Annotated in this window: 86 protein-coding genes (2 of these 86 running past the window's edge); 37 read left to right on the forward strand and 49 right to left on the reverse strand. The window is 71.4% G+C overall.

Going from position 1 to position 115,343, the window contains the following annotated elements:
• A protein-coding gene (locus ACZ4IF_RS06635; protein WP_359487801.1) for a class F sortase crosses the window boundary here: on the forward strand, positions 1-49 show its end. The gene continues 614 nt to the left of window position 1, outside the view; the window shows 49 of its 663 coding nt (coding positions 615-663); the start codon falls outside the window, past its left edge; it ends in the stop codon at positions 47-49.
• A 39-nt stretch (positions 50-88) separates the two neighbouring features.
• On the opposite strand, the gene ACZ4IF_RS06640 is transcribed toward ACZ4IF_RS06635, so the two are convergent.
• The gene (locus ACZ4IF_RS06640; RefSeq protein ID WP_359487803.1) at positions 89-931 is read right to left on the reverse strand and encodes a polysaccharide deacetylase family protein; all 843 of its coding nucleotides are present in this window, start codon (positions 929-931) and stop codon (positions 89-91) included.
• Between the two features lie 81 nt (positions 932-1,012).
• Positions 1,013-4,291: a bifunctional lysylphosphatidylglycerol synthetase/lysine--tRNA ligase LysX gene (gene lysX, locus ACZ4IF_RS06645; RefSeq protein ID WP_467560171.1), complete on the reverse strand. Its 3,279-nt coding sequence runs from the start codon at positions 4,289-4,291 to the stop codon at positions 1,013-1,015.
• Positions 4,292-4,532: 241 nt separating this feature from the next.
• On the opposite strand from lysX, the gene ACZ4IF_RS06650 reads away from it, so the two are divergent.
• A complete protein-coding gene (locus tag ACZ4IF_RS06650; protein WP_095938018.1) occupies positions 4,533-5,012 on the forward strand; it encodes a universal stress protein in 480 nt (159 codons plus the stop codon).
• 37 nt (positions 5,013-5,049) lie between these two features.
• Here ACZ4IF_RS06650 and ACZ4IF_RS06655 read toward each other — a convergent pair whose 3' ends face one another.
• Positions 5,050-6,243: a CapA family protein gene (locus ACZ4IF_RS06655; protein ID WP_467560173.1), complete on the reverse strand. Its 1,194-nt coding sequence runs from the start codon at positions 6,241-6,243 to the stop codon at positions 5,050-5,052.
• Between the two features lie 429 nt (positions 6,244-6,672).
• Between ACZ4IF_RS06655 and ACZ4IF_RS06660 the strand changes: the two genes are divergently transcribed.
• The 3 genes from ACZ4IF_RS06660 to ACZ4IF_RS06670 all read left to right on the forward strand — a co-directional run bounded on the left by ACZ4IF_RS06660 (position 6,673) and on the right by ACZ4IF_RS06670 (position 8,732).
• The gene (locus tag ACZ4IF_RS06660) at positions 6,673-7,221 is read left to right on the forward strand and encodes a sigma-70 family RNA polymerase sigma factor (protein ID WP_095938016.1); all 549 of its coding nucleotides are present in this window, start codon (positions 6,673-6,675) and stop codon (positions 7,219-7,221) included.
• A 136-nt stretch (positions 7,222-7,357) separates the two neighbouring features.
• Positions 7,358-7,873, forward strand: coding sequence for a hypothetical protein (locus ACZ4IF_RS06665; protein ID WP_028798764.1), 516 nt, complete (start codon positions 7,358-7,360; stop codon positions 7,871-7,873).
• A gap of 208 nt (positions 7,874-8,081) precedes the next feature.
• Positions 8,082-8,732, forward strand: coding sequence for a zf-HC2 domain-containing protein (locus tag ACZ4IF_RS06670; RefSeq protein ID WP_467560176.1), 651 nt, complete (start codon positions 8,082-8,084; stop codon positions 8,730-8,732).
• 50 nt (positions 8,733-8,782) lie between these two features.
• Here the strand turns inward: ACZ4IF_RS06670 and ACZ4IF_RS06675 are convergent, their stop codons facing one another.
• From ACZ4IF_RS06675 to ACZ4IF_RS06685, 3 genes are all read right to left on the reverse strand, one after another.
• Entirely contained in the window at positions 8,783-9,643 is an 861-nt protein-coding gene (locus ACZ4IF_RS06675) for an Fpg/Nei family DNA glycosylase (RefSeq protein ID WP_467560178.1), read from the reverse strand.
• A 165-nt stretch (positions 9,644-9,808) separates the two neighbouring features.
• Positions 9,809-11,884: a SpoIIE family protein phosphatase gene (locus ACZ4IF_RS06680; protein WP_467560180.1), complete on the reverse strand. Its 2,076-nt coding sequence runs from the start codon at positions 11,882-11,884 to the stop codon at positions 9,809-9,811.
• 79 nt (positions 11,885-11,963) lie between these two features.
• Positions 11,964-13,310 (reverse strand): DUF6777 domain-containing protein, encoded by a 1,347-nt coding sequence (locus ACZ4IF_RS06685; protein ID WP_467560182.1) that lies wholly within the window; start codon positions 13,308-13,310, stop codon positions 11,964-11,966.
• 116 nt (positions 13,311-13,426) lie between these two features.
• On the opposite strand from ACZ4IF_RS06685, the gene ACZ4IF_RS06690 reads away from it, so the two are divergent.
• Positions 13,427-14,857, forward strand: coding sequence for a lipase maturation factor family protein (locus ACZ4IF_RS06690; RefSeq protein ID WP_467560184.1), 1,431 nt, complete (start codon positions 13,427-13,429; stop codon positions 14,855-14,857).
• 70 nt (positions 14,858-14,927) lie between these two features.
• Here the strand turns inward: ACZ4IF_RS06690 and ACZ4IF_RS06695 are convergent, their stop codons facing one another.
• The 8 genes from ACZ4IF_RS06695 to ACZ4IF_RS06730 are packed head-to-tail and all read right to left on the reverse strand — an operon-like array spanning position 14,928 to position 22,821.
• A complete protein-coding gene (locus ACZ4IF_RS06695) occupies positions 14,928-15,767 on the reverse strand; it encodes an amidohydrolase family protein (RefSeq protein WP_467560186.1) in 840 nt (279 codons plus the stop codon).
• Positions 15,764-16,078, reverse strand: a complete 315-nt coding sequence (locus ACZ4IF_RS06700; protein WP_345656731.1) for an L-rhamnose mutarotase — start codon at positions 16,076-16,078, stop codon at positions 15,764-15,766. The genes ACZ4IF_RS06695 and ACZ4IF_RS06700 overlap by 4 nt, the downstream gene beginning before the upstream one ends.
• The gene (locus tag ACZ4IF_RS06705; RefSeq protein WP_467560188.1) at positions 16,075-17,061 is read right to left on the reverse strand and encodes an aldo/keto reductase; all 987 of its coding nucleotides are present in this window, start codon (positions 17,059-17,061) and stop codon (positions 16,075-16,077) included. The genes ACZ4IF_RS06700 and ACZ4IF_RS06705 overlap by 4 nt, the downstream gene beginning before the upstream one ends.
• Positions 17,058-17,822, reverse strand: a complete 765-nt coding sequence (locus ACZ4IF_RS06710) for an SDR family NAD(P)-dependent oxidoreductase (RefSeq protein ID WP_345656729.1) — start codon at positions 17,820-17,822, stop codon at positions 17,058-17,060. The genes ACZ4IF_RS06705 and ACZ4IF_RS06710 overlap by 4 nt, the downstream gene beginning before the upstream one ends.
• Positions 17,819-19,174 carry an L-fuconate dehydratase gene (locus ACZ4IF_RS06715; protein ID WP_467560191.1) on the reverse strand — a complete coding sequence of 452 codons (1,356 nt, stop codon included), beginning with the start codon at positions 19,172-19,174 and terminating at the stop codon, positions 17,819-17,821. Before ACZ4IF_RS06715 ends, ACZ4IF_RS06710 begins: the two co-directional genes overlap by 4 nt.
• A gap of 59 nt (positions 19,175-19,233) precedes the next feature.
• Entirely contained in the window at positions 19,234-20,259 is a 1,026-nt protein-coding gene (locus ACZ4IF_RS06720) for an ABC transporter permease (protein ID WP_467560193.1), read from the reverse strand.
• The gene (locus ACZ4IF_RS06725; RefSeq protein ID WP_467560195.1) at positions 20,252-21,745 is read right to left on the reverse strand and encodes a sugar ABC transporter ATP-binding protein; all 1,494 of its coding nucleotides are present in this window, start codon (positions 21,743-21,745) and stop codon (positions 20,252-20,254) included. Before ACZ4IF_RS06725 ends, ACZ4IF_RS06720 begins: the two co-directional genes overlap by 8 nt.
• A complete protein-coding gene (locus tag ACZ4IF_RS06730) occupies positions 21,742-22,821 on the reverse strand; it encodes a sugar ABC transporter substrate-binding protein (protein ID WP_467560197.1) in 1,080 nt (359 codons plus the stop codon). The genes ACZ4IF_RS06725 and ACZ4IF_RS06730 overlap by 4 nt, the downstream gene beginning before the upstream one ends.
• Before the next feature lie 194 nt (positions 22,822-23,015).
• Between ACZ4IF_RS06730 and ACZ4IF_RS06735 the strand changes: the two genes are divergently transcribed.
• The gene (locus tag ACZ4IF_RS06735; protein ID WP_467560199.1) at positions 23,016-23,747 is read left to right on the forward strand and encodes a FadR/GntR family transcriptional regulator; all 732 of its coding nucleotides are present in this window, start codon (positions 23,016-23,018) and stop codon (positions 23,745-23,747) included.
• Between the two features lie 380 nt (positions 23,748-24,127).
• On the opposite strand, the gene ACZ4IF_RS06740 is transcribed toward ACZ4IF_RS06735, so the two are convergent.
• The 6 genes from ACZ4IF_RS06740 to ACZ4IF_RS06765 are packed head-to-tail and all read right to left on the reverse strand — an operon-like array spanning position 24,128 to position 33,707.
• Positions 24,128-27,145, reverse strand: coding sequence for an alpha-mannosidase (locus tag ACZ4IF_RS06740; protein WP_467560201.1), 3,018 nt, complete (start codon positions 27,143-27,145; stop codon positions 24,128-24,130).
• A 29-nt stretch (positions 27,146-27,174) separates the two neighbouring features.
• Positions 27,175-29,193, reverse strand: coding sequence for an endo-beta-N-acetylglucosaminidase (locus ACZ4IF_RS06745; RefSeq protein ID WP_467560203.1), 2,019 nt, complete (start codon positions 29,191-29,193; stop codon positions 27,175-27,177).
• 54 nt (positions 29,194-29,247) lie between these two features.
• Complete coding sequence (locus tag ACZ4IF_RS06750) at positions 29,248-30,495, reverse strand: glycoside hydrolase 5 family protein (RefSeq protein ID WP_467560205.1); 1,248 nt, start codon at positions 30,493-30,495, stop codon at positions 29,248-29,250.
• 33 nt (positions 30,496-30,528) lie between these two features.
• Complete coding sequence (locus ACZ4IF_RS06755) at positions 30,529-31,434, reverse strand: carbohydrate ABC transporter permease (protein ID WP_467560207.1); 906 nt, start codon at positions 31,432-31,434, stop codon at positions 30,529-30,531.
• Positions 31,431-32,411: a carbohydrate ABC transporter permease gene (locus ACZ4IF_RS06760; protein WP_467560209.1), complete on the reverse strand. Its 981-nt coding sequence runs from the start codon at positions 32,409-32,411 to the stop codon at positions 31,431-31,433. Before ACZ4IF_RS06760 ends, ACZ4IF_RS06755 begins: the two co-directional genes overlap by 4 nt.
• Before the next feature lie 6 nt (positions 32,412-32,417).
• Positions 32,418-33,707: an ABC transporter substrate-binding protein gene (locus ACZ4IF_RS06765; protein ID WP_095937998.1), complete on the reverse strand. Its 1,290-nt coding sequence runs from the start codon at positions 33,705-33,707 to the stop codon at positions 32,418-32,420.
• A gap of 235 nt (positions 33,708-33,942) precedes the next feature.
• Between ACZ4IF_RS06765 and ACZ4IF_RS06770 the strand changes: the two genes are divergently transcribed.
• From ACZ4IF_RS06770 to ACZ4IF_RS06785, 4 genes are all read left to right on the forward strand, one after another.
• Entirely contained in the window at positions 33,943-34,986 is a 1,044-nt protein-coding gene (locus ACZ4IF_RS06770) for a LacI family DNA-binding transcriptional regulator (protein WP_095938139.1), read from the forward strand.
• A gap of 251 nt (positions 34,987-35,237) precedes the next feature.
• The gene (locus ACZ4IF_RS06775) at positions 35,238-36,224 is read left to right on the forward strand and encodes a magnesium transporter CorA family protein (protein WP_467560211.1); all 987 of its coding nucleotides are present in this window, start codon (positions 35,238-35,240) and stop codon (positions 36,222-36,224) included.
• 230 nt (positions 36,225-36,454) lie between these two features.
• Positions 36,455-37,393 (forward strand): DUF389 domain-containing protein, encoded by a 939-nt coding sequence (locus ACZ4IF_RS06780; protein ID WP_467560213.1) that lies wholly within the window; start codon positions 36,455-36,457, stop codon positions 37,391-37,393.
• A 165-nt stretch (positions 37,394-37,558) separates the two neighbouring features.
• Complete coding sequence (locus ACZ4IF_RS06785) at positions 37,559-39,397, forward strand: glycoside hydrolase family 15 protein (RefSeq protein WP_467560215.1); 1,839 nt, start codon at positions 37,559-37,561, stop codon at positions 39,395-39,397.
• A 10-nt stretch (positions 39,398-39,407) separates the two neighbouring features.
• On the opposite strand, the gene ACZ4IF_RS06790 is transcribed toward ACZ4IF_RS06785, so the two are convergent.
• From ACZ4IF_RS06790 to ACZ4IF_RS06820, 7 genes are all read right to left on the reverse strand, one after another.
• A complete protein-coding gene (locus ACZ4IF_RS06790) occupies positions 39,408-41,186 on the reverse strand; it encodes a cation:proton antiporter (protein ID WP_467560217.1) in 1,779 nt (592 codons plus the stop codon).
• Positions 41,187-41,231: 45 nt separating this feature from the next.
• Entirely contained in the window at positions 41,232-42,272 is a 1,041-nt protein-coding gene (locus ACZ4IF_RS06795) for a cytochrome d ubiquinol oxidase subunit II (RefSeq protein WP_467560219.1), read from the reverse strand.
• Positions 42,269-43,753 (reverse strand): cytochrome ubiquinol oxidase subunit I, encoded by a 1,485-nt coding sequence (locus ACZ4IF_RS06800; protein WP_467560221.1) that lies wholly within the window; start codon positions 43,751-43,753, stop codon positions 42,269-42,271. The genes ACZ4IF_RS06795 and ACZ4IF_RS06800 overlap by 4 nt, the downstream gene beginning before the upstream one ends.
• A gap of 31 nt (positions 43,754-43,784) precedes the next feature.
• Positions 43,785-44,579, reverse strand: a complete 795-nt coding sequence (locus tag ACZ4IF_RS06805) for an SDR family oxidoreductase (RefSeq protein WP_467561091.1) — start codon at positions 44,577-44,579, stop codon at positions 43,785-43,787.
• 206 nt (positions 44,580-44,785) lie between these two features.
• Positions 44,786-46,366, reverse strand: coding sequence for a GMC oxidoreductase (locus ACZ4IF_RS06810; RefSeq protein WP_467560223.1), 1,581 nt, complete (start codon positions 46,364-46,366; stop codon positions 44,786-44,788).
• A gap of 120 nt (positions 46,367-46,486) precedes the next feature.
• Positions 46,487-47,458: a cyclase family protein gene (locus tag ACZ4IF_RS06815; RefSeq protein WP_467560224.1), complete on the reverse strand. Its 972-nt coding sequence runs from the start codon at positions 47,456-47,458 to the stop codon at positions 46,487-46,489.
• A 158-nt stretch (positions 47,459-47,616) separates the two neighbouring features.
• The gene (locus ACZ4IF_RS06820; protein WP_467560226.1) at positions 47,617-49,992 is read right to left on the reverse strand and encodes an alpha-L-fucosidase; all 2,376 of its coding nucleotides are present in this window, start codon (positions 49,990-49,992) and stop codon (positions 47,617-47,619) included.
• 352 nt (positions 49,993-50,344) lie between these two features.
• Between ACZ4IF_RS06820 and ACZ4IF_RS06825 the strand changes: the two genes are divergently transcribed.
• Positions 50,345-51,685, forward strand: coding sequence for an amidase (locus ACZ4IF_RS06825; protein ID WP_467560228.1), 1,341 nt, complete (start codon positions 50,345-50,347; stop codon positions 51,683-51,685).
• 86 nt (positions 51,686-51,771) lie between these two features.
• Here ACZ4IF_RS06825 and ACZ4IF_RS06830 read toward each other — a convergent pair whose 3' ends face one another.
• Positions 51,772-52,254, reverse strand: coding sequence for a GNAT family N-acetyltransferase (locus ACZ4IF_RS06830; RefSeq protein ID WP_359487869.1), 483 nt, complete (start codon positions 52,252-52,254; stop codon positions 51,772-51,774).
• Between the two features lie 58 nt (positions 52,255-52,312).
• Positions 52,313-52,486: a hypothetical protein gene (locus tag ACZ4IF_RS06835; RefSeq protein WP_467560231.1), complete on the reverse strand. Its 174-nt coding sequence runs from the start codon at positions 52,484-52,486 to the stop codon at positions 52,313-52,315.
• A gap of 507 nt (positions 52,487-52,993) precedes the next feature.
• On the opposite strand from ACZ4IF_RS06835, the gene ACZ4IF_RS06840 reads away from it, so the two are divergent.
• The 3 genes from ACZ4IF_RS06840 to ACZ4IF_RS06850 all read left to right on the forward strand — a co-directional run bounded on the left by ACZ4IF_RS06840 (position 52,994) and on the right by ACZ4IF_RS06850 (position 55,928).
• Positions 52,994-53,554 carry an HD domain-containing protein gene (locus ACZ4IF_RS06840; RefSeq protein WP_467560233.1) on the forward strand — a complete coding sequence of 187 codons (561 nt, stop codon included), beginning with the start codon at positions 52,994-52,996 and terminating at the stop codon, positions 53,552-53,554.
• Between the two features lie 25 nt (positions 53,555-53,579).
• Positions 53,580-54,410 carry an SDR family oxidoreductase gene (locus ACZ4IF_RS06845; protein ID WP_467560235.1) on the forward strand — a complete coding sequence of 277 codons (831 nt, stop codon included), beginning with the start codon at positions 53,580-53,582 and terminating at the stop codon, positions 54,408-54,410.
• Positions 54,411-54,617: 207 nt separating this feature from the next.
• Complete coding sequence (locus ACZ4IF_RS06850) at positions 54,618-55,928, forward strand: MFS transporter (protein WP_467560237.1); 1,311 nt, start codon at positions 54,618-54,620, stop codon at positions 55,926-55,928.
• On the opposite strand, the gene ACZ4IF_RS06855 is transcribed toward ACZ4IF_RS06850, so the two are convergent.
• The 7 genes from ACZ4IF_RS06855 to ACZ4IF_RS06885 all read right to left on the reverse strand — a co-directional run bounded on the left by ACZ4IF_RS06855 (position 55,907) and on the right by ACZ4IF_RS06885 (position 67,740).
• Entirely contained in the window at positions 55,907-57,421 is a 1,515-nt protein-coding gene (locus tag ACZ4IF_RS06855) for an SDR family NAD(P)-dependent oxidoreductase (RefSeq protein WP_467560239.1), read from the reverse strand. The two genes, ACZ4IF_RS06850 and ACZ4IF_RS06855, sit on opposite strands and share 22 nt — an antisense overlap.
• 103 nt (positions 57,422-57,524) lie before the next feature.
• On the reverse strand, positions 57,525-58,853 hold the full coding sequence (locus ACZ4IF_RS06860; protein ID WP_467560241.1) for a wax ester/triacylglycerol synthase family O-acyltransferase: 1,329 nt from the start codon (positions 58,851-58,853) through the stop codon (positions 57,525-57,527).
• Positions 58,854-59,051: 198 nt separating this feature from the next.
• Positions 59,052-61,382 carry a GH92 family glycosyl hydrolase gene (locus ACZ4IF_RS06865; protein WP_467560243.1) on the reverse strand — a complete coding sequence of 777 codons (2,331 nt, stop codon included), beginning with the start codon at positions 61,380-61,382 and terminating at the stop codon, positions 59,052-59,054.
• A gap of 189 nt (positions 61,383-61,571) precedes the next feature.
• Positions 61,572-64,181 carry a PA14 domain-containing protein gene (locus tag ACZ4IF_RS06870; protein ID WP_467560245.1) on the reverse strand — a complete coding sequence of 870 codons (2,610 nt, stop codon included), beginning with the start codon at positions 64,179-64,181 and terminating at the stop codon, positions 61,572-61,574.
• 259 nt (positions 64,182-64,440) lie between these two features.
• Positions 64,441-65,661 (reverse strand): glucose-1-phosphate adenylyltransferase, encoded by a 1,221-nt coding sequence (glgC, locus tag ACZ4IF_RS06875; RefSeq protein WP_028798803.1) that lies wholly within the window; start codon positions 65,659-65,661, stop codon positions 64,441-64,443.
• Positions 65,662-65,740: 79 nt separating this feature from the next.
• Positions 65,741-66,892 carry a glycogen synthase gene (gene glgA / locus ACZ4IF_RS06880; protein WP_467560247.1) on the reverse strand — a complete coding sequence of 384 codons (1,152 nt, stop codon included), beginning with the start codon at positions 66,890-66,892 and terminating at the stop codon, positions 65,741-65,743.
• A 98-nt stretch (positions 66,893-66,990) separates the two neighbouring features.
• Positions 66,991-67,740 (reverse strand): (2Fe-2S)-binding protein, encoded by a 750-nt coding sequence (locus tag ACZ4IF_RS06885; RefSeq protein WP_467560249.1) that lies wholly within the window; start codon positions 67,738-67,740, stop codon positions 66,991-66,993.
• A gap of 210 nt (positions 67,741-67,950) precedes the next feature.
• Here ACZ4IF_RS06885 and ACZ4IF_RS06890 point away from each other — a divergent pair, with 210 nt between their 5' ends.
• A complete protein-coding gene (locus ACZ4IF_RS06890) occupies positions 67,951-69,213 on the forward strand; it encodes a DMT family transporter (RefSeq protein ID WP_467560251.1) in 1,263 nt (420 codons plus the stop codon).
• On the opposite strand, the gene ACZ4IF_RS06895 is transcribed toward ACZ4IF_RS06890, so the two are convergent.
• The gene (locus ACZ4IF_RS06895) at positions 69,203-70,375 is read right to left on the reverse strand and encodes a transglycosylase family protein (protein ID WP_467560253.1); all 1,173 of its coding nucleotides are present in this window, start codon (positions 70,373-70,375) and stop codon (positions 69,203-69,205) included. The genes ACZ4IF_RS06890 and ACZ4IF_RS06895 overlap by 11 nt on opposite strands.
• 598 nt (positions 70,376-70,973) lie before the next feature.
• On the opposite strand from ACZ4IF_RS06895, the gene gndA reads away from it, so the two are divergent.
• Positions 70,974-72,413, forward strand: a complete 1,440-nt coding sequence (gene gndA, locus ACZ4IF_RS06900; RefSeq protein ID WP_467560255.1) for an NADP-dependent phosphogluconate dehydrogenase — start codon at positions 70,974-70,976, stop codon at positions 72,411-72,413.
• A 141-nt stretch (positions 72,414-72,554) separates the two neighbouring features.
• Here the strand turns inward: gndA and ACZ4IF_RS06905 are convergent, their stop codons facing one another.
• The 6 genes from ACZ4IF_RS06905 to ACZ4IF_RS06930 all read right to left on the reverse strand — a co-directional run bounded on the left by ACZ4IF_RS06905 (position 72,555) and on the right by ACZ4IF_RS06930 (position 79,460).
• Positions 72,555-75,695, reverse strand: a complete 3,141-nt coding sequence (locus ACZ4IF_RS06905; protein ID WP_467560257.1) for a hypothetical protein — start codon at positions 75,693-75,695, stop codon at positions 72,555-72,557.
• Between the two features lie 449 nt (positions 75,696-76,144).
• The gene (locus ACZ4IF_RS06910) at positions 76,145-76,855 is read right to left on the reverse strand and encodes an aspartate/glutamate racemase family protein (protein ID WP_467560259.1); all 711 of its coding nucleotides are present in this window, start codon (positions 76,853-76,855) and stop codon (positions 76,145-76,147) included.
• Positions 76,855-77,199: a GNAT family N-acetyltransferase gene (locus ACZ4IF_RS06915; protein ID WP_467560261.1), complete on the reverse strand. Its 345-nt coding sequence runs from the start codon at positions 77,197-77,199 to the stop codon at positions 76,855-76,857. Before ACZ4IF_RS06915 ends, ACZ4IF_RS06910 begins: the two co-directional genes overlap by 1 nt.
• A 59-nt stretch (positions 77,200-77,258) precedes the next feature.
• Positions 77,259-77,678, reverse strand: coding sequence for an aspartate 1-decarboxylase (gene panD / locus ACZ4IF_RS06920; protein ID WP_467560263.1), 420 nt, complete (start codon positions 77,676-77,678; stop codon positions 77,259-77,261).
• Between the two features lie 635 nt (positions 77,679-78,313).
• The gene (locus tag ACZ4IF_RS06925) at positions 78,314-78,487 is read right to left on the reverse strand and encodes a hypothetical protein (protein WP_467560265.1); all 174 of its coding nucleotides are present in this window, start codon (positions 78,485-78,487) and stop codon (positions 78,314-78,316) included.
• 349 nt (positions 78,488-78,836) lie between these two features.
• Positions 78,837-79,460 carry a TetR/AcrR family transcriptional regulator gene (locus tag ACZ4IF_RS06930; protein ID WP_467560267.1) on the reverse strand — a complete coding sequence of 208 codons (624 nt, stop codon included), beginning with the start codon at positions 79,458-79,460 and terminating at the stop codon, positions 78,837-78,839.
• Between the two features lie 146 nt (positions 79,461-79,606).
• Between ACZ4IF_RS06930 and ACZ4IF_RS06935 the strand changes: the two genes are divergently transcribed.
• The 7 genes from ACZ4IF_RS06935 (at position 79,607) to ACZ4IF_RS06965 (ending at position 89,273) form a co-directional block, all read left to right on the forward strand.
• A complete protein-coding gene (locus tag ACZ4IF_RS06935) occupies positions 79,607-80,995 on the forward strand; it encodes a flavin monoamine oxidase family protein (protein ID WP_467560269.1) in 1,389 nt (462 codons plus the stop codon).
• On the forward strand, positions 80,992-81,372 hold the full coding sequence (locus ACZ4IF_RS06940) for a hypothetical protein (RefSeq protein ID WP_467560271.1): 381 nt from the start codon (positions 80,992-80,994) through the stop codon (positions 81,370-81,372). Before ACZ4IF_RS06935 ends, ACZ4IF_RS06940 begins: the two co-directional genes overlap by 4 nt.
• Before the next feature lie 187 nt (positions 81,373-81,559).
• Positions 81,560-82,993 (forward strand): APC family permease, encoded by a 1,434-nt coding sequence (locus tag ACZ4IF_RS06945; protein ID WP_467560273.1) that lies wholly within the window; start codon positions 81,560-81,562, stop codon positions 82,991-82,993.
• A gap of 296 nt (positions 82,994-83,289) precedes the next feature.
• Positions 83,290-83,913: a maleylpyruvate isomerase family mycothiol-dependent enzyme gene (locus tag ACZ4IF_RS06950; protein ID WP_467560275.1), complete on the forward strand. Its 624-nt coding sequence runs from the start codon at positions 83,290-83,292 to the stop codon at positions 83,911-83,913.
• A 470-nt stretch (positions 83,914-84,383) separates the two neighbouring features.
• Entirely contained in the window at positions 84,384-86,090 is a 1,707-nt protein-coding gene (locus ACZ4IF_RS06955) for an aldehyde dehydrogenase family protein (RefSeq protein ID WP_467560277.1), read from the forward strand.
• A gap of 18 nt (positions 86,091-86,108) precedes the next feature.
• Positions 86,109-87,590 carry a long-chain-fatty-acid--CoA ligase gene (locus ACZ4IF_RS06960; RefSeq protein WP_467560279.1) on the forward strand — a complete coding sequence of 494 codons (1,482 nt, stop codon included), beginning with the start codon at positions 86,109-86,111 and terminating at the stop codon, positions 87,588-87,590.
• A 693-nt stretch (positions 87,591-88,283) separates the two neighbouring features.
• On the forward strand, positions 88,284-89,273 hold the full coding sequence (locus ACZ4IF_RS06965) for a helix-turn-helix domain-containing protein (RefSeq protein WP_467560281.1): 990 nt from the start codon (positions 88,284-88,286) through the stop codon (positions 89,271-89,273).
• A 256-nt stretch (positions 89,274-89,529) separates the two neighbouring features.
• Here the strand turns inward: ACZ4IF_RS06965 and ACZ4IF_RS06970 are convergent, their stop codons facing one another.
• Positions 89,530-93,075 carry a S8 family peptidase gene (locus ACZ4IF_RS06970; protein WP_467560283.1) on the reverse strand — a complete coding sequence of 1,182 codons (3,546 nt, stop codon included), beginning with the start codon at positions 93,073-93,075 and terminating at the stop codon, positions 89,530-89,532.
• 705 nt (positions 93,076-93,780) lie between these two features.
• Between ACZ4IF_RS06970 and ACZ4IF_RS06975 the strand changes: the two genes are divergently transcribed.
• The gene (locus ACZ4IF_RS06975) at positions 93,781-96,141 is read left to right on the forward strand and encodes a glycogen debranching protein (RefSeq protein WP_467560285.1); all 2,361 of its coding nucleotides are present in this window, start codon (positions 93,781-93,783) and stop codon (positions 96,139-96,141) included.
• Positions 96,142-96,211: 70 nt separating this feature from the next.
• On the opposite strand, the gene ACZ4IF_RS06980 is transcribed toward ACZ4IF_RS06975, so the two are convergent.
• Entirely contained in the window at positions 96,212-97,699 is a 1,488-nt protein-coding gene (locus tag ACZ4IF_RS06980) for an extracellular catalytic domain type 1 short-chain-length polyhydroxyalkanoate depolymerase (RefSeq protein ID WP_467560287.1), read from the reverse strand.
• A 204-nt stretch (positions 97,700-97,903) separates the two neighbouring features.
• Here ACZ4IF_RS06980 and ACZ4IF_RS06985 point away from each other — a divergent pair, with 204 nt between their 5' ends.
• The 3 genes from ACZ4IF_RS06985 (at position 97,904) to ACZ4IF_RS06995 (ending at position 100,183) form a co-directional block, all read left to right on the forward strand.
• Positions 97,904-98,665: a PucR family transcriptional regulator gene (locus tag ACZ4IF_RS06985; protein ID WP_467560289.1), complete on the forward strand. Its 762-nt coding sequence runs from the start codon at positions 97,904-97,906 to the stop codon at positions 98,663-98,665.
• On the forward strand, positions 98,620-99,318 hold the full coding sequence (locus ACZ4IF_RS06990) for an NADPH-dependent F420 reductase (protein WP_467560291.1): 699 nt from the start codon (positions 98,620-98,622) through the stop codon (positions 99,316-99,318). The genes ACZ4IF_RS06985 and ACZ4IF_RS06990 overlap by 46 nt, the downstream gene beginning before the upstream one ends.
• Positions 99,319-99,592: 274 nt before the next feature.
• Positions 99,593-100,183 carry a TetR/AcrR family transcriptional regulator gene (locus ACZ4IF_RS06995; RefSeq protein WP_467560293.1) on the forward strand — a complete coding sequence of 197 codons (591 nt, stop codon included), beginning with the start codon at positions 99,593-99,595 and terminating at the stop codon, positions 100,181-100,183.
• A gap of 224 nt (positions 100,184-100,407) precedes the next feature.
• Here ACZ4IF_RS06995 and ACZ4IF_RS07000 read toward each other — a convergent pair whose 3' ends face one another.
• The gene (locus ACZ4IF_RS07000; RefSeq protein ID WP_467561093.1) at positions 100,408-102,330 is read right to left on the reverse strand and encodes an ABC transporter ATP-binding protein; all 1,923 of its coding nucleotides are present in this window, start codon (positions 102,328-102,330) and stop codon (positions 100,408-100,410) included.
• A 288-nt stretch (positions 102,331-102,618) separates the two neighbouring features.
• Here ACZ4IF_RS07000 and ACZ4IF_RS07005 point away from each other — a divergent pair, with 288 nt between their 5' ends.
• The 3 genes from ACZ4IF_RS07005 (at position 102,619) to ACZ4IF_RS07015 (ending at position 105,946) form a co-directional block, all read left to right on the forward strand.
• Entirely contained in the window at positions 102,619-103,593 is a 975-nt protein-coding gene (locus ACZ4IF_RS07005; RefSeq protein WP_467560295.1) for a lysylphosphatidylglycerol synthase transmembrane domain-containing protein, read from the forward strand.
• 62 nt (positions 103,594-103,655) lie between these two features.
• Entirely contained in the window at positions 103,656-104,420 is a 765-nt protein-coding gene (locus tag ACZ4IF_RS07010) for a crotonase/enoyl-CoA hydratase family protein (protein WP_467560297.1), read from the forward strand.
• Positions 104,421-104,830: 410 nt separating this feature from the next.
• Complete coding sequence (locus ACZ4IF_RS07015) at positions 104,831-105,946, forward strand: mechanosensitive ion channel family protein (protein WP_467560299.1); 1,116 nt, start codon at positions 104,831-104,833, stop codon at positions 105,944-105,946.
• Between the two features lie 65 nt (positions 105,947-106,011).
• On the opposite strand, the gene ACZ4IF_RS07020 is transcribed toward ACZ4IF_RS07015, so the two are convergent.
• On the reverse strand, positions 106,012-107,568 hold the full coding sequence (locus ACZ4IF_RS07020; RefSeq protein ID WP_467560301.1) for a M1 family metallopeptidase: 1,557 nt from the start codon (positions 107,566-107,568) through the stop codon (positions 106,012-106,014).
• A gap of 322 nt (positions 107,569-107,890) precedes the next feature.
• Here ACZ4IF_RS07020 and ACZ4IF_RS07025 point away from each other — a divergent pair, with 322 nt between their 5' ends.
• From ACZ4IF_RS07025 to ACZ4IF_RS07050, 6 genes are all read left to right on the forward strand, one after another.
• Entirely contained in the window at positions 107,891-110,110 is a 2,220-nt protein-coding gene (locus tag ACZ4IF_RS07025; protein ID WP_467560303.1) for an NADP-dependent isocitrate dehydrogenase, read from the forward strand.
• Positions 110,111-110,406: 296 nt separating this feature from the next.
• On the forward strand, positions 110,407-111,270 hold the full coding sequence (locus ACZ4IF_RS07030) for a helix-turn-helix domain-containing protein (RefSeq protein WP_467560305.1): 864 nt from the start codon (positions 110,407-110,409) through the stop codon (positions 111,268-111,270).
• Complete coding sequence (locus ACZ4IF_RS07035) at positions 111,267-111,497, forward strand: DUF397 domain-containing protein (RefSeq protein WP_467560307.1); 231 nt, start codon at positions 111,267-111,269, stop codon at positions 111,495-111,497. Before ACZ4IF_RS07030 ends, ACZ4IF_RS07035 begins: the two co-directional genes overlap by 4 nt.
• Before the next feature lie 57 nt (positions 111,498-111,554).
• Complete coding sequence (locus ACZ4IF_RS07040; RefSeq protein ID WP_467560309.1) at positions 111,555-112,205, forward strand: hypothetical protein; 651 nt, start codon at positions 111,555-111,557, stop codon at positions 112,203-112,205.
• Positions 112,206-112,384: 179 nt separating this feature from the next.
• Positions 112,385-113,449 (forward strand): right-handed parallel beta-helix repeat-containing protein, encoded by a 1,065-nt coding sequence (locus ACZ4IF_RS07045; protein WP_467560311.1) that lies wholly within the window; start codon positions 112,385-112,387, stop codon positions 113,447-113,449.
• A 52-nt stretch (positions 113,450-113,501) separates the two neighbouring features.
• The gene (locus tag ACZ4IF_RS07050) at positions 113,502-114,530 is read left to right on the forward strand and encodes a methyltransferase (protein ID WP_467560313.1); all 1,029 of its coding nucleotides are present in this window, start codon (positions 113,502-113,504) and stop codon (positions 114,528-114,530) included.
• An 87-nt stretch (positions 114,531-114,617) separates the two neighbouring features.
• On the opposite strand, the gene ACZ4IF_RS07055 is transcribed toward ACZ4IF_RS07050, so the two are convergent.
• The gene (locus ACZ4IF_RS07055; RefSeq protein WP_359487935.1) at positions 114,618-114,953 is read right to left on the reverse strand and encodes a TcmI family type II polyketide cyclase; all 336 of its coding nucleotides are present in this window, start codon (positions 114,951-114,953) and stop codon (positions 114,618-114,620) included.
• A gap of 27 nt (positions 114,954-114,980) precedes the next feature.
• A protein-coding gene (locus tag ACZ4IF_RS07060; protein ID WP_028798840.1) for an SRPBCC family protein crosses the window boundary here: on the reverse strand, positions 114,981-115,343 show its 3' portion. 117 nt of this gene lie beyond the right edge of the window; only the last 363 of its 480 coding nucleotides appear in the window; its start codon lies off the right edge, out of view; it ends in the stop codon at positions 114,981-114,983.

Consider the following 115,343-nt stretch of genomic DNA (forward strand, 5'->3'; position numbering starts at 1 on the left):
TTACGACGGGAATGTCGTGGTGTTCGCCCGCCTGGTCGAGGTTCGCTGAGCGTTCCCGACCGGGCGGGCGAATGCCCGCATGCCCTCTCTACACGAATTTCCGGTGCGGCACGGTGATGTGGTAGCCGGAGTCCAGCAATTGCGGAAGGTATTCGCGCAGCGCCCGCACGCTCTGCGAGCGGTCGCCGCCCGCGTCGTGCGAGAGGATCACGACGCCCGGGGCGGCGCCCTCCTCGACCCGGTCGACGATGGTGCGGGTGCCCGGGGTCGTCCAGTCCAGCGAGTCGACCGTCCAGGCCAGCGGCTCCATGCCGAGTTCGGCGCCGATCTTGAAGGTGTTCCGGTTCCACGCGCCGTACGGTGCGCGGAACCAGGCGGGCGGCTCGCCGTAGGCGTCGTCGATGACCTCGCAGGTGCGCTCGATCTCGCGGCGGATCGCGGAACGGGAGAGCTCGGTCAGCTGCGGGTGGGTCCAGGTGTGGTTGCCGACGATGTGGCCGTCGTCGGCCATCTCGCGCAGCAGGTCCTTGTTGTCGACGGCCATCTCCCCGCACACGAAGAACATGGCCCGCACGTCGTACTCGCGCAGGGTGCTCAGGATGTGCGGGGTGTACCGCGGGTCGGGACCGTCGTCGAACGTCAGCACCATACGGCGGCCGCTTCCGGACATCTGCAGGATCGGCTCGCGGCGGACTGCCGTCTTCACCGGCCGGTGCCGAGGCGGTCCGTATCCCGCCATCGGCTGGAGGCGGAAGGCGGAGGGCTTGAGCGCCGTGCGCAACTGCGGGCCCTGGCCGGGCGGGACACTCGCCGGTCGCGCGGCCGGCTCGGCCGTCAGGACTCGGGCCGTGCCCGCCGCCCCGGCCGCGCCCAGGACGGCAGCACCGGCGACCAACATCCGGCGCCGGGTGAACAGCTGATCCTTTTTCATGATTCATGAGTCACCCCGTGGAGGGGCGACGCGGCTGAGCAACACCGGCGCGGAGCCACGAAAACACCCGATGGGACCATTTCAGCGGGGGCGCACCAGCGGGAACGGCAGTGTCTCGCGGATCGTCAGACCGGTCAGGAACATCACGAGCCGGTCGACTCCGATGCCGAGCCCCCCGGTGGGCGGCATCGCGTACTCCAGGGCGTCCAGGAAGTCCTCGTCCAGCTCCATGGCCTCCGGGTCTCCCCCGGCGGCGAGCAGGGACTGCTCGGTCAGCCTCCGCCGCTGTTCCACGGGGTCGGTCAACTCGGAGTAGGCGGTGCCCAGTTCGATGCCGAAGGCGACGAGGTCCCAGCGTTCGGCGAGGCGCGGGTCGACGCGGTGCTGCCGGGTCAGCGGGGAGACCTCGGTCGGGAAGTCCTTGTAGAAGGTGGGCAGCGCGGTCCGCTCCTCGACCAGCCGTTCGTACATCTCCAGCACGACGTCGCCGCGCGAGTCCTTCGGCCCGTACGGCACGTCGGCACGGTCGCACAGCCGCACCAGCGTCTCCCGCGGTGTGTCGGCATCGACCTGCTCCCCCAGCGCCTCCGAGAGGGCGCCGTACACCGTCTTGACGGGCCAGGGCCCGGAGATGTCGTACTCGGTGCCGTCCTTGCGTGCCACGGGCGTGCCGAAGGCGGCGGTGGCCGCGTCCTGGATCAGCTCGCGGGCGAGGTCGAGCATCACGTCGTAGTCGGCGAACGCCTGGTAGGCCTCCAGCATCGTGAACTCGGGGTTGTGCTTGTAGGAGACGCCCTCGTTGCGGAAGGTGCGGCCCATCTCGAAGACCTTCTCCAGGCCGCCGACGCACAGCCGCTTCAGGTACAGCTCGGGCGCGATGCGCAGATACAGGTCGAGGTCGTAGGCGTTGATGTGGGTGGTGAAGGGCCGGGCGTTGGCGCCGCCGTGGACCTGCTGGAGCATCGGCGTCTCGACCTCCAGGTAACCGCGGTCGAGCAGGCCCTGCCGCAGGGCCTGTACGGCCGTGGAGCGGGCCCGCACGACGGAGCGGGCGTCCGGGCTGGACACCAGGTCGAGGTAGCGGCGGCGGACCTTCGCCTCCGGGTCGGCGAGTCCCCGGCGCTTGTCGGGCAGCGGGCGCAGGCACTTGCCGGTGAGCTGCCAGGAGGTGGCGAAGACGGTCCGCTCTCCGTGGTCGCTGGCGCCGGCGAGACCGCTCGCGGTGATGTGGTCGCCGATGTCGACGTCCCGGCGGAACCGGTCGAGCGCGGCGCCCGACTCCGCCCGGGTGAGGGCGATCTGAAGGTCTCCGGACCAGTCGCGCAGCACCGCGAACAGGATGCCGCCGAAGTCGCGTACGAGGATCACACGGCCGGCGACCGTGACGTCGGCGCCCTGCGGGACGTCGGCGAGGGTGTGCGTACGGGACAGGACACCCACCGGGTAGGGGTCCGTGCCCTCGGCACGGAGCCGGTCGAGGGTCCGGTGGCGGATCCGGATCTGCTCGGGCCGGCCGTGGTACGGCTCCTCCGCCCCGGCTTCCTCCGTACCGCTCGCCCCGGGGGCCGACGGCGCGGGCAGGCCCTCGGCGATGGCGGGTACGGGTGCGCCACGGATGTGCCCGTTGCCCCAGAGCTTGCGCAGCGACGGCACGGAGACGAAGCCCTCGGCGATGCCGGAGGCGAGGCCGATCCGTGCGAGGGCGCCGGTCTCGCCGTAGCAGATGAAGCGGGGGTACCACTGCGGGTGGTACTTGGCGTTGGAGCGGTACAGGGCCTCCAGTTGCCACCACCGGGAGAAGAACAGCAGCAGTCGGCGCCAGAGCCTGAGCACGGGGCCGGCACCGATGCGGGCGCCCTCCTCGAAGACCGAGCGGAACACGGCGAAGTTGAGCGAGATCCGCCGTACGCCGAACTTTCCGGCCACCGCGCACAGTTCGGCGACCATGAACTCCATGACGCCGTTGGGTGCGCTGCGGTCGCGGCGCATCAGGTCGAGGGAGATGCCGTCCGGTCCCCAGGGCACGAAGGAGAGCAGCGCGAGGAGCCGGCCGTCGGCGCCCAGCGCCTCGACGAGCAGGCAGTCGCCGTCGGCGGGGTCGCCAAGCCGGTCCAGGGCCATCGAGAAGCCGCGTTCGGTCTCCGTGTCGCGCCAGGCGTCCGCCTTGTCGACGACCTGTCTCATCTCCTGCTCGGTGAGGGTGGAGTGACGGCGTACGCGGCAGGTGGCGCCGGCGCGCCGGACCCTGTTGACCGCCTGGCGCGTGACCCGCATCTCGCGGCCGCCGAGGTCGAAGCCGGCGACGTGCAGGATCGCCTCGTCGCCGAGTTGCAGGGCGCCGAGGCCGCATCGGGCGTACGCCTTGGCGCCCTCCTCGGACGCGCCCATGGCCGCGGGCGCCCAGGCGTAGCGGCGGGCCATGTCGAGCCAGGAGTCGATGGCGTGCGGCCAGGCCTCGCGGTCGCCGACAGGGTCGCCGCTGGCGAGGCAGACGCCGGCCTCGACGCGGTAGGTGACGGCGGCCTTGCCGCTCGGGGAGAAGACGACCGCCTTGTCGCGGCGGGTGGCGAAGTAGCCGAGGGAGTCGTCCGCCCCATAGGTGCGCAGCAGTGCCCGGATGCGGGACTCCTCGTCGCCGCGCAGTGCCGCTTCCAGGCGCTGGGAGCGGAAGAGGGTGGCGGCGGCGTCGAGGAGGGCGAGGGCGCCGAACAGCCCGAGCAGGAAGAACAGCCAGCGGGGCGGACGTCCGTCGAACGACTGCCCGGAGACGAGTCCGCCGCAGACCCGGTTGGCCGCCCAGAGCAGTCGCTGCCCGCGCGGCAGAGTGCCGGGGAAGAGCTCGACCAGGCCCCAGCCCATCAGGATCGCGACGGTCAGCCCGGCCAGCAGGACGACGAGGGCCCGCCGGACGGCGCCGTGCCGGGAGTCGGCGTAGAACGCGCCACGGGCCACGATCAGGAGCGCCAGCAGCAGTGCGCAGACGACGAGGGAGGGGATCGACTGCGCGAACAGGCCCGCCGCGACGCCCAGGATGTCGACCAGGACCAGCAGGCCCAGGTAGACCACCACCAGCCACCAGGCGATCTTCTTGCGGGCGGCGATCGCCGCGGCCAGCAGGAAGAGGAACACGGCGTACGCGAGGTTGGCGCTGACCGGCACGATCAGCAGGTCCAGGAAGCGCACCACCGGGCGCAGCAGCCTGCGCAGCGGCGCGAAGAACGCGAGCAGTACGCAGAGCAGTCCCAGGGCGCCGAAGAAGGTGGCGAAGCCCTCCGGCACCCTGTCGAGGAAGCCTGCCCCTGGCCGCCTCGCCGCGCCCGCCGAGTCCTTCGGCGGGCGGGCCTCCACGGTGGCACTCATGGTTCCGACTGTAGGAAGGCCGACGCACCCCCGCCCGTCGAGCCCCATCGGCCCACCCGGCGGACGTCCTCCACCCGTCGGACGCCGCGCCTTCCGGCGGCGTGCGTGCGCCTGGTGCGGCTCCCGGGCGCCCGGCGTGCCGGTCCCCCTCGCACGGCGGGCGGAGTCCGCTCCGCCCGCCGGGCAAGATCCCCGGTCTCGTACGGCCTCCGGACCTGCAGATTCCGATAACCTGACAGCCGTGACGGAACAGCAGCACTCGCCTCAGTCCGAGCCGCATCAGTTCGAGCGGGGCACGGACGGGCCGAAGGTCATCCTGGTCGGTGTGGACGGCTCCGACTCGTCGCTGCGCGCGGCGGCATATGCCGGAGGCCTGGCAAGACGGCAGCGCGCGCTGCTCGCGGTCGTCTACGTCCAGCCGGTGATGGCGGCGGGTGCCGCGCTCGGGGTGCCGGTCGCGGAGACGACCGACGAGATCGCCGAGGACCTGGTCAAGTACATCCGTGACGCGACCGAGCGGGTCAAGGGGATATTCGAGGTGCGCTGGGAGTTCCACACCTTCCGCGGCGATCCCTACAACGGTCTGGTGAAGGCCGCGGACGAGCTCAAGGCCGACGCCGTGGTGGTCGGCGCTTCCGAGCAGGCGGGGCACCGGATCATCGGTTCGGTGGCGATCCGGCTGGTGAAGGCGGGCCGCTGGCCGGTCACGGTCGTCCCGTAGACCGGCCGCCGGCGAACCGCGCCCCGGGCGCGCGGGATCACTGCGCCATGACCAGCCCGGCCTGGGCTGCCCCGCGGCTCAGGACGACGTCCCGGATCCGGTCGCGCAGGGCGCCGACGTCGGCGCCCTGCTGCAGGGCGGCGTTGAGGTCGACGACGCGGCCCGCGTCCACGTCGAACGCCTGCGGGACGAACTCGGCCCTGGCCACCGGCCAGCGCTCGCCCTCGTGTGCCGGGGGCGCGAACGTGAACCGCGCGATCGTGCTCTCGTTGCCCCGAGGGTCCCGGACCCCGCGACTGTCCGTCTCGCCGGCGATCTGGTCACCCAGGCCGTAGACGACCCAGGTGCCATCGACCTTCTCGTACGCCTGCGGGACGTGCGCGTGGGTGCCGAGGATCAGGTCGATGTCCGCCCGCCCGTCGGTGCGGGACGCCGTGAGCTGCTTGGCCAGCTTCAGTTGCTGCGCGTCCGGCGCGTCCTGCCACTCGGTGCCCCAGTGCACGGACACCACGACCACGTCGGCCCCCGCCCTGCGGGCCACCCGGGCGTCCTCGACGATCCTGTCGCGGTCGAGGAGGTCGACCGCCCAGGGCTGTCCCTCGGGAAGCGACCGGCCCTTCGGGCCGACGGTGTAGGCGAGGTGCGCCACCTGGGCGTCGCCGGCGCGCATCATGGTCACGCTCTTCGCCTCCTCCTTCGTGCGTGCCGACCCCGCGTGCCGTACGCCGGCGCGGTCGAACGCGTCCAGGGTCCGCCGGATGCCGTCGGCACCGTCGTCCAGGCTGTGGTCCGAGGCGGTGGAGCAGCCGTCGTAGCCGGTCGCGGCCAGCGCGTCGGCCATCTGCGGGGGCGCTTTGAGGGCCGGCGATCCGGACGCGTCGTCGTCCCCTCCGTAGACCGCGTTCATGTGGCAGATCGCCAGGTCCGCGCCGGACACCGCGGGTCCGGCCCCCGCGAGCATGGGCCGGAAGTCGTATCCCAGGCCCCCGGCGTCGAACTGCGCGCGCTCGATGATCGAGGTGTCGGGCAGCATGTCGCCGGAGGCGACGAGGGTGAACCCGGTCCGGGGCGCGGGCGCCGCCGGATGTCCGGACGACGGTGCGGCCGACTGTCCCGACGACTGCCGGGACGGTGAGGTCTCGGAGGCCTGGTGCCGGGCCTGGCAGCCCGCGAGAGCCGTGACGACCACGGCCGCGAGAGCCAGGGTGGTCCGTCGTGTGCGTGCGTTCATCGAATCGCCCCGATGCAGTCGGATTTCGTTATGAACAGATATGAATTGAGAAGAATCCACATATGGGGGCCGCCGGGAGTCAAGGAGCAACGCACGCCGGTAGCCCGTCCGGCGCTCCGGGACGGGCCCGTCAGGGCGAAGGAGCGCCGGGGACGGGCACGCGTCGCACCGGGCCTCAGGCTCGGCGCTCGCTCTCGCTCCGGCACCGACTCCGGATCGGGCCAGGCTCCGGCTCCCACCCCGGTCGTGGCTCCGGGCCACAGTCCGGTGAACGCGGCCCCGGTCCCGGCCCCGCGCGACCGTTCGGCGAACGCCGCTGCGGACCCGGCTGACCGTTCGGCGCACCGTTCACCGACGGCTTCGACCGCCCAGCGCACAACCGTGTGCCCGGCCTGTCCGAGCGGCGCGCATCGCGCTGGCATACGGGCCATGACGGCCGGAACCACCACCATCACGCACGGGACGACCGCCGAGCACGAGCTGGCCGCGCTTCAGCGCGAGCACGGCCGGCCCCTCTTCGCCCTGCTGCTCCGCCTCTCCGACGGCGACCGGCAGCGCGCCGAGGATCTGCTGCAGGAGACGCTCGTGCGCGCCTGGCAGCACCCCGAGGCACTGCGCGCCGACGACTTCGACTCCGTACGCCCCTGGCTGCTCACCGTCGGACGGCGGCTCGCGATAGACGCGCGCCGGGCCCGTCAGGCGCGCCCCGCCGAGGTCGGCGACGCGGTGCTGGAGAGCGCGCGCGTCTGCGCCGATCACGCCGAACGGTCCGCGGCGATGCTCGACGTACGGGAGGCTGTGAAGACACTCACTCCCGAGCACCGTGAAGTCCTGGTGCTGGTGTACTTCCAGGGGGCGAGTGTGGCGGAGGCCGCCGCAGCGCTGGGGATTCCGCCCGGTACCGTGAAGTCCCGCGCGTACTACGCGCTGCGCGCCCTGCGCCGAGTGCTTCCGGGATACGCGGCCGACCTGCGGTGAAACCGTGGGCTGAGTCAAACCTCCGTAAAGCGCCTTGCTGAGGACCATGGTTGAGCAATCAGCTTGCCTCATCCGTGTTCCGGACTGGGGGCCCGGGTTCGGGCGACGCGCACGTACCGGAGGAAGGCAGGAAGGGATGCTGCACAGAGGTCAAGAGAGCACGGACGGCACCGGCGGTGGCGAACTCACCGTCCCCATGGCCTGGTTGTACGCCGAGTACATCGCCGACGAGCTGCTGCGGACCGGCGACCTGATGCCGCCCACGTCCTTCGAGTTCCGTGCCGGGCGCGACGCCCTGGCGCTGACCATCTACCTCGCCGACAGCGGGGACGAACTCTCCGGCATCCGGGTCGTCACCCAGCTCGACACCTGGCTCTCGCTGACGGCGTACGACCAGCCCTGGCAGGACTGGGTGCGTGAGCACATGGCGCGGCGGACCGCGGAGGCGACCGCGTCCGGCGCTCCCGCCCCGGACCTGGAGCTGGCGGCCGCGGCCTGGCGCTGGCTGGAGGAGACCGAACTGCTCGCGCCCGACCTGGACGCGGTGCCGGGAGGCGGTTCCGTACCCGGTGAGGACGACGGCCCGAAGGTGTGGACGCCGGCCTGGCGGCTGGGGCTGCCGCTCGGGCATCTGGCGATCCACCTCTTCTGAGACGGCGCCGGGACACCGCCGAGGCGGCGGTGCCGCACCGGCGGGCAAGTTTTTTCGGCCCGCACCAATCCGCGGGGCCTCCCGCTCCGAATGTCTTGTCCGCGATTCCGGACGAGTCTTGAATGATTCGTCGGTCCGGTGCGTATCGGTGGGCAACAGCAACACCACCCCCACCCCGCACCATGGCCACGAGGATTCGGTATTCGGTATGAGGTCCCTGGAACGGCATCGCGACGTCGGCGCCTACGCGCTCGGCGTGCTGGACGAGGCGGAGGCTTTCCGTTTCGAGGATCACCTCATGGAGTGCCCCCAGTGCTCGGCGCAGGTGAGTGAGTTCCGCCCCGCCACACGGCAGTTGATGCTGTACCGACGAGCCACTCCGCGCTCCGTGCATCCCTTCGCCGCCCCCGGGCCCCGGCTGCTCGACCGGCTGCTCGGCCAGGTGGCGGCCCGCAACCGCACCGGGCGCAGGCGCTGGCTCTACGCCGTGGCGGCCTCCGTGGTGCTCGCGGTGGGCGGTCCGGCGATCGCGATCGTCACCTCGCACGAGCCGCGTTCGGACAGGATCTCCGCGACGGACACGCGGACCGGGGTGTGGGCCCAGGTCACGACCCAGGACCGGGTGTGGGGCAGCGAGGTCGACGTCCAGGTCAAGGACAGCGGCGGGCCGCGCGCCTGTCAGCTGGTCGTCGTCGGCATGGACGGCTCCGAGCAGACGGTGACCAGTTGGATGGAGCCCCCGAACAACGGCAGGACCACCAGCATGCAGGGCGGCGCGGCGATGCGGCCCAAGGACATCCGCCAGTTCGAGGTGCGCACGACCGACGGCAAACACCTGGTGACCCTCAAGCCCCGCTGACCACGCCGTCGCTCGCCGGGAGCCCCGACGGAAGCCCCCGGTGGACGTCGCTACTTGAGCAGCCGCGACATCCGGCGGTCCGCCAGCGGCTTGCCGCCGGTCTGGCAGGTCGGGCAGTACTGGAGCGAGGAGTCGCTGAAGGACACCTCGCGGATGGTGTCTCCGCACACCGGGCAGGCCTCGCCCGCTCTGCCGTGCACCCGCAGCCCGCTCTTCTTCTCCGCCTTGAGGCGCCCCGCGGCCAGCCCGTGGGACCGCTCGACGGCCTCGGTGAGGGTGGAGCGCAGCGCCTCGTACAGCCGTCCCGTCTCCTCGGGTGTCAGCGAGGAGGCGAGCTTGAAGGGCGACATCTTCGCGGCGTGCAGGATCTCGTCGCTGTACGCGTTCCCCACGCCCGCGATCACGCTCTGGTCGCGCAGGGCCCCCTTGAGCCGGCGCCGCTCCCCCGACAGCAGTGCCGCGAGGCGGGCCGCGTCGAAGTCGTCGGCGAGCGGGTCGGGACCGAGCCGGGCCACGCCGGGGATCCTGGCCGGGTCGTCCACGACGTACACCGCGAGGCGCTTCTGGGTGCCCGCCTCGGTGAGGTCGAAGCCCTCGCCGGTCTCCAGCGCCACCCGCAGCGCCAGCGGGCCCTTCCCGGGACGGGGCGGCCCGTCGGGCAGGGTGTCCTGCCAGCGCAGCCAGCCCGCGCGGGCCAGGTGCGTCACGAAGTGCAGGCCGTCCGCCTCGATGTCGAGGAACTTGCCGTACCGGTGCACGGCCGTGACCTCGCGTCCTTCGAAGGCGGTGACCGGCGGGTCGTACGTCTTGAGGACACTGATGGCGACGGGCAGCACCCGCACCACCTGGCGGCCGACGAGATGGTCGGTCAGGAAGTCCTTGAGCGCTTCGACCTCGGGCAGTTCCGGCATACGTCCAGAGTGCCATCCGGCACCGACAACCCACCGGCGCACCTGGCGCGCGCGGCGGGTCCGGGGCGATTCGGTTCGGGGCGGTCCCGTCCGGGGCGGTCCCGTCCGGGGCGGTTCCGTCCGGGGCGGTCCCGTCCGGGGCGGTCCGGTCCGGGTCGGTCCCGGTCAGTCCCGGTCCGGGACGATGAACTCGCACCACACGCACTTGCCGCCGCCGCGGGCCTCCACACCCCACACGTCGGTGAGGCGGTCGACGAGGAGGAGACCGCGGCCGGAGACCCCGGACTCGCCGGCCTCCCGACGGCGCGGCAGGGCGCTGGACGCGTCCTCCACCTCGGCGCGCATCCGGCGGTCGGACCCGGTGAGCACGCGCAGGGTGACGATCGCCGAGCCTTCGGTGTGCATGAGGGCGTTGGTGATCAGTTCGTCGGCGACCAGCTCGATCTCGTCGGTGCGCTCGCCCGCGCCCCAGGCACGGACCGCGGCACGGATCATGTGGCGCGCCTCGGAGAGTGCCTCGGGGTCGCCGGGGGCCACGTGCTGCTGGAGCCGTCCGCCCGACCGCTGGTCGGTGAGGCCGCGACGGCGCAGGAGGAGCAGCGCCACGTCGTCGTCGCCGCCGCGGTCCTCCGCCACGTCGATCAGCCGGTCGGCGAGCTCGCGGACGTCGTCCGGGCCCGAGCTGATGAGCTCGCGCAGGGCGTGCATGCCGTCGTCGAGGTCGGTGCCGGGCTGCTCGACGAGGCCGTCGGTGCACAACAGGAGGGTGTGTCCGGGGTCGAGCTCGATGCTGGTGACCGGGTATTCCAGCCGCCCGAACTCGGCGGACAGGCCGAGCGGCAGTCCTCCTTCGACGCCCACCCTGCGGCAGGTGCCGTCGGTGTGCCGGACCAGCGGGTCGATGTGGCCCGCCCGGACCAGCTGGACCACCCCCGTGGACAGATCCGCCTCGGCGTACAGGCAGGTCGCGAAGCGGTCGGTGTCGAGCTCGTGCAGGAAGACCGAGGCACGGGCCATCACGGTGGCCGGGGTGTGGCCCTCGGCGGCGTAGGCGCGCAGCACGATGCGCAGCTGGCCCATGACGGCGGCGGCGTGCGTGTCGTGACCCTGGACGTCGCCGATGACGGCGCCGACGCGTCCGCCGGGCAGCGGGATCAGGTCGTACCAGTCGCCTCCGATGTCCCGTCCGAGGGAGGCGGAGCGGTAGCGGACGGCGACGTCGGCGCCGGGGACACTGGGGATGGAGCGCGGCAGCATCGCCTGCTGGAAGCCCTGCGCGAGGTCCTTCTCCTGCTCGTAGAACATGGCGCGCTGGAGGCTCTGCGCGATGCTGCTGCCGAGCGCGACGAGGACGTTGCGGTCCTCGGCCGAGAAGCCGTGCCGGTCGTTGTAGAGCAGGCCCATCGCCCCGATCGGGCGGGCCTGGGCGATGAGCGGCAGATACGCGGCCGATGTGATCTCGAGATCGGTGATGTGCGGCCACAGCAGCGGGTAGGACTCGGCGAAGTCCTCGGGCGACTCGATGAAACGCGGGGCGAGGGTCCGTACGACCTCGCTCATCGGGTACTGCTCGTCGATGCGGGTGACCAGGGTGCCGGGGACGAAGCTGCCCGCGGGACCTTCGGCGACCAGCCTGATGCGGCCCGCCTCCACCAGCCCCATGACCAGGCTCGTCGCGCCGAGGTGGGTGAGGCCGTGGGAGTCCTTCAGCACGTCGATGACGTCCTGGACGGTGCGGGCGTGGGCGAGCGCGGCGGTGGTGATCTGCACGACGCTGGTCTGCTGCCGGCGGGCCTCGTCCTCGGCGGCCTGCTCACGGCGTGCCGCGCTCTCGCTCAGCTCCTCGGTGGCGTCGCGCACGATGCCGATGATCCGGCGGGGCCGTCCGGTCTCGTCGCGGCGGATGTAGCCCTGGGTGTGCGTCCAGCGCAGGGAGCCGTCGCGGCAGCGGATGCGGAAGTAGGCACCGTAGTTCTCGCTGCCGTCCTTGAGGGCCTGGGACACCATGGTGTCGAGGCGGTACGACTCGGTGGCGGGCACGCGCACGGACAGGGTGGTGGGGTTGCCGTCGTATTCGCCCGGGCGCATGTCGAAGACGGCGTGGGCCTGGGCGTCCATGTGCATCAGACCCGTGTCCAGGTCCCAGTCGAAGCTGCCCATGCGGTTGAGCGCCAGGATCGGATCCGGGTGGGCGGGCCAGTCGTCCGGGAGTGACAGGGCGCTCGCTCCCCGATGAACCATGGGGCCACCTTGCCAGGATTTGTCCGATTGTTCGACTTCTGGGCAGCCCGCTTCCGGGCGCCCCGGGCCGGGCGGACGCTCAGCTGCCGAACACGTCCGTCGCCGCGTCGAAGATCGTGTCCGTGTCGGCGGATTCCTCGGGGACGAGCCCACCGCCGTCGGGGACGTCGGGATCCTCGGGCACCGTGTCGGGACCCATGTCCTCGTCCGGGGTGCCCGGGTCGCTCGGCGGGGCGGGCGGTACCGGGGACCGCCCGGGCGCGGCGCTCCTGTCCGGCGAGCTCTGCACGGGCCCGGATTCCGTCGCCGACGGCGTGGCCGTGGGACACGCGGCAGGCGAGGCCGCCGGGCTCCCGGCCGACGGGGTGCCCGTCGGGGTGCCGGACCGCGGACCGGACCTGGCGGCGCCCGCCGCTGCCACATCGGCACCGCCGTCCGAGCCCGGGGGACGCGCGCCGGGAGTGGCCGCCCCCGGGGTCTCGCCCGGGACGGCGCCCGTCGGCCGCGACGGCACGGGCGCGGCCGCGGTCGGCGTGCCGCAGTCCGGACCGGTACCCCGTCCGTCCGGGCCGACCCCCGGGGTGGAGTCGTGCGGACCGGGCGAGGACCGGTCGGGGCGCTCCGTCGCGGCCGGACCGTCCGGCGCCGGTACGACGTGGTCGTGGCGATGGCCGTCGTGCCCCGTCGGGCGCTCGATCCACTGGTGGTCGTCGACGTCGACGATCGTCAGGTCGGTGATCACCGTGGGCGCCGGGGCGACCTCGACGATCTGGGACTGCCGATAACCCGACCAGGGCGTACCGCGGGTGCCCGAGCCGCTCCCGTGCGCGGCCGGCGAGCCGATCGGGTTGCCGCAGGCACAGCGGACCCGGGGTACGCCCCGGTCGTCGACGAGTACGGCGGTGCCGGTCTGGAGAACGGACTGGAAAGTGGTCGCCCGTCCGTCGCTGAACCCGTGGTTGGTGACCCGGGTGTCGGCGCGCAGCACGACCGAGGTCAGCCCGCGCAGGAAGCCCGGGATCGACGACCGGGTGATGCCCGAGACCCCGGCGAAGGCGCGCGCCTTGCTCCGGTCGGCGGCGAGGAAGCGGATCTCCTTCTCCACGTCGCAGCTCCCGGTGTTCCGGGTGCCGCCGTACAGGCCCGGCAGGGAGCCCGGGACGACGAGCGTGCTCCGTGGGTCGAAGGCGCCGCCGCTCGCCGCCGGTTGCGGCGTTCGGGTGACACCCGGCTCGGCCCCGCCGTCGGTGGCGGTGGAGTCGGTGAAGGGGTCGGGCCCCTGGGCCGCGACGGGCTGGAGGTAGACGTCCTCGCCGGACGAGGCGCCGGACGCGCTGGCCTGGTCGCTGTCGCCGCCGCACCCGGCGACGAGGAGCGCCGCCGCGAGCGCGCAGGCCGTGACGAGGGCCCTGGTGGGTATGTGCACCACGTTCTCCCGTTCATCCCGGGCAATTCGACCACCATTGTCTGCGTCACCCGCTCGGGTCACGCAAGCCGAAGCGGTCACCCAGCGTCACAATGGAAGGGAGAGGAGCGCTCATCGTGGAGTGGTTCGTCGCCCCCGAGTACTGGTGGAGCCGGCTGGTCTTCCAGCGCGCGCTGGCCGTCGTGTACCTGATGGCTTTCCTGGGCGCGGCGCTGCAGTTCCGTGCGCTGCTCGGGGAGCGCGGGATGCTGCCGGTCCCGCGATTCGTGGAGCGGGTGCCGTTCCGTGCCGCGCCGAGCGTGTTCCATCTGCGCTACTCGGACCGCTTCTTCGCGCTCTGGTCCTGGACGGGCTGCGCGGTGTCGGTGGCACTGATCGCGGGGGCCGACTCGCTGCTGCCGCTGTGGGGCGGGATGCTGTTGTGGCTCGTACCGTGGGTCCTGTACCTGTCGATCGTCAACGTCGGCCAGACGTGGTACTCGTTCGGGTGGGAGTCCCTGCTGCTCGAAGTGGGCTTCCTCGCGGTCTTCCTCGGCAACGACGAGGTGGCTCCGCCGATCGTCGTGCTGTTCCAGCTGCGGTGGGTGCTGTTCCGCGTGGAGTTCGGCGCGGGGATGATCAAAATGCGGGGGGACGCGTGCTGGCGGAAGCTGACCTGCCTGTACTACCACCACGAGACACAGCCGATGCCGGGCCCGCTGAGCTGGTTCTTCCACCATCTCCCCAAGCCGTTCCACCGGATCGAGGTGGCGGCCAACCACTTCACCCAACTCGTCGTCCCGGTGCTCCTCTTCACCCCGCAGCCGATCGCCGGCGCGGCTGCCTCGCTGATGATCCTCACCCAGCTGTGGCTGGTGCTGTCCGGGAACTTCGCGTGGCTGAACTGGACGACCATCGTGGTGGCCCTGTCGGCGGTCCGGTTCCCCGGCACGGCCCCGCGCCTCGCCGGGCCACCGCTCTGGTACGAGGTCGTCGTGCTCGCCGTGGCCGCGGGTCTGGTCGCGCTCAGTTACCGGCCCGCCCGCAATCTGCTCTCCCGGCGCCAGGTGATGAACCGCTCCTTCGACCCGCTCCATCTGGTCAACACCTACGGGGCGTTCGGCAGTGTCAGCCGAGTGCGCTACGAGGTGGTCGTCGAGGGCACCACGGACGATCTGCCGCGAGAGCACTCGCGCTGGCAGGAGTACGAGTTCAAGGGCAAGCCGGGCGATCCCCGCCATTGGCCGCGCCAGTTCGCGCCCTACCATCTGCGGCTGGACTGGCTGATGTGGTTCGCGGCGCTGTCCCCCGCGTACGCCGGCGCCTGGTTCGCGGGTCTGGTGGAGCGTCTGCTGGAGAACGACCGGGACACCCTGCGGCTGCTGCGCCGCTCGCCGTTCCCCGCGGACGCGCCGCCGCGCTACGTCCGCGCCCGTCTCTACCGTTACCGGTACACGACATGGCGCGAACTGCGGGAGACCGGCGCCTGCTGGCATCGCACGTACGTGCGCGACTTCCTGCCGCCGACCCGCCTGGAGACAGCCGACGAGCGCCGCGTCCCGTACTGACGGCCGTTCGCGCGCGAAGGCCGGTCCACCCCTCGCTCGGGGGAGCCGCTCCCGGTGGACGGCGGGCGCGTCAGACGCCGTAGACGCGCGTGGCGGTGCCGGAGAGGACCGCCTCGGTCTCCTCGTCGTCGAGGCCGGACAGCAGCTCCCGTGTGGCGTCGACGACCTGGCCGTAGGTCGCGGCCAGGGTGCACACGGGCCAGTCGGAGCCGAACATCAGGCGGGCGGGGCCGAAGGCGTCCAGGACCGTGTCCGCGTAGGGGCGCAGGTCCTCGACCGTCCAGTCGGCCGGGTCCGCCTCGGTGACCAGTCCGGAGAGCTTGCAGACCGTGTTGGGCAGGGCGGCCAGCGCGCGGACGGAGGCGGCCCAGGGCTCCAGGGCGCCCTGGGCTATGGGCGGCTTGCCCGCGTGGTCGAGCACGAAGGTCAGTCCGGGGTGGTCGGCGGCCGCCGCGACGCACGCGGGCAGCTGGTGCGGGAGCACGACCAGGTCGTAGACGAGTCCCGCCGCGGCGACGGCGGCGAGTCCTCGGCGTACGTCCGGGCGCAGCAGCCATTGCGGGTCGGACTCGCCCTGGACCTGGTGACGGATGCCCTTCAGGCAGTCGCCGCCCGGCAGCTCGCGCAGGCGGGCCAGCTCCTCGGCGACATCGGGGCGGGTCAGATCGGTCCAGCCGACGACCCCCGCCACCAGTTCGCTCTCCCGGGCGAGGGCCAGGAACTCCGGGGTCTCCGCGGCCACGGTGACCGTCTGGACGAGGACGGTCCGGTCGACGCCGGCGGCGCGCGCCGCGGGCTCCAGGTCGGACATCCCGAAGTCCCGGCGCAGTGGCTGGAGTTCCGGTCCGGTGATCCAGTCCTGGTCGCGGACGGACAGGTCCCACACGTGGTGGTGGGCGTCGACGGTCACGGCAGCTCCCACACCACGGGCAGTCCCGCGTCGGCGCCCGCGCCGGAGTAGTCGTGGACGACGTCGAGGAGTTCGGCCATGCGGGCCTGCCAGGCGATGTTGACCGGCAGCTTCTCCAGCTCGGCCAGCATGCGTCCGTAGTCCTCGCACTCCAGGACGTGGAACAGGTCGGTGCCGCTGCGCCAGATCGTCCAGGAGGTGGCTCCGGCGGCGCGGATCGCAGCGGTCAGTTCCTCGGGGACCTCACGGTGGGCGGCCTCGTACGCGGCGACCCGGTCGGCGCGGACCTTCGTGTGCAGGGCGACTCTCATGACGGCTCCGGTACGGGTACGGGGGCGCCCGCGGGGAGCAGGCCTTCCGCGCGCAGTTCCTGCCAGAAGCCGGCGGGCACCTTCGTGGTGAACTGTGCGACGCAGTCGCGGACTTCGTGCGCGGAGCGGCAGCCCACCAGGACGCTCGCGACCGCCGGATGGGCGGCCGGGAACGTCAGGGCGGCGGCCCGCAGCGTGGTGCTGTGCCGTTCGGCGACGGACTTGAGCCGCAGAGCGCGCTCCAGGACCTCCGCGGGTGCGGCGGAGTAGTCGTAGGTCGCTCCCGGCCGCGGGTCGGCCAGCAGGCCGGAGTTGAAGGCGCCGCCGACGACGACGGAGGTGCCGCGCTGTTCGGCCGCGGGCAACAGGTCGGCGAGGGCGCCGTGTTCGAGCAGGGTGTAGCGGCCCGCGCACAGCACCACGTCGACGTCCGTGTCGCGGACGAAGCGGGTGAGCATCGCGGTCTGGTTCATGCCCGCGCCGATCGCGCCGACCACACCCTGCGCGCGCAGGTCCTCCAGGGCGGGGTAGCCCTCGCGGAAGGCCTGCTCGGCGTGGTCGTCGGGGTCGTGCAGGTAGACGACGTCGACCCGGTCGAGTCCGAGGCGTTCGAGGCTGGCGTCCAGGCTCCGCCGGACTCCGTCGGCGCTGAAGTCCCAGACGCGGCGGTGGGTGGCGGGGACGGCGAAGCCGTGGGCGAGGTCGTCGCCGCCCGTGTCGGTCGGCTCCAGTCGGCGGCCCACCTTGGTGGACACGGTGTACGTGGCGCGCGGCCGGTCGCGCAGGGCCGCGCCCAGGCGCCGTTCGGAGAGGCCGATGCCGTAGTGCGGCGCGGTGTCGAAGGAGCGGATGCCGCACTCCCAGGCGGCGTCGACGGCCTGGTACGCCTGCTCCTCCGCGACCTCGGTGTAGAGGCCGGCGATGGCCGCACCGCCGAAGGACAGCGCACCGACCTCGACCGCGCTGCCGCCCAGCGTGCTCACTGTCCCACCGGCCGCAGTCGCAGGCCCTGCATGCCGCCGTCGACGGCGAGCGCGGTACCGGTGGTGGCGCCGGACAGGGGGCTCGCCAAGTAGGCGATGGCACCGGCGACTTCGGAGGCCGTCACGAGCCGGCCGGTGGGCTGGCGGGCCTCCAGCGCCGCGCGTTCGGCGGCCGGGTCCGCGGCGGCGTCCAGCAGCCGCCCGACCCAGGGGGTGTCGACGGTGCCGGGGTTCACGCAGTTGACCCGGATGCCTTCGCGGACGTGGTCGGCGGCCATGGCGAGGGTGAGGGAGAGGACCGCGCCCTTGGTGGCGGAGTACAGGGCTCGCCGGGGCAGGCCCGCGGTGGCGGCGATGGAGCAGGTGTTCACGACGGCCGCGTGCGCGGACCGCCGGAGCAGGGGCAGCGCGGCGCGGGTGGTGCGCACGATGCCGAGGACGTTGACGTCGAGGACGCGGTGCCACTCGGCGTCGTCGTTGTCCTCGACCGTGCCCTGGGCGCCGATGCCGGCGTTGTTGACGAGGACGTCGAGGCCGCCGAGGGCTTCGGCGGCAGCGGCCACGGCGGCGCGGACGGAGGCGTCGTCGGTGACGTCGGCGCGGTGGCCGAGCAGCGGCCCCTCGACCGACGACGGGTCCAGGTCGAGCACGGCGACCCGGGCGCCGCGGGCGGCGAGCAGGTCCGCGGTGGCCCGTCCGATGCCGGACGCGCCGCCGGTGACCAGCGCCTTGAGCCCGTCGAAGTCCTGTGCGTCCGTCATGCGGCCGCCCCCTTCCGGTCGGTTCGTGACTGCTGTGCGAGGTCGGCTGCCCAGAAGGTACCGTCGGGGTAGGTGAATTCAGCGATGGACTCGGGCCGCATGGTGGCCGAGAAGCCGGGCGACGACGGTGCCGCGTAGTGGCCGTCGCGGATCACCACGGGGTCGACGAAGTGGTCGTGGAGGTGATCGACGTACTCGATCACCCGGTCGTCGGTGGTGCCGGACAGCGCCACGAAGTCGAACATCGAGAGGTGCTGGACCAGTTCGCACAGTCCGACCCCGCCGGCGTGCGGGCACACCGGCACGCCGAACTTGGCTGCGAGCAGCAGGATGGCGAGGTTCTCGTTGACCCCGCCGACGCGGGCCGCGTCGATCTGGAGGACGTCGATGGCGCCGGCCTGGAGGAGTTGCTTGAACACGATGCGGTTCTGGACGTGTTCGCCGGTGGCGACCTTCACGGGCGTCACGGCCTTGCGGACGGCCGCGTGCCCGAGGACGTCGTCCGGGCTGGTCGGCTCCTCGATCCAGTAGGGCTGGAACTCACCGAGCGCGTTGGTCCAGGCGATCGCCTCGTCGACGTTCCACCGCTGATTGGCGTCGATGGCGATCCTGATGCCGGGGCCGACGACGGAGCGGGCGACCCGGCAGCGGCGCAGGTCGTCGTCGAGGTCCGCGCCGACCTTGAGCTTGATCTGGCGGAATCCGGCGGTGACGGCCTCGGCCGCGAGCCGGGTGAGCTTCTCGTCGTCGTAGCCGAGCCAGCCGGGCGAGGTGGTGTACGCGGGGAAGCCGCGCTCCAGGAGGGCGGCCCGGCGCTGCTCGGCGCCCTTCTTCCCGCGGCGCAGCAGGTCCAGTGCCTCCTGCGGGGTGAGCGCGTCGGTGATGTAGCGGAAGTCCACCTGGCCGACCAGCCATTCGGGGTCGGCGTCGGCGAGCAGCCGCCACAGCGGCTTGCGGGCGCGTTTGGCGGCGAGGTCCCAGACGGCGTTGAGGACGGCGCCGATCGCCATGTGCATCACGCCCTTCTCGGGTCCCAGCCAGCGCAGCTGGCTGTCGCCGATCAGGTCCCGGCCGAGCGATCCCGGGTCCGCGCACAGCTCGTCGACGGGCCGGCCGATCACGTGTCCGCGCAGCGCCTCGATCGCGGCGACCTGGACGTCGTTGCCCCGCCCGATGGTGAAGGTGAATCCGTGCCCCTCGGGAAGGTCGGCGTCGTCGGTGCGCAGGACGACGTAGGCCGCCGAGTAGTCGGGGTCCGGGTTCATCGCGTCGGAGCCGTCGAGCTCGCGCGAGGTGGGGAAACGGATGTCGTAGGTGTCGACCGCGGTGATACGGGCGGCAGTTGGGGACACGGGAGGCCTTTCGGTCCGGGACGGGGGCGTACGGAGGGCCCGTACGGAGTCGAGGGGGGTCAGTCCTGGGCGCGGCCCGTCGTCACGCGGGCGATCATGAGGGCGACCAGGATGATCCCGCCGTAGATGGCCTGGATCCAGAAGGACGGCACCTGGGCGAGCGTGAGCAGGTTCTGCACGACGCCGAGCAGCAGGACGCCGGTCAGGGCGCCGAACATGGTGCCCTTGCCGCCGTCCAGGCTGATGCCGCCGATGACCGCCGCCGCGAACACGGTGAAGATCATGTTGTTGCCCTGGTTGGCGCTGATCGCCCCGACGTAGCCGGTCTGCATGATCCCGCCGACCGAGGCGAGGACGCCCGCGACGACGAACACGCCGAGCATGACGCGCTCGACGCGGATGCCGGCCGCGCGGGCCGCGTCCGCGTTGCCGCCGATCGCGTACAGGGCGCGGCCGACGCGGTGGTACTTGAGGACCAGGCCCGCGACGCCGAAGGCGACGGCGGCCAGCCACACGGACATCGGGACGCGCAGGAAGGTGGTGGTGGCCAGCGAGAAGAACGCGTCGGGCATCCCGAACAGCGTCTTGCCCTTGGTCGCGCCGACCAGCAGCCCGCGCAGGATGATCAGCATGGCGAGGGTCACGATGAAGGCGTTGAGCTTGAACTTCACGACGAGGATGCCGTTGAAGGCGCCGATGGCCGCGCCCACCAGGAGGATCGCGAAGAGGGCGAGCGCCGCCGGGAGTTCGGTGCCCCAGCCGGACTGGGCCGCGGGCAGGACGAGCAGCGCGCCGACGGCGGGCGCGATGCCGACGACGGACTCCAGCGACAGGTCGAACTTGCCGGTGATGAGCACCAGGGACTCGGCGAGCACGACCATGGCGAGGGCCGCCGACGCGCCGAGGATGGAGATGAGGTTGCGCTCGGTGAGGAAGGAGTCGTTGACGAACGCTCCGAGCACCATGAGCAGCAACAGAGCAGGTACGAGGGCGAGTTCGCGGGCGCGGCGGAGCAGCATCGTCTTGGCGGCACGCGGGTCCGGGGCCCGGAGGGGGGTGAGCGGCGGGGCCTTGGTGTCAGCCATGGTCCACTCCTTCGATGGAGGCGATGAGCTCGTGGTCGTGCCAGCCGGCGGGGTGCTCGGCGACGACGCGGCCGTGGAAGAGGACGAGGACGCGGTCGCAGCGGCGCAGGTCGTCGAGTTCGTCGGAGACGACGAGCACGGCCGTGCCGTCCTCCCGGGCGCTGTCCATGCGTGACAGCAGGGACTCCTTGGACTTCACGTCGACGCCCGCGGTGGGGTTGATGAGGACGAGGAGGCGCGGGTCCGAGGCGAGGGCGCGGGCCATCACGACCTTCTGCGCGTTGCCTCCGGAGAGGTCGGAGACGGGTTGCTCCGGGCCCTCGGTGTGGATGTCGAGGCGCTCGATGAGGTCGGCGGCGAAGGCGCGTCTGCGGTCGGTGCCGATGAATCCGTGGCGCCCGAGCCGCCCGAGGACGGTCATGGTGGTGTTGTCGCCGACGTTCATCGAGGAGACGAGCCCCTGGTCGTGGCGGTCGCGCGGCACGCATCCGACGCCCGCCCGCAGCGCGGCCCGGACGTCGCCGAAGGGGAGGCGCTCGCCGTCCAGTCGCGCGATTCCGCCGGTCGGGGTGTGCAGTCCGGCGAGGGACTCGGCGAGTTCGATCTTGCCGCTGCCGCTGGAGCCGGCGAGGCCGAGGACCTCGCCGCGGCGGACGGTGAGGTCGATGTCCTCGTAGGCGCCCGAGGTGAGGCCCTCGACGTCGAGGATCACCGGCGCGTCCGCGGCCACCGTCCGGTCCGCGACCCGGCGTTCGGCGATCGACTCGCCCGCCATGGCCTCCACCAGGGCCGGGCGCGGGAGTTCGGCGACCGGCGCGGTGGTGATCCAGCGGGCGTCACGCAGGACCGTGACCGTCTGGCACACCTCGTACACCTCCTGGAGGTGGTGCGAGATGAACAGGAAGGTCACCCCCGACTCCTGCAGGGCGCGCATCCGGGTGAACAGCCGGTCGATCTCCCGGTTGTCGAGCTGGGCGGTCGGTTCGTCCAGCACGATGAACCGGGCGCCGAAGCTCAACGCGCGGGCGATCTCGACCATTTGACGGTCCTCGACCTTGAGGTCGGCGGTCCGCGCGTCCGGGTCGACGTGCACGTCCCAGGTGTCGAGGACCTCGGCCGCCTCGGTCCTCAGCCGGCGCCAGCTGATGAGGCCTCCCCTGCCGGTCGGCTGCCGGTTGATGAAGAGGTTCTCGGCGACCGTCAGTTCGGGCACGACGGTGGGCCGCTGGTAGACGCACGCCACCTTGCGGCGCCAGGCGTCCCGGTCGGTGAGGGCGGGCGCGGGCTCACCGCCGAAGAGGACGGTGCCCTCGTCGGCGGCCTGGAGTCCGGTGAGCACGGTGACGAGGGTGGACTTGCCCGCGCCGTTGCGGCCGACGAGGGCGTGCGACTCACCGGGAAGGACGGTGAGCCGGCCGTCTTCGAGTGCGACGGTGGGTCCGTACCGCTTGACGATCCCCCGCGCCTCGACCAGTGGTGTACTCATTTGACCGTGTTGCCCCACAGCTTGGGGTCGTCGACGTTGTCCTTGGTCACCAGTGGGGCGGGCAGCTGGTCCTCCAGGATGCCGCTGGGCAGCTTGACGATCTCCGAGTCGTGGTCCGTGGGGCCCGGCTCGAACTTCTTCCCCTGCATCGCGGCCTTGATGTAGTACATGCCGTACTTCGCGTAGGCGTCGGCGGGCTGGGAGACGGTGGCGTCGATCTGGCCCTTGCGGATGGCGTCGAACTCCTGCGGGATGCCGTCGTTGGAGACGATCGTGATGTGGCCCGCCTCGCCCGCCTTCTTCAGCATCCCCTTGGACTTGAGGGTCTGCAGGGTCGGCGCCAGGTAGACGCCGCCCGCCTGCATGTAGATGCCCTTGATGTCGGGGTTGGCGTTGAGCAGGGTGTCCAGCTTGGAGGCCGCGGTGTCCGACTCCCACTTGGCGGGGATCTCCAGGACCTTCAGCTTCGGATAGTTCTTCTTGACGCAGCTGCGGAACGCCTCGGAGCGGTCGCGGCCGTTCACGGAGGCGAGGTCGCCCATGATCTGCACGACCTTGCCCGACCCGACCTGCTTGCCGAGGTACTCGCAGGCCTTCTCCCCGTACGCGACGTTGTCGGCGCGCACGACCATGGCGACCTTGCCCTTGTCGGGTGCCACGTCCACGGCGACCACCGGGACGCCCTTGCGTTCGGCCTGGTCGAGCCCGGCGGCGATCGCGGCACTGTCCAGGGGGGCCACGACGAGCCCCTGCACGCCCTGGTTCAGCTGGTTGTTGATGTCGGTGATCTGCTGCGAGGGGTCGCTGTTGGAGTTGACGGTCTTGAGCGCGTCCACGTCCTCGGACTTCGCCATCCTGGGGACGTAGTCGTTGTACGACTGCCAGAACGGCGAGGTCAGCAGGGGCAGGATCACCCCGACCTTGCCGGTGCCGTCGCCTCCTCCGCCGCCGCCCGGGGCGGCGGTGTCCTTGGTGCTGCCGCATGCCGCGAGCACGAGGGTCGCGCAGGTTGCCGCGAGGGCCGCACGTGCCGCTCGCGACGGGGTTCGCCTGTTCCGCACAGTTCTGCCGGCCATCTGACGGCTCCTCATCGAGCGTGATCGAGCAGGATGCGTGGCTGGAGGTCCCTCTTCCAGCCGGGACGAATATTTATCAGACCACTTCGGGGTCACAACACCCTCCGGGGCCAGATTTTCGCGGTTTTCAGCCGTAGTGGTCGGACCACATGGCTGGTTAGACTGCGGCGCACCCGGCGACAGGAGGATGTGGCGTGGACGAGACCCTGGCCAAGGAGACGGAGTCGGCCGAGTCGGCCCCGCAGAAGGGCACCGTGACGCAGCGCGCCATCGAGCGGATCAAGGCGATGATCGGCGAGGGCCGCCTCGAACCGGGCCAGCGGCTGCCCACCGAGCGGGACCTCGCGGCACAGCTCGGCATCTCGCGCAGCTCCATGCGCGAGGCGATCCGGGCGCTCACCGTCCTCGGCGTCCTGGAGGCGCGGCACGGCTCGGGCATCTACGTCACGCAGCTGGAGGCCGGGGACCTGCTGGAGACGTTCGGCGTGGTGGCCGATCTGTCCCGGGGGCCGCGGCTGGTCGAACTCCTGGAAGTCCGCCGCATCCTGGAGTCGACGGCGACCGCTCTCGCCGCGGCCCGCATCACGCCGGATCAGCTCGCCGAGGTGGAGGAGCACCTGGCGGCGATGAACGCGACGGACGACCCGGAGGAGATCATCGCCCACGACCTCGCGTTCCACCGTGCCATCGCGATGGCCGCGGGCAACGAGACGATGGCGGCGATCCTGGAGGGTCTGTCCTCCCGTACCTTCCGGGCCCGCGTCTGGCGCGGCTACCAGGAGGAGGGAGCGTTCGAGCGGACCCGGCGCGAACACGCGGCGATCCACCGCGCCCTGGTGGCCCACGACCCGGAGGCGGCCCGGGCGGCGGCGGCCGCCCACGTGGGCGAGGTCGAGGAGTGGCTGCGCAGCCAACTCGCCCCGTAGCGAGCCCTGTTCCCGACCCGTGAGCTCTCCCGGAGGCGCGTCTCCGTGCGCTCCGTGCGGGGGTGCCCGTCCCACACCGGCACGTCCGGCCGCTCCGGGCCGGGGTGCCCTCCTCGAACCCCGCACCGTCGCCCGCCCCGGACCGAGGCTCCCGCTCCGAGCACGCACGTCCGCCCCTCCGGACCGGGATGCCCGCCCCGGCCCCTCGCACCGCCCCGGACCGAGGCTCCTGCCGCGAACCCCGCGCATCCGCCCGCGCCGGCCGGATCCGGGCCCGATCCGGCCACGGATCCGGCCAGGGACGCACGGGGAGGGCCCGCCGCGGCCGTGTCACGGTGCGGCGGGCCCTCCCCGTCACGTCAGGGCGTCCCGGTCCTCGCTCAGGCGCGCCGCAGCCGGAGCGTCACCAGCTCGAAGGGGCGCAGCGGGACGGTGATCCGGTCACCGTCGCGGCCCGGTGCCGTCGCGTCGGCGAGCGGCCGCTCCAGGAGGTCGGTGACCGTGACGGTCGCGACGTCGAAGCCCGGGGTGAGCGTGGCCCGGGTGCGGCCGCCGCGCGACTCGTGGAAGCGGACGACGACGTCGCCCGTCCCGTCGTCGGCCAGCTTGACGGCGGTCACGACGACCGCGTCCTGCTCGACGCTCACCAGCGGCGCGACCTCGTGCGCGCCGCTCACCCGCCGCTCCGGCAGGTTGATACGCCAGCCCTCGCGCACCGCGTCGCCGATCCCGGCGCCCGGCACGAGCGCGTGCCGGAAGCGGTGCACGCCCTGGTCGGTCTCGGGGTCGGGGAAGCGCGGGGCACGCAGCAGCGAGACACGCACCGTGGTGGTCGTGCCCCCGTCGGTGTCGCGCACGGTCCGGGTGACGTCGTGGCCGTACGTGGAGTCGTTCACCAGGGCGACGCCCCAGCCGGGCTCCTCGATGTGCACGAACCGGTGGTTGCACGCCTCGAACTTGGCGGCCTCCCATGAGGTGTTGGTGTGCGTGGGCCGGTGGAAGTGCCCGAACTGGGTCTCGGACGCGTACCGTTCGGCGTGCACGTCGAGCGGGAAGGCGAGCTTCAGGAACTTCTCCGTCTCGTGCCAGTCGACCTCGGTGTCGATGTCGAGGCGAGGCTCACCGGCAGCGAGTGAGAGCACCTGGGTGACCCGTGACGCGCCGAAGGACCGTACGATCCGGACGGACACGCCGTCCTCGCCGGGCGCGATCTCGTCCGTGCCGACCAGGTCGGTGACCGTGTTGCGGTAGAACTCGTCGACGTCCCAGGCGTCCCACATGTTCGGGAAGTCGGGGTGCAGCTGCAGCAGGTTCGCGGCGGTTCCGGGCGCGACCGTCTCGCGGTCGGCGGTGAGGTCGTACGCGGAGACGACGAGTCCCCGGCCGTCGATCTCGACGCGCAGCAGGCCGTTGTCCAGGACGTAGCCGCCCTGGACGCGCGGGGCGAGCGCGGCGACACCCTCGATCCGCGGCGTGCGGGCGCCGCCCGCGGGGACCCCGTCCCGGCCGTGCGGTGCGGAGTTGAACACCAGGTCGGTCGCGCCCTCACCGGCGAGGGCGCGCTGGGCGACGTCGATGATGCCGTCCAGCTCCTCGGCGACGCGGCGGTAGGTGGCGCGCGCCTCCCGGTGCACCCAGGCGATGGACGACCCCGGCAGGATGTCGTGGAACTGGTGGAGCAGCACCGTCTTCCAGATCCGGTCCAGCGCCTCGTACGGGTAGGGCAGCCCGGTCCGCACGGCCGCGGTCGCCGCCCACAGCTCGGCCTCCCGCAGCAGGTGTTCGCTGCGCCGGTTGCCCTGCTTGGTGCCGGCCTGGCTGGTGAGCGTGGCCCGATGCAGTTCGAGGTACAACTCGCCGACCCACACGGGGGCGTTGGGGTACTCGGCGGCGGCCTTGGTGAAGAACTCTGCGGGGGTCTCCCACACCACGGTCGCGGAGCCTTCGAGGTCACGCAGCCGGGCCGCCTTGGCGACCATCTCGCGCGTCGTGCCACCGCCCCCGTCGCCCCAGCCGGTGGGCGCGAGGGAGTGCCGGGCCACGCCCTTGTCCTTGAAGTTGGCCGCCGCGTGGGCGATCTCGCTGCCCTTCATGGAGCAGTTGTAGGTGTCGACGGGCGGGAAGTGCGTGAAGATGCGGGTGCCGTCGATGCCCTCCCACTGGAAGGTGTGGTGCGGGAACTTGTTGGTCTGCGACCAGGAGATCTTCTGTGTGAGCAGCCACTTGGAGCCGGCCGCCTTGATGATCTGCGGGAGACCGGCGGCGAAGCCGAAGGTGTCGGGCAGCCAGGCCTCGTCGTTCTCGACGCCGAACTCGTCGAGGAAGAACCGCTTGCCGTACACGAACTGACGGGCCATCGCCTCCGAGCCGGGCATGTTCGTGTCGGACTCGACCCACATGCCGCCCGCGGGTACGAAACGCCCGTCGGCCACGGCCTTCTTGACCCGGGCCCACACCTCGGGCCGGTGTTCCTTCACCCAGGCCCACTGCTGGGCCTGGGACATGGCGAAGACGAAGTCCGGCTCGTCCTCCAGCAGCGCGGTCATGTTGGAGGTCGTCCGGGCGACCTTGCGGACGGTCTCGCGCAGCGGCCACAGCCAGGCGGAGTCGATGTGCGCGTGCCCGACGGCGCTGATGCGGTGGGCGGAGGGAGCGGCAGGCGTGGACAGCACGTCGGTCAGCCGCTCGCGTGCCGCGGCCGCCGTGCCGCCGACGTCCTGGAGGTCGAGCGCGTCCAGGGCCCGCTCCACGGCGCGCAGGACGTCCCAGCGCCGGGCGGACTCCAGGGGCAGTTCGGCCATCAGCTCGCCGAGGACCTCCAGGTCGACGACGAGCTGCCACACGGTCTCGTCGAAGACCGCGAGGTCCATGCGCTCCAGCCGGTACTGCGGTTCGCTGCCGGCCGTCTCCTTGTCGCCGAGCTGTGTGGGCAGGAAGGGATGGTAGTCGAGGATGACCGGGTTGGAGGCGGCCTCGATGTGCAGCCGGACCTTCTCCCCGCCCTCGACGGGAGCGCCGATGCGTACCCACTGGTTGCGCGGGTTCAGGCCCTTCACGGGTGTGCCGTCGGGGCGGTAGACGAGTCCCTCGCACTGGAAGCCGGGCATGTTCTCGTCGAAGCCGAGGTCCAGCAGGGCCTCGACGGTCCGGCCCGCCCACGCCTGGGGGACGGTGCCGGTGACGCGGAACCAGCTGGTGCCCCACGGAGCACCCCAGCGCGCGCCCGCCCCGATCGGCTCCACGCTCGCCGCGATTCCCTCGGCGACCGGCACCGGCTCTCCGGGCGCGTGCCACACGGCCACGTCCAGCGGTACGGACTCGGGGTACACGGCGGGACGTATGCGCTCGTCCAGGACGCGCTTGAGGCGGGCTTCGACCAGGGTGCGGTCGTCATGCATGAGAGTGCTCCGTGGGGTGAGGGTGCGGGCTACCAGGTGTGCGTGGTCGTGGTTGCGGTGGAGACGGTGAACAGCTCCCCCACCGCGCGCAGTTCGAACCGCGCGGCCGTCTCGCCCTGTTCGGGTGCGAGACCGCCGACGTGGAACGCGCGCTGACAGGTGCCGCCGAGGAAGCGGCGCGTGCCGTCGGGGAGGATCCGGTACAGCTCGTAGTGGCGTACGGGTCCGGGGGCGCCCTGCCAGGCGAGGCGCAGGCTGCCGCCGTCGGCGTCGGTGACCCGCAGACCGGCCGGTGCGGCGGGCGTCACCGGCGCGTCCCGGACGGCGAGGGCGCCGAGGCGCCAGCGGACCACTCCGCCGCCGGTCATCCGGACCCCGAGCGCCCGGACGGTGCCCGACAGGCCGGTGAGCCGCACGGTGGAGGTCTGCCAGCCGCCGCCGGGGGTCACCGGCAGCGGGAGGTACGTGTACGGGGGCGCGCCGCCCGCGGTGCCCGGTTCGGCGGTCGCGACGGCCAGTTCCAGGGCGGGGCTTCCCGCGTCCGTGCGGTGGGTCACCTCGACCACCGTGTCCGGACCGATCGGCAGCCGGGTGGCGTACAGGTCCAGCGTGGTGGGCGCGTCCGGGCTGCCGGCGACCAGGACGCTGCTGCCGCCGCGCCAGGCATCCGCGAAGTCGAAGGTGACGACGGGGCGACTGCCGGTGGTCCGCACCACCCAGCGGCGGGAGGGCAGCCGGTCCTGGAGGCCCAGATGGTTCCAGGCGGAGCCCGAGGTGGCCTTTCCGTCCTCGTACCACTTCAGCCCGTGGCCGGTGTTGAAGGAGGTGGCGAACGGGACGGAGGTGATGGTGGAACGGTCGGCGACGGAGACCGCCGGGGCGCGCCAGGCTGCGTCGGTGTCCGGTCTGGCGGGGTCGAGGGAGGCGCCGGTCCAGAACAGGTCGTCGGCGGCGTGGAAGTCGCCGGGCGTGCGGTTCGCGGGGAGGTGGTTGCGGGTCCACTCGGGCCGGTAGAACCCGATGGAGGTGACGTGCGCCCTGCCGGTCGGCACGATGGCGTCCCAGTTCACGGACGCGGCGGTACCGTTCGCCTCGACGTCGACGCCGGCCCACAGTTCGTAGCGGCTGCGGCCGAGCTGCTGCGCGGTCGACCCGGAGGAGGCCAGGCTGCCCGCGGACCAGCGGAAGTCCACGAACATCGAGTCCGCGGCCTGGAAGAACGTCTTGTTCTGGTTGTTCAGCGCGCCCTGCCAGCTCACCGAGCCGTTCACGGTCATGGCGTCGTACCAGGTGACGCGCTGTCCCCTGGCGGCGCCGAGGGACTTCAGTTCGCGCAGGAAGCCGAGCATGTCGGTGGCCAGCGCCGTGTTCCCGCCGCCGGTCTCGGCGTTGACGAACCAGCCGTCGAAGCCGTACGCCGCGGCGACGGCGACCAGTTGCGCGGCCAGCGGGTAGTGGCCGTTCGCGTCCTTCTGCACCAGGTCGCGGGTCCACTGGAGTTGTCCGCCGTAGGCGACGGGCGGCAGGAAGACGTTGCCGAGGACGCGGACCCCGTGCCGATGGGCCGCGTCCACGATCGGCGCGTTGGGCGCGAGGATCAGGCCCTCGCCCGAGGAGCCGCCCCAGAAGACGAGTTCGTCGATGTACGCCCAGTGGGTGAGGGCGTAGTAGTCGGCGTCGGCCGAGCCCTGCGAGGGATTGGCCGACGTGGGCCCGAAGGAGACCAGCGACTGGATGCGTGCCTGGCCGGAGCGGGCCGTGGTGTTCGCGGGGGTCGGGGTGAAGCGTGCGGCGAGCGGCACGGACGCAGCGTTGAAGGCCAGGTCCGCGTCGCTGTCCGCGCGCCACGCCTTGAGGCTGCGCCAGGTGATTCCGGTGCCGGGGGTGCCCGACGGCAGTGAGTCGGGGTACCAGTAGGACGCGTAGGGCTGCAGGTCCCGGGCCGCGGCGCCGCGGGGCGCCGCGGTCGCCGGGCCGGACAGACCCGGCACGAGTCCTGTCGCGGCGCCGGCCGCGGTGAGCAGGACGGTGCGTCTGCTGAGGTTCACTGAGTGCTCCGTATCGTTGGGGGACGGTCTACGGTGCTTGCGGGGGTGCCACGGTCACCGGGTGACCTGGTCGGGAACGACCTGGTCCGGGGTGACGACCTCGGTGATGCCCCGCGCCGCGAGGTGTTCCGCGTCGGTGGCGCGGCTCGCGAGCACGGTGGTGGGCCTCGCCCCGTCGGCGGTCAGCCGGGCGAAGGCCTCGAAGACGGGGCCGCCGGGCGCGCAGACCGAGCGGCCCGGTGCGGTGTCGACGACCAGGGCGGTGGTGCGCGGCGCGGGTGCCTCCGGTCGCTGTTCCTTGACGATCCGGGCGATGCTCTCGCCGGCGGGTTTGGTACGCCGGTCGTTGGTCAGCAGACCGAGGCTGTACTCGAGTTCGGGGAAGTCGGCGAGGCCGCGGCTGACGTCGTGCGAGCACCACCAGGTGACGCCCCACAGTCCGGGGCAGTCGAGGGCGTGCGCGACGGTGGCCTCGGTGAAGGCGGCGGCGTGTTCGGCGGGGATCAGCGGGGCGGGCGCGCCGACCTCCTGGAGCCAGACGGGGCGGTACGGGTCGTCGGCCCAGGCCTTGGACAGCTCGACGAGGTAGGCGGCGTGGTGCTCGGTGGCGACACCCGTACGCCCGTGGCGCTGCGCCGTGCCGTTGAACACCCACGAGTGCACGGCGGTGACCGCGCCGAGCCGTGCCGAGTGCGCCGGGGTGAACGGCTGGTCGTCCTGGTACCAGGCGGCGTCGTACGAGGCGTGCAGGTGGAGCTTGCCGGGGGCGCCTTCGGAGCAGGCGGTGAGCAGCCGGTCCAGCCAGCGGCCGGCCTGCTCGGAGGTGATCCGGTCGGGGTCGGGGTGGGGGCCGGCCGCGAACTGGTTGACCTCGTTGCCGATCGTCATCCCGATGAAGTTGGTCCGGTCCGCGAGTGCGGCGGCCAGGGTGCGCAGGTACTCCGCCTGTGCCTCGACCACGTCCGGGTCGGTGAAGATGTTGCGCCGGTGCCAGGTCTGCGTCCACGCCGGCAGGAAGTCGAAGCTCGACAGGTGTCCTTGCAGTCCGTCCACGTTGACGTCGAGTCCACGCTCGGCCGCCGCGTCGGCGAGCGCGACGAGCTGTTCGACTGCGCGTGGCCGGATCAGCGTCCGGTTGGGCTGGAAGAGGGGCCACAGTGGGAAGACCCGGATGTGGTCGAGACCGAGCGCGGCGATCGAGTCGAGATCGGCGCGTACGGAGTCGAGGTCGAAGTCGAGCCAGTGATGGAACCACCCCTCGCTGGGGGTGTAGTTGACGCCGAAGCGCACGGCAGGGGGCATGCGGGGTCCTTGCGGAATCGGTGGTACGGGAGGTCAGCCCTTGACGGCGCCCTCGCCCACACCGCGGAAGAAGTAGCGCTGGAGGCAGGCGAAGAGGGCGATCAGGGGCGCGACGGCGATGATGGTGCCCGCGGCGACGAGCCGTTCGTCGTTGGCGAAGGTGCCGTGCAGGTAGTTGAGTCCGATCGTCAGGGTGAATTTCGACGGGTCGCTGAGCACGATCAGCGGCCACAGGAAGTCGTCCCAGGCGCCCATGAAGGCGAAGATCGCGACCACGGCGAGGGTGCCCTTCACCGACGGGAGCGCGATCCTGAGGAAGCGCTGCCAGGCGTTCGCGCCGTCGACGAAGGCGGCCTCCTCGATCTCGTAGGGGAGGTTGAGGAAGGCGTTGCGCATCAGCAGGACGTTCATCGCTCCGATGCAGCCGGGCAGCACGACGCCGATCAGCGTGTTGTTGAGGCCGAGCTCCCGCATGGTCGTGAACTGGGCGATGATGATGCTTTCCGCCGGCACGAGCATGGCGAGGACGAAGACCAGGGTGGCGAGTCTGCGGCCGCGGTAGCGCAGCCGGGCGAGGGCGTACCCGGCGAGTGCGGAGCCCACGCAGTTGGTCACCACGTTGGCCGCCGCCACCTTCAGCGAGTTGAGGGCGTAGTCCCACACGGGGATGGTGTCGGCGACGCGCTGGTAGTTGTGCAGGGTCGGATCGCCCGGCAGGAACCGCGGCGGGGAGCTGAAGATGTCCTCGTGCGGACCCTTGAGCGAGGTGGACAGCTGCCACAGGAACGGGCCCACGGTGAGGGCCAGGACACCGAGCAACAACGCGTAGCGCAGCACGAGTTCCCACACCCGGACGCGCCGGCCGTGCTCGTCGCGGATCCGGGGCGCGCGGACGGCGGCGGGTGTCTCGGCGGGTGGTGCCTTCTCGGTGACGCTCACGTCTCCTCCTTCCGGTCGGCGCGCAGCACCAGCAGCATCAGGACGACGGTGACGAGGAAGACGACGACCGAGATGGCGGAGGCGTAGCCGACCCGGCCGGTCAGCCCGGTGCCGGTGCGCTGCACGAGCATCACGAGGGTGGTGTCCTCGCCGGCCGGGCCGCCGTCGGGTCCCGCCATCAGGTAGACCTCGGAGAACACCTTGAAGGCGGAGACCGAGGAGAGCGCGGCGACCAGCACCATGGTGGAGCGGACGGCGGGCACGGTGACGGTGAAGAAGCGGCGCACGGCGCCCGCGCCGTCCACCTGGGCGGCCTCGTGCAGTTCGCGCGGTACGTTCGCGAGGGCCGCCAGGTAAATGATCATGTAGTAGCCGAGGCCCCTCCAGACCGTGACGGCCATGGCGCTCAGCAGGAGCAGCCACTGGTCGCTGAGAAAGCCGACCTTGCCGACGCCGATCGCCTCCAGCAGCGCGTTCACCAGGCCGCGTTCGTCCAGGAGCCACACCCAGATGAGGCCGACCACGACGATGGACGCGACCACCGGCGTGTAGAAGGCCGACCGGAAGAAGGTGATGCCGGGGATGTTCTTCTGGACGAGCAGGGCGAGCAGCAGCGGCAGCAGGACGAGCGCGGGGACGACCCCGAGGACGTACAGCGTGCTGTTGCGCAGCCCGGTCCAGAACATCTCGTCGTGCAGCAGCTCCCGGAAGTTGGCCAGGCCCACGTACTCGCCGGGCATCAGGGTCCGGCGGTCGGTGAAGGCGTTCACCAGGGTGGAGACGAAGGGGTAGAGGATGAAGACACCGACGACCAGGATTCCCGGTGCTGCGAACAGCCAGGGACTGGTGGGCAGTTGACGCCTCACCCGGGAGCCGGGCCGGGGCGTGCCGGGGCCCTGCTCGCGGGTCGCGGAGCCGGGGTGCCGCCCCCGCGCTGCGGAGCGCGGCACCCGTGCGGTACTGGAGGGACTCGCCATGCCTGATCAGCCCTGCTGCTGGAGCAGCCGGTCGGAGGCCTTGACAGCGTTGTCAAGTGCCGCCTTGGGGCTCTCCTTGCCCTGCAGCGCCTTGGCGACCTCGTTGCGCAGCGCCGTCTTCATCTGCTCGCTGAACAGGACCGGTGTGTAGTTCACCGCGTTCTTCAGGGACTTGGCGGCGGCGATGCGCACCCGCGTCTCGTCGGTCCCGTCCTCCTTGGTGAAGTAGGGGTCGTCGAGCGATCCGGCCGTGCTCGGGAAGATCGCGACCTTCTTGGCGAAGGACATCTGGTTCTGCGCGTCGGTGACGTAGTGCGCGAACGCGACGGCGGCCGGCGTGTGCTTGGTGCGCGCGTTGACCATCACGCCCATCACGTACATGTTCACCTTGCCGGTGCTGGTGATCTGGTCCGTGATGCCGATGTTCCTGTACAGGTTCGGCGCCTGCTTCTTGAAGTTTCCGAGGTCCAGCGCGCTGCCCGGGTTCATGGCGACGGCTCCGGTGAGGAACTTCTTGCCGGACGACTCGGGGGTCGCCGTCAGGGCCTGCGGGTCGAGCGCCTTGGCGTCGTACAACTCCTTGTACTTCGTGAGGAGTTCGACGCCCTTGGCGTCGTTGAAGGCGAAGCCGGTGCCCTGCTTGTTCATGAGCTCGACGCCATAGCGGCCGAAGTCCTCGATGGTGGGCACGTTGGCGAGCGTGGCGACCTTGCCGTCGCTCTTCTTCGCCAGCTGGAGCGCCTCGGTGAAGAGTTCGTCGTACGTGGTGGGCGGCTTGGAGGCGTCGAGCCCGGCCTCCTTGAAGAGCGACTTGTTGTAGAACAGCGGCCCGGTGTTGAGGTACCAGGGGAAGGCGTACGTCCCGTTCATCCCCGGGATCTGGTGGCTCGCCCAGGCGCCGTCGAGGTACTCCTTCTTGTACTGCGCGGCGGACTTGTCGAGGTCGAGCGCGAGGCCCGCCTTGGCGAGCGGCGCGACCAGGTCGGGCGAGACGTTGACGACGTCGGGCAGGGTGCCGCCGGCCGCGTCGGCGCTGATCTTGTCGGCGTAGCCCTCCGCGGGCTGGTCGATCCACTTCACGTGGGTGCCGGGGTACTTCTTCTCGAAGTCGGCGATCACGCCTTCGAAGTACGGCTTGAAGTTGGCCCTCAGGTTCCAGGTCTGGAAGGTGATGTCGCCCTCGATCTTGCCGGAGGCGTCCGTGGAGCCGCCGGAGTCGTCCCCGGAGCCGCAGGCACTCAGCGGCAGGACGAGGGCGACGGCGGCGGCGACGAGGGCTCTGCGGGGTATGGGCACGGTGACACGGCTCCCTTGCGGCGTCGGCGGGTGGTGCGCGGAGGTGGCGCCAGCGACCTTGCCCGGCACGCTTCGGGAAAGTCAATGGATTCGTGCGCACTAAATGAATCTGCAGAGCATTAGTCCAGGTCAGCGCCGTGTCACCACACACTTGCAGGTTCCCACTAATGCGCTTTAGGGTTGGATCACTCAAGCGCATTAGTGCACCGCTCGGAGAAATGGGGGGTCAGGTCAGGTGCCAGCCAAGCGGTCACCCGCGCGCCGGCCGACGATGAAGGACATCGCGCGGCGTGCCGGGGTCTCCGAGAGCGCGGTCTCCTTCGCGCTCAACGACCGGCCCGGAGTCTCCGAGGTCACGCGCGACCGGGTGCGCCGGGTCGCCGAACAACTGGGCTGGCGGCCCAGCACGGCGGCACGCCAGCTGTCCGGCGAGGGAGCGGCCACGGTCGGCCTCGTGGTGGCGCGCCCCGCCGACACGCTCGGCGTCGACTCCTTCTTCCTGCAGCTCATCTCCGGCATCCAGGAGGTGCTGGCGGAGCGTCATCTCGGCCTCCTCTTCCAGGTGGTCGAGGACGTGGACGCCGAGTGCGGTGTCTACCGTCGCTGGTGGGCCGAGCACCGGGTGGACGGAGTGATGGTGGTCGACCCGCGCGTCGACGATCCGCGTCCGGACCTGCTCGACGAACTGGGCCTGCCCGCCGTGGTGATCGGCGGCGTACCGGACGCCCGGCACCCCGGCCTGTCGACCGTGTGGGCGGACGACGCGGGTGCGATGGCCGCGGTCGTCGACGAGCTGTACTCGCTCGGCCACCGCAGGATCGTGCACATCGCGGGTCTGCCGGGGCTCGCCCACACCGAGCGGCGGATCCGTACGCTGCGTGCGGAGGCCGAGCGGCGCGGTCTGACCGAGGTCCGCTCGGTGCCCACCGACTACTCCGACTCGGAGGCTGCCGCGGTCACCCGCCGCGTGCTGGAGGGCGGCACCCCGCCGACCGCGCTCGTCTACGACAACGACGTGATGGCCGTCGCCGGCGTCGCCGCCGCCACCGAGCTGGGCTTCTCCGTGCCGGGCCAGGTGTCGGTGGTGGCGTGGGAGGACTCCGCGCTGTGCCGCATGGTCAAGCCCTGGCTGTCCGCGCTCTCCCGGGACACGGTGGAGTTCGGGCGCACCGCCGCGCAGGAGCTGACCGCGCTCCTCGACGGCGGTCCGGCGCGTACCGTGCAGGTACCGGTGCCGCGCCTGATCGAACGGGACAGCACGGGCCCCTGCGGGGCGTGACCGGCCAGGGCGGCCCGCCGTCCGACCGGCTGCCCCGTCCCACCGCGCCGCCCGCGCCCCGGGCTCGTCCCGCGTGCGCCCCGCGTGCCGGCCTCTCCGCCCTGCGCCCGCGCCCTGCCTCCGCCCTCACGACTTCACACGACTTCACCCGTTCGGGGCACCCTCCGGGGCGGCTGCCTCCGTCCGCGTGCGTGCCCGCCCGAGTGTGCGCACGGTGGGACGTACGGACTTCGTGACGACGGTGAGGGGCGATGATCGTATCGGTGGTGTCGATGCCGGAAGGACTCGTCACGCGCACGGACGTGACGGAGGCACGTGAGCGTCTCGCCACGTCCGCCTTCCTGCTCGTCGACGTCGAGCTCCCCGAGGAAGCGGCACCCGACGAAGAGCCTCTCGCACCCCAGCTCGGCCTCGACGCCGGACGTTACGCCTGGTTCGGCAGGAAGGGTCAACCCGTACGGGCCGAGTACCAGGGGGACCGGGCGACCTTCGTCGTACCGATGTACCTGGTGGACCGGGTCGCCCATGTCCACGTCCTGGTCACCGAACGGCACCTGATCACGGCCCACCGGGGGCTGGTCGAGCCACTGGAGAGTCTCGCCTCGCAGCTGCCGGAGGAAAGGCCCGCCGACGCCGTGGCCGTGCTGTTCCTGATGCTGCAGGCGGCGCTGGAGACCTTCCGACGGGCCGCCGTGGCGGCCCTTCTGACGGTCGAGGACCTCGAGGACGAGATGTTCGAGAACCGACGCGCGGAGCAGGTCTACCGTCTCTCGCAGTTGCGGCGGCGAGCGGCCCTCCTGCACCACTCGCTGCTGCCCTACCTCCAGACCATGGACGAGATCATCACGCGGCGCATGCTGAGCAGCACCTTCCCCGAGGAACGCCAGCGGCTCGCCCGGGAGTTCCAGCAGGGATGCAGGCTGGTGCTGCAGGACATCGAGTCGCTCCAGGACGCCACCCGGCGCGCCTTCGCCAGCTACACGTCCCTGGTCTCCGGCGAGCAGAACGGCGTGATCAACCGGCTGGCCATCGTGTCGACCATCTTCCTGCCGCTGTCCTTCCTCACCGGGTACTTCGGCATGAACTTCACTTACCTGACGGACGAGTTGGAGAGCGGCGCGGTCTTCTGGCTGCTCGCCGTCGGATTGCAGGTGATCTCCCTGGTCGGCGCCCTCTACGTGCTGCATCGCACGAACCTCTGGCGACGGCTGCGCGACGAGGGCTGGGAGGACCGGTGAGCCCGGGTGCACGAGCGATGGCGCCCGTACCGCGCCGGGCCGCACGGAGTGCTCCGGGTGACGACGGACGCGTACCCGTGTCCGCGGAACGGTAGCGGGCCCGTGGCCCGGTCGACCGGTTCGGTACCGGAGCGCGCGCCGGACGGCCACCACGGCCGTCTACGGTCCGTCACGCACGAGGCCCCCGCCCGACCGGTGGCCGGTCCGGCTCCCGACCGCTGGAGGCCCGGATGGACGTGATCCACTTCCGGATGGTCATGCCGGCCACGCTGACCCGGCCCGCGCTCGACCTGCTCACCTCGGACGATCGCGTCCTCAACGTGCTCGTCGTGCGGTCGGTTCGTGTCCCGGACGGCGACGCGGTCGAGTGCGACGTGCTGAAGGGCGCCGCCGACGCGGTGCTGGGCGACCTGCGCGAGCTGGGCGTCGACCGTGCGGGGGCGATCGCCGTCGACGGCGTGGACCTGATGTTCTCGCACGACGCGGAGCGGATCGAGTCCTCCCGGCCCGGCGCGCACGCGCCGCTGTGGGCCGCGGTCGAGGCCCACATCCGGGCCGAGGGGACCTACCCGCCGTCCTTCTACCTGTTCCTGGTCATCGCCGGGATCATCGGGGCCGTCGGCATCATGACGAACTCGCAGATCCTCATCGTGGGCGCCATGGTGGTCGGTCCCGAGTACCGGGCGATCACCAGCATCGCCCTCGGCCTCGACCAGGGCAACCGGCGCCGGGTCCGGGTGGGGATGCGCGCGCTGACGGCCGGTTTCCTGCTGGCCATCGCGGTCACCTTCGTCTTCGCCGTGCTGTCGCGCGCCGCCCACCTCCAGTCCCAGGCCTACGAGCTGGGTCTGCGACCGGTCTCCCACCTCATCGACACACCCGACTTCTTCTCCGTCGTCGTCGCCTTCCTCGCCGGCGTCGTCGGGATCGTCTCGCTGACCGAGGCGCGCGGCAGCGCCCTGCTCGGGGTGTTCATCTCCGTGACGACGATTCCCGCCGCCTCCGACATCGCCGTCTCGGTCGCCTTCGCCGAATGGCGCCAGGCGCGGGGGTCGCTGCTCCAGCTGCTGCTCAACGTGGTCGTTCTCGTGGGCGTCGGGGTGCTCACCCTGCGTCTCCAGCGTCGTCTGTGGCGCCGTGTCGCCCGCAGGACCGCCGGGCGTCCGTAGCGTCCGCGCAGGTGCGCCGGGGCGCACCGGCGCGGGAGGGCGGCGCCCCGGCCGGGCCCCGCCCGTCCTGCCACGCTCCTGCCCCAGCGGGACGGAGTCCGTCCCTCGACTTAGGCTGATCAGGGGGGTGCGTTCGGGTGGATCCCGTACCGGAAGGGCGCGCCGATGGACGACTACCCGATGATCGAGAACCACGGCCTGCTGGGCGACCTGCAGACCGCGGCGCTGGTGACCGCCGACGGTACGGTCGACTGGTTCTGCGTCCCGCGGTTCGACTCCCCCAGCGTGTTCGGCGCACTCCTGGACAAGGAGAAGGGCGGGCACTGCACGGTGCGCCCGATACATGCGACGTACGCGACCCGGCAGTTGTACCTCCCCGACACGGCGGTCCTGGTGACCCGGTTCATGACCGAGGCGGGCGCCGGCGAGGTGATCGACTTCATGCCCGTGACGGGGAGGACGGTCACGTCCCGCCACCGGCTGGTCCGCATGGTCCGCTGCGTACGCGGAAGCATGACGTTCGACGTCGAGATCGCCCCGCGGTTCGACTACGGCCGCAAGGCCCACCGCTTGCACATCACCGAGCACGGAGCGGTGTTCGCCGCGGAGGACGGCACGGAGCTCACCGTGCACTCCATACGCGAACCGGAGGACGAACGGATGCTCGACGTCCTCATCGACCGACAGGACGACCTGCACTTCTCACTGACCCTGCGAGCGGGCCAGCAGCGCGGGCTGATCCTGGAGTGGAACGCCGACGGGCCTCCCCATGCCTTCCCTCTCGCCGAGTACCAGCGGCTGTTCGACGACACCGTCGCGTTCTGGCGTTCCTGGATGGGGCAGTCGCGGTACTCGGGACGCTGGCGGGAGGCGGTCGAACGCTCCGCGATCACGCTGAAGCTGATGACCTACGCCCCCAGCGGCGCGCTGGTGGCCGCCCCGACGGCGGCGCTCCCCGAACAGCTGGGCGGCGAGCGCAACTGGGACTACCGCTTCACCTGGATCCGTGACGCCGCCTTCTCCGTGTACGCCCTGCTGGGACTGGGTTTCACCGAGGAGGCCAAGGCCTTCATGGTGTGGCTGGGCAACCGGGTCAAGGAGCGGGCCGGCAGTGACGGGGACTCCGGACCGCTCAACATCATGTACAAGGTCGACGGCTCCTCCGACCTGGAGGAACAGATTCTCGACCACTGGGAGGGCTACGCGGGCTCCGCGCCGGTGCGGATCGGCAACGGCGCCGCCACCCAGCTCCAGCTGGACATCTACGGCGAGGCGCTGGACAGCATCCACTTCGCGGACCGGCACGGAATCCAGCTGGGGCACCACGGTTGGACGTCGCTGCTGACGAACCTCGACTGGCTGGCCGACCACTGGGACCAGGCGGGCGACGGTCTGTGGGAGAGCCGTGGCGGACGCAAGAACTACACGTACGGCCGAGTGATGTCATGGGTGGCCTTCGACCGCGCTCTCAGGCTCGCCGAGTCGAACGGCCGGCCCGCCGCGGCGGCACGCTGGCACAGAGAGCGCGACGACATCTACGAGCAGGTCATGACCGAGGGGTGGAGCGAGGAACGCCGGGCCTTCGTCCAGCACTACGGCGGCGAGGTGCTCGACTCCTCACTGCTGCGCATGGCGACGGTGGGGTTCATCACCCCCGAGGACCCACTGTGGATCTCGACCCTCGACGCCATGGACCGGGAGCTGGTCAGCGACAGTCTGGTCTACCGCTACGATCCCGCGGCCTCGCCCGACGGGCTGCGCGGCACGGAGGGCACCTTCTCGCTGTGCACGTTCATGTACGTCGACGCGCTGGCACGCGCCGGGCGGACCGACCGGGCCCGGCTGGTGTTCGAGAAGATGCTGGGGTACGCCAACCACCTGGGCCTGTACGCCGAGGAGATCGACCTGACAGGCCGTCAACTCGGCAATTTTCCGCAGGCGTTCACACATCTCGCGCTCATCGACACCGCCATCACGCTGAACGCGTCGCTCGACCGGCGGTGACCGGAGTCGGTCAGCCGTGCACCGGTGCGTCCGACACCGGCGCGGGGCCGAGCAGGACGAGTGCGTCACCGGCCACGGCGGTGACCGGCTGTGCCCGGGTGACCGGTTCCAGCCGCCCGTCGCGCCGTACCACGAACAGGGTCTCGTGGCCCGGCGGAGGCGGGTCCGCGGCGGGCCACACGTGGAACCGGGCGCCCTGCGCGTAGCGGGTCGCCACGGCGTGGCGGACGAGTTCCGGGCCGAAGAGCGTGTCACCGACGGTGTAGGGGGCGACGACGCCCCGGCTGTCGGGGGGCGGGCCGATGCGGTGGACCGAGCCCTCGACACTGTCCGCCATGACGATCGAGGCCAGCGCGTTGAAATCGTCGTCGTCCGTGAGCAGGTAGAGCGATGTGACGCCCTCCAGCCGCGCCTGCGGATCGGTGGCCGCGGACATGAGTTCGCCGGCGGCCAGCTCGATCCCGGCTTCCTCGATGCGGCTCCTGTCCTGGACGGATCCGGCCCACATCAGCACGTCGAGTCCCGCACCGCGCAGTGTCCGGGCGAGATCGACCACCCACGGGGTGCCGCCCACCAGCAGCGGGCGGGCGCGCTCGGGGCGGGCGATGCCGAGCTTCGTGGCCACCGGTCGCACCGTCAGCGCGTAGACCACGACCGTCCCGACGATCACCAGGAAGGTGACGGGGAGGATCCTGTCCGCGCCCCGCAGGCCGGCGGCGGCGAGCGAGGCGGAGAACGTCGTGGCGGTGGACGCCGCGACGATGCCGCGCGGAGCCAGCCAGCCGATGAAGGCGCGCTCGGGCGCGACGACGTCCGTCCCGGCGGTGGACACCAGGGCGATCAGCGGTCTGACCACGAGGACGAGCACGGCGACGAGCACGAGTGTGGGCAGCAGGACCGGGAGAACCGCCTTCGGCGCCACCGTGGCCGAGATGGAGATGAACAGCAGGCCGATGATCAGCTGGACGAGCGTCTCGAAGAACGGCCGGCGGGCGGGCAGGTCGAAGCCGGGAAGGTTCGCGACCGTCAGCCCCGCGATGATCGCGGCGATGAGCCCGGTGTCGGCGAACACCATGTCGCAGCCCGCGGCCACCACGACGACGGTGCCCAGCTGGGCGAGCGTGCCGAGCGTCTCGCCGAGACGGAGCACGCGCAGGGTGAACCACAGCAGTGCGGCGCCGACCGCGCCGCCGGCCAGTCCGACGGCGATGCCGGCGACGAACGAACCGAAGCGGAAATGACCGGCCTGGAGACCGCCGGAGACGATGGAGTGCAGGGCGACGGCGCCGAGGATGCCCCCGACGGGATCGATCAGGGACCCTTCCCACACCAGGATCCGCCGCACCTTGTCCGACGGCCTGACGTGGTCGAGCAGCGGGCCGACCACGGTCGGTCCGGACACCACGAGGACGACGCCGATCACGCTGGCCACGGCCAGGGGCACACCGAGCAGGGCGGGCCCCAGCGCCAGGACGGTTCCCCAGGTGAGCAGCACACCGGTCACCATGAGCCGTACGACGACCTTGCGCGTGGCGCCCTTGAGATGGCGCAGGTCCAGCCCGAGACCGGCGTCGTAGAGAATGATCGCCACCGACAGCGACACCAGTGGTGAGAATGCCTCTCCGAGGAGCTGGTCGGGGTGGATCACGTCGGTGAGGACTCCGGCGGCGAATCCGACGGGCAGCAGCACGATCAGGGCCGGGATCCGCAGCCGGCTCGCGAAGATCTGGGAGCCCACGGCGAGCAGGACGGTCAGACCTGTGCCGAGCAGGATGTCGTCCTCGGTCATCGCGGCGTCGCTCCTCCGCGTGCCCGGTGCGTGGCCGCCATGCGGTCAGCCCTCGTCACCGCTGCCGCCGCGACGCAGATCGACGTCGGTGAGGCCCTCCAGTTCGCCCTGGGTGTCCAGCCAGTAGAGCAGGGCGACCGCGGGGATGATCAGCAGGACCGCGACGAGGGTGACGAACGTCAGCCAGCGCAGCGTGGTGTGCGCACCCGCGCCCTCGGCGATCGTCATCGACGTCGGAATGAGGTAGGGGCGCTGTGCCATGCCCCAGGCGATGACGGACGACGCGACCACGATGACGGCGCTCACCCGGGCCCAGACCCCGGAGGGACGCATCAGCAGCCATGCCGTCGTGAGCGTGCTCAGTGCGGCCACGACGACGAAGAACAGGCCGACGCCGTGCGTGAGCCCGTGCCACAGGTGGGGGGCGTCGCCATGGGTGACGAAGAGCGTGACCAGGGCGAGGACGGCGACCGCGGCCAGGGCGCCCAGGGCCCGCCGCCGGAAGTAGCCGTCGAGATCGGGGGCGTCGAAGCGCCGGGCGTCCGCCGCCAGGAAGACACCTCCGAGCAGGGCCGTCGTGGCGACGGCGAGGAGACCGAACAGGAGCGAGGTGGGGTTGGCCCACGCCTCGGTCGCCGCCATGGTCCCCGCCGTCACCCGTCCCGAGGCCACTCCTCCGGCCGCGGCACCGAGGAAGAACGGCGTCAGCAGCGAGGAGACGGCGAACACGGCGCCGTACAGCCGGCGGCCGGCCAGCCGCCGGCTGGGTTTGCGCAGGGCGAAGCCGGCGCCGCGCAGGACGGTGCCGACCGCGGCCAGTGCCAGGGGAAGCCACATCGCCGTGAACACCTGCTGGAAGAAGACAGGGAACCCCGTCCACATGATGACCAGCACGAAGATGAGCCAGACGTTGTTGACCTCCCATACGGGGGCCATCGCGTGGTCGATGAGCAGGCGGGGGCGCTTGCCGCGTTCGGCCCCTCCCGCGGTCAGGTCCCAGAAACCGGCTCCGTAGTCGGTGCCCCCGGCGCAGGCGTAGGCGGTGATCACGAGCAGCAGGACGACGGCGACGACTCCGGCGATCACGGTCGGCCTCCCCCGGCGGAGGAGGGTCCGTCGCCACCGGTGCGGGAGGTGTCGGCCGCCGCGACCGCGGACCGCGGCCCGTACGGGGTGTCCGTCTCCGGCGTCTCCACGGATGTGGCGGGGCCGGAGCGCTCGTCGGCGAGGCGCCAGCGGGTCCGCATCTTGAGCAGCACCACCAGGAACGACCCGAAGACGAAGACGTACGCCGCGACGACGATGCCGAAGGTGATCCACAGGCCGGTGGAACGCGTCGACGTGACCGCCTCGGCGACCCGCATGTTCTCGTACACGATCCAGGGCTGGCGACCCACCTCGGTGGTGATCCAGCCGCATTCGACGGCGACGACGGAGGCCACGCCCGCGCACGCCGCGCCGCGGAAGAACCACGGGGAGGTGGGCAGCCGGCGGCGCCACAGCCACAGGACGCCGTACCAGAGGGCGAGCAGGAGCAGCAGTGAGCCGATGAAGACCATGACGTCGAACGCGAAGTGCGTGATGGTGGCCTGGGCGGCGGTGGGCCGGTCGCTCGCGGGGACGGAGGTCAGTCCGGTCACCTTCGTGTCGGGGCGGAAACCGGCGAGGATCGAGTCGAGTTGGGGGATCTTGATGCCGCCGGAGACCGTGCCGTCGGGGTGCAGCCGGCCGAACAGGTACTCCGGCACATGGGTGTCGGTGTCCCAGACGATCTCCATGGCGGCGAACTTCACCGGCTGCTTGTGGAACACCTGGCGGGCGATGGAGTCGCCGAGCACGAACTGCACCGGCGTGAGGACCGCGGCCACCGTGAACGGGACGGTGAAGCCGAGCCGGTGATACCGGTCGCGGCGTCCGCGCAGCCAACCGACCGCGTAGACGCCGGCCACGACGTAACCCGCCGTCACGAACATCGCGACGACGAAATGCCAGTACTGCGGGCCGAACATCGGCGTGAAGATCGCCTTCCAGATCTTCACGTCGGTCGGGTTGCCCGCGGAGTCGAGGGTGAAGCCCCGCGGGGTGTTCATCCAGGAGTTGGCGGCCAGGATGCCGAAGGCGCCCAGCAGGGCCGCGAAGGGCAGGGGCAGGCCGAGCAGGAAGTGGGTGCGCGACGGAAGCCTTCGCCAGCCGTAGAGATAGATCGCGATGAGTACGGCTTCGAGGAAGAAGGCCCATGCCTCGACGCCGAACCCGATGCCGAACACATCGCCCCACCGGCCCATGATGCCGGGCCACAGCAGCCCGAACTCGAAGGACAGCACGGTGCCGGTGACGACCCCGATGGCGAACTGGACCGCCATGACCGCGGACCACCGCCGCGCCAGCAGCAGTGCGTCCGGGTCGGCGCGGCGCAGCCCGTAGCCGTGCATGACGAGCGTGATCAGGGGCAGCGCCACGCCCAGCGGCACGAGGATGATGTGCGAGGCCAGGGTGAAGGCCATCATCGATCTGGCCGGGAGCATCTGCGCCGGCGCGTCCGTCAGCAGGGCGACAGCGATGTGCATGTGAGTCTCTCCAGGGCCGACGCGAGGGGTGTCAGCCGCCGGTGGCGAAGCCGGGGAAGAGGGTCATCCCGCCGTCCACGTAGACGGTGGTGCCCACGACGTAGTCCATGAGGTCCGAGGCGAGGGCGACGACCGCGCAGGCGATGTCCTCGGGGTCGCCGATGCGGTCGTACGGGATCAGCCGCAGGAGGTCCTCGCGGGCCTGAGGTGTCTCCCAGGCGCTGCGGTTGATGGGGGTCTTGATGGCGCCGGGGGCGACCGCGTTCACCCGGATCTTCTTCGGGGCGAGTTCCTGGGCCAGCGTCTGCATCATCATCTGTACGCCGCCCTTGGAGGAGGCGTAGTTGACGTGCCCGGCCCACGGGATGATCTGGTGCACCGAGCTCATGCAGATGATCTTCCCTGCGGCGCGTGACACCTCGGGGACGACGCCGCGACGCAGGAACTCCTTCGTCGCCTCCCGGGCACAGAGGAACTGGCCGGTGAGGTTGACGTCCAGCACCTTCTGCCACTGGGCGACGGTCATCTCGGTGAAGGCGGAGTCACGCTGCAGCCCGGCGTTGGCGACCAGGATGTCGATGGTGCCGAACTCCTCGACCATCCGGTCCGTCATGGCGACGACCTGGTCCTCGTCGGAGACGTCCGCCTCGTAGGCCGCCGCCCGCACCCCGAAGGCGGTGATCTCCTCGACCACCTTCTCGGCTTCCTCGGCGCCGGCCACGTAGTTCACGACCACGTCCGCTCCCGCGCGGCCCAGAGCGACGGCCGTGGCCCGGCCGATCCCGGAGTTGGCTCCGGTCACCAGCGCCTTCTGACCCTTGAGCAGGTGGGCGGGGACCACGCCCTGAGGTGCGCCCTCGGAACTCACGATGACTGTCTCCTCGATCACGGGACCCGGTCTCCGGGCCGCGGCCCGGAGATCTCGGGCGTCAGACGATCACCGTGAACGCGTGCGCGCATGTCGGGAGCCGCTGTGTTGCGCTGGGCGGCTGAGGAACATCGCCCGGTCGGCGGCGGGGCGCCGGCGGTGCTTCAGGACAGCCGCTCGACGATGTGGTCGCCGACCCGGAGGGCGTTGGCGATGGCCGTCAGGGACGGGTTGACCGCGCCGATGCTCGGGAAGAAGCTCGTGTCCACGACATAGAGGTTGTCGAGTTCGTGAGCCTTGCAGTTGACGTCCAGGGCGGAGGACGCCGGGTCGTCGCCGAACCGCACGGTGCCCGCCTGGTGGGCGGTGGCACCGATGGGCATGCCCTTGTGCAGGTAGATGCTGTGGGGCAGCAGATGGTGCTCGCGCATGCCCAAGTGGCCGAGCATGTGCTGGAGCTTGTGCCGCAGGCGGTCGAGACCGGCGATGTTGTTCTTCTCGTCGAGTGTCAGCCGGATACGGCCGTCGGTGTCCAGGGAGACCCTGTTGCCGGGCTGCGGAAGGTCCTCTCCGCACAGCCAGAAGTCGACGGCGTGATGGGCGAGGACCTCGAACGGCATGTCCGGTGCGACCGCCCCGGCCCACCGCGGGGCCTCGCCGTGGATCTGCTCGGCGTCCGACTTGCCGAGCATCTGGATTCCCCCGAGGGGGTAGTCCCAGTCGTCCGCGCCCAGATACCAGTCGTGCAGGGCCAGAGTCTTCTGGAACTGGGTGTCGTTGGGTTCCTTCGAAATCGCCATCAGGGCAAGGTTGTTGTGGCGCATGTAGTGCCGGCCGACCACGTCCGAGCTGTTCGCCAGTCCGCCCGGGTGCCGGTCGTTGGCCGAGAGCAGCAGCAGGACCGCGGAGTTGACCGCCCCGCAGGCCACGACCACGATGTCACCCGAGAAGCGGGCCTGTTCCGCCCCGGGAAGCTGGGCGACCACCGCGGTGACGCTGCGGCCCGTCGGGTCGGTCTCCAGGCGCGTCACACGGGCGTTGGTGACGAGCTCGACGTTCGGGTGCCGCAGGGCCGGTTCCACGCAGATCACCTGGGCGTCGGACTTCCCGCGGACCAGGCACGGGAAGCCGTCGACCCGGTTGCAGCGGATGCAGACACTGGAGTGGGTGGCCCCGCCGCTCGCGTCCTGGGTGAGGTCGACGCCGATCGGCAGGTGGAAGGGGTGCAGTCCCCGCTTCTCCAGATCGTCGCTCAACTGCTGGATGCGCGGCTCGTGTTCGACCGGAGGGTAGGCGTACTGACCGCTGTACGGGCCTTCCCACGGGTCCTCACCGTGCCGGCCGTGCACCAGGTAGAGGTGTTCGGCCTCGGTGTAGTACGGCTCCAGGTCCTCGTAGCGGATCGGCCAGGCGGGAGAGACGCCGTCGTGGTGGCGCAGTTCCCCGAAGTCCTCCGGACGCAGCCGGAACAGCGCGGCGCCGTAGAACTTGGTGTTGCCGCCGACGTAGTAATTGACCTCGGGCGGGAACTCGTTGCCGTCCTTGTCGAGCCAGAATTCCGGCGCCCGGTACTTGCCCTTGACGAACACGGCCGTCGAGTCCCAGTTGTCACGTTCGCGCGGCAGGTAGTCGCCGCGTTCGAGGACGAGGACATGTTTGCCGGAGGGGGCGAGCCGGTGGGCGAGCGTGCCGCCGCCGGCGCCGGTGCCGATGATGATGACGTCATAGTGGGGGAAGTCGCCCACGGCGACCACCGTCCTCGCTCGTGCGGTCTCGGAGCGGTGCCGTCCGCCTCGGTCCTCCCCTCTTCGAACATATACGGCCCGCGTCGGCGCGGCACCCGGAGCGCCGTCGGGCCCCGTCCGTCACAGGACGGCGATGGGGTTCACCGGAGAGCCCGTCGCCGACGGCAGCCGCAGGGGCGCGACCACGCACAGGAAGTGCCGGCGGCCCGACTCCTCGCACACCGGCACGAGTTCCTCGAAGTCCAGGTAGTCCATGAGGTGCATTCCCATGGCCTGCACGGCCAGTACGTGGACGGGGAACGCGACGTCGGCCACCACGCTCGGGGCCGTGTCGTTGTTGCCGTCCGATCCGAGGGCGGCGACGCCCCGCTCGGCCAGGAAGTCCATCGCGCTCGGATGCAGGCCCGCACGTGCCCGTGCCGCGTCCCAGGGACCGAGGCTGCGACGCCGCAGGCGGTGCCCCACGCGCACGAACAGCAGGTCGCCCGGGCCGACCGTGACATCCTGGGCGGCCTCGGCGGCCGCCAGTTCGTCGGCGGTCACCGCGTCGCCGGGGTCGAGCCACGGCACGCCCCGCAGACGCGGGATGTCCAGGAGGACCCCGCGGCCGACGATGCCGTCCCGCACGAGGTCCACCGTCAGCACGCCGGCACCGTCGGGTGTCACGGTGCTCGCCGGGACACCGCCGTAGAGCTCACCGCCGAAGATCACATGGCACAGCGCGTCCAGGTGGCTGTCGGCGTCGCCGTGCACGTTCATGGCGAATCTGTCGAGGGCGAACCGGAGTCCGTGCCCGTCGGCGTCCCCGTCCGCCGGGGCGATCATCGAGTGGGTCGCCGGGTGCGGGTCGTCCGGGCCCGGGCAGGTCTCGACGGGAGCGGCGAGCGACACGGTGCGTCCGGACCGGACCCCGGCCGCGGCGGCCACCACGCGTTCGGGTGTGAGGCGGCTCAGCGTTCCGCGCAGGCGGTCCGTGCCGCCGGCGAGGGCCTGGGCGCGCAGCCGGTCGTACAGGGACCGGAAGGCCGCCCCGGACAGGGGTGGCGGCGCCGTCACGTGCGACGGTGCGGGGTCGTGCCGGTCCGGGCTCATGACGACGGCGGTCGCCGGGGCTCACCGGGGCGGATGCCGGGGGGCCCGGTTCCGTACGGACGATGCGTCACGTGAGGTCCTCCTCGTGAGCGCGGGCTGTGCTTCCAATGTCGGCCTCCGCGGGGCCCGGCGCATCCCGGGCCCCGCTCCCCCGCCCGCTACACCTGCCAGTCCACCTTGAACACCCACACGTACCGTCCCGCCCGACGGGCGGCCTCCGGTACGTCGATCACCAGCGCGCCGTCGCGCACGGTCCAGCTCAGCGGCCGGTCGTGGCCCAGCATGGTCACCTTGTCCCCGGAGCGGACCGGCACCGGTGCCTCGACGGTCAGCCGGGCGCCGGGGGCGGCCAGCGAGTGGATGTAGAAGGCCTCGTTCTGCCGCACCGTGAACCGCAGGTCCTCGCCGAGCTGCGCCATCCGCGACCAGTACGTGGTGTCGTAGATCGCCTCACCGTTGGTCCGCAGCCAGCGGCCGGTCTCACGCAGCCGGGTCTGCATGATCTCCGGAATGGTGCCGTCGGCGCGCGGGCCGATGTCGAGCAGGAAGTTGCCGTTCTTCGAGACGATGTCGACGAGGCTGCGGACGACCTCCTCCGCGGTCATGTACTCGGCGTCCGGCGTGGCCCGGTTGTAGCCGTAGCTGAACGGGTCGAGTCCCCTGCTGGACTCCCACTTGGCGACGACGGTGTTCTCGTACGTCGTGTACTCGGGTGTCGTGAAGTCGTGGAAGCCGATGCCCGCACGGTTGTTGACGGCCACCTCGTACGGCTGCGGGCGGTTCTTGCCGTGGTTGAAGTACTCCGCGAGCACGTTCAGGCTGTCGTTGGCGCCGCCGATGTCGCACCACAGCAGGGACGGGTCGTAGCCGTGGATCAGCTCCAGCATCTGCGGGGCCTGATAGTCCTTCACATAGTCTTTGCCCGCCGTGTATCCGGTGTACGGGACGGGCTCCTGGGTGTACGGATTGCGCGGGGCGTGACCCATCCAGGGGTTGTCGGGGTTGAACCACTCGGGCATGGAGAAGTACAGGCCCCGGTGCAGTTCCGGCGTGAACCGCTCGGAGGCGTCGAAGAGTTCGCGGACCAGATCGCGCTTCGGGCCCATCCGCACCGCGTTGCGGTCGGCGACCTTGGTGTCCCACAGGGCGAATCCCTCGTGGTGCTTCGAGGTCAGCACGTGGTACTGGGCTCCCGCGTCGCGGAACAGCTCCACCCAGGCCCGGGGGTCGAACCGTTCGGCCGTGAACATCGGGATGAAGTCGTCGTAGGCGAAGTCCTCACCGTACGTGTCCCGGTGGTACGCGTGGACGGCGTTGTCCGGGCTCTGCATGTGGTTCCAGTACCACTCGGCGTACTGCTTGCCGACGGGCGACCAGGCGGGCACGGAGTAGACGCCCCAGTGGATGAAGATGCCGAACTTGGCGCGGTGGAACCAGTAGGGGGCCTGGTGGCCGGAGAGCGACTCTTCGGTGGGCCGGTAGTCCGGGGTCCCGAGCGTGAGGTCGGCGGCGGTGGAGGCGGCCCGGCCGCCGCGTCCGCCGGCGGTGACCGTGCCCCGCCGGACGCTTCCCGGTGTCGTGCCCACGCGGTTGCGGATGCCGACCCTGACGCGTGCCTGCTCGCCGGGGTCGAGGCGGGTCACGTGCGCGGGCTCGACGGTGCGGGCGCCCGCTACGTCGACATCGACGGTCACCCGGTCCGCGGCGAGGAGGGTGACCGAGCCGGCGTTGACGACGGTGGCCTCGACGCTCTGGGCTCCGCTGGACTCCAGGAGCGAGACGGTGGAGTGCGCGTCCCGCAGGGCCAGGGCCCGCCCCTGGGCGGCCGGTTGCAGGGACAGGGCGAACACGTGCAGGGAGGTCTTGTTCGCCTCGGCGGGGTTGGTGGTGGGCAGGGTCAGCGCGACGGCCTCGCGCTGCGGGTCCATCCAGACCTCCGCCGTGCCGATCCCGACGGGGTGCGCGTCCTTGGTGCCGTCCGGCTTGTAGCGGTACGGCGCCGACAGGGAACCGCCCCCCGCGTACCAGTCGGAGCCGCCGAGTCCGGCGCTCGTCGTGGAGCCGTCGGCGTAGTGCACGGTGGCCTGGCCCGAGGCGTTGCCGTAGCTGCCCGCGGTGAGGAACAGGGCGGACAGGTAGCGCCCCTTGGGCAGGTCGATGCGCTGCCCGAGGGCGACCACGTTGTTCTGGGCGCCCGCGCCGGAGGAGGGGAACCGAAAGGCGATGCCGTTCACCTCGACGGGGCCGGCCGGGAGCTCCTCACCCGGGAAGGTGTAGCCGGAGCCGTCGAAGTTCCCGCCGCGTGCCGCGGCGGTGTCGAGGCCGTCGTTGTCGAAGTGCGCGTCGAGCGGGACGGGGAGCGGATCGGGGACCGTGACCCACTGGTCCGCGGCTGCCTCGCCGGCCGCCCCGGCCGGCTCGGGGTGTCCCTGTTCCGCGGTCCCTGCGTGTGCCGGGCCGGCGAGGGGAAGGGCGGCCGCGGCGGCGGCGCCCGCAGCGGCCCCCAGTACCTGACGTCTTGGATGCATGCTCATGAGCGGCTCCATTCATCGGATGTCTGATGATTGATGCGCCGCAAAAAGCTGTCAATGGGGCGTGCAGGACCGGAAGTTGGAGTAGTGATCGGATGATCTCCCGACCGTCGGACACACATGAGGGCTGCGCCACCGCTGTCCACGAGGTTCGCGGCGCAGGTCCGGGAGGCGATACCTCTCGACGCGGCGCCCCGGCGCGGGCAGAGTGCTCCTCGCACTACTCACGAGTACGGACTCGTCGACGTGCGGGGAACGCCCCGTGTGCGCGAGTTCGGGTGAGCGTTCGCGCACGAGCACCGGGAAGCGCGCACGCGCACCACGAGACGCACACGTACGAGCCCTAGGAGCGCCCGTGACCACCTGGGTCGGCCGGACCGCCGCCGAGATCGCCGCAGCCGTTCGCGAGAAGCGGGTCACACCCCGCGAGGTGACGGCCGAGCACCTCGCGCGGATCGAACGCCTCGACGGCGCGATCGGCGCGTTCCGCACCGTCCGGACCGGGTCCGCCCTCGCGGAGGCCGAGGCGCTGGCCGCGCGGGACCTCGACGGACTCCCCCTCGCGGGCGTGCCCGTGGCGGTCAAGGACAACCTCGCGGTACAGGGCGAGTCGAACCGCAACGGCTCCGCCGCGACCCCGGACACGGCCGCGGCCCACGACCATGTGACGGTGGCCCGGCTGCGTGCGGCGGGCGCCGTGGTCGTGGGCCTGACGAACGTGCCCGAACTCTGTGTCTTCGGCACCACCGACGGCGTGCACGGCACCGCCCGCAACCCGTGGGACACCGCGCGCACGGCGGGCGGCTCGTCGGGCGGCAGCGCCGCCGCGGTCGCCGCCGGGATGGTGCCGATCGCCCTCGGCAACGACGGCATGGGGTCACTGCGCATCCCGGCCGCCCACTGCGGTCTCATCGGTCTGAAGCCGGGCCACGGGGTGATCCCGGCGGACATCGGCCACGGCGACTGGTTCGGCATGTCGGAGAACGGCCCGCTGGCGACGACGGTGGAGGACGCGCGACTGATGTTCTCGGTCCTCGCCGACGGCGGGGCGGCAGAGCCCGGGGACACCACCGCCCGGAAGGTCGCCCTCTCCGTGCGCAGTCCGCTGGCCGGAATTCGCGTCACCCGGCCGTATACGACCGCGGCCCGGCAGGCCGCGGAGGCGCTGGCCGGTGCGGGCCACCAGGTGCGGCCCGCCGAGCCGCCGTACCCCCTGTGGCTGGGCACGACCTCGCTCGCGCACTGGACGGCGGGTACCGCCGTGGACGCAGAGGACCTCGACCCGCGCCGGCTCACCCGGCGCACCCGTGTGCACGCCGCCGTGGGACGCCGCTTCGTGGCCGGGGTGCGCACCAGCGGGCGCCGCGAGGAGCTGCGCCGGCGCCTGGAGCCGTTCTTCGAGGAGCACGACGTCCTGCTCACACCGGCGCTCGCCCGGCGCGGTCCGGCCGCCGCGGCCTGGCACGAGCGGGGCTGGCTGCGCAATCTGCTGGCCAACAGCGCCTGTTCGCCGATGACTCCGCCGTGGAACCTGACCGGCTGGCCGGCGATGTCGGTGCCCTTCGGCACGCTGCCGGGCGGCGCTCCGTGCGCGGTGCAGCTCGTGGGCCGCCCCGGCTCCGAGTCCCTGCTCCTCGACCTGGCGGGCCGGCTGGAACAGGCGCGCCCGTGGCGGCGGACCGCGCCCGTGGAGTAGCACGCGGACGCTTCCCGCGGCGCGGACGACCCCAGGGCCTGCCCGGCCGGACAGGCCCTGGATGTCTCGTTACACGTGGACGGGCCCTAAAGATCCCGGTACATGATGTGCAGCCCCACCAGTCCGTACCGGGCATGCTCGTACGCGTCCGGCACCGTGCCGAGGATCCGGAAGCCGAGCGAAGTCCACAGTCCGACGGCGGGGTTGGTCTCCACGACGGCGTTGAAGACCATGCCCCGGTAGCCGTCGGACCGGGCCTGGGCCAGGATGTGCTCGGCGAGCGCGCGGCCGATGCCGCGTCCCGAGTGGTCCGGGTCGACCATGAAACCGGCGTTCGCGATCCGGGCGGCGGGGCCGCCGTAGTTGGGGGCGACGTAGGCCGATCCGACCACCGTCCCGGAGTCGTCCTCGGCGACGAACACATGCTTGCCCGGCCCCGCCCACAGGACGCGGGCCGCCTCCTCGGAGGTGTCCGGGTCCCAGGCGTAGGTCTCGCGGGCGGCGACGATGCGGTGCCAGAAAGGCCAGATGCTCGCCCAGTCGTCGGCCGCGGCTTCTCTGATCAGCATGGGCGTGAGTCTGGCACGCCCATGCCGACGGTGATCGCGACGTGCCTCCCGCGGAGCGTCAGTCGACGCTGGGCAGGATGTGCGGCTCGGCGAGGTCGTCCTCGTACCCCGCGAGGCGGATCGGGGCGGACCTGGCCCACACGTCCAGGCTGCCGAGCTTCTTCTCGGTCCCACGGCCCGTGCGCTCCGTCTGTTCCTTGGGGCGCTGATCGCGATCTTTCTCCGGTGTCACCGCGCACTCCTTATGTGTCGGGTCACCCTCGGGACGTCACCACCGTCGCTCCGGTCGCCTGACGCCCGCTCGGGTCTGAGTCGAAGGCAGTGAGAGGACGCGGTGGCGCCGGTAACTCGTGTGAGAGCACGCCGTGGTGACCGGCTTGTCCCGGGACGGACCGTGGGTGTGGGTGGAACACCAGAAGGGCTGTCCGTCCGATACAGATTAACCAAATGAGCGGGTGGCCGCTCGATGGGGCCGAAAACAAAACGTTACTGTCACAAGTCGCGGGACGCCCATCAGGCCCGGATCTGCGGCGATTTGAAACATGATGCCCTCTTCGCCACCACCCATTTGGCTCAATTCCGACCATCGATGGGCGACTCGGGAACCGACGGCCGACGGGACCGGCACCGGGGCCGCTTCCGAACACGGGCGTGCAGTTCAGGTCCCGTTGGCCGAAACGCAAGGCGGACATGATCTGCTGACGCACGGCAACGGCTTTTCTCGCGGGAGGACTGACGCATGGAACTGCGCAGCGTCGAGGAGCTGATGGATCTGCTGCACGCCTGCCGGGGTGCCTGGGACAGCCCGGACTGCAGCGGCGACCCCGTCGATCTGCATGATCACGCACTGCAGACGGCCGCGCTGCTTCGGCGCGGCCGTCCCAGTGACAAGGAGCTCCAGGTGGCCGGCCTGGTGCACGACATCGGGCACCTGATCAGGCCCGGGGACGACGCCGGCCATGCCGGCCACGCCGCCGACGCGGTCCGCCCCCTGCTCGGCGAGCGGGTCTCCCGCCTGGTCCGCCTGCACATGACGGCCGAGCGTTACCTCGCCGCCACGTCACGGGGCCGGGCCCTGTCCCCGCAGAGCGCGCTGACGCCGACCCGCCAGGGCGGACCGATGACGCCGCGGGAGGCGGCCGCGTTCGAACACGATCCGCTGGCCGAGGACGCGGTGACCCTGCGGCAGGCCGACGACGCGGGCAAGGTGGTCGGCCTGGACGCCGGGGTCATGGAGGACTGGCGCACGGTGCTGGAGCTGGTCGCCGCACAGCATGCGCGGCTCGGGGCTGTCGACTGACGGTCCGTCATGAGACGGTACGCGGATGACTCCGACGTCTCCGTACGGGTTCGAGGGCCGGGTCGCCATCGTCACGGGCGCCTCGCGCGGCATCGGCCTCGCCGTCGCCGAGGCGCTCGCCGAGGCGGGGGCCCGGGTGTGCGTCACCGCACGGGACGCGGACGCGGTGCACCGGGCCGCGAAGCGGGTGGGCGGCATCGGACTGGCGGGCTCGGTCGCCGATCCCGGGCACCTGCAGGAGCTGACGGACCGCACGCTCGCGGAGTTCGGGCGCATCGACGTCGTGGTGAACAACGCGGCGACCAATCAGCCCTACGGCCCCCTGATGGACGCCGACCCGGACCGCTGGCGCGCGGCGTTCACCGTCAACGTGGAGGCGCCGCTGCGCCTGGTGCAGCACGCCTGGCGGGCCTGGATGGGCGAGCACGGCGGCGCGGTCGTCAACGTCTGCACGGAGGGCGCCGGCCATGTCGGCCCCCGGGTGGGCGCGTACGGCACCAGCAAGGCCGCTCTGCTGCACCTGACCCGCCAGCTCGCGGGCGAGCTGGCGCCGAAGGTCCGGGTCAACTCCGTCTCCCCCGGACTCGTCCGCACCGAGATGGCCCGCTTCGTGTGGGAGGGCTGCGAGGAGGAACTGGGGGCCGGACTTCCGCTCGGCCGGCTGGGACTGCCCGAGGACATCGCCCGCGCGGTGGTCTGGCTGGCCTCGGACGCGGCCGAGTGGATCACCGGCGCGGACCTGCTGGTCGACGGCGGAACCCGCGTCCGGGCCGCGTACGCCCCGGGCGGGGCGGACCGGGCCGTCCAGGACCTTCTGCGGACCCGCACCCCCGACTCCGGGCCCGGCGCCGACTAGCCGGGACCGCGCACACGGCACCGGCACACCGGGGCCGAACCCGCGGGCGCACACCGAACGACGCCCACCGGCCCCGCGCGGCGTGGGACGCCGGAGAACACGGGACACCTGCCGAACGGCCCCTTCTCGCCGCTCTATTGCTCTTGCAAGTAATATGCAACAAGCTTGGCCGGTCCTTACCGCCCCAACAGGTCGCGGAGCCACGCCATGCCCTCACTGCTGCCCGAAGCCGGACCCCAACGCGTCATCGCCGCCTCGAACTTGGTGTACACCGTCGGCAGCGGCCTCTATCTGACCGCCGGAGTCCTGTACTTCACCGAGGCGGTGCGGCTGCCGGCCGGCCAGGTGGGGCTGGGCCTCGGCATCGCGGGGGTCGTCTCGCTCGTCCTGGGCATCGCCGTCGGCCATCTCGCGGACCGGCGCGGCGCCCGCGGCGTCTACGCGGCCACCCTGGCCGTCCAGGCGCTGGCCACGGCGGGCTTCGTGCTGGTGGACGGCTTCTGGTCCTTCGTGCTCGCCGTCGGCGCCGCCACGGGTGCGAAGGCCGCCGGGATCGCCGCACGCAGTCCCCTCATCCGGCACTACGGCGGAAGCCGCCCGCAGGACTTCCGGGCCCATCTGCGCGCCGTGACCAACATCGGCATCTCCCTGGGCGCGCTCCTCGCGGGCTGGGCCGTGCAGGTGGGCACGCACACCGCGTACCAGCTGCTCGTGCTCGGCAACGCCGTCTCACTGGCCGCCGCCGCGGCGATCCTGGTACCCCTGCCGCCGGTCGCGCCCCGGCCGGGGCCGGGCGGCCCTCGCCGGCTCGCGCTGCGCGACCGCCCCTATCTGCTGCTCACCGCGTTGGACGGCGTCATGGCCATCCAGTTCAAGGTGCTGACCGTGGCCGTCCCGCTGTGGCTGGTCGCGGCCACCACCGCCCCGCGCTGGCTGATGTCGGGCACCATGCTCGTCAACACCGCCCTCGTCATCGTGTTCCAGGTGGTGGCGAGCCGCAGCGTCGACTCCCCCACCGCCGGGGGACGCGCCTACCGCCGCTCCGGCGTGGCCTTCCTGGCCTCGTGCTCCCTGATCTCCCTGTCCGCGGGCCTGCCCGCCGGGGCGGCCGCGGCGCTGCTGCTGACCGCCGTCGTGGTGCACACGATCGGTGAGCTGTGGCACGCCGCCGGAGGCTTCGAGGTGTCCTTCTCCCTCGCACCGGAGCACGCCACCGGCCAGTACCTGGGCGTGTTCGGTCTGGGGGCGGGGCTCGCCGAGGCACTGGGGCCCGGCCTGCTCATCGCCCTGTGCATCACCTGGGGCCGGCCCGGCTGGTACGTGGTCGGCGCCCTGTTCACGGTGACGGGACTCGTGGCGCCCGTCGTCGTGCGCCGGGCGCTGCGGGCCGGAGCCCGGGAAGCCGGGGACGTACCCCGTCCGGCTCCCGGGACGTACGGCGTGTCACACGGCGGAAGCCCGGAAGGCAGCGGCGTCCCGGGCCTCCCCGCCCGCGCTCACCACTTGCCCGGCTCGTAGTCCTTCATGAAGACGCCGACGAGGTCCTCGCCCTGCTCGCCACGGACGATGGGGTCGTAGACGCGGGCCGCACCGTCGACGAGGTCGAGCGGGGCGTGGAAACCGGCCTCGGCGAGGCGCAGCTTGTCGTAGTGCGGACGCTCGTCGGTGATCCAGCCCGTGTCGACGGAGGTCATGAGGATGCCGTCGGTCTGGAACATCTCCTGGGCGCTGGTCCGCGTGACCATGTTCATGGCCGCCTTCGCGGCATTGGTGTTGGGGTGCCCGGCACCCTTGTATCCGCGGCCGAAGACGCCTTCCATCGCCGAGACGTTCACGACGTAGGAACGGCCGCTGGCGGCCTTCTTCGCGGCGTCCGCCATCGCCGGGCGCAGAGCGCTGATCAGGATGAACGGCGACGTGTAGTTGCACAGCTGGGTCTCCAGCAGTTCGACCGGCGAGATCTGGTCGATGGTCTGCACCCAGGTGTTGGTGTCGACGACGTCCGGGACGAGGCCGCCGGCGTCGATGGCGGTGCCGTCGAGGTGCCGGGCGACGCTGGCGTTGCCCGCGACGAGCGCGAGGTCGGCGATCTTCTGCGCGTCCAGCCCGCTGCTGCCGAGGGGCAGTGCGGCGATGCCGTCGACGGCGCCGGACCCGAAGGCACCGATGACGTGGTGGGCGGGGAGCTCCCCGGCGGGCAGCGGGGCACTCTCGCCGTCGACCAGGGCCGCGTACGCGGAGGGCAGGCGGCGCACGGTCTGCGTCGCGTTGTTGATCAGGATGTCGAGCGGACCCGCCTCGGTGACCTGCTCGGCGAGAGCGACGGCCTGCGCCGGGTCGCGCAGGTCTATGCCGACGACCTCCAGCCGGTGGATCCAGTCCGCGGAGTCGTCCATGGCCTTGAAGCGGCGGATGGCGTCCTTGGGGAAGCGGGTGGTGATCGTGGTGTGGGCGCCGTCGCGCAGCAGCCGCAGCGCGATGTACATGCCGATCTTGGCGCGGCCGCCGGTGAGCAGGGCGCGCTTGCCCGTGAGGTCGGCGCGGGCCTCGCGCTTGGCGCGGTTCGTCCGGGCGCAGTCGGGACAGAGCTGGTGGTAGAAGTAGTCGACCTCGACGTAGCGGGACTTGCAGGTGTAGCAGGACCGGGGGCGCTGGAGTATCCCGGCGACCTGGCCCGCCTCGGTGACCGACGACGGCAGGATGCCCTCGGTCTCGTCGTCGATGCGCTGGGCGGAGCCGGTCGCGGTGGCCTCGGTGACCGCCTTGTCGTGGGCGGTCTTGGCGGCCCGTCGCTCCTGGCGGCGGCGCTGCTTCACCGTGCGGTAGATGCCGGCGGTGGCCCGGCGCACGGTGATGGCGTCGGGGTGGTCGACCTCCAGCTCGTCGAGCTCGTCGAGCACGCTGAGGCAGACGGCCAGCCGCTCCGGGTCGATACCGGGGCCGTACGAGAACCCCGCCGCCTCTGCCGTGTCCACGGCGGGGGTCGCCTGGCCGTCCTCTGTCACCGTCATCGCCTTGGCCGTTCCTCGGGTCCGTGCGCCGCGTTCGAACCGCGCTCGCTTTCGAAGGCGGAATTTTACGGAGCAATCGTGCGCGGCACCAAACCCGTGGTGATCAGGAACGGCAGGCGGTGATCAGGGTCTCCACCTCCTCGGACAGCGCACGCGCCAGCAGCCCCAGGTCGGGCACGGCTTTCGCGTCGGCGACGAGTCCGTAGTGAACTCGGCCACGGTAGGTCGAGACGGCCACCGCCAGCGCCTGCCCGCGGGCGAGCGGGGCGAAGGGGTAGACCTCGGCGAGCGGGCAGCCGCCGAGCTTCAGGCCGAGGCTGGGCAGCGGCACGCTCGTGACGAGGATGTCGAAGAGCAGCCGGGCCGCCTGTCCGACGACGGGCCCGCCGAGCCGGTGCCCGAGCGGCGGCACGTGGTCGGCCAGCAGCGCGACCGCGCCCGCTCCCCGGTTGGGCCCCGCGTCCTTGTTGCGGTCCATGGCCGTGCGCACCGCGCGCAGCCGTCCGAGCGGGTCGGGGTCGTCGACAGGAAGCCGTATCAAGTAACCGGAGAGCCGGTTGCCCTGTGGGTGCGCGGTGCGCGGCCGGCGCCGGGAGACGGGGATCAGGGCGCGCGGGGCGACTCCCTCGCTGCCGTCGCCGCGCTCGTCCAGCCAGCAGCGCAGGGCGCCGGCGACGACGGCGATCAGGACGTCGTTGACGGTGCCGCCGACGGTCTTGCGGACGCGGTGCACGTCGTCGAGGTCGAGGACCACGCCGGCGGTGCGGCGGGTCCCGGTGGGCTCGGAGGTGAGCGCCGGCGAGGACCGTACGTCCAGGGTGGCGCGGGCGACCGAGGTGCCGATGTCGAGGGCGCGGCCCACGTCGGTGAGGGTGCCGCGGACCAGGCCGGGGAGCTTGCGGACGTCGGGGAGGAGTCCCCGGGGGGCCTCCGCGGGGCGCGGGCGGGGCTCCGGCATGTCCATCGGGTCCATGATCGCGGCGGCGAGCATCAGCGCCCTGAGGCCGTCGGCGAGCGCATGGTGGAACTTGAAGAGGACGGCGAAGGAGACGCCTTCCGCGCCGGGCAGGACGTGCGCCTCCCACGGCGGCCGGCCGCGCTCCAGCGGACGCTCCATGAGCCGGCCCGCGGCGGCCTGGAAGTCGTCCGTCGGTGCGTGCAGCCGGACGTGGTCGAGCGGTTCGAAGTCGGGGGCGGCTTCGCGGGTCGCGCTGCCGAAGGCGAGCGGGGCCAGCGGCTGCCACACGTCGCGGATGCGCATGCGCAGCCCGGGCACCGCGGCGGCGCGGGCCGCGAGCAGGTCCGCGGCGTGCGCGCCCGCGGTGGGCGAGTGGGCGGTGAAGACGCCCAGGGCACCCAGATGCATGGGGTGCTCGGCGGACTCGATGTTCCAGAACGCCAGGTCGAGTGGTGCCAGCGGATCTGAAGTCAAAGGTTTGCTCTCGCGTCGACGACGGGGTGGAGACAAGCAGTCAAACCCCGACAGGCGATTACGGTCAAGTACGATCAAGCTACGCACAGTTAACAGCAGATTAAGTCCCGCCCCAAGAGTGAGGGGCGGGACATTTGCGCGACTGCCGAGCCGCGTGGGGCTCGTGGTGCGCCGCCGGTGCTGGCGGCGCGGCGGCCGTCAGTTCAGTGCGGGGGGCGCGGCTCCTTCGGACGTCCCCCACTCGGACGGGTCGGCCCCCACCGTGAAGGAGAGCGCGCGCGAGTCCCGCAGGGTGTCGGTGGTCAGGTACGTCCGGTCATAGGGTGTCCCGTCGACCTTGGCCGACCGGATGTACCGGTCACCCTCCGAGGTGCCCGGCGCCGTGACGGTCAGGGCGCCGCGCGGGTAGTAGCGCCGGTCGAGGGTCAGGTCCACCCGCTCGAACACGGGGGTCGACAGGCCCCAGGTGTCGTAGCCCGGCTGGACCGGGAAGATCCCGATGGACGAGAGCACGTTCCAGGCGGACATCGTGCCCAGGTCGTCGTTCCCGGTCATGCCCGTCGGCCCGTCCGTGAACAGGGTCAGGGCGGCATGCACCACGTCGGTCGTCTTCCACGGCTGACCGGTCGACAGGTACGTGTACGGGGCGATGAGGTCGGGCTCGTTCTGCGGGTTGTACTTGTCCGCGTTGTAGTAGTCGTACGGACCGTTGACCCACACCTCCCGGGCGGTCCCCGCCGGGTCCTTCAGCAGCTGGTCGTACGCGAAGAACGAGTCGAGCCGGTCGTTCGCCGCCTGGTTGCCGCCGATCAGCCCGACCATGCCCGGCAGGTCCTGCGGCACGAGCCACTGGTACTGCCAGGACGTGCCCTCGTGGAAGCCCTCGCTCAGGGCGGGGTCCGCCGGTCCGGTGAAGGTGCCCGAGGCGTCCCGTGCGCGGAAGAAGCCGGTCGAACCGTCGTGGATCCTGCGGTAGTTCTGCGCCCGCGCGGCATAGCGGGCGGCGTCCGCGTCGTGACCCAGGTCGCGTGCCATCGCCCCGAGCATCGCGTCCGACAGGGCGTATTCGAGCGTCGCGGAGGCGCCGTGGTCGTAGTCCGAGTCGCCGGGCTTCGCGTGGGGGCGGTCCTTGACGTAGGGCACGAAGCCGTTCGCGACGTACTCCTTGTTCGCCTCGCGTCCCACGGCGGGCGAGTCGGCGGGCGGCACCCCGTCGGCGTTCTTCTTCAGGGCCCGGTAGGCCCGCTCCTCGTACCCCTTGAGCAGGCCCTGCTGGTAGGCGTTGGTGAGGAACGGGGTGACGGGGTCGCCGGTCATGATGTTCGTCTCGACCGTGCCGTACCCCCACTTGGGCAGCCAGCCGCTCTCCTCGTCGATCTTGATGACGGAGATCGCCATGTCCCGTGCCTCGCGCGGCGCGAGCAGGGACAGCAGCTGCGACTGGGTGCGGTAGGTGTCCCAGAGCGACCAGTTCTGGTAGTAGGTGAAGCCCTGGGCACGGTGGATCTTCTGGTCCCAGCCGGTGTAGCGGCCGTCGGCGTCGCTGCCGATGTTGGGGGCCAGGAAGGAGCGGTAGAGCGACGAGTAGAAGGTCCGGCGCAGGGAGTCGGCGCCACCCCGGACCCGCACGTCGTCGAGCCGGTCCTCCCACGCGCGGCGGGCGCCCGCGCGGACGGCGTCGAACGAACGGCCGCCCTCGGAGCGGAGGTTGACCGCCGCGCCGTGCGCGTCCACGTACGACAGCGCTGTGGTCGCCTCGACCGTACGGTCCTTCGTGGTGTCGAAGCGGACGAAGGCGCCGGCACGTCCGGTGCCCTTCGTGTTCCTGGAACCCTCGGTGACCGTGTCGCCGTTCCAGGTGCCGGAGGTCGTGAAGGGCCGGTCGAAGCGGGTGATCGTGTACACGGTGTAGGGCCGGGTGTCCTGGCAGAAGCCGCTGCCGGTGATCGCCGTGCGCACCGTGCGGTCGTCGAGGATCTCGACCTCGGTGGAGAGCGTCCTGTGCAGCGACTGGCCCGTGTTCAGCAGGACGTTGGCCTTGTCCGTGGCCGGGAAGGTGTAGCGCTGCACGCCGGTGCGCGCGGTCGCGGTCAGCTCGGCGTCGATGCCCGTCTTCAGGCCGACGCGGTAGTAGCCGGGTTCGGCCGTCTCGCTCTCGTGGCCGAACTCCGCCTGGTACTGCGCGTAGTCCGTCCGTGTGACGTCGCCCGTGGTCGGCAGCACGGGCAGGTCGCCGCCGAGGCCGCATCCGACACCGGAGAGATGGACGAGGGAGAAGCCGCGGATGTGGTTCTGCGAGTAGTCGTAGCCGGTGTTGTGGCCGGTGTCCGGCGAGAACTGCACCATGCCGAAGGGCACGGCGGCGCCGGGGTAGGTGTTTCCCTCGTTCTCGGTGCCGATGAACGGGTTGACCAGATCGGTGAGGCGGCCGTCGCTCGGTTCGGCGGCCTGTGCGGTGGGCAGGGCGAACAGCGCGGACGCTGCCACCAGCCCGGCCGTGCACAGACGCAGGCGCCGGGTCCATCTCATGCGGGAGACCTCCGGTGGGTCGACATCGTTGTCCTGATGGTCGGGGTGGCCGGCCCCTTTTCCCGACGGGGCTTGCCGGGAGACAGGTGTCGGCCGGGGAACGGGGCCGGGCTGCCCGCGCGGCCGCCCGGCACCCGGTTGCGGCCGGGTTCCCGGGCGGCCTCGGGCCGCCCGGGAGGCTGCGCCGGATCAGGTTCCGGGGCAGCCCGCGGGCGCGGCCCGGGACGCGTCACGGATGAGCGCCTCGTGCGCGGCCCGCACCCGGGCCACGTCCGGCTTCACGACCCGGCGGTCATAGGTCATGAGGCCGTTGAGCTCGCCCTCCACGTCCGAGATCTGGGTGTAGACCGCGCCGTTGCCGCCCCGGCAGGCGAGCGCGCGCACCTCGTCGAGACGGGCCAGATAGCCGTCGGTGTACGCCGCGGGGTCCACGTCCACGTACGACTGCTGGACGGCCCAGGCATGCCCGGGCACCGCCAGGCCGAGACCGCCGTACTCGCCGCTGACGAGGGCGCGTTCGCCGTCCGGGGAGGGTGGCAGCGCGGGACTCGGATAGCCGTGCTCGTCCATGATGTCGCCGCTGCCGCCGTCCGCCCCGAGGTTGAGGCCCGACATCCCGTTCACGAGCCGTGTCGGGTCCCAGGCCTTGGCCTGGTCGGCGATCCGGGTCTCGTCGTACTGGCCCCAGCCCTCGTTGAACGTCACCCACATGACCACCGACGGGCTGCTGACATGGTCCTCGATCATCCGTTTCATCTCGCGTTCGTACTCGGCGCGCGACGCGGCGCTCGGGTCCACCCCCGCGGTCATCGCGGGCATGTCCTGCCAGACCAGCAGGCCCAGCCGGTCCGCCCAGTAGAACCAGCGGTCGGGCTCCACCTTGATGTGCTTGCGCACCGCGTTGTAGCCGAGCCGCTTGTGCATCCTCAGGTCGTACGCGAGGGCCTCGTCCGTCGGCGCGGTGTGCAGACCGTCGGGCCAGAAACCCTGGTCGAGCGTGGCCATCATGAACACGGGCTTGCCGTTGAGGAGGGTGCGCGGGGTGCCGTCGACCTTCTGCACGGCGATCGACCGCATCCCGAAGTAGCTGCCGACCCGGTCCGCTCCCACGGTGACCACCAGGTCGTACAGGAACGGGTCGTCCGGGGACCACAGGTGCGGCTCCGCGATGTCCAGGGCCAGCGGCTGCCCGGTGCGCCCGCTCGCGGTCGCGACCTTCCGCTTCCCGTCGTAGGCGGTCGCCGTGAACGGCAGTCCGTCGCGCACTCCCCTGGGCTCCACGGTGACCTTGCCGTCCGGGACGTCCGGCGTGAGCTTCAGCGAGTCGACGTGGTCGGCCGCGACCGGTTCCATCCACACCGTCTGCCAGATCCCCGACGACGGGGTATACCAGATGCCGCTCGGATCCAGGCGCTGCTTGCCGACGGGCGGGTTCTCCCCGTCGGACGCGTCGGTCGGGTCGTACACCCCGACGATCAGCTCCTGGGTACGGCCCGGCTTCAGCGCGTCGGTGACGTCGGCGGAGAACTTGTCGTAGCCGCCCTGGTGTTCGGCCACCTCGACGCCGTTGACGTACACCTTCGCCCGCCAGTCGACCGCGCCGAAGTTGAGCCGCAGCCGCTTGCCTGAGCCGATCCGCCAGTCCGTCGGGACGGTGAACGTGCGGCGGTACCACATGCGGTCCTCGTGGCGTTCGAGGCCGGAGAGCTGTGACTCCACGGGGTACGGGACGAGGATGTGCTCGCCCAGGGTCCTGCCGACCGGCGGCCGTTCACCGGCCTCGGCCGCCGCGAACTGCCAGCGCCCGTTGAGGTTCCTCCAGGCGGTGCGGGTCAGTTGGGGCCTCGGATACTCGGGCAGGGCGTTGTCCGGTCCGACCTCGTCGGCCCACCGGGTGCGCAGCTCGTGAGTGGAGCGGTTGGGGCCGCTGCTCCAGAAGGCGCCGATCGCCTTCCCCCCGGCGGCGAGTCCGCCGTTGCCGTCGTAGCGGATGTCGGCGGTGCCACGCGCGGTGCCGGTCTTGTTGCCGACGACGGGTTCCTCGAGCGCGACGAGCACGGACCTGGGGTCCGCGGGGTCGGGCCGGGCCTTCCCGAGCGGCCATGCGGCGCCGCCGACGACCGCCTCGACGTGGTCGGTCAGGCCGCTGGGCAGGCGGTCGAGGGGGCGTGCGAAGTCGAGCTTGAGGGTGCGCCCGTCGGCGAGGACCGTCGCGGCGAGGGCGCCGTCGTAGGCGTAGCCGTCGGGCAGGCGGAACGCCGACTGCGGCACGGCCACCTTGCTGCCGCCCGGCTCGGTCCAGCGCAGATGGAGGTTGGAGCCGCCGTAGTGCTCGAAGTACTCCAGTTTGATGTCGTAGGCGTGACCGGCCGTCAGATCGATGGGCTGCGCGGTCTGTTCGCGGTCCCAGTCGTCCACCCAGTGGTCGATGACGAGCCTGCCGTCGATCCAGAGGCGGAAGCCGTTGTCACCGATGACGGAGAAGGTGGTGGGGCCCGTCCTCTCGGGCACGATCCTGCCGGTCCAGCGGACGCTGACATCGTTGTCCTGGCCCGTGGTGAAGCGCAGCCGGGATTCGAGGTCGGCGAAGTCGAGCCGGGGGTCGAAGCCGGTGGCCTTGAGCTCGTGGAAGTCGAAGGCGCCGGGCGCGGACTGGGTGTAGTACTCGCCCTTCAGCCCGTGGATCTCCACGGGGTCGTCGGCCGCCGCCGGCGCGGCGGTCAGTCCGCCCAGGCCCAGCGCCACGGCGAGCAGCGCGGCGAGGCGGCCCCTGAGTCTTCCGAGTCTGGTGGTGCGCACGAATCCTCCTCGTCGAGGACGGGTGTGTGGGCACTTGCACGTGTGGAACAACGTTGTAAACGGGAGCAGTTGGCATGACAACACGGGGTTCCGCTTCCTGTCCAGGGACCTGACAAGGGCGGGACGGCGCCGCACTCCGCGGTGGCGGCGGCCGGACACGACGGAAGCCCGGGCGGCACGCCGGGATCGCGGCGGCGAGCGGACACGGCGACGGCCCCGGTGCCGGTGAGGCGCACCGGGGGCCGTGGGACCGGCGGGTCTACGACACGCGCTGGCCCTTGCCCAGCGCGATCACCCCGCCCTTGGAGACCGTGTAGAGGTCCGCGTCCCGTTCCGGGTTGACGCCGATCGTCGCCCCCGGCGGCACCTCGACGTTCTTGTCGAGGATCGCGCCGCGCACCACGGCGCCCCGGCCGATGTGCACGTTGTCGTGGAGCACCGACCCCTGCACCACCGCTCCCGGGTCCACGACGACGCCCGGGGAGAGCACGGACCGGGTGACCTGCCCACGGATCAGGCAGCCCGCGCTGATGATGGACTCCCCCGCGATGCCACCGGCGTTGAATCTCGCGGGCGACAGCTGCCCGGAGTGGGTGTAGACGGGCCAGCTGCGGTTGTACAGGTTGAACGCCGGCCGCTCGGCGATCAGGTCCATGTGGGCCTCGTAGTACGCGTCGAGGGTGCCGACGTCGCGCCAGTAGCCCTGGTCCCGGCTGGTCTCGCCCGGGACGTGGTTGTCGCTGAAGTCGTACAGCTGCGCCTCGCCCCGCTCGGTGAGCATCGGCAGGATCGAGCCGCCCATGTCGTGCACCGAGTGCTCGTCCTCGGCGTCCCGCTGGAGCGCCTCGATGAGGGCCTTGGTGGTGAAGATGTAGTTGCCCATGGAGGCGAACACGCACCCCGGGTCGTCCGGCAGTCCGGGCGGGTCGGCGGGCTTCTCCAGGAAGCCCTGCACGGTCTGCCCGTCGGAGCCCGGACTGATCACCCCGAAGGACGAGGACTCCGCGCGCGGCACCCGTATCCCGGCCACCGTCACGCCCGCGCCGCCCTCGATGTGCTGGGCGAGCATCTGGCGCGGGTCCATGCGGTAGACGTGGTCGGCTCCGAACACCGCTATGTAGTCGGGCTGTTCGTCGTACACGAGGTTGAGGGACTGCAGGATCGCGTCGGCGCTGCCCAAGTACCAGCGCGGGCCCAGTCGTTGCTGCGCCGGGACGGGCGTGACGTAGTTGCCGAGCAGGCTGGACATCCGCCAGGTCGTCGTCACGTGCCGGTCCAGCGAGTGCGACTTGTACTGCGTCAGCACGCAGACGCGCAGGATGTCGGCGTTGACGAGATTGGAGAGCACGAAGTCGACGAGGCGGTACGTGCCGCCGAAGGTGACCGCGGGTTTCGCGCGGTCCGCGGTGAGGGGCATGAGCCTCTTGCCCTCTCCACCCGCCAGTACGATTCCCAGCACCGAAGGCCCACCGCGTCGCATAACCGCCGCCCCTCTACGCCCGGTCGGGCCGCGCCCGGTCCCGGACCGGCCCTCTCGCTGAACTGTGCCTGTCCGATGGTTACCCCGCTTTGAGGACTTCCTCGTACAACTGGACGGTCCGCCGGGCCACCGCGTCCCAGCCGAACTCCCGCACCGCGCGCACCCGTCCGGCCTCGCCCATGCGCCGTGCGTCGTCCGGGTCGGCGATCAGCGCGTCCAGGGCGCGGGCCAGCCCCGCCTCGAACTCGTCGTCGACCGGAACGAGAACGCCGGTCGTCCCGTCGTCGACGACCTCGGGGATGCCGCCGACCCGTGAGGCGACCACCGCGGTGCCGCAGGCCATCGCCTCCAGGTTGACGATGCCCAGCGGTTCGTAGACCGACGGGCAGACGAACACGGCCGCGTGCGTGAGGAGTTGGATGACGTCGGGGCGCGGCAGCATCTGCGGGATCCAGTGCACGCCCTCCCGCACGGCGCTCAGCTCCCGGAAGAGCTCGCGGAACTCGCGGTCGATCTCCGGGGTGTCGGGGGCGCCCGCGCACAGCACCACCTGCGCGGCAGGGGCGATGTCCCGTACGGCGCGCATCAGTTGGGGCACACCCTTCTGCCGGGTGATGCGTCCGACGAACAGGACGTAGGGGCGGCCGGCGTCGACGCCGATGCGGTCCAGCACGTCCGTGCCGTGGTCGGGCCGGTAGAGCGCGGTGTCGATGCCGTTGTGCACGACGCGGACCTTGGCCGGGTCCAGGGCCGGATAGCAGGTCAGGATGTCCTCGCGCATCGCGCCGGAGACGGCGATCACGGCGTCCGCGGCCTCGATGGCGGTGCGCTCGGCCCAGCTGGACAGGGCGTATCCGCCGCCGAGCTGCTCGGCCTTCCAGGGACGCAGGGGTTCCAGCGAGTGGGCGGTCACCACGTGCGGGATACCGTGCTGGAGCTTGCCGAGGTGGCCCGCGAGGTTGGCGTACCAGGTGTGCGAGTGGACGAGTTCACGGCCGTCGAGCGCGGCGGCGATGGACAGGTCCACGGAGAAGGTACGCAGGGCGTCGTTGGCGCCGTCGAGCGAGGACCAGGGCCGGTGGCGGACGACCCCACCCGCGCCTCCCTCGCCCCAGCAGTGCACGTCGAGTTCCGTGAGGCTGCGCAACTCCCGTGCGAGGAACTCGACATGGACGCCCGCGCCACCGTACACGTCGGGCGGGTACTCCCGGGTCAGCAGTCCCACGCGCACACAGAACCCCCCATCTGGCGACTGGTACCCTCATGGTCACCCAGTCGGGGCGGTTGGGGAAGACCACCGGTCGGGGCTGTGGCGACCGACGGGCTCGCTCAGGGACCGGCGGGCTTGCTGCGGGGCGGGCGGTCGAAGCAGCAGTCGCCGCACAGCCCGCCGCCGGGCAGCCGGTAATAGAGGCAACAGCTGCGACGCCGGAGCGTCCCCGGGGCGAGGGTGGCGGCGAGACGGGGATCCGCGAGGAGCCCGGCGGCGAGGGACCGGGCCCGCTCCCCGACGTCACTGCGCCCGTGCGCCCGGGCCCAGCGGTCGAGCTGGCGTGCCGCGCCGGCCAGCGCCGATCCCGCGTTGCCCCACAACAGGCCTGGTGAGACGTGATAGCGGGAGTGCAGGACGGCTGCCAGCGGGGCGAGGTGGGCGTCCAGGACGAGACGGCCGACAGCGGTGTCGGGCAGGGGCCGCACCTCGGCCAGCCACAGGTCCTCCGGGGCGCTGCCGTCCGGGTCCCAGTGGAGCAGCTCCGGGTCGAGATCGGGTACCTGTCCGTACAGGGCCGCCGCACCGAGCGCGACGGACCACAGCCGGGCGGCCAGGGCCTGCTGGGCCACGGAGACCGCGACGCGCACCTCGGGCGCCCGGAGACTCTGCGTGACCTTGCGGACGCGGAAAGTTACCGGATCCTCGTAAACATCTTCCCGGGCATCTTCTGGAGTCGCCGCGTAGGCCTCCCGGAGGGTGGGCAGCGGGCCGCGCGGCGGTACGCCGGTGCGTAGTACGGAGAAGCCGCCGAGCGCGCCGAGCGCCGTGAGCCGGGGGTCGAGGTCCACGAAGAGCAGTAGTACCAAGCCCCCTAGGGGTGACCACCAGCGGGTCGGGGCCTCATGTCGCCCACCTTGGGGAGGAGCGAGGGCGATTCGTACTCCATCGGCAGTAGGACCCAATGACTGCTCAGGGACGACGACGAGAACTAAATCACGGGGCATCGTTGTTCCCATGCAAGCCGACCGTTCGTCGCGCCGGGCCGAGCGCCCACGCCGTACGCAGAGGAGGGACCCATGAGCGCCCTCGCTTTGTCCGTGCTGCTCTCGTTCGTTTCCGCCGTCGCGTACGCAGGCGGTGCGATCGTGCAGGAGCAGGTCGCCCTGACCTCTCCGGGTCAGACCTACGCACCACTGCACAGGCCGAGCTGGTGGGCCGCGGTGGCACTCAACGGCCTCGGCGGGCTGCTGCACGTGGCAGCACTCGCCTACGGACCGCTGAGCCTCGTACAGCCGCTGGGCGCGCTGACCATCGTCTTCGCGCTGCCGATGGCGGCCCTCTTCGTGGGCCGCAGGGCCGGGGCGACCGCATGGCGCGGCGCCATCATGGCCACGGTGGGTCTCGCGGGCCTGCTGTCTCTCGTCGGCTCCTCCGACGCGCAGTCCCTGGGCGGCGCCGAGCGTGTGGCGCTGGCCCTGGTCTCCGCCGGCGCGGTCGCCGCGCTGATGGTGGCGGGGCGGGCCGCGCACCGGCACCCCGCGGTGCGCAGTGTGCTGCTCGCCGTGGCGGCGGGCGTCGCGTTCAGCATGTCCTCGGTGTTCACCAAGACGGTCGCCGTGGACTGGTCGCAGCAGGTCTCGCTCTCCGACCTGTCCAGCCTCGCCGTGATCGGCGTCTTCGCGACGGCAGGCATGCTGCTGTCGCAGGCGTCCTACCGCGGCGGCGGTCTGGCGGCGCCGCTGTCGACCCTGACGGTGGTGAACCCCGTGGTGGCGGCGGCCGTCGGCATCACGATGTTCGGCGAAACCTTCCGCTACGGCACGACCGGCACCGCGCTCGCACTGGGCTGCGGCGTCGTCGCCGCGGGCGGGCTGATCCTCCTCACCACCGAGCGGATCGGCGGCAGCCGTCCGGAGAACGCGCCCGTCCCGGCGCAGCTCACGCAGGAAGCGGCCCCGCGGGGTCTGGGCGGCGAACCCCTCGCGGTTCCCGTCGTCCCCGAAGCGGTGCTCCCGGCCGACCTGGCCCTGCCGGACCAGGTGCCTCTAGGGCTGGACGCCGACCTGGCGGTCGTCGCGGCCGCGGAGGCGGACTCGACTCTCGCCGCCCTCACGGCGGGCGAGGCGGACGTCGAGGAGCTCCTGGCGGGGCTTCCGGAGCCGTCCGTGGTCGAGGACGTCCTCCTGCCGGCCCCGCGGCGGACGCCGGCGACCGCGGCGGCGCAGGGCGCGTCGCAGGACACCGCGGTCGACGAACTGCCCCGCTACACGGCCATGTACGGCGGGCCCTACCTGCCGATCCCGTTCGTGAACCACCACCGCACAAGGGTCAAATCCTGACCCCGCCCGCCCTCAGGTAGGCAACCGGGTCGATGTCGGACCCGAAGCCGGGCCCCGTCCGCACTTCGAAGTGCAGATGCGGGCCCGTGCTGTTGCCCGTGGACCCGGAGCGGCCGATCCGCTGGCCGCCGACGACGTTCTGCCCCGCCTTCACGGAGATCGCCGACAGGTGGCCGTACTGCGTGTATCGGCCGTCGGCGTGCCGTATCACCACCTGGTAGCCGTAGGAGCCGCCCCAGCCCGAGCTGACGACGTGGCCCGCCGCGACCGACTTCACGGACGTGCCGGTGGGCACGGGGAAGTCCACGCCCGTGTGGTAGCCCTTCGACCACGACGACCCGGCGGCGCGGTAGGGCGTCCCGGTCGCCGCGTTCACGGGGGCGACGACGGACGGGGCCCTCCTGGCCTTCTCCTGCTCGGCCTTCTCCTGCTCGGTGCGCTCCTCCTCGGTCTTCTGCGCCTTGGTCCTGTCGGTCGTGGACCGGTGCGCCGGGGCGGGCGACCGCTCCTTGCGGACGGGTGTGCGCTGCGTGCCGTGCAGGTCGAGGCGCTGGCCGGGCAGGATCAGGTCCGGGTCGGCACCCACCGTCCCGCGGTTCGCGGCGTACAGGCCCTGCCAGCCGCCCCGGACGTGCCGCGCGTCGGCGATGCCGGACAGCGTGTCTCCCTGGACGACGGTGTACATCTCGGCGGTGCCCGCCTGCGACTGCGGCGTCGTCTGCGGTTTCACGTCCCGTACGGAGCGCTGCGCCGTACCGGCGGGGTGGATGTCGGGATTGCCGCCGCCCCTGGTCAGCCCGGCGCGGACCGAGCACACCGGCCAGGCGCCGGGCCCCTGACCTCCGAGCACCTTCTCGGCGACGGCGATCTGCTGGTCCTTGGTGGCCTGGTCGGCACGGTGCGCGTAGGCCGTGCCGCCGTAGGCCTCCCAGGTCGACTGGGTGAACTGGAGACCGCCGTAGTAGCCGTTGCCCGTGTTGATGCTCCAGTTGCCGCTGGACTCGCACGCGGCGACCTTGTTCCAGGTGCCGACGTCGGCCGCGTGGGCGGAGCCGGCCCCGACGAGCGGGAGTGCGATGCCCGCGCCACCCGCCGTGACGGTCAGCGACGCCCGGTTGATCCTGTTGGGCTGATACCGGCGGTGCCGACCGCGTTCGGCCATGAGCGAGCCCCCTCGACATGCGTCAGGAGCGGCAAAACTAAGCGTGCGGAACAGGCCAGGACAAGACGGCAACCGGTCGCTCCGAAACGGCGGTCGAGCGGTGAAACGCAGGGGGCGGGCGCGTCGTCCCGGCATCGGGCGCGGGCGCGGGCGGAGCCCGTCCGGGCCGTACTTCGTGCAGTGGGCCACCGACCCGACGCAGTAGAGAGGCGAGTCGGCCCGTGCGACGCCGCTCTCCCGGGGCGCCGCGGCGGGCCGGTCTGCCGGTGCGAAACGCCGGCGCGGGGCCTGTTCGACGGCACGGACGTCCGCTCGGCGGCGCGGCGCAAAACGTTCGACGGCCGTCGATCCGCCGATTCCCGAGGCAGCGGGCGGTCCGGAGGCCGTCGACGGGCCGGCCGTGCCCGGGCCACGGCGTCCGGTCCTGCGGCCACGCCGTGCGCGCTCCGCGGGCGGCGCACGGCGCGGCCCGGCGTTCCCGTGCGTACCCACCCACCACGCGTCAGGATGGCAGGGGGCAATACTGGCCGAGCAGGACCGGCAGCACTGACGAGCACGACTGGCAACACCGATTCCAGGATCCTTAGGAGCCAACCGTATGAGCACTTCAGCCCAGATCGGCGTCACGGGTCTCGCGGTCATGGGGCGCAATCTCGCCCGCAACTTCGCGCGCAACGGCTACACGGTCGCCGTGCACAACCGCACCGTGGCGCGGACGAACGCGCTGGTCGAGGAGTTCGGCCACGAGGGCGAGTTCGTGGCGGCCGAGACCGCGAAGGACTTCGTGGCCGCGCTGGAACGGCCGCGACGCCTGGTGATCATGGTGAAGGCGGGCGATCCGACCGACGCGGTGATCGAGGAGTTCGCCCCGCTCCTGGAGCCCGGCGACATGATCATCGACGGTGGCAACGCGCACTTCGCCGACACCCGGCGCCGTGAGCGCGCCCTGCGCGAGCAGGGCATCCATTTCGTGGGCACGGGCGTCTCCGGCGGCGAGGAGGGCGCGCTGCACGGACCGAGCATCATGCCGGGCGGCTCGAAGGAGTCGTACGCGTCGCTCGGACCGATGCTGGAGAAGATCTCCGCGAAGGCGAAGGACGGGGCGCCCTGTGTGACGCACGTCGGCCCCGACGGCGCCGGGCACTTCGTGAAGATGGTCCACAACGGCATCGAGTACGCGGACATGCAGCTGATCGGCGAGGCGTACCAGCTGCTGCGCGACGTCGCCGGGTACTCCCCCGCGCAGATCGCCGACATCTTCCGCACCTGGAACACCGGCCGGCTCGACTCCTACCTGATCGAGATCACCGCCGAGGTGCTGTCGCACGTGGACGCGGCAACGGGCAAGCCGTTCGTCGACGTCGTCCAGGACCGGGCGGAGCAGAAGGGCACGGGCCGTTGGACCGTGCAGATCGCCCTGGACCTCGGCGTGCCGGTGTCCGGCATCGCGGAGGCCGTCTTCGCGCGCTCCCTGTCCGGGCACGCCGACCTGCGTGCCGCGTCGCGCGGGCTCGCCGGCCCGAAGGCCGAGCAGCTCGACGAGGCGCAGGCCGCGGCCTTCGCGGACCGGGTGGAGCAGGCGCTGTACGCGTCGAAGATCGTCTCCTACACGCAGGGCTTCCACGAGATCCAGGCGGGCAGCGACGAGTACGACTGGAACATCGACCTGGGCGCCGTCTCGTCCATCTGGCGCGGCGGCTGCATCATCCGGGCGGCCTTCCTCGACCGGATCCGGGCCGCCTACGACGCCCGGCCCGACCTGCCCAGCCTGCTGTCGGACGAGACCTTCGCCCAGGAGATCGCCGCGGCCCAGGACGACTGGCGCGAGGTGCTCGTCGCGGCCACCCGCCAGGGCGTGCCGGCGCCGGGCTTCTCCGCCGCCCTCGCCTATTACGACGCGCTGCGCGCCGACCGGCTGCCCGCCGCCCTCACGCAGGGGCAGCGGGACTTCTTCGGGGCGCACACCTACCGTCGGACCGACCGGGAGGGTTCGTTCCACACGCTGTGGGGCGGGGACCGGTCGGAGGTCGAGGCGTAGTACGCGGGCATCGCCGTCGCGGCGGCGCACTTGGGTGCGCTGCCGTCCGGTACCGACCTCGGTACCGGTACCGACGCCGGCGCCGGCGCCGGCTGGCGCTCCCGGTTGCGCCGCGGGGGCGTCAACCGGTCACTGAAGCCGTCACGTGCCTCGTCCCGGGGCCGGGGCGGCTTCTCCGCGTCCAGGTCCGGGGACGACCGGGGGGACGTCAGGGGCCACAGGGGCGGAGGCGGGGGCGTCCGGTCCGACTGATCCGGCCGGGCCCGCTGATCCGGCCGGGCCGGTCGCACCGGATGTTCCGAACGAATCGGCCGGGTCGGCCGCCTCAGGCGAGCGGATGGCCTCAGGCGAGCGGATGGCCTCGGGCGAGCTGGTCACCTCAGGCGAACTGGTCACCTCAGGCGAGCGGGTGGCCTCAGGCGAACTGGCCACCTCAGGCGAACTGGTCACCTCAGGCGAACTGGCCGCCTCACCCTCCCTCGCCGACCCAGGCAGCTCCATCGCCTCGGGCGCCCCCGGCAGTTCGGGCGTGCGCGGCGGCTCGGGCGAACCGGCCCGCTCGGGCGGCACCGTCGGCTCCGCTCCCGCGGTCGGTCTCGGAGGCGGCCCGGGTGGGTGGGAGGCGACCAGTTCGGCCAGAAGCCGGTTGCGGAGGGGCATCAGTCGGCTGTCGCCGGTGTAGCCGCGATGGCCCTCGATCGGCGGGAACACCGGCGCCTCCCGCGTCCGCCGGTACGCCCCGGGGCCCCCGTCCGCGCCCTCCGCGTCGTCGGCCCAGCGGACGTCCACGTCCCCGATGCCGACGGGTCCGCCCAGCGGGTCGGTGTCGCGCCAGACGTTGATCCAGCCGGCCAGCCCGGGCCGCTCATCGCGCGGACCGAGCGCGTCGATCGACTCGACGCAGACGAAGGCGGGGTAGTTGCGCGAGAAGAACATGCCGACGGGACAGCCCGTGGTGATCAGCGCGATCCGCGCGCGCAACGCCGCGTCCAGCTGCCACACCGCCGCCATCACCAGGACGGTGCCCATGGAGTTGGCCCGGACGAGGACCCGACCGCGCTCGTCCTTCAGCAGCACGTGCAGCCGGTGGACGAGTTCGGGGACGGCCCTGACCGTCCAGGACGGTGGCGCGAAGGGGTGCGCGGCGCGCGGCCAGAACGCCCCGAACGCCCAGGCGAGACCGGCGTTCTGGCGCATGTCGGAGCGGATGGCCAGCGTCCGGAACGCCAGCAGCATCAACGCGGCGAGCCCGGCGAGCAGGGGGATGCTCAGCGAGCCCAGCGCCCCGGCCACGAGGTCACGCGCGTCCCGCAGCCCCGGCCGGATCCCCAGCGGGAAGTAGAACATTCCGGTGACGACCACGACGAGGACCGCGGCGGTACCCATCATCCAGTCCGCCTCGCGCAGCAGATAGGTGTGCTTGCGCCGGGCGGCCCTGAGCTCGTGCAGGTGCCGCCGGTCGTCGCGCTCCTCCCGGGAGTCCGCCCGGTACGCGTGGACGAACCGCTTCACCAGGCCCGGCCCCGGCCGGCCCTCGGGCCCCGGAGCGGCGGGCCCCGCGACGTGGACGAACCAGACGAGGGCGAACACGACCACGCCGCACACCGCGCTGAGCACCAGCACGGGGGCGAGCACCATGCCCATGACGTCCACCGGCTGAGGTACGTCGGTACGCCTGCCGGGCCGTGCGAGCCAGGAGCCCGTCCACTGGGAGGAGGCCGTCGTGTAGAGCCAGGCCACGAAGCAGGCCAGGACCGCCATGGCCGGGCCCGCGAAGCCGAGCAGGGCCATGCCGCGCCGTGTCCCGGCCACGGGCAGCACGAGGGAGGCGAGGGTCAGCAGGCAGACGCCGAACGCCTGGACGAGCAGCAGCACGGTCGACTGCACCTGCATGCCGGGCAGTACCCGGTCCACGGTCCAACGCCGGTCGGGGACCAGGCAGTAGAGCACCGCGGCCACGTTGACGCAGGCGCAGACGATGCCCGCGACGATCGGATAGTGCGTGGGCCACAGCGGGAAGTACCGTCCACCGCCGCGGCGTTCGCCGATCTTCCCCCGGACGAGCGGGATCCGCTCCATGAGTCGTGACCGGAGCGAGGCCGGAGGCAGCGGCAGGCAGGTCTTGCGGTGCACCCAGGGGACGGAGATCAGCAGGATCAGGGTCATGAACAGGATGACCGCGAACAGGGCACGGCCGAGGCCCTCGGGACCGTTCCCGTGGAGGTCCTGGTGCAGCGGGGTCCAGGTGAGCAGCCCCGCGGTGGTGAGGAGTCCGGCCCACACGTGCTGGGCGGCCATGCCGGGGTCGCGGCGGTTGTGCTCCCAGAATCCGGGCAGCTCCAGCGGGTGGCCGTCCTCCCCCTTCCCGGCCCGTTGCAGCCGGGCCAGCTCGGCCTCCTCCTCCGAGACGGTCTCCAGTACCGGCAGATACTCCTGCTTGGTGTCGCGGGCCGCGAGCAGCAGCACGAACACGACGAGGGCGGGGGCCAGCGCGGCCACCACGAATCCCCACTGAGGTCCCGCGCTGTCCCAGGACCGGAGGATGCGGACGGCCGGATTGTCGTCGGCGCACACGTCCTGTCCGGCCTGCGGGCTGCACTGCCAGGCGAACTGGTCCATCGCCAGCTGGCCGACGGTGCCCACCACCAGCACCGTGAGCGAGAGCGCCAGCAGCCGGGCGCCGAACTCGTAGACCCCGCCCGCCAGTTTGCGCCGGCGCTTGTCCTTGCCGCAGGGCCAGCGCGGCTGCATCCAGGCCACGAGGTTGATGAGCAGGAAGGGCATCAGGAACAGCCACAGCGCGCGGGACGCGCCACCGATGGTGAGCCGCGTCCAGTCGTAGACCTCGCGCACGACCTTGTGGGGTGCCTTGTTCAGGTCGACCACGGTCCGGTACAGGCCGGCCTTCTCGTCGCCGCTGACCCGCCCGACGGTCGCCGGGGGCCGGATCAGCCGCTCCCGGTCGACGGGTCCCAGGCCGGGTACCAGCAGCTCCACGACCTCCAGGCGCGCCGGACGCCCCCGGACCGCGGCGCCGGCTCCGCCGGCGCCTTCGTGCCCGGCTTCCGCGCGGATGCCCTCCAGTTCCGTGACTCCGGCGCCGCTGACCTTCGAGCGGGCCGCTCCGGCCTCCGTCGCACGGGTGCCATCGGCTCCGGTGGCCTCGGCGCCCTCGGCCTCCACCCCGCCCGCGCCGGTGCTCGCCACGTCCCCCATCGCGGACCCCCGTCCCCGTACCGCACGCCCCTCGGGGACGACGTCGTACGCGCCCCTGGAGACCACGTTGGCAGGGACCGGGCGGTCACGCAATGGAGTTGCGGGATGAGAAATACTCACCCTCTGTTAGGCAAGCCTCGTCTTTCGACCCCTCTCGGGGCAGCGGCTCGTGCCCGATGCCGGGCTCGGTTCAGGAGATCGGCCCGGGCTGGGGATCCGGTTCCGGCACCGGGTCGGGGCCCGGCGGTTTCGGGATCGGGGACGGGGTCGGCACCGGCTCGGGTCCGGGGTGCGGACCCGGGTCGGGCACGGGGTCGGGGAAGGGCTGCGGGCGGTCGGGACCCGGCCCCGGCGTGGGTCCCGGCTTCACCGGGTCGGGGAACGGATGCGTCATGGTGTCCTCCAGCCAGTCGGTACGTCGGCCCTGGACTTGTCCCACGCGTACCCGGCACCGGCGCGCCCACTCACCCTGTCGCGTGAGGGATGGCAACCAGGTGGGCCTGCTCGGCGCACGCTCAGGCGACGCTCCGCCCGGCGCGCACGGCCACCGCCCCCGCGGCGAGACCCGGCCGCGGACTCGCCAGCACGGGGACCGAGGTGCCGGTCAGCCGCTCGGCCGGGGCCATGGACGCCTGCGCGAGGACGATCGCGTCGGCCCCGGTGACCGCGTCGGCGGCACGGGCCACGGCGCGGGCGTAGCCGTCCGTGTCACCTGCCTCGAAGAGGGCCCACGCGTCTCCGGCGAGCACGGTCCGCACGTCCACGGGACGCCCGGCGCGGCGTGCCTCCTCCTCGACGAGGGCGACGGTCGGCGCGAAGGTGCTCTCCACCGTGGCGAGGACGACGATCCGGGATCCCGCGGCGACCGCGGCGGCGGCCATCGGACGGTCGACGCGGAGCACGGGCAGCGCGGCGCCCGCGTCCTCCGCGACTCCGCCGATGGTCGAGCAGGTGCAGAGCACGGCCCGCGCACCGTCGGCGAGGGCCGTGTCGAGTGCGGCCCGCACCGCCGCGGCCACCGAGTCGGGTCCTTCGGCCCGGGCACGGGCCAGCAGTTCCTCGGACACCGTGTGCCGCAGCTCCAGACCGGGATGGTCCTGGTCGCGCAGCGCCTCGAACACGGGGACGTGCGCGGGCGAGGTGTGCAGCAGCGCGAGCGGTCCCGGCCACTGCGGCCCCGTCGCGAGCGGTCCGGGCCCTGCGTCGAGCGGTCCGGGCCGCGTCATCAGAAGCGTCCCGGATGCGCCTTGAGCCACTGGACGGCCGACTTGAGCAGCTCCGGGTCGGCCGCCGGCGCTTCCTCGGGGTGCCGGGCCGCCCATTTCACGACGTACGGGCACAGCGGAGCGACGACCACGCCCTCACGCCCGGCGATCGCGTACAGCTCCCGGGCGAGCGAGCCCGCGATGCCCTGGCCCTCGTGCTCGGGCTCCACGATGGTGTGCACCGGAACGAGCGCCCGTGCGGGAGCTTCGAGGACGAAGTACTCGATGTGGCCGACCACTTCCTCCCCGGCGAACGCCTCCAGCCGGCCGGCCTCCCGGTCGTCGCGGATCTCGATGTCACTCATGGACGCTCCTCGGGTCGTCGCGGCCTCGGTCGCTCTGTCCTGCTGTCCTCGGCCGGGTTTCAGGCGGAGACAGCCTGCGGGCTGCGCTCCTGGTCCGAGCCCGGCACCGGCGCCGACGGATCGCTGCCGAGGTCCACGATGCGGTTGTCGCCGTCCACGTGCACGACCCGCGGCCGCAGCGCCCGCGCCTCGGCGTCGGAGACCTGAGCGTAACTGATGATGATCACCAGGTCGCCCGGGTGGACGAGGTGGGCGGCCGCTCCGTTGATCCCGACGACTCCCGAGCCGCGCTCCCCCTCGATGACGTACGTCTCCAGCCGGGCGCCATTGGTGATGTCCACGATGTGGACCAGCTCGCCGGGCAGCAGATCGGCCGCGTCGAGCAGGTCGGCGTCGATGGTGACGGATCCGACGTAGTGCAGGTCGGCCTGAGTGACAGTGGCGCGGTGGATCTTGGACTTGAACAGAGTACGCAGCACTTTGGACTCCTGGAAGACGGCTCCCTGCCTGCTTTCTGCAGGTCAAGGGCGATCTTCACTCTACAACTGGCACGCGCCCGACTCGAAGACTGTGAGGAACATCGCTCCCCTCCGAGGAGAGGCTCCCTGCCTGGGCTTCCGTGCGAACCAGACTGTTGTGACGTCACCGACCAAGCGCCTGTTCGGACACGCGTCTCGGAACGTACAGGGACTGATGCTGATCAGATGCTGACTTGTCTGATGGTGAATCAGGCACATGGGAGACATAGGGCGGATCACTTCCCAGGGGCACCCATAGAGTTGGTGCGTGACAGTCACTCTCAGCCTGCGTGAACAGCCGGCCCGTGGACAGCGCCCTGATCGCGGATCCCGCCGACGGAGGTACCTGCGGCAGAGTCTTGCCACCCCGTAGATCCCTTCACCCCACGGAACGGCGCCCATGAACGCCGTTCATGCCGGCCCGAAGGCGACCGGATGGGCCGGGTGGCGAAACGCGCGTGCAACACGGTCAGCTACACGAACGGCTCGGCGAGCGGACGGCGGGGGCAGTCCGCCGCACCGCAGAGAAAACGCCGGACCCTGAGACGGATCAGGACGCTCTGCCCGCCGGGGGGTAGATCCTTCGGTCCGCGCTGTTAGGAGTCGTGCACCCGGTCCGACGAGCGATCGCAGTCCGGAGACGCCGCGATGGCCGCCCGGCCTCTCGCCACCACTTCGACCCTGCCGAAGGCGGCGGACACCGCTTCGACGTCCCCGTCGCCGATCCCCTCGAACACCAGCGAGTCCCAGAACGATGCGTCGGCCCGCATGGCCGGCACCGTCACCAGCCACAGCCCTGTGTGGCGCGAACAGCCGCAGACCTGTCGGAGCGTCACCTCCGTGTGCCGGCCGGCGGGGCGTACCCGGACCTTCGCGATCGAACATCGCAACAGCCCCGCGCAGCAACCTCACCAGGTGCGGCGCGTGCTCGGCCTGGTCCGGCACACGCCGGACCGCGCGAGGGACAACGGCGCTGCCCGTCTACCCGGCCCTACCCCCGCCAGGCCCCGGTCATCATCGCGATCATGGTCCTGAGGCAGCAGGCGGCACCCCTGTCCCACAGCCTGATCGATGCGCGTGCTGGCGCCCAGGCTGTGGTTGCGTAGCCGCCGCTCGCGCCTACGAGGGGCTTTCAGGCTCCCGAGGCGGAGGCTTGGAAGTAAAGCCGGCCATCGACAGGGCGCAGGAGATCACGTTTTCCACGTCGCGCCGGGACTGTTCGGTCTCGTGGTGGACCTCGTACTGGATGACCAGTCCGTCGATCGCCGCGACGAGGAACCGCACCAGTGCGGCCAGCTCCATCGGCGGCGGTGAAGCCTCGTGGGCGAGCGCGGAGCGGAAGACGTCTTCGACGAAGGCGCAGTAGCGGGTGTACTGCCAGGCGGCAAGCCACTCGAAGCCGGGGTTGCGGCGGCAGTAGATCATCAGTTCGTACTGCATCAGCTGCAGCCCGTCGTCGCCCACCACGAAGGCCCAGAAGGCGCGTACTGCGTCGGCGATCGCTGCGGCCAGTCCTCGCTCGGGTGTCACCGCGTTGCGCAGGATCTGCTCGACCTGCTCGGTCACCGCACTGATGACCTCGGTCAGCAACTCGTCCTTGCCCCGGAACGCGTAGTGGAACGCGGCCTGTGCCATCCCGGCCTGTTCGGCGATGCGGCGCGTCGTGGCCCGGTCCAGCCCTTCGCGTGCCATGACCTCGATAGCCGCTTTCACAAACTGCTCGCGGCGCTCTTCGACCTTCATCCGAGGCAGGTTCGTCACCTTCTTCCCAGGTTCGCGACCGGGTCTTCCGGTCACCTCTTGACACCTTCACCGAAGCATACTTCACTCTGGCCACCCGACTTGGTCATGCGACCAAGTTAATTGACCAAGTTATGAAAGGTGGCCTCGTGCCCGAGAATTACGACACCGACGTCGTCATCGTCGGCGCTGGACTGGCCGGGCTGACCGCCGGCCGCACCCTGCACGCCCAAGGCGTGGAGGTGCTTGTTCTTGAGGCGCGTGACCGGGTCGGCGGGCGCACCTGCTCCGTTGTCGAGGACGACGGGCGGTTGGTGGAGTACGGCGGCCAATGGATCGGCCCGACCCAGGACCGGATCAACGCGCTCGTCGAGGAATTCGGTCTGGCGACGTTCACGCAGTACAGCGACGGGGACAACCTGCAGCGCGCCGAGGACGGCAGACTGCTGCGCTACCACGGGGCGATCCCCACCGGGGACCCGGTGGTGGCCGCGGACCTCATGGAGGCCATGGTCGAACTGACCGCACTGGCCGCCGAGGTCGGCGCCGAGGCCCCGTGGACCCACCCACAGGCCGCCGTGCTGGACTCCACCACCGTCGAGAGCTGGATCGGCGCGCAGCCGTACTGCGGGGGCGCGAAAGAGTGGCTGCGCGCGTTCACCCGCGCCCTGTTCCCCGCCGAGCCCGGGGAGGTGTCGCTGCTGCACGCGCTGTTCTACATCGCCTCCGGCGGCGGCGCGGAGCGGATGATCGGAGTGATCAACAGCGCTCAGGAGACGCGCCTGAGCGCCGGAGCGATGAGCGTCTCGCTCGGCCTGGCCGGGGTGCTCGGCAACCGGGTCCGTCTGTCCTGCCCGGTCCACCGGATCGACCAGGACGAGAGCGGTGTCGTCGTGCACCACGAGCATGGCCGGGTGCGTGCGCGGTACGCCGTCGTCGCCGTCCCGCCGCCGCTGGCCGGCCGGCTGCGCTACAGCCCGGCGCTGCCGGGCCTGCGCGATCAGCTGACCCAGCGGGTGTTCATGGGCTCGGCCATCAAGACGACCGTGGTCTACCCCGAGCCGTTCTGGCGCGCCGACGGCCTCACCGGGCACAGCACAGGACACGACACCTTGACCTTCGACCAGAGCCACCCGGACCGTGCAGAGGGCGTTCTGGTCAGTTTCACCGACTGTGACGCCGCGCGGCGCGCGCTGCGGATGAGCCCCGAAGAACGGCAGCAGCAGGTCGTGGCCGAACTGGTCTCGGTCTTCGGACCCAAGGCGGCGCAGCCGATCGCGGTCTACGAGAAGGTGTGGCTCGAGGAGGAGTGGTCCCGCGGCTGCTACACCGGGATCCTGAGCCCGGGCACCTGGTCCACGCTGGGCCCGGCGCTGCGCGAGCCGGTCGGCCGGATCCACTGGGCCGGCACCGAGTACGCCACCGTGTGGAGCGGCTACATGGACGGCGCGGTGCGCTCGGGCGAGCAGGCTGCCGCCGCGGTGGCAGCCGAACTGGGCCTGGCCGCCGGGCTGCCCGCGGCGGAGGCCACCCGATGAGCGAGGCGATCCGAGAGAGCGTCGGAGCGGACGAGCTGTTCGACGCGCTGAGCGAATATGCGATCAAGGCCGGGGCCAGCCCCCGGGTCGGCAAGACGCTCGGCGGCTGGAACTGTCACATTCACATCCTGGCCACCGACCACGACGCGGCTCTCACCCTGGTGGTCTCCGGCGGAAAACCCGCATCGCCGACGGTCGGATTGTCCGGCACGGCCGATCTGGTGGTGCGCGGCCACAGCTTCGACCTGGCCGAGATCTTCTGGGGTGACGCGAACCCGGCGTCCAACTACATGCAGGGCGCCATCCGCACCCAGGGCCGGGCCGAAGACGTCATGCGCCTGGACGCCATGGCGATGTTCGTCTTCCTGGGCCAGTAGCCGCACAGCGCCATGCGGGCTCGTGCCGGGGCCTGGGCCCACGCCCCGGCCGGCCTGCCCGAAACCCCACCGTCCGCCGGCGGAACAGCCGGGGGCGAAGCCCCTCCGGCCCGGCCGGCGGGACGGCCGCGCCACGACACCTTGCGACGACCGTGATCTTGTAACTGAGCACAGACAGGGAAACCCCATGGCCGAACCGTTGGCGCAGCCGGTGCTGCGCCGGGCGCTGTCGTTCGGCGGCGCCTCCGCGATCTCCACCGGACTGGCGTTCGCCGCGATCAACTTCCTGGGCCTCGCGCAGCTGCTGACCTATGTCAGCGGGCCGATGTCCTGGCTGGCCATCCTCGCCGGTGGCCTGGTCATCCTGGCCGTGCGGTCCGTGTTCGCGGAGCTGAACGGCATGTACCCGACGGCGGCCGGCCTCCGGCTGTGGCTGGCCCGCGCCATGCCGGACAAGGCGGCGCTGACCATCACGCTGACCTACATGCTGGCGATCGTGCTGGTGATCGCCGCCGACGCCTACATAATCGGCGAAGCCCTGGCGTACACATTCGGCAACGGCCGGCTGATCGCGATCGGCTACGTCGCCCTGCTGCTCGTCCTGGCCACCTGGCTGAATCTGCGCGGGATCAAGCTCGCCGGAGCGGCCGAGCGGATCGTTACCACCATCGTGGTGCTGGCCACCGTCGCGATCGGCGTCGCGGCGATCGCGCACCCGGGCCACCACGCTGCGCTCGGCGCGGGCTCGACGAGTTCGCCGATCCAGGCCCTGATCCTCGGCATCTTCGTCTACACCGGCTTCGAGTGGGTGACCACGAACGCCGAGGAGGTCACCGAGCCGCGGATCATCCCGCGGGCGATGCTGGTGGCCGTGCTGGTCCTGGCCGGCTGCCAAGCGGTGTTCGCGGTGGCGATGGGCGCCACCCTCGACGGTGCCGCGCTCGGCACCGCCTACCCGCAACTGTTGCTCGCCCAGCAGGCGCTGGGCCGGGCCGGGATGCTGGTGATGCTCGCCGTCACGGCGCTGACCGCGGTCAACACCTTCAACGGCGGGTTCGTCACGCTCTCCCGGTTCATGTACGCCGTCGCCCGTGAAGGCAAGCTGCCCCGTCCGCTGACCCGGCTCAACGAGCAGGCGGTGCCCGTGGTCCCGGTGTGGATCCTCGGTGGCAGCTCCCTTGTCCTGTCCGCGGTCGTGGCCGTCACCGGCTCCTTCGCCGCGATCGTCTCACTGTGCGCGGCACTGGAGATGGCGGTGTACAGCGCCGCCGGGTACTGCCTGTGGAAACTGCGCCGCCTGGAGCCTGGCACCGACCGCCCCCACCGGCTGCGGGGGGGCGCACCCGTGGCAGCCGCACTCACGCTGGTCTTCGCCCTGATGGCCTTGCTGGCCTCGGTCAGCGTCGGACCGCGGTTCAGCGCGGTGCCGGTCGTGCTGCTGCTGGCCTGTGCCGGGCTGGTCGCCGTCTACGTGTGGACGTACGTGCCGCGGCTGGAGCGGCGCGAAGCCGAGGAGCTCGCCGCGCGGCGCGCCGCCCGGGCCGCGGCCCGCGGCGCCGCCCGTACCGCCACGGCCGTGCGCACGGAAACGCCGGAAGCCGAACAGGAGCCGCGGCGGTGAACACACCAGCGGACTTCGGCACCGCCCCGATCGACCACGCGCTCGGCGTGGCCACGGTCGACCTGTCTGAACGGATCGCGCTGTGGAACGGCTGACGCTGCAGATCACGCAGCCGGCCACTGACACACCGGCCGCGGCCGCGAAGGCTTACGACCGGGCCTGCCCGTCGCTGCCGAGGAACGGACCTACGGTCCTTGGGCGACCGCGCAGAACACCCTGCGGGACGGGCGAGCGGCGCTGCCGTCCGTGCGCTGCACAAGTCACCTCTTCGAACCGCACGGGTCCAGCCCGTGGTTGTGGAGCAGATTCATCCGGGAAAGGAACCGCAGGCTGTGTCAACCGCATGGCAATTGGAACTGCGCCGGGAACGCGCTCGGTTCATGGAGACAATGAGCGAGCTGACCGACGATGAGTTCAACAACGCGAAAACTCTGTGTACGGATTGGGCCCCACGGGACGTCCTGGCACATGTGATCGGTCTGGACCGAATGGCATCCCATTATTTCCGGCCGTCGACACGGACGGTGAACCGGGGCAACGCACGGATGGTTGCGCACGGCAGGACGCTGAGCCGTGCCGAGCTGACGGACCTCGGGTGGAAGTCCGCCACGAAGCCCTCCGGCCAGGCACAGGCCATGGCATGGCTGCTCACCGGAGACATGGCGATGCATCACCAGGACGTTCTGCGTGGCCTGGGGCGCAACCGTGAGATCCCCGAGATGGTGGCCCGCGCCTTGTACCGTGAAGGAGTCATCTGGAGCCGGCCGTTCGGCCGCAAGCTCACCCGCTACCGGGTCGTCCCCGTCACACCGGGCGGGACGCCGCGCGGTCGCGGCCAGGTGGTCCGCGGCACCACCGAAGCGCTGAGCATGTGGCTCGCAGGTCGCGAGAGCGTCGCCGGCGAGCTCACGTTCCAGTAGGTCAGCGACAACTACCCGGCCAGCGGCTGCACCACGGTATGAGCAGTCGTCGGGCCCGTGCCCGCCTGGACGGCATCACGCTGATCCTCTGCGTTCCGACCTGCCTGGCCCTGCGGGGACTTCCGCACGGCCTCCTCACCGCGGTCCTGCTGCCGGGATTCGGTCTGGCCGACGTGATGACCGGCCCGCCGAGACGACCGTCGCCGAACTCGCCCGGTCGGCGCCGCGGTGGCGCGCTGGGCCCTGATGACCACCGCCGGACCCGTCGCCCCGGCGCAGACCGGCTCGCTGACGTTCACGGCACCGCCGGCTACCCCCTCGCCGTGCGACTCACCGCAGCTCTGCTGCTGCCCGGCGGGACCGCCACCGTGTGCGCCCCGACCCGGTCGACCCCGCCCGTGACGGGCGCCTTCCGGGCGAGTGAACCGCCCCGGTTCCTATCCCACTTGTTCGCACCGCCAAGGAGTGACGTGCACAGCACCCCCCTCGACACCGCCGCCCTCGACCGCGCCCTGCACGAACTGCGGGAGAACGCCCCCTTCTGGGCCGCGGCACCGCTCTCCGAGCGGATCGGCCTGCTGGAGCGGCTGATGCCACGCATCCGCGACGGAGCCGCCGAGCTGACCGCGGCCGGCGCCCGCGCCAAGGGGTACAGCCCCGACTCCCCCTGGGCCGCGGAGGACTGGGCGGGCGGCCCGTGGGCGCTGGCTCAGAACGTCAGCGCCCGCCTGCACGTCCTGCGCCGGATCGCCGCCGGCCAGGATCCGCTGCCCGCGCGGGCGGTCCACGAACACGGCGGCCGTACCCGGGTGGACGTCTTCCCCGCCACCGGCTGGGACCGCGTGCTGCTCAGTGGCTACTCGGCCCAGGTCCGGATGCGGCCGGGCACCACCGCCGAACAGGTGCGCGACCGGGTGGCCGGACTGTACCGCGGCCGTCCGGAGCCGGCCGGGGTGGCGCTGGTGCTCGGCGCGGGCAACGTCGCCGCCCTGACCGCCGTCGACATCCTGCACAAGCTGTACGCCGAGGGTCAGGTCGTCGTCGCCAAGATGAACCCGGTCAACGCCTATCTGCGGTCCCACTTCGAGCGGATCTTCGCCGAATACGTCGAGCGCGGCTGGCTGCGGTTCGTCGACGGCGGCCCCGCCGAGGGCGCGTACCTCACCACCCACGACGGCGTGGACTCCCTTCACGTCACCGGCAGCGACCGCACCCACGACGCCATCATGTGGGGCACCGACGAGCAGGCCGAGCAGCGCCGCCGCGACGACCGGCCGTTGGTCGACAAGCCGTTCACCAGCGAGCTGGGCGGAGTCAGCCCGTGCATCGTGGTGCCGGGCGAGTGGAGCGCGGCGGACTTCCGCTTCCAGGCCGAGCACATCGTCACCAGCAAGATGAACAACTCCGGCCACAACTGCATCGCCAGCCAGGTGCTGGTGCTGCCCCGCTCCTGGGACGGCGCCGAGCGGCTGCTCGACGAGATCCGCACGGTGCTGCGCACCCTGCCGGCCCGCAGCGACTACTACCCCGGCGCCGACCGGCGGCTGGCCGCGGTCCGCGCGGCACATCCGGAGGCCGAGAGCTACGGCGACGGCGGCCGGCTGCTGGTGCCGGACATCGCCGACCACGATGACGTGCTGCTCAGCAGTGAAGTGTTCGCCAGCGCCCTCGGCGTGGTACGCCTGCCCGGCGAGACCCCGGCCGAATTCCTGGGCAACGCCGTCGACTTCGCCAACGGCACCCTCCCGGGCACGCTCGGCGCGACCCTGATCGTCCACCCGGCCACCGAGCGGGCCCACCGAGCCGTGGTGGAGGCGGCCGTCGCCGAGCTGCACTACGGCACCCTCGGCGTCAACTGCTGGTCCGCCGTCGGTTTCCTGCTCGGCTACACGCCCTGGGGCGCCTACCCGGGCAACACCCGGCAGGCGATCGGCAGCGGCATCGGCTTCGTCAACAACGCCTTCATGCTCGAGGACGTCGAGAAGACCGTGGTGCGCGCGCCCTTCGCGCCCGCCCCGCGTGGCCTGTTCACCGGCTCGCCGTCACTCTCACCCCGCCCCCCGTACTTCGTCACCAACCGCACCGGGCGCACCACCCTGCGACGCGTCACCGGCTTCACCACCGCACCCGGCATCACCCGGCTGCCCGCCGTCTTCGCCTCCGCACTCCGCGGCTGATCAGGAACCGATCCCCTCATGAACCTCAACGACTTCCTCGCCCGCGCTGCCACCGAGCACGGCCACCGCCGTGCGGTCGAGCTCGGTGACCAAGGGCTGAGCTACGCCGAGCTGGCAACCCTCACCGGTCGTACTACCGCACTCCTCGCCACCCATGGCGTCGGCCCCGGCGACCGGGTCGGCCTGATGCTGCCCAACCTTCCCGAGTTCCCCGTGCTCTACTACGGCGTGCTGGGCGCCGGTGCCGTCGTGGTGCCGATGAACCCCCTGCTCAAGCCCCGCGAGATCGCCCACCAGGTGCGCGACTCCGGCATGGCGCTGCTCCTCGCCTGGGACGGCGCCGCCGACCAGGCCCGGGTCGGCGCCGACGACACAGCAACCCCGGTGGTACCGATAGTGCCTGGTGGGCTGGAGACGCTGCTGGCCGAGCAACCGGACCCGGCGGCGGCCGTCCCGCGGAAGGACGACGACCTCGCCGTCATCCTCTACACCTCCGGCACCACGGGCGCGCCCAAGGGCGCCATGCTCACCCACGCCGGGCTGGCCCGCAACGCCGAGATCGGCGGGCGCACCCTGCTCCGGCTCACCCCCGACGACGTGGTGATGGGCTGCCTGCCTCTCTTCCACGCCTTCGGACAGTCCTGCGCCATGAACGCCGCCGTGGCGACGGGCGCCCGACTCACCCTGCTCGCCCGCTTCGACCCGGGCCAGGCCCTGCGCACCATCCACGAGCGACGAGTCACCGTCTTCGAGGGCGTGCCGACCATGTACGCCGCCGTACTCGCCGAACACGAGCGCGGCACCGGGAAACACGGCGCCAGCTCGCTGCGGCTGTGCGCCTCCGGTGGAGCCTCACTCCCGGTGGAGGTCCTCCACGCCTTCGAGGCCGTCTTCGAATGTCCGGTCCTGGAGGGCTTCGGCATGTCCGAGACCTCCCCGATCGCCTCCTTCAACCACCCCGACCGGCCCCGCAAGCCCGGCTCCGTCGGCACACCCGTCGAGGGCGTCGAGATGTGCCTTCTCGACCCGCAGGACGGTGTCGGCGAGCTCTGCGTCCGCGGGCACAACGTGATGGCCGGCTACTGGAACCGTCCCGAGGCGACCGCCGAGACCATCATCGACGGCTGGCTGCGCACCGGTGACCTGGCCCGCGTCGACGAGGACGGCTACTACTACATCGTCGACCGCAAGAAGGACCTCATCATCCGCGGCGGCTACAACGTCTACCCGCGCGAGATCGAGGAGGTGCTGTACGAGCACCCCGCCGTGGCCGAGGCCGCAGTGATCGGCACACCACACGTCACACTCGGCGAGGAGGTCACCGCCGTGGTCGCGCTGCGTCACGGCAGCACGGCCAGCGCGGACGAGCTACGGGAGTTCGTCCGCGAGCGCGTGGCGGCCTACAAGTACCCGCGTGAGGTCTGGCTCGTCGACGCTCTGCCCAAGGGCCCCACCGGCAAGATCCTCAAGCGCCAGATCACCGCCCCGGAGAGCGGCTGAGCTGAGGCCGGGCACCCGGCCCGCGTCCGTGCGCCGCCCCAAGGTTCGAATGCGGAGGTACGGGAACGGCTGAGGCCGCGTACGCCCCGTCCTCGGCAGCGGACGGCCTTCCGAGCAGGGCGCCGGGCGGGGCAGCGAGCCCCTGCCCCTGCCGCAGGTGCAGGTGCAGGTGCAGGTCAGCAAGCCGGACACCTTACGGTCCAATGCTGACCTTTTGCTGACCCGGAGGCAGCAATCAGGGTTCTGACCTGCGGAAACACCCAAAGGCTAGATCTTGGACTTGAACATGGTGACTGCCTTTCCGGGTCGTCCCACGCGTGCATCCGAGCGCTGTGCACGCGCTGGTGCAGTTCAACCGCCCGGGCCGGCCACTTCATGGCTCGTCACATGGACGCAATTCCCTTGGATCGGGCCAGGCGGGCTCCGCCGCGACGCCGGTTGTGGCAGGGGCGGGGGTGGGGCGCGGCGGCCTTGGGATTCCTTCATGGGCAGGTGGGCGGCCGTCCGGACGGTCCGGCCAACTCTGCTGGGCCGCGTCCGGCCCCTCTGTGGCCGCTGGCCGGAGGACGCCCTGCCGCTCCGCAGGCGCCGGAACAGATCTTGAATGCTCCGGCCTCCACCAGCAGGATGGCGCCTCGTCCTCTTCGGACGCCGGCATGAAGCCGGCATGCCCCCCGAGCAAGGAAACCCATCGTGTACGAGGCATTGGGTCTGACGGACCGCCAGGCTGACCTGTACGAGTACCTGGTGCAAGGTCAGGTCCGCCACCGCCCCCAGATCAGCCGGGAGCTGGCCCTGGAGGACACCGTGGTGCAGGACCTGCTGAACGCATTGCAGGAGCTGGGACTGGTGGTGAAGGATCCCGACGACCCGGCGGCCTTCTCGGTGATCGCCCCGGACCTCTCGCTTGAGGCGCTCATCAGACGCAAAGAGGGGGAGCTCCAACGCATACGGCTGCATTCGGCGTTGCTGGCCGACCGCTATCGCCTGACCGCCCATGGACGGCAGGCCCGGGACATCGTGGAAGTGGTCCGCGGCCCCAGCGAGGTCGACGCACGTGTTCGCCTGATAGAGCGCCAAGTCACCGGCCAGATAGAGGTGTTGAGCGCTCCGCCTTATTCAGGCGGTTTCACCCCCAGTGAGGACGAGCTGGGCCTGCTGGCCCGCGGGGTCCGCAGCCGGGTGATCTACTCCAGCAAGGCACTGGACCAGGACCACGCCGTCCAGACGCTCGAACAGTTCCGCAAGGCGGGCGACGAAGCGCGGATCCTGCCCGAGGTGCCGATGAAAATGCTGATCGCCGACCGGCGGATCGCCTTGGTACCGCTGTCCTCCGGACAGGACGCAGCAGCCATAGTCGTCCACCCCTGCGGCCTGCTGGACGCGCTGTCCAGCCTGTTCGCCTCGCTATGGGAGAAGGCCAAGCCCTACACCGGTGCAGATCAGCTGCCGCGGGCGGCCGGACTGACCGAGGACGATCGGCAACTGCTGCACCTGCTGACCTCCGGCCTCAAGGACGAGGCCGCCGCCCGGCACCTGGGACTCAGCCTGCGCACCGTGCGCCGTCGTGTCGCCGCCCTGATGGACCGGACCGAGGCGAACACCCGCTTCCAGGCCGGATACCTGCTGGGGTTGGGCTCCACCACTGCGCCCGGCCGCACAGCCAGCCGCCCGGCCGACTGACCGGAGGACCCTGCACAGCACCAGGCAGCGCTCGAGACAGTGCCGCCTGACGGTGTAGGGCCGGCGGAGCGGATCGACCAACGGCCTGCCTGAGCTCCCAAAAGTCGGGCAAAGACCGCCCGGGATTCGAAGTGCGCAAAGCACAGCCAGTCGATGCGGCGTCGGACAGCCGGCCGCCAGTGCGATCGGCGACCGGCCGGGGAGCGCCAATGGGCCGGACCGGATGCCCGGCCCATCGGCGCTGGGGCTCTCCGCGTCAGCCTGTCACGAAGAACGCCTTGGGCAGGACCTGGTCGATGCTGCTGCCACCGGCGTCCCGCGCGCTCACGTGCAGGGAGACGGTGCCACTTTTCACCAGCGCCGCAGCGGGCAGGCGCATCCTGTAGCGGCCGTCACCGGTCCGGACCAGCTGGACGTTGTGCCACTGCGTTCCGCCGTCGGTGGACCAGGCGGCCTTCATCACAGTGACCTTGCTGGGCGCCGCGCCCGCGACGCGCTGCGCGGAAAGCCCGATCTCCATCGCCTTCCGGGCCTTCGCCTTGTTGTTCCCGTCAAGCGCCGCACTGTAGCCGAGGTTGAGCAGCGGCGCGGTGTACGGCTTGCTGCCGGCAGAGGTCAGGTCGGTGCTGAAGTCCCAGGTGGTGTGGGCCTCGGTGCCCGATCCGGCGAACACACCCGGCAGGTTGAGGTCGCCGTGCACCTCCCAGTCGGTCTTCTCGGCGGGGATGTTCGGCACGGTCCAGTCGAGCGGCGTGCTCCCTTCCTGGTTGAGCAGGAGCGCGCCGTTTTCCGAGATCTGGTAGACGAAACGCCTGCGGTCGTTCTCGCCGACACCCGGCGCGCTGTCGACGAGTCCCTCTCCGCCGGAGGAGGCCATGTGCGTGAAGTCGAGGTCCATGGTGCGGCTGCCGCCCGGGTCCTCGACCCTGCCCTTCAGAGTGGCACCGAACGGTCCGCCGAGCCTGGTCTCGCTCTGCTCGCCCTGCGAGTACCGCTCGGTCTCGTCGAAGTCCACCATGCCGGCGGCGTAGGAGCCCTGTACGCGGAAGGCGTGTTCCCAGTCCATTCCGGGGGTGACGTAGTCGGTGCGGTGGCTCGGGGCCGTCAGGATCTGCTCGAACGTCGCACCCGTCATCGCCGGGCCACGGGACTCCTGCAGGCGGTCACCGTGGGCACCCGCCTGGCGGAAATCCGTTTCGATCCGGGCCAGTCGCGACAGGTCCCGCGAGGTGAGCCTGTGCGCGAGGCCGTCGCCGAAAGAGCTACCGCCCCAGGCCAGGTCGTACACAGTGGTGGCGGTCCACGGCCGGTTGGCGGCCTGGGCGTCGTTCAGCCGCATGTACGCCATGGTGTGGGAGGTACCCGGCGCCGCCGGGACGTCCGAGCCCTCTCCGGCGTACAGGTCCACGCCGCCGTCCAGCGAACCGTAGACCGAACCCAGCGCCAGGTTCGCGTAGAACCCGGGGTTGCTCTCGGCATCATGACGCACACTGACCTGATTGATGCTGGGAGCAGCCTTGCGTCCCGGGATGCTGACGGAGAACGGGTGCGTCCTGCGTCCGTCGAGGACGATGTGGTCGTTCGAAGAGGGTTTGACCTCGGGCAGGTCCAGCAGGACGCCCTCGGGTTTGCCATCGGCAGAGGAGCCGGCCAGGGATGCGGCGATGCCGAAGTGCTGCCCCTCCTGCATGTACACCGTGGTACCGGCCGGGTCGATGGGCTGGTAGCCGAAGTCGCCGTTGTCCTTGTTCATGATCTGGATCACGGCAGGAGTCGGGGCCCCGTTGCGGTCCAGCGCGGAGAAGTGGACGGGGCAGTACTGCGGCGACGACCACAGCGCGACGGCCAGATGGAGCGGGACGCCGTCACCCACCGGCGTGGCGACGACCTGTCCGGAGTAGGGACCGGTGCCCAGCTCGGACGGGTCGACGGTCACCTGGACCGAGACCGACTTGCCGGTCGGAACGGTGATCCGGGAATCGGAGAGGCTCGCCGCAGCGGCCGGGGCCGTGCGGCCCCGGAAGTCACTGATCTTCAGGCCCAACTCGTAGGTGGCGTCGCTGTCGCCGGTGTTGCTGAGCGTGACCTGGCGTGAGAGCGGCGCCTTGACGGTGCAGTCGAGCATGCCGAAATCGAAGGCGCCGCGGTCCGGGACCACCTGCTGCTGCAGGGCCTGGGCGACGTTCAGCCGACCCGAACCGGCGCGGTAGACGCTGGTGGGCAAGGCGTCCGAGCTGTCCTGGAGCACGGCCTTGAGCTGCGCCGTGGTCCAGTCCGGGTGCGCGAGGGCCAGCGTGGCCGCCGCGCCCGCGACATGCGGAGTGGCCATCGAGGTGCCGGACATCATCGTGTAGTACTGGTCGACCGGATCGCCGATGATGCCGTCGGCCGCGCGGGCCTGGACGATGTCCTTGCCGGGAGCGGAGATCTCCGGCTTCAGCATCGAGTCGCCCAGGCGGGGACCGGGCGAGGAGAAGGGCGCCATCTCGTCGTCGGAGGCCGTCGCGCCGACCGACAGCGCGTCGTCTGCAGCCGCCGGGGCGGACACCGTCACATTCGGCTGGTTGCCGGCCGCCACGACGAAGAGGGTGCCGTACTGCTCGGTCAACTGGTTGAGGGCCAGGCTGATCGGGTCCTTGCCATCGCTGGCAGCAAGACTGCCCAAGCTCATGTTGGCGACCTTGGCACCGTGCTGGGCGGCCCACTCCATGCCGGCCATGATGCCGGACATGGTGCCCGAGCCGTCGTCTCCGAGAACCTTGGCGTTGAGCAGTTCCGCCTCGTAGGCGACGCCCTTGCGGTGACCGCCCGAGACCACCCCCGTGCCGGCGATGGTTCCGGCGACGTGGGTGCCGTGGCCGAAGTGGTCGCTCACATCGGACGAGCCGGTGAAGTTGGCGGAGTTGACCACCTTGCCCACCAAGTCGGGGTGCGTGGTGTCGATACCGGTGTCGATGACGGCGACCTTGACACCTTTGCCCGCATTGCCGGTGGCCCAGGCCCCAGGGGCATCGGTCTTGGTGAGGTTCCAGTCGAGGGCGTCGTCGGCGGCCTTCCTGGCTGCGCTCTGCTTGGCGATGGGAGAGGCCTTGACCTGGCCGTCGAGCCAGATATGGGTCACGCCTGCCAGCGGGCCTGCGGTGCCCAGGTTCCGCACGGCACGGTGCCGGTTCATCACCGAACGGCCGGCGTCGAAGAGGGACTTGCCCAGGCCCTGCGCCGCGTCCTTGTGCAACTCCCGGACGGCAGTGGCATGGATGCTGCCCAGCTCCCGAACCGTGTGCAGGGACGCATCCGCGAGCGTTCCTGCTGCGCCGCGCACACCGGCGGCGTGCTGCACGATCAGCGGGAGAGCCGCGCCGTGGGCGTTGTCGTACCCCTCACCGATCAGTTCGGTGACATCGAACAGCTTCGGGTCCAGCACCGAGCCCATCAGCGGCATCATGTCGCTGGGCACGACGCTGATGTGACCGCCGCTCCCGGTCGAGGTGGTGAAGAACACGGAGCGGCCCGGGATGGCCGCGGGAGTCACACTCACCATCGGGTGGGGCGACTTCGGATTTCGTACCCACACCTGGTCTCCGGTGACCAGGGTGACCGTCACGGACTGGCCGGAGGCTATGGGCACCGGTTTGGCGACCGGATGGCCGGAAGCCGCCGATGCGGGCAGCCACCCGCCGATGGAGAGCGCGCCGGTGGCCGCAAACACCAACGCCGCCCTTCTCAAAGCTTGCACGATACAGGTCCTTTGACTGAGCGTCATAAGAACCCGCCGGGAATAGCGGGTTCCTGCAGCAAACAAGCGATCATCGTGCTGGCCGGGCCGACCCGGAGGAAGACCAATCCATGGCCGATTGCGGCACTGACAGCAAGCTGCCACCATTCGCCGCGACACACCGCGCAAAGACCTGACCCTCGGACATGGACGGACAATGGGCCGATTGGGCCCCGCGGTCACCGCCGAACCGACTGACGCGATCCGAGCAGGGCTCCTGCCCGATCCTTGCCCGGTACGTCCGACAGGTGCCGGGCAAGGCAAGCGGCCCTGTTGTGTTCTGGGCGGTCCTGCAAGAGGGCCGCCGGCTTCCGGGCCCGTCGCGACTCTTCCCTTGCCGAACGGATGACCTGGGGATGGTGTCACCGGGGCCGAGGGGGGCAGTTGGAGACGTTGATGAGTGCCTCTGTGTATCGAGCGGCCGTGCCGAGAGCCTTGCCTCGGTCACGTTTGACGATGCGATGAACAACAGGGGAACGGCGCCGCTTGGGGGCCCTCCGCGCCTCCGCCGGCGTCTGCCCTCGGCGATCTTGCGCATGTAGTACTCGTGTCCACGGCCGCCGCCGCGAATCCGTCGTCGGCAATCCGGCTGCGAAGCATGGAACCCTGCGCGAGGTCTTCACCGCTCGAGCCGACTGCACTATCTTGCGGCAACGTTCTGCAAAGGATTTCAGCCATCGGCGCGATGGACGGCGCCGAGGTGTATTCACACGCCTGCCCCGGGGAGCCGCCATGACCTCGATACGCCCTGCCCTGCCGCGAAGCCGACGCCGTCTCGCCACCGTGGCAGCGGCCCTGGTTCTGGCCACCGGCATCGGCGGTCCGACCCTCCCCGGCCCCTTCGTGGCACGTGCGGTGGCGGCGACGGGAGGGGCGCTCGGCGCCCACTACGACGCCACGGGGACGGCGATCGACTTCCGGGTCTTCTCATCCCGGGCCACGCGCATCGACCTGTATCTCTACCGCACCGCGCTGGGCAGCCAGGAGGCCGCGGTCGTCCCGCTCACCAAGGACTCCACCACCGACGTCTGGTCCGCCAGTGTGCCGGTGTCCACCATCCAGGGCCAGTACGGAATCACCGGCGCCGTCTACTACGGCTATCGCGCCTGGGGCCCCAACTGGCCGTACGATCCGGCCTGGAGGAAGGGATCGAGCGCCGGTTTCGTCAGCGACGTCGACACGGCCGGCAACCGCTTCGACCCCAACAAACTCCTCACCGACCCCTACGCCCGCGAACTCAGCCACGACCCCGGCACCCCGGGCGGCGCGGACAGCACGGCCTATGGGACCGGCCCGCAGTTCCGAGCGGTGGACGACGGCGCCCTCGCCCCGAAGGGCATCGTGCTGCCCGCCGACACCACGAGCACCGGCACCAAGCCCACGCGCGCTCTCAAGGACGACATCGTCTACGAGGTCCATCTCCGCGGCCTCACCGAGAACGACTCCTCCGTGCCCGCCGCCGAACGCGGCACGTATGCGGGGGCCGCCCGCAAAGCGGCCGATCTGAGCGCACTGGGCGTCACGGCCGTGGAGTTCCTGCCGGTCCAGGAGACCCAGAACGACGCCAACGACGTCGATCCGACGTCCACCGACGGGGACAACTACTGGGGCTACTCCACCCTGGACTACTTCGCGCCCGACCGCAGATACGCCTCCGACAGGAGCCCGGGCGGCCCCACCCGCGAGTTCAAGGCGATGGTCAAGGCGTACCACGACGCCGGCATCAAGGTGTTCACGGACGTCGTCTACAACCACACCGGCGAGGGCGGCCCCTGGAACGCGAGCGACAGGAACACCTACAGCCTTCTGTCACTGCGCGGCCTGGACAACCCCACCTACTACTCGCTGACGTCCGACATGCAGAGCCCCTGGGACAACACCGGCGTGGGCGGCAACGTCAACACCTACAACCCGGTCACCGCCGACCTGATCACCGATTCGCTCGCTTACTGGAAGGACTCCCTCGGCGTCGACGGCTTCCGCTTCGACCTCGCGCCGGTCCTCGGCAACACCTGCCAGCACGGCTGCTTCCAGTACAGCCGCACCGACCCCGGTACCGCCCTGAACCGCATCACGCACCTCATGCCGGCCCGGCCCGCCGGCGGCGGCACCGGCACCGACTGGATCGCCGAGCCCTGGGCGCTGGGCAGCGGCACCTACCAGGTGGGCAACTTCCCGGTCGGCTGGTCCGAATGGAACGACAAGTTCCGCGACACGCTGCGCCGCAGCCAGAACACCCTCGGCGTCGAGAACGTCACCCCCGGTGAGCTCGCCACCCGCTTCAGCGGTTCCTCCGACCTCTACCAGGACGACGGCCGCGCCCCCTCCAACTCCATCGACTTCATGGTCGCCCACGACGGGTTCACGCTCGCCGACCTCTACCGGTGCAACACCAAGAACAACAACCAGTCCTGGCCGTACGGCCCCTCCGACGGCGGCTCGGACCACAACCTCTCCTGGGACCAGGGGGGTGTCGCCGCCGACCAGCGCAAGGCGGCCCGCAACGGCTTCGCGTTCCTGATGCTGTCCGCAGGAACCCCGATGATCACCGGCGGCGACGAGTACCTGCGCTCCCTCAAGTGCAACAACAATCCCTACAACCTGGACTCCTCCGCCAACTGGCTCACCTCGGCGTGGACCGGCGACCAGAGCACCTTCCGCACCTACGCCCAGCGGCTGAGCGCCTTCCGCAAGGCTCACCCGGCGCTGCGCCCGACCGCCTTCTACACGGCCTCCGACACCAACGGCAACGGCATGGGCCAACTGCAGTGGTTCACCCCCGCCGGCACCACTCCGGACAGCACATACTGGTCCGACCCGAACAACCACGCTCTCGCCTGGCGCATCGACGGCACCGAGTTCTCGGACCCGACCGCCGCGCTGTACGTCGGCTACAACGGCTGGTCGGGCGACGTCGACTTCGCCCTGCCCTCGCCGGGAGCCGGCAAGAACTGGTACCGCGTCACCGACACGTCCTCCTGGGCCGAGGGCCCCGACCAGGTCGCCCGGCCCGGCTCCGAGAGCCTTGTCGGCGGCGCCGGTACCGTCTACACCCTCCATGCCCGCGCGACGCTGCTGCTGATCGCCAAGTGACCGACATGCGGCGGTGGCTTCACCGGACGAGGGTGAAGCCACCGCCGCATGGCACGGCCTGTCCCGTCCGTCAGGACGGGCAGCCCGAGTCGGCGATCACGTAGTAGCCGGACGACGTCTCCTCAAGGGTGTGAGTGACGGCGACGTTGTAGAGACCCATGTTCTGGTCGGAGCCGTTGGCGTAGACGTAGCCGAGACTCTGATGGGCTCGGCCCGCCGCGACCTGGTTGTAGTTGTTGTCCGTGAAGCACTGCGGCTGGTGACCGGTGGTCGTGGCCGCGACCGCCGACGACTGGGTGCCGACCGCGCCACCGGAGTCCACGGCGGCGACGGTGTAGGTGTACTTCGTGCCGGAGGCCAACCCCGTGTCGGTGTACGACGTGCCGGTGGTCGAGCCGACCTTGCTGCCGCCGCGGTACACGTTGTACGACGCCGCACCGGTCACCGCGGACCAGGCCAGCGCCACGGTGGCGTCGGTCGATCCGGTGACGGTGAGGCCGGGCGGTGCAGGGAGGCTGCCGGTGCCTCCCCCGCCCGCGCCGTCCAGGCCCCAGAACTTCGCGGTCCAGTACGAGGAGCAGATGTAGTTGAGGTAGTACGTGCCTGTGCTGCCGCACTGGTCGGTGCCGGAACCGGGGTTGACCGCGAGGCCGTGTGCCATGCCGGAGACGGAGAAGGTCTCCACGGCGGGCTTGCCGCTCGCGTCGTCGTACACGGCCTGTGTGGTACCGCCGGTCAGGGTGGTGGTCGAGGACGGGGTCTGGCTGATGCCCCAGACGTTGGTCCACTGGTCGCGCTCCTCGGCGGCGTTGGCCGGGTTGACCGTGGTGTCGCCGGTGCCCTGCCAGATCGCGACGCGAGGCCAGGGCCCGCCCCAGCCGCCGGAGGCACTGCGGACCGCGTCGCCCCACTGCGCCGGAGTCTTGCTGACCGCACTGTTCTGGCAGGTCAGGCCACTGAAGAGGTCGGTCGCGCAGCCCGCCGGGATGCCGGAGTCGATCGCGCCGCCCGCGAACACGTCAGGGTAGTCGGCGAGCATCACCGAGGTCATCGCGCCGCCGGCGGACAGCCCGGTGACGTAGACGCGGCTGGAATCACTGCCGTAGTGGGACTTGGCGTAGTCCACCATCTGCTTGATCGACAGCGCCTCGCCCTGGCCCCGGGTGTAGTCGGAGGACTGGAACCAGTTGAAGCAGGAGTTGGCGTTGTTGGAGCCGGTCGTCTGCGGGAAGACCACGGCGAAGCCGTACATGTCGGCGTACTTGGGCCAGCCCGAGTGGCTGTAGTAGTCGCCGGCGCTCTGGGTGCAGCCGTGCAGGGCGACGACCAGGGGCGCGCCGGACGGCAGGTTGTCGGGGGCGTACTGGAACATCTGCAGATTGCCCGGGTTGGAGCCGAAGCCCGTGACCTGCTGCAGGCTCGCGGCCTGCGCCGGGGCCGGGGAGAGTCCCAGGACCAGGGCTATCAGGGACAGGACCAGCGTCGCCGCGGAGGCGGGACGCGGCCGCGTCCGGCGCCACTTGCGGCGCGGCAGCGGATGGGGGGATGTGGGGTTCATCGTGCCACCTGGGTGATCGCGACGGGTGGGGAGGTTGAAAGCAGCCGTACTCCTGCTTCGAATGCGGTTGCATGGCTTGGGGGTTACGGGGACGCTACGACCGGCCTGTCGCAGGCCGTAATGGAGTCGCACCCCACCTCGCGGCGATCGGGCGTGTGGGTCCTCACCGTTGTGGCATGCGCAGGCCCCGGCAGGGGGAAGCCGATGCCGGGGCCTGGTGCGACGGACGATCAGTCCAGTGAGCCGGTGTTGACGAGGTCGCCCGAGGCGGGTCCGGGAACAGTCCGGCTGGGCGCCACCCGGGCCGCCCCCGGCGTCGACGCGCTGACCGAGGTCCACCGGGACGCCGGCCAGTGCCTGTGCGTCCTACTCGCCCTGGACCGGGACGGCGACGGCGCGGCCCCCGACGAACTCGGCATCTACGGACTGCTGTTCAGCCAGGCGGGCCGCGACGAACTGCACCGGTTCGTCCGCCGCGTCATCGGCCCTGTCCTGGATTACGACGACCGCCGCGGCGGCGAACTCGTCCGCACCCTCCTGGCCTACTTCACCTGCGACGCCGGTCGCACCCGCACCGCCGCCCACCTCTACGTCCACGTGAACGCTCTCTACCAGCGCATCGATCGCGTCACCGCCCTGCTGGGCGGCTTCTCCGCCGATCACCTGGCCGGACGCGCCGCCGCCGGCCGGGCAGGGCCGATGAGCGCCATGCCACGGGCACGGGCGAAGTGCCCGGCGAAGTCGTCGAGGACGGCTGTGAAAGTCCGCAGATCCCCGGTCGGGCGGCGCCGTGCTGGGGCAGGTCCCGCCCGTGACGGTGTTCTCCGTCCAGGTCACTTGCAATACCGAACCGCTCGGTTTAGTTTCTCTGCATGGGGCGGACCGGTCGTCGCGTCCGCCCTCCTCGAAGGGAATCCCTCATGCGTTACGCCGTTCTCGGCACCGGCGTCGTCGGCCGGACCATAGCCGCCAAGCTCGCCGCCCTCGGCCACGAGACCGTCGTCGGCACCCGCGACCCGCAGGCCACCCTGGCCCGCACCGAACCCGACGGCTACGGCAATCCACCGTTCGCACAGTGGCAGGCCAACGACTTCGCCGTGCGGCTCGTCACCTTCACCGAGGCAGCCGCCTGGGCCGATGCCGTGGTCAACACGACCGCGGGCGCCGCCAGCCTGGAGGCGCTGACCGCCGCGGGCGCGGACAACCTCGCCGGCAAGGTGCTCATCGACATCGCCAACCCGCTGGACTTCTCCACCGGGATGCCGCCGTCACTGAACCCGGTCGACACCGACAGCCTCGGTGAGCAAATCCAGCGCGCCTTCCCCGACACCCGGGTCGTCAAGGCCCTCAACACGATGAACTGCGAGGTCATGGTCGACCCGTCCCGGGTGGCCGGGGAGCACGATGTGTTCGTCTCCGGCGACGACACCGACGCGAAAAAGCAGGTCACAGAACTGCTGGTGTCCTTCGGCTGGCCCGCCGCGAGCGTCATCGACCTCGGCGGCATCACCACCGCCCGCGGCACCGAGATGCTGCTGCCCATCTGGCTGCGCCTGTGGGGCACGCTCGGCCACGCCGATTTCAACTTCCACATCGCGGGCACCCGCACGAGTGCCTGACCCCGCGGTCCCGGCGGCCGGAGACGGAGACGCCGGCCTGCGCACGCCTCGCCTCCTCCTTCTCGTACGACAGCTCGCTCCCGCAGGTACGCGCTGGTCGTCGACGGTCCGAGGCGACCCGGCCGCTGCGTCCGGCCGAACTGTCGGTGGCCGTCCCGGGCCAGCGGGTCAGCGGGTCAGCGGGTCAGCGGCAAAGCCTGATCGTCACCCGCATCCATGCTCCCCCCATCCCGTACCGAACCGCTCGGTACGGAAGCTCAACTATTCTGACCGAGTGAGTGGAACGGAAACCAAAGCCGCGGGGCGGCCACGCTCTGCCGAGAAGGACGCTGCCATCCTGCGGGCCGCTCTGGAACTGCTGGCATCCCAGGGCTACACACGCATGAGCCTCAGCCAGGTCGCCGCTGCCGCACAGGTCAGCAAGTCCACCATCCACTTGCGCTGGAAGACCAAGGCTGACCTCCTCACCGCGGCGCTCGCCGCCGCCCGCATGACAGACGCGCCTCCCCCCGGTGGAGACCTCCGCACCAACCTCGTGAACATCCTCAAGGACTTCGCCGCCACCATCGAGCGAGTCAACGGCATGGCGCTCATCGGCACGTGCCTCGCCGAAGAGGCCCACACCCCGGAACTCCTCGCCCTGCTGCGCGAACGCACCGTGCTCCCCCGCCGTGCCCTCCTGCGAGATGCCCTGGAACAGGCCCAGCAGGCCGGACACATCCGCGAGGACACTGATCTCGAAGCGGCCGTGTCGGCACTCCTCGGCCCGTTCTACGCCGACTACATGGCGGGACGGGGCGGTCACCCGCAGTGGGCCGAACAGGCCGTTGCCCTGGTCCTCGCCGGAATTCACGTCGAACATTGATCGCCCGGCCGCGGTCGGCACCGGAAGAGGTCCGCACCGCGTTCGCCGGGCGAGCACAACCCGGTGGCGGAGACATGACCAGGCGACATGTGCTCCTGGTCGTCGTTGCCGATCACCGACAGCTCGTCGGGGACGGCGAGCCCGAGCCGGGTCGCGGCGTGCAGACGCCCGCCGCTCCTCCCCCGCCCAGCTGCGCCTGAGCCACGGGCCGGCCGCTGCGGCTACTACGCCACGACCTCGCCCGCCGCCTCGATGTCCTGTACGCCCGTGTCCCGCGGTGTCCCGTTCACCGCGTGCTGGTCGAACTGCGTCCGGTACAGCTCCGCGTACCGGCCGCCGGCCTCCAGCAGTTCGTCGTGCGTGCCGCGTTCCACGATCCGGCCCGCCTCGACGACGAGGATCACGTCGGCGGCCCGCACGGTCGAGAGCCGGTGGGCGATCACCACGGCGGTGCGCCCCTCCAGGGCCTCGGCGAGCGCCTCCTGGACGGCTGCCTCCGAGGTGTTGTCGAGATGGGCGGTGGCCTCGTCGAGGATGACGACGCGCTGACGGGCCAGCAGCAGCCGGGCGATGGTCATACGCTGGCGCTCGCCCCCGGAGAGCCGGTAGCCGCGTTCGCCGACCACCGTGTCCAGGCCGTCGGGCAGGGAGCGGACGAGCGCGTCGAGGCGGGCGCGGCGCAGCACGTCCCACAGTTCGTCCTCGCTCGCGGACGGGCGGGCCAGCAGCAGGTTCTCGCGGACCGAGTCGTGGAACAGGTGCCCGTCCTGGGTGACCATGCCGAGGGTCTCGCGCATCGTCACGGCGCTCAGGTCGCGGACGTCGACGCCGCCGACCCGGACGGCGCCCTCGTCGGTGTCGTAGAGGCGCGGGAGCAGCTGCGCGATGGTCGACTTGCCCGCGCCGGAGGAGCCGACGAGCGCGACGGTCTGCCCGGGTTCCGCGCGGAACGAGATGCCGTGCAGGACTTCGGCGCCGCCCCGGGTGTCCAGCGCGGCGACCTCTTCGAGGGAGGCGAGGGAGACCTTGTCGGCGGACGGGTAGGTGAAGCGGACGCCGTCGAACTCCACGGACGCGGGCCCCTCGGGCAGGGTGCGGGCGTCCGGTTTCTCCTCGATGAGCGGCTTCAGGTCGAGGACCTCGAAGACGCGCTCGAAGCTGACCAGGGCGCTCATGACCTCGACGCGTGCTCCGGCGAGCGAGGTGAGCGGCGCGTACAGACGGGTCAGCAGCAGTGCCAGCGAGACGACGGCGCCCGGTTCCAGGGAGCCGCGCAGCGCGAACCAGCCACCGAGTCCGTAGACGAGCGCGAGGGCCAGCGCGGAGACGAGCGTCAGGGCGGTGATGAACGTGGACTGCGCCATCGCCGTGCGCACGCCGATGTCCCGCACCCGCCGGGCGCGCGCCGCGAACTCGGTGGACTCCTCCTCGGGCCGCCCGAACAGTTTGACGAGCGTCGCGCCGGGTGCGGAGAAGCGCTCGGTCATCCGGGTGCCCATGGCGGCGTTGAGGTCGGCCGCCTCGCGCTGGAGTCTGGCCATGCGGCCGCCCATGCGCCGTGCGGGCACCACGAACACCGGCAGCAGCACGAGCGCGAGCAGGGTGATCTGCCACGACAGGGTGAGCATGACGACCAGGGTGAGCAGCAGCGTCACGAGGTTGCCGACCACTCCGGACAGGGTGTTGCTGAAGGCTCGCTGGGCGCCGATGACGTCGTTGTTGAGACGACTGACGAGCGCGCCCGTACGAGTGCGTGTGAAGAACGCGACCGGCATGCGCTGCACATGATCGAACACAGCCGTCCGCAGATCGAGGATGAGTCCCTCGCCGAGCGTCGACGAGAGCCAGCGGCCGAGCAGCCCGAGCGCCGCCTCGGCGACGGCGATGACCGCGATGAGCACGGCAAGGCGGATGACGGTGTCCTCGTCGCCGCCGGACACGATGGCGTCCACGACGTGCCCCGCGAGCACCGGTGTCGCGACGGCGAGCAGCGCGGTCACCACACTGAGGCCCACGAACTGTCCGATGCGGCGGCGGTGCGGGCGGGCGAAGGCGCCGATGCGGCGCAGCGTCGCGCGGGCGAAGGGCCTGCGCTCCTGCTGCGCGGTCATGACACTGTGCAGCTGTGTCCAGGCTGTGGTCTCCATGCTCATGAGAGAGACGGTAGGACCTCAAGCAATGTTGAGGTCAACGACCGGGCGAAGAAGCCCCCACGTTGTGCGAAATACATCCCGCCTTGTGCGAAGAAGTCCGCGGACTTCGCGGAGAAGTCCGGCACCGGGTCCGCGCACTTCGCACGCGTGTCCGTCCGCACGAAGGAGCCCATGACCCCTCAGCACCGGGAAGCGGCCCCTCCCGCACCTTGCCCGGCGTGTCAGCCGCCGTATCCGCTCCCGCAACCCCACGTTGGTGCGGTGTGGAAAACCTCTCCCGATGTGACTGCGGTACGACTCCCCCAGGGACTCCCCCGACGCTTCCCCCTGCGGCCTGCCGTCCGGCCGGCCCTGTGTCTGCTCCCGCTCGCCCTGGTCCTGGTGGTCGGGGTGCGCCATCGGTCGGTCCTCGCCGAGGGCTTCGGCCATCTGGAGTCGGCCGAGTGGCCATGGCTCCTCGCGGCGGCCATGGCGACCTGCCTGACCTGGGTCGCGGCGGCCGTCACCCGTCAGGGAGCGGTCGTGGAGCGGCTGCCCGCACGGCGGCTGCTCGCGGCCCAGTTCGCGGCGGGCGCGGCCAACCACCTGCTGCCGACGGGCCTGGGCGCCGGCGCGGTCAATCTGCGGTTCATGACGGTGTGCGGCGTGCCCCTCGCCCGCTCGTCGGCCGCGCTCGCGCTGTACATGCTGGCGGAGTCGATCACCCGGATCGGTCTGCTCGTGGGACTGCTGATCGCGTTCCCGGGCGCGCTGCGGCTCGGCAGCCTGCTGCCCGAGGGGGCGCTCGGCCCGCTGCTGCTGTGCGTCGGCGTGGCGGCGTGCGCGGCGGGGGCGGTCCTCGTCCTCGTACGGCGACTGCGCACGGCCGTCCTCTCCTTCCTGCGCACCGCGCTCGCCGAGGCACGTTCGGTGCACTCGCGGCCCGCCCGGGCGCTCGCACTGTGGGGCGGATCGCTGGCCTTCCCGCTGCTCCAGGCGGCCGGGCTGGCGGCCGTGGGGCAGGCACTGGGGCTGCCGGTGCCGCCCGCGCACATGGTGGTCGCCTATCTGGCCGCGACGGCCGCGGTCGCGCTCGTGCCGACGCCGGGCGGGATCGGTTCGGTGGAGGCCGCGCTGGTCGTCGCCCTCGTCGCGGCGGGCGGACCGGCCGCCGTGGCGACGGGGGTGGTCCTGGCGTACCGGATCATCACGGTGTGGCTGCCGCTGCTGCCCGGAGCGCTGACTCTGGGCGCCCTGGTCCGCTGGAAGGTGATCTGAGCCGCCGGCGCGGGTAACCTCGGCCCGCACCGAGCGCACCGTTCGAAGGAAGGGGTCCACCGATGGCGGTCCGTATCGAACGTCAGGGTCACGTCGCCACGGTGGTCCTCTCACGGCCCGCCGCCCGCAACGCGGTGGACGGGCCGACCGCCGCCGAACTCGCCGCCGCCTTCCGTGAGTTCGAGGCGGACGAGACGGCGAGGGTCGCCGTGCTCTGGGGCGAGGGCGGCACGTTCTGTGCGGGCGCGGACCTCAAGGCCATCGGAACCGAACGCGGCAACGAGGTCACCGAGGACGGCGACGGGCCCATGGGTCCCACCCGGCTGCGGCTGTCCAAACCGGTGATCGCGGCGGTCGCGGGCCACGCCGTGGCCGGAGGCCTGGAGCTGGCGCTCTGGTGCGATCTCCGGGTCGCCGAGGAGGACGCCGTCTTCGGCGTGTTCTGCCGTCGCTGGGGTGTGCCGCTCATCGACGGCGGGACGGTACGGCTCCCCCGTCTCATCGGCACCAGCCGCGCGATGGACATGATCCTCACCGGGCGCGCGGTGCCGGCACGCGAGGCGTTCGAGATGGGCCTCGCCAACCGCCTGGTCCCGACCGGCCGGGCCCGCGCGGAGGCGGAAGTCCTCGCCGCCACGATCGCCGACTTCCCGCAGGCATGCATGCGGAGCGACCGCGCCTCGGTCCTGGACCAGGAGGGACTGGTCGAGAAGGCCGCCATGCGTACGGAACTCCTGCACGGCATGGGCGTGCTGGCCGAGAGCCAGGAGGGAGCCGCGCGCTTCAGCGCGGGCGCGGGCCGCCACGGTTCCTTCGACCCGGCCTGACGGAAACTCACCACCCCGGTCTCCGGGGACGGTGGACACGGACCGGCCGGAAGCCTCGGGCCGTCGCCGGTGATGGTCCGGATGCCGAAGCCGGCTTCCGCCCGGTGTCGTGCGGACGTCGAGACCGACTCCGTCCCGCACGCTCCGGACGCCAAGGCCGGCACTGTCCCGCACGCTCCGGACGCCAAGGCCGGCACTGTCCCGCATGCTCCAGGCGTCAAGGCCCGTTCCGTTCGGGGGTGGTGACGGGTGGACAGCCGGATACGGCAGGATGAGCGGTCGCCCCCGGACGGCGAACACCGGTCCGGGCGTGATCGTGCATTCCCGGATTCGAGCAGGTGGCAAGTGACGACACAGCGCATTCGGCCCGCGGGCCCTCTCCCCGGTCCCGGACACGAGGGAGGTCACCGGTGAAACGCGCCCTCACCCTGGACGACCTGATGGTCGCGGGCATAGCCGTCGCCGCCGGCCTGCTGGCGGCGTTCCTGCTGCGCATGCTGCTGCGCTGGCTGGGCAAGCACGCCGAGCGCACCCGGTGGGGCGGCGACGACGTCATCGTCGACGCGCTGCGCACCCTGGTGCCCTGGGCGGCGTTCGCCGGCGGTGTCGCGTCGGCCGCCGCGGTGCTGCCGCTGACCTCGGCCGTCGGACGCAACGTCAACCGGTCCCTGACCGTGCTGCTCATCCTGGTCTCGACGGTCACCGCGGCGCGGGTGATCACCGGACTGGTCCGGGCCGTGGCGCAGTCCCGGTCGGGTGTCGCCGCGTCGGCGACCATCTTCGTCAACATCACCAGGGTGCTGGTGCTGGCGATGGGCTTCCTCGTCGTCCTCCAGACGCTGGGCATCTCGATAGCCCCGCTGCTCACGGCGTTGGGCGTGGGCGGTCTTGCGGTGGCCCTCGCCCTCCAGGACACCCTCGCCAACCTCTTCGCCGGTGTGCACATCCTGGCGTCGAAGACGATCCAGCCCGGCGACTACATCCGCCTCAGCAGTGGTGAGGAGGGCTACGTGGTCGACATCAACTGGCGCAACACCACGGTCCGTCAGCTCTCCAACAACCTGGTCATCATCCCCAACGCCCAACTCTCCGGCACCAACATGACCAACTTCACCCGGCCCGAGCAGCAGATGACGCTGACGGTCCAGGTCGGCGTCGGCTACGACAGCGACCTGGAGCACGTGGAGCGGGTGACCAGCGAGGTCGTGACGGAAGTGATGACCGGGATCACCGGTGCCGTGCCGGACCACGAACCCGCCGTGCGCTTCCACACCTTCGGCGACTCCCGGATCGGCTTCACGGTGATCCTCGGGGTCGGCGAGTTCAGCGACCAGTACCGGATCAAACACGAGTTCATCAAGCGCCTGCACAAGCGGTACCGGGAGGAGGGCATCCGCATCCCGGCGCCCGCGCGCACGGTGGCTCTGCAGCCCGGTGGACCGGGCGTCCCCGAGGCCGGCATCCCCGAGGCGGGCATCCCCGAGGCGGGCATCCCCCACCAGCGCGAGGCCACGACACTGCCGTAGCCACGACGTACGGCTCCGGCACGGTACGGAGCCGGGCGGCACGCGTCCGCCCGGCTCCTGTCCGCTCAGAGCGTGGCGGACGCGTCGTGGTAGTGGCCGCTCCCGCGGTTGCGGGGAGCGACGAAGCCGGAGGCCACCGGGGTGACCGTCCAGTCGGGATGGTTCGGCATGCGCGGCGTCCTGGTGCCGTACAGCCAGTCACCGAGGAAGCCGGTCTGATCCTGGCCGGAGACCTCGGAGGCGACCGCCATGTAGTCCCGGGTGGTCGCCGCGGAGTTGCGGTGGCGCTCCAGGAAGGTGCGTTCGATGCGGTTGAAGACGTCCTCGCCGACGGCCTCGCGCAGCGCGTACAGGACCAGCACACCGCCCAGGTAGCGCTGGCTGTCGAAGAGGTTCGCGGCGTTCGGCGCGGCGACCGGCCCGGAGCTCTGCCGCCACTGGTCGCCCCGGGCGTAGGTGTCCTTCATGCGGGCTTCCATGGTGGTCAGGCCGAGCGAGTCGGGCCAGCCGCGCTCGTAGCGGTAGAGCAGCCCGTAGAAGTCGGCGTGGCCTTCGTTGAGCCAGAGGTCGGCCCAGGTGGCGGGGCTGACGCTGTTCCCGAACCAGGAGTGGACCAGCTCGTGCATCATGTGCGAGCCGATCTTCTTCTCCTCCTGGAGCAGGAAGTTCGGCTTGTAGAGCGTCAGCGTCTGCGTCTCCAGGCCGGTGAAGTCGAAGGCGTTCGGGTCGTCCGAGTTGCACGGCAGCAGGCCGTACGTCTCGAAGGGGTACGCGCCGAGCCGCTGCTCCAGCCACTCCAGCAGGCCGGGGGTCAGAGCGAGCGCGGGTTCGAGCGCGGCGGCCCGGGCGGTCGGCACCACGTCGCGCAGGGCCAGGCCGTTCGGCCCCTGCCGTGAGGTGACGGTGTAGTCGCCGACCGTGATCTGGACGAGTTCGGTGGCGATCGGGGAGCGGGAGCGGTAGGTGTACGCGGTCCGGTCGCCGTCGAGGCTCTCCGTGCGCACCAGGGTGCCGCTCGCGACTCCGCGCAGCGTGCCGGGCACGGTGACGCGGAAGGTGAAGGACGCCTTGTCCGTGGGGTGGTCGTTGCACGGGAAGACGGTGTGCGCGGAGTTCGGCTGCGGGCACACGGCGAACCCGTCGGGCGTCGGGACCCATGCGGTGTGCGCGAGCTGCTTGGCGGGGTCGGCGGTGTACTCGACGCAGACGGTGACCCGGGCCCGGTCCGGCAGGGTCCGGGCGGGCGTGACGCGCAGCTTCTCCTCGACCTGCTCGAAGACTGCGGGCGCGCCGCCGACGCGTACGGCGCGGATGTCCAGGCCGAGGGCGTCGAGCGAGAAGCGGGTCAGTGCCTGGGTGGTGTGCAGCGTGAGGGTCGCGGTGGCGTCCACGAGGCGGGTGGCCGCGTCGTACGCGAGGTCGAGGTGATAGGCCGCCACGCGGTAGCCGTCGTTGCCGAGTGCGGGGAAGACGGGGTCGCCAAGCGTCTCCGCGCCCGGGGCTCCCGCGCCGTCACCCCGTAAGGCCGAGGTCCGCGCGTGGGCCGCGGGACCCGTGGCGAGCGCGGCGGCCGTGCCTATCAGGGCTGCGGCCGGGGCCGTCACTCTGGTGCGATATCTCATGGTCCGCTTTCGTTCGGACGGCCCGGGTCTGGCGCCGGGCCGCCGGATGTGGTGATCGACTGTGCTGATCGATCCACTTGCAGTACGCGTGAGAGGAGAGTGCGGTTGCCTGTGGCACGCCTTTTCTCTGTTCACTTCTCTGTTCACATGTGGTTACTGCTGTCACCGGTGTCCCGGCCGTCACGCTCGGTCGCCTTCAGCGGCGCGCAGCCTCCGGCCGGGGCCGCCGCGCGGCCGACCGGGGCGGACCCCTGTCGAACCGGGGTCGCTCACGAGATATCTTGATGTCGAGCAATGTTGCAGACGTGGAGCGGAGCACCCGGTGACTGACTCGACCATCATCTATACGCACACTGACGAGGCCCCGGCCCTGGCGACGTATTCGTTCCTGCCGGTGGTCCAGGCGTACGCCTCGCAGGCCGGCGTCGCTGTGGAGACCCGCGACATCTCGCTGGCCGGGCGCATCATCGCCCTCTTCCCCGAGTTCCTCTCGGAGGGCCAGCGCATCGCGGACGCCCTGTCGGAGCTCGGTGAGCTCGCCAAGACGCCCGAGGCGAACATCATCAAGCTGCCGAACATCTCGGCGTCCATCCCGCAGCTGAAGGCCGCGATCGCCGAGCTCCAGGGGCAGGGCTACGCGCTTCCGGACTACCCGGACGACCCGAAGTCGGACGAGGAGCGCGACATCCGCGCCCGTTACGACAAGGTCAAGGGCAGCGCCGTGAACCCGGTTCTGCGCGAGGGCAACTCCGACCGCCGTGCTCCCGCGTCGGTCAAGAACTACGCCAAGACCCACCCGCACCGCATGGGCAAGTGGACCCCCGAGTCGAAGACGAACGTCGCCACCATGGGCGTCGACGACTTCCGCTCGACGGAGAAGTCCACGGTGATCTCCGAGGCGGGCACGCTCCGCATCGAGCTGGCCGGCGACGACGGCTCCACCACCGTGCTGCGCGAGTCCGTACCGGTCCGCGCCGGCGAGGTCGTCGACGCGTCCGTGATGCACGTCGCGCCGCTGCGCGAGTTCCTCACCGCTCAGATCGCCCGCGCCAAGGCCGAGGGCGTGCTCTTCTCCGTGCACCTCAAGGCCACGATGATGAAGGTCTCCGACCCGATCGTCTTCGGCCACGTGGTGCGCGCCTTCTTCCCGAAGACGTTCGCGAAGTACGGCCAGACGCTGGCCTCCGCCGGCCTGACCCCGAACGACGGTCTCGGCGGCATCTTCAAGGGCCTGGAGTCCCTGCCCGAGGGCGCCGAGATCAAGGCCTCCTTCGACGCCGAGCTCGCCGAGGGCCCGGAGCTGGCGATGGTGGACTCCGACAAGGGCATCACCAACCTGCACGTCCCGTCCGACGTCATCGTCGACGCCTCCATGCCGGCCATGATCCGCACCTCGGGCCACATGTGGGGCCCGGACGGCCAGGAGCAGGACACCCTCGCGGTCCTGCCGGACAGCAGCTACGCGGGCGTCTACCAGGTCGTCATCGACGACTGCCGCGCCAACGGCGCCTTCGACCCGTCGACCATGGGCACGGTTCCGAACGTCGGTCTGATGGCGCAGAAGGCCGAGGAGTACGGCAGCCACGACAAGACGTTCGAGATCCCCACCACGGGCACGGTCCGCCTGGTCGACGAGGCCGGCAACGTCGTGCTGGAGCAGACGGTCTCCGCGGGCGACATCTTCCGGTCCTGCCAGACCAAGGACGCCCCGATCAAGGACTGGGTGAAGCTGGCCGTCACCCGCGCCCGCGCCACCGGCGACCCGGCGGTGTTCTGGCTCGACGAGAGCCGCGCGCACGACGCCGTGCTCATCGAGAAGGTCAAGCAGTACCTGCTGGAGCACGACACCGAGGGCCTGGACATCCGCGTCCTGTCCCCCGTCGAGGCGACGAAGCTGTCCGTGGAGCGCATCCGCCGCGGCGAGAACACCATCTCCGTCACCGGCAACGTGCTGCGCGACTACCTGACCGACCTGTTCCCGATCCTGGAGCTGGGCACCAGCGCCAAGATGCTGTCGATCGTCCCGCTGATGGCGGGCGGAGGCCTGTTCGAGACCGGTGCCGGCGGCTCCGCCCCGAAGCACGTGCAGCAGCTGGTCAAGGAGAACTACCTGCGCTGGGACAGCCTCGGCGAGTTCCTCGCGCTGGCGTCCAGCTTCGAGCACCTCGCGACGACCACGGGCAACGCTCGCGCCCAGGTCCTCGCCGACACCCTCGACCGCGCCACGGCGACCTTCCTCGACGAGGACAAGTCCCCGACCCGTCGCGTCGGCGGCATCGACAACCGCGGCAGCCACTTCTTCCTGTCCCTGTACTGGGCGCAGGAGCTGGCCGCGCAGACCGACGACGCGGACCTGGCGAAGGCGTTCGGCCCGCTCGCCGAGACGCTCACCGCGCAGCAGCAGACCATCGTCGACGAGCTGATCGCGGCCCAGGGATCCCCGGCCGAGATCGGCGGCTACTACCAGCCCGACCCCGCCAAGGCCGCGGCGGTCATGCGCCCGTCGGCGACCTGGAACGAGACGCTGGCGACCCTCGCCTGATCCACGCGCCCCGCCACGGACCCTGGTCCGTGACCGCGCAACACGCACGGGCCCTGTGCGGCCCGTGACCGTGACACCCCGCGGACCTGTTCCGTGACGCGCCGCCCCGGCCGGATCCTCCGGCCGGGGCGGTTTCGTACTGTCGGGGGCGCACTCCTCGGCGCGACCGGCAACTTCCTCCACGCAAGTGCGTCAGCCAAATGTCTCGAACCAACTGAAAGGGATGACAGGGGAGTTGGCGGGCGGGCACACTTGCGTCGAGCAAGAAGCCACCACGTCCGGTGTGGGGAGGGACGATGGCCACAGCCGGTGGACCGACCGTACGACGCCGTCAGCTCGGGTCCGAGCTGCGCAGACTGCGTGAGCACGCGGGCAAGAAGATCGAGGACGTCGCGGCGCACCTGGAGTGCTCCATGTCCAAGATCAGCCGTGTGGAGACGGGACAGGCACCCATCAAGGCACGGGACGTCCGGGACCTGCTCCAGTGGTACGGCGTCACCGACCCCGCGCAGACCGAGACGGTCATGCAGATCCACAAGGACGCCCAGCAGCAGGGCTGGTGGGCGCACTACGGGGAGGTGCTGCCCTCGGGCATGGCCACCTACGCGGGCCTGGAGTCCGACGCGCGCGCCCTGCGCTCGTACGAACCCACGTTCGTCCACGGTCTGCTCCAGACCGAGGACTACGCCCGGGCGGTGATCGCCGCCGCCCGGCCCAACGAGCCGTACGAGGTGGACCAGCTGGTGCGCTTCCGCAAGGAGCGCCAGGCGCTGCTCACCCGGGAGCCCGAACCGCTGGAGCTGTGGGTCGTGCTGGAGGAGAGCGCGCTGCGCCGTCCGGTCGGCGGCCGGGACGTCATGGCGGCCCAGCTCGCCCACCTCGCCGAGACGACGGCCCTGCCGAACGTGACCATCCAGGTCATGCCGACGGCGAAGGGCGCCCACGCGGCGCTCGCCGGAACCTTCTCCCTGCTGGAGTTCGAGCCCCGCACGCCCACCGTCGTCTACGTCAACTCGATCGCAGGAAACGTGTACCTGGAGAAGGAGCGCGACGTCCGCACCTTCATCCAGACCTTCGACCTGGTGCGGGCCGCGGCCCCCGATCCGCAGGAGACCCCCGCCACCCTGGAGAAGATCGCAAGGGAGATGTGCAGCACATGAGCAGGTACGACGGACGGACGGGCCGGCAGGTCGACCTGAGCGGCGCCGCGTGGCGCAGGAGCCGTCGCAGTTCCGGGAACGGCGCGTGCGTCGAGGTCGCCTTCGTCGAGGGCCTCGTCGCCGTACGGGACTCCAAGGACACCGGCGGCCGCGCGCTCGTCTTCGCCCCCGCCGAGTGGACCGCGTTCCTGGACGCCGCGGGCCACGGCGAGGGGAGCCGTCCCTGATCCTTCGTCAGCAGGGGACCGTCGGCGGGCCGGGGCGGTGAGGGAAGTACCGGAACGTTGCCGCACGTACGAATGGAGTACGACGCGCGGCCGGCCCCTCGGCGCGTCGGGCTGCCCGTGTACCACGTTCGAACCCTCGCGCCCGTCGCCTCCGGCGCCTTCTACACCGCGGAGACCTTCTGGACCGCGGCCGGAGTCGCCGTGGCCGTCCTCATGGGCGGCGGCGCGATCTGGGCCGCGCTGCGCGCCTCCCACCCCAGGCGGCGCCTGACCTACACGACGGGCCACGACCCGCTGGTCGACCAGCTCGTCGGCGGCCGTCTGGAGATCCGGCGCAACGGCACCCTGCTGACCGACCCGCACCTGGTGCGGCTGGTGCTCACCAACCCCGGCCGGCGCGACATACCGAGCAGCGCGTTCGACCGGGGGCAGCCCTTCCGCGTGGACCTCGCCGTGCCGTACCTCGAAATGGTCGCCACGGAGTCGGAGCCGAGCGCGGCGCAGCCCCCGCCGGTCTCGGTGCTCGGCTCGGAGCTGAGCATCGGTCCCGGGCGGATCGGCAGCGGCACGACGATCACGTATCTGCTGCTCGTCGACACCGTCCCCTCGTACCACTGCCGGCACTCGCTGCTCGACGTCCGGGTCGAGCAGTCACCCGTGCCGCCCGCCCGGCGCGTGCCGCGCCAGCTCCCCCTCGTCAGGCCGTGACCGCGCCGCGGGGACGGCCGAAGCCGCCCGCCACGGCGGCTCCCTGACACGGGGAAAGGCACGGTCGACGGGCGGCGGACACGCGTACGGCCGAACGGCCCGCGCGGAAGGGCGACAAGCGCTGCCCACCTGGGGGATCAGCGGTGGCGGGCCGGAACACCCCCTCATAGCTTCGGCCTATGACCAAACGACAGATGGCCTACCTCGCCTGCGCCGCGGCCGTCGTGGCAACGGGGCTGGGCGCCGCCGCCCCGTCCGCCGACCACCTGACGGTGCACCGGGTCAGCCCCGGCGAGTCGATCCAGAAGGCCGTGAACTCCGCCCGGCCGGGGGACACCGTCCTCCTCTCCCCCGGCACCTACCACGAGAGCGTCAGCGTCAAGGTGTCGAACCTGACGCTGCGCGGTTCCGACGCCCGGTCCACCGTCATCGTGCCGAACACGGCCGACAAGAGCACCACGTGCGCCAAGGCCGGCAACGGCCTCTGTGTGACGGGCACCGAGCACAACCCCGTCACCGGGGTCACCGTCAGGTCGCTGACCCTCCGCGGCTTCGCCAAGCAGGGCCTGTGGGCGTCCGGCACCGACAGCCTGACCGTCCGGGACGTGACCTCCGAGAAGAACGGCCAGTGGGGCATCGCCCAGGAGCGGTCCGTCCGCGGGGTGTTCCGCCACAACATCGTCAGGAACAACGGCGACGCCGGACTGTTCGTGTCCAACACCGTCGACACCGAAGAGGGCGCCCGGGACGCCAAGGGCACGGTGATCAGCCACAACCTGGCCTCCGGGAACCGGATCGGTGTCACGGTGCGACGGCTGCGCAACCTGAGCGTCGACCACAACGAGGCCACGGGCAACTGCACCGCGGTGTTCGTCGTCGGCGACGAGAACAAGCCGCGCGTCGGAGCCCTGAGCATCGACCACAACTACGTCCACGCCAACAACAAGTACTGCGCCAAGACCCCCCGCCTGCCCTTCCTCCAGGGCTCGGGCATCGTCCTGACCGGCGCCGAGGACGCGCGCGTGACGAGGAACAGGGTCGAGGACAACGTGGGCAACTCCCCGCTGTCCGGCGGCATCGTCCTCTTCAAGAGCTTCGTCGGCGCGCAGAACCGGAACAACGTCATCCGCGACAACGTCGTACTGCGCAACGGCGCGGCCGACCTGGCGAACCGGGACACCGGCACGGGCAACTCCTTCCGCGGCAACCGGTGCGCTGTCTCCCAGCCCGCCGGCATGTGCTGACCGGCCCCTCACCCACCCCCCACAGAGCACGACAGCAGAAGCGAGGCAATGGATGACCACGGTTGAGCAGGCTCCCCCACCGTCCATGCGGTTCAGGGAGCTCGTTTTCGGTGCGGCCCGCGCCGCCGCCGTCCGGGCCGCGGCCCGCCTGGGCGTGGCCGACGCCCTCGACGACAAGCCCATGAGCATGGAGGACCTGGCGGCGGCGGTGAAGACGCAGCCGAACACGCTGCGCCGGCTGCTGCGCGCCCTGACCTGCCAGGGTGTCTTCGCGGAGCGCCCCGACGGCACCTTCGTCCACACGGAGATGTCCCGGCTGCTGCGCGAGGACGACCCGCAGAGCCTGCGGTACATCGCCCTGTGGTGCACCGAGCCCTGGACGTGGAACGTCTGGCCGAAGCTCGACGAGGCGGTCCGCTCCGGCCACAACGTCTTCGAGGACGTGTACGGCAAGGAGTTCTTCGACTACCTCAACAACGACGCCCCCGAGTCGGCGCACGTGTTCAACCGGGCGATGACGACGTCCAGCGAGCAGTCGGCACGCGACGTCGCCGCCCTGCTCGACCTGAGCGGCGTGTCCTCGGTCGCGGACATCGGCGGCGGCCAGGGCCAGGTCGTGGCCAGCCTGCTGGAGAAGCACCCCTCGATGCACGGCACGCTGCTCGACCTGCCCGGGGTGGTGGAGAACGCCGATCCGCGCCTGCGCGACGGAGGCCCGCTCGCCGACCGGGTGCGCATCGTGGCCGGCGACTGCCGCAAGGACATCCCGGTCCAGGCGGACGTCTACATCATCAAGAACATCCTGGAGTGGGACGACAACAGCACCCGCAGGGCGCTGGCGAACGTCCGGAAGGCGGCCCGGCCCGGTGCCCGTGTCGTCGTCATCGAGAACCTCGTGGACGACACCCCGTCGATGGGGTTCACCACGGCCATGGACCTGCTGCTGCTGCTCAACGTGGGCGGCGCGAAGCACACCCGGCAGAGCATGGTCGACAGGCTGACGGACGCCGGTCTGGTCATCGGTGAGATCCGCCCGGTCAACCCGTATCTGCACGCCTTCGAGTGCACCACCCCCGCCTGATCCTCCCCGGCCGTTCCCGGTAGACCCGAGGCCGCCGGTTCCGCTTCGTCGCGGAGCCGGCGGCCTCGGGTCTGTCGCTGCGTCGGGTCAGGTGGCGGCGGGCTCCCGCTCCCAGCGGTAGAAGCACTGCGCCATGGCGTCCTTGGGGCTGCGCCACGTCTGCGGGTCGTACGCGCTGACGTACGCCGACAGCTGGTCGCTGATGCTGCGGAACTCGGGGTGCCCGGCCACCTTGGCGATGGCCGGCGCGGGGTCCTGCTCCGACTCGATGAGGTGCAGGTACACATCGCCGAACTGGAAGAGGCTGCGCCGGTCGACGCCGATCAGGTGCGGGAGCTCACCGCGGTCGGAGGCGGCGAACACGTCGGCGATCGCGGGCGCCGAGCCGGGCGCCATGCGGGCGACGATCAGAGCGTGGTGCATCGGGGGTAGTCCTTCCTCGTCCGGTGGTCAGCGGGGCATGGCGGGCGCGCTCTGGCGTTCGCGCGCCGCCTTTTCGATCTTGTCGCGGATGAGAGCCATCTGCGTGACGGAGTTGCGGTTGATGTTGTCCGTCATCCAGTCGTCGTCGACCGGAGCGTCGGGCTTCATCGCGAAGTCCTGCACCCAGTGCATGTGGACGCCGTCGGCGGTCTCCTCGTACTCCCACCGGATGTTCATGTGGGCGAAGGGGCCCGTCTCGACGCGGCGCGCCCGCACCGTCCGGTTGGCACGGTCCACGGTGCGTTCCGACACCCAGCTCCAGACCGTGCCGTTCTCGTCCGGGTGCATGGTCAGGCGGAAGGTCGTCGAGTCGCCCTCGCGGGAGAGGAC

It is taken from the genome of Streptomyces sp. NPDC025784, from assembly GCF_055558435.1.

Bases quoted from the DNA above. Each gene is read 5' to 3' on its own strand.
- ACZ4IF_RS06660 (WP_095938016.1), top strand. From the start codon at position 6,673: ATGACGGCCGGAACCACCACCATCACGCACGGGACGACCGCCGAGCAC.
- ACZ4IF_RS06775 (WP_467560211.1), top strand. From the start codon at position 35,238: ATGATCGTATCGGTGGTGTCGATGCCGGAAGGACTCGTCACGCGCACG.
- ACZ4IF_RS07030 (WP_467560305.1), top strand. From the start codon at position 110,407: ATGGCCACAGCCGGTGGACCGACCGTACGACGCCGTCAGCTCGGGTCC.
- ACZ4IF_RS06785 (WP_467560215.1), top strand. From the start codon at position 37,559: ATGGACGACTACCCGATGATCGAGAACCACGGCCTGCTGGGCGACCTG.
- ACZ4IF_RS06895 (WP_467560253.1), bottom strand. From the start codon at position 70,375: ATGGCCGAACGCGGTCGGCACCGCCGGTATCAGCCCAACAGGATCAAC.
- ACZ4IF_RS06985 (WP_467560289.1), top strand. From the start codon at position 97,904: ATGCCGGGGCCTGGTGCGACGGACGATCAGTCCAGTGAGCCGGTGTTG.
- glgC (WP_028798803.1), bottom strand. From the start codon at position 65,661: ATGCGACGCGGTGGGCCTTCGGTGCTGGGAATCGTACTGGCGGGTGGA.
- ACZ4IF_RS06850 (WP_467560237.1), top strand. From the start codon at position 54,618: ATGCCCTCACTGCTGCCCGAAGCCGGACCCCAACGCGTCATCGCCGCC.
- ACZ4IF_RS06990 (WP_467560291.1), top strand. From the start codon at position 98,620: ATGCGTTACGCCGTTCTCGGCACCGGCGTCGTCGGCCGGACCATAGCC.
- ACZ4IF_RS06740 (WP_467560201.1), bottom strand. From the start codon at position 27,145: ATGCATGACGACCGCACCCTGGTCGAAGCCCGCCTCAAGCGCGTCCTG.
- ACZ4IF_RS06975 (WP_467560285.1), top strand. From the start codon at position 93,781: ATGACCTCGATACGCCCTGCCCTGCCGCGAAGCCGACGCCGTCTCGCC.
- ACZ4IF_RS06640 (WP_359487803.1), bottom strand. From the start codon at position 931: ATGAAAAAGGATCAGCTGTTCACCCGGCGCCGGATGTTGGTCGCCGGT.
- ACZ4IF_RS06980 (WP_467560287.1), bottom strand. From the start codon at position 97,699: ATGAACCCCACATCCCCCCATCCGCTGCCGCGCCGCAAGTGGCGCCGG.
- ACZ4IF_RS07010 (WP_467560297.1), top strand. From the start codon at position 103,656: ATGGCGGTCCGTATCGAACGTCAGGGTCACGTCGCCACGGTGGTCCTC.
- ACZ4IF_RS06940 (WP_467560271.1), top strand. From the start codon at position 80,992: ATGAGCGAGGCGATCCGAGAGAGCGTCGGAGCGGACGAGCTGTTCGAC.
- ACZ4IF_RS06845 (WP_467560235.1), top strand. From the start codon at position 53,580: ATGACTCCGACGTCTCCGTACGGGTTCGAGGGCCGGGTCGCCATCGTC.
- ACZ4IF_RS06725 (WP_467560195.1), bottom strand. From the start codon at position 21,745: ATGAGTACACCACTGGTCGAGGCGCGGGGGATCGTCAAGCGGTACGGA.
- ACZ4IF_RS06720 (WP_467560193.1), bottom strand. From the start codon at position 20,259: ATGGCTGACACCAAGGCCCCGCCGCTCACCCCCCTCCGGGCCCCGGAC.
- ACZ4IF_RS06830 (WP_359487869.1), bottom strand. From the start codon at position 52,254: ATGCTGATCAGAGAAGCCGCGGCCGACGACTGGGCGAGCATCTGGCCT.
- ACZ4IF_RS06890 (WP_467560251.1), top strand. From the start codon at position 67,951: ATGAGCGCCCTCGCTTTGTCCGTGCTGCTCTCGTTCGTTTCCGCCGTC.
- ACZ4IF_RS06760 (WP_467560209.1), bottom strand. From the start codon at position 32,411: ATGGCGAGTCCCTCCAGTACCGCACGGGTGCCGCGCTCCGCAGCGCGG.
- gndA (WP_467560255.1), top strand. From the start codon at position 70,974: ATGAGCACTTCAGCCCAGATCGGCGTCACGGGTCTCGCGGTCATGGGG.
- ACZ4IF_RS06915 (WP_467560261.1), bottom strand. From the start codon at position 77,199: ATGAGTGACATCGAGATCCGCGACGACCGGGAGGCCGGCCGGCTGGAG.
- ACZ4IF_RS06675 (WP_467560178.1), bottom strand. From the start codon at position 9,643: ATGCCGGAACTGCCCGAGGTCGAAGCGCTCAAGGACTTCCTGACCGAC.
- ACZ4IF_RS06655 (WP_467560173.1), bottom strand. From the start codon at position 6,243: ATGAACGCACGCACACGACGGACCACCCTGGCTCTCGCGGCCGTGGTC.
- ACZ4IF_RS06910 (WP_467560259.1), bottom strand. From the start codon at position 76,855: ATGACGCGGCCCGGACCGCTCGACGCAGGGCCCGGACCGCTCGCGACG.
- ACZ4IF_RS06670 (WP_467560176.1), top strand. From the start codon at position 8,082: ATGAGGTCCCTGGAACGGCATCGCGACGTCGGCGCCTACGCGCTCGGC.
- ACZ4IF_RS06855 (WP_467560239.1), bottom strand. From the start codon at position 57,421: ATGACGGTGACAGAGGACGGCCAGGCGACCCCCGCCGTGGACACGGCA.
- ACZ4IF_RS06865 (WP_467560243.1), bottom strand. From the start codon at position 61,382: ATGAGATGGACCCGGCGCCTGCGTCTGTGCACGGCCGGGCTGGTGGCA.
- ACZ4IF_RS06700 (WP_345656731.1), bottom strand. From the start codon at position 16,078: ATGAGAGTCGCCCTGCACACGAAGGTCCGCGCCGACCGGGTCGCCGCG.
- ACZ4IF_RS06925 (WP_467560265.1), bottom strand. From the start codon at position 78,487: ATGCGGGCCGACGCATCGTTCTGGGACTCGCTGGTGTTCGAGGGGATC.
- ACZ4IF_RS06945 (WP_467560273.1), top strand. From the start codon at position 81,560: ATGGCCGAACCGTTGGCGCAGCCGGTGCTGCGCCGGGCGCTGTCGTTC.
- ACZ4IF_RS06730 (WP_467560197.1), bottom strand. From the start codon at position 22,821: ATGGCCGGCAGAACTGTGCGGAACAGGCGAACCCCGTCGCGAGCGGCA.
- ACZ4IF_RS06840 (WP_467560233.1), top strand. From the start codon at position 52,994: ATGGAACTGCGCAGCGTCGAGGAGCTGATGGATCTGCTGCACGCCTGC.
- ACZ4IF_RS06680 (WP_467560180.1), bottom strand. From the start codon at position 11,884: ATGGTTCATCGGGGAGCGAGCGCCCTGTCACTCCCGGACGACTGGCCC.
- ACZ4IF_RS06820 (WP_467560226.1), bottom strand. From the start codon at position 49,992: ATGAGCATGCATCCAAGACGTCAGGTACTGGGGGCCGCTGCGGGCGCC.
- lysX (WP_467560171.1), bottom strand. From the start codon at position 4,291: ATGAGTGCCACCGTGGAGGCCCGCCCGCCGAAGGACTCGGCGGGCGCG.
- ACZ4IF_RS07045 (WP_467560311.1), top strand. From the start codon at position 112,385: ATGACCAAACGACAGATGGCCTACCTCGCCTGCGCCGCGGCCGTCGTG.
- ACZ4IF_RS06665 (WP_028798764.1), top strand. From the start codon at position 7,358: ATGCTGCACAGAGGTCAAGAGAGCACGGACGGCACCGGCGGTGGCGAA.
- ACZ4IF_RS06750 (WP_467560205.1), bottom strand. From the start codon at position 30,495: ATGCCCCCTGCCGTGCGCTTCGGCGTCAACTACACCCCCAGCGAGGGG.
- ACZ4IF_RS06780 (WP_467560213.1), top strand. From the start codon at position 36,455: ATGGACGTGATCCACTTCCGGATGGTCATGCCGGCCACGCTGACCCGG.
- ACZ4IF_RS06930 (WP_467560267.1), bottom strand. From the start codon at position 79,460: ATGAAGGTCGAAGAGCGCCGCGAGCAGTTTGTGAAAGCGGCTATCGAG.
- ACZ4IF_RS07020 (WP_467560301.1), bottom strand. From the start codon at position 107,568: ATGAGATATCGCACCAGAGTGACGGCCCCGGCCGCAGCCCTGATAGGC.
- ACZ4IF_RS06710 (WP_345656729.1), bottom strand. From the start codon at position 17,822: ATGACGGACGCACAGGACTTCGACGGGCTCAAGGCGCTGGTCACCGGC.
- ACZ4IF_RS07035 (WP_467560307.1), top strand. From the start codon at position 111,267: ATGAGCAGGTACGACGGACGGACGGGCCGGCAGGTCGACCTGAGCGGC.
- ACZ4IF_RS07000 (WP_467561093.1), bottom strand. From the start codon at position 102,330: ATGGAGACCACAGCCTGGACACAGCTGCACAGTGTCATGACCGCGCAG.
- ACZ4IF_RS07055 (WP_359487935.1), bottom strand. From the start codon at position 114,953: ATGCACCACGCTCTGATCGTCGCCCGCATGGCGCCCGGCTCGGCGCCC.
- ACZ4IF_RS06815 (WP_467560224.1), bottom strand. From the start codon at position 47,458: ATGAGCCCGGACCGGCACGACCCCGCACCGTCGCACGTGACGGCGCCG.
- ACZ4IF_RS06800 (WP_467560221.1), bottom strand. From the start codon at position 43,753: ATGCACATCGCTGTCGCCCTGCTGACGGACGCGCCGGCGCAGATGCTC.
- ACZ4IF_RS06960 (WP_467560279.1), top strand. From the start codon at position 86,109: ATGAACCTCAACGACTTCCTCGCCCGCGCTGCCACCGAGCACGGCCAC.
- ACZ4IF_RS07050 (WP_467560313.1), top strand. From the start codon at position 113,502: ATGACCACGGTTGAGCAGGCTCCCCCACCGTCCATGCGGTTCAGGGAG.
- ACZ4IF_RS06790 (WP_467560217.1), bottom strand. From the start codon at position 41,186: ATGACCGAGGACGACATCCTGCTCGGCACAGGTCTGACCGTCCTGCTC.